We start from the raw sequence: 111,493 nt of genomic DNA on the forward strand, positions 1-111,493 counted from the left end.
GTAGCCGCCTGAGACAACGACATCCGGTTCCGTTTCTGGCAGGTACGGAAGCGGCTGGACACCCGGACAGGGCCTCCGTCCGGGTGTTTCCTTCCCCGACACCTAACAGGTGCTCCCAAACGGTCATCGCCCTCATACCGACCGTGTAGCCGGGTAGGAATTTTGCGGTTGCAGTATCGCAAACCCGGTGTTAGTTTCCGCCACAATTTCACGGGGGAGCTCCGAACTGCCGGGGCTGAGATGTGAGGCGCATGCCTCCGGACCCTTCAAAGCTGATCTGGGTAATGCCAGCGGAGCGAGGTCCAAATGTTTTCCGGCGCGCAAGTGTCCCTGTATCCGATGTCCGGCAATTTCGTCGGCATCATCCTTGACGCTATCAAGGCTCTCGAGCCCTATCGCGATCGTCTTCGCATCGAAACCGACGATATTTCTACCCTGATGGTCGGCCCGCCCGACGTGCTGTTTGCCGCCATGCGCGACCTCTTCGTCTCGGCTGCCGCAAGCGGCGAGCATTGCGTATTGTCCGCCGCCATCTCGCGTGGCTGCCCCGGCGAACCGGATGATGCGATCTGCGGCGCCGGCTTGTCTTCCAGCCGGTCCGAGCCGCTTGCCGAGCGCGTCGAGGCCGCGATCACGGCAGTCAGGGATACGAAACAGACCGGCCGGGCAACGGCAGCCCAGTTTTCTCTCTATGTTATGGGAACGGGCACGCATATGGACGAGATCTATGGCTGCATCGATTTCCTGAAGCGTTCGGGCACATTCGACCGCTCCAAGAATTTCTGCACCAAGCTGCGCGGCGATGCCGGCGCGATCTTCGCGACCATTCACGAAGCCTTCTATCGCTTCGGCGATCCAGAAGGCCATGTGACGCTGGATATCACGGTCTCCGCGAACAGCCCGAGCAAAGCCTGAGACGCTTGACGGCGATGACCTTATCGAAATCGGATTCCACATTTGCGACACTGAGGCGGGCCTTGCCTGCCATTCTTGCCGTGTTTGCTTTCCTGGCTGTCTGGGAGCTCTATGTCGATCTCTCCGGCATCAAACCCTCCATCCTGCCCTCGCCTTCGCGCATCCTCACACAAAGCTGGGTGAACAGGCAGGCGCTGCTTGACAATACCTGGCCGACGCTCAGTGCAACGCTCGGCGGTTTTGCCCTGTCGCTGGTCTTTGCCTTCGTCTCGTCGGTGCTGATGGATTTCGTGCCCTTCATGCGTCGCGCGCTGCTGCCGCTCTTCATCGTCAGCCAGACGCTGCCGCTGGTCGCGATTGCGCCCCTGGTCGTGCTCTGGTTCGGTTTCGGGCTGCTGCCGAAACTTCTGCTCGTCGCGCTCGTCACCTTCTTCCCATTGCTGGTCGCCCTGCTGCAGGGCTATGAATCGACGGACGGAGATATTGCCGAGCTTCTGAGTTCCATGAAGGCGAGCCGCTGGCGCATCTTCTGCCTGGCGCGACTTCCCTCCGCCATGCCCTTCTTCTTTGCGGGTCTGCGCATATCGATCACCTATGCCGTGGTCGGCGCGATCTTTGCCGAATATGCAGGCGCCTCCCGTGGCCTGGGGATTTACATCCTCAACGCCAAGAACAATTTCCGGCCGGATCTTGTGCTCGCCGCCGTCGTTCTCAGTGCCCTTCTGACGCTGTGCCTTTTCGGCCTTACGCTGGCGATCCAGCGTCTCGCCATGCCCTGGCAATCCGCCGCAGAGAAACGCCGATGAGCGGGATGCTGGAGCTTAAGAACATCTCGAAGTCCTTTGATGGCATGGAGGTGCTGAAGGACATCTCTCTCCATATCGCCAGAGGTGAATTCGTTTCGATCGTCGGCCCCTCTGGCTCCGGCAAGTCGACGATCCTCAGGCTGCTGACACAGGCACTGCTGGCCGATAAAGGCGACATTCTCTTCGACGGCACTCCGCTCTCACAGGCTGCGCATGCCTTCGCTTTCATGCCCCAGCGCGATGCGTTGATGCCGTGGCGAAGCGTGATCGACAATGCGATCCTCGGCCTCGAAGTGCATGGCATGCGTCGCAGGCAAGCGCGCGCCGTCGCTGCCCCTCTCTTCGAACGCTTCGGCCTTGCCGGCTTCGAAAACCACTATCCCGCGGCCCTTTCGGGCGGCATGCGCCAGCGTGCGGCGCTGCTGCGCACTGTGATCCAGCGGCAGGATGTGCTGCTGCTCGACGAGCCTTTCGGAGCGCTCGACGCACTGACCCGCACACAGATGCAGGAATGGCTGCAAGGCATGTGGACCGATCATCGCTGGACGGCGCTGCTGATTACACATGATGTGCGCGAGGCGGTCTTTTTGTCCGACCGCATCTATGTGCTTTCCGCCCGCCCGGCAGCTGTGGTCAGGGAATTCGAGGTGCCGCTGGCAAGACCGCGCACGCTTGCCGATCTCGGCTCCCCGGCCGCACAGACGATCGAAACAGAAATCCTTCAAACACTGCTGCATCCGCAAAGAACCTGAGGAGGTCCTGATGCTTCTCACCCGCCGACAAACCCTTTTTGCCGCCATGGCTGCAGGCCTCGTCGGCCGCACGGCCTTCGCCCAGTCCGCTGCCGCAAAGGTCCGCATCGCGCTCGACTGGACGCCGAACACCAATCATATCGGCATCTATGTCGCCAGGGCGAAGGGCTTCTATGAAGCAGCCGGCCTCGATGTCGAAATCCTGCCCTATGCCGATACCAGCGCCGGCACGCTGGTCGCGAACGGCGTTGCCGATTTCGGCATCTGCGGGGAAATCGAAACCTTCACCCAGCGCGCCGCCGGCGCGGATGTGAAGCTCGTCTACGCCGTGGTGCAGACGGAAACCGGCAGGCTGATCTTCAAGGGCGGCCGTGACGACATCAAGAGCCCGAAAGACCTTGATGGTAAGACCTATGGTGGCTTCGGCGGCGCATGGGAGGAGGCGCTCGTCTCCGCGATGATCCGCAACGACGGCGGCAAGGGCACCTTCCAGAATGTCACGCTCGGCACTTCAGCCTATGAGGCGCTCGACAACGGCGCCATCGACTTCACCCTGGAAATCTACACCTGGGAGGGCATTGCCGCCCAGCTCGAGAACCGGCAGGTCGGCCGCTGGCGCTACAGCGATTACGGCATTCCCGACGAACAGACGACCGCGATCGCTTCCAGCGACGCCTATCTTGCGGCCAATCCGCAAAATGCCCGCGCCTTCATCCAGGCAACACTGAAGGGTTACGCCCATTCTGTCGACAATCCGGACGAGGCCTGCGACCTCCTGATCGCCGGCAGCAATGGCGCACTGCTCAACACCGATCTTGTCAAGGCATCGCAGAAGGCCCTCGTCGAGGGTCATTTCCTCAGGAGCGAAAACGGCGCGATCGGCACCATCGATCCGGCCAAGGCCGAAGCGATCGGCACTTTCCTGTTCGATCATGGCATCCTCCTCGATGCCAACGGTACGGCACTGACGGAAAAGCCCGACTTTTCCGCCTACTACACCAACAGTCTCCTTGGCTGAGACGAGCCCGCCCTTGCGGGCAGCAGCTTTTCACTGCAAAGTCCCGCAAGGAGCGAGGGAGCGACATGCAGCAGCAGGACCGGGTGGCCGGAGCGGATTTCTTGCGTGCAACCGCCTGCCTGCTGGTCCTCACTCACCATCTCATTCTGCGCATCGACCTCACCAAGCTCGGCGAAGAATTGCGACCGACGCTGACTGCCTTGCGCTTCGGCAATTTCGGCGTCGCCATCTTCTTCGTCCTCAGCGGCTTCCTGCTGGCCTTGCCGTTCTGGCGTTCCCTTGATGCGGGCAATACGATGCCTGATCTGCGCATCTATGCGCTACGCCGCGCGGCCCGCATCGTACCCGGCTATTGGGTGGCTTTGACGGCGGGCTTCATCCTCAGCATCACGTTACTTGGACATGTGCTGACACCGGAACTTACTCTGCGCTATGCCAGCGGCCTTTTCTTCATGAGCCAATGGCACTGGCGCACTTTCTTTCCTGTCGAAGGCAACGGCCCGCTCTGGTCCATCTCTTTCGAAGCGACGAGCTACGTGCTGCTGCCGCTTTGTTTCCTCTGGCTTTTCGCGATCCCGGAAAACCGCCGTTCTCCGCCCGTCACGCGCCTTGCCTGGCTCGGCATCATTGCCGTGACGCTGATCGCCCATGAAACCTTCCGTGTGCTTTTCCCGCCCAATGAGATCGACCGTGGCTGGCAATATGGCATGCAGGGCGGCGCGAAGGAGTGGATGCCCAGCTACAATCCCATCGGTTTTTTCGCCGTTTTTGCGCTCGGCACACTCGCAGCCGGCATTCAGATCCTGCTGCCGCGAAAACGTCGGATCTCGTTCGATATCATCGCACTCGCCTGCCTCGCCGCCGCCGGCCTCCAGCTGCCGCTTTCGACAGGCGGACCCTGGGAAGCCTACGGATGGCTCGGAATTCCCTATGCCTTTCCGCTGTTTCCAGTTCTGATCGCTGCCGCCTTTGTGACCCTCTCGCGCTCCGTGCTGCTTGCGGCACTGCTCGACAATATCGTCATGCGCTCTACGGCAACCATCTCATTCGGGATCTATATCTGGCAGGATATCGTGCTGACCTCGATGCAGACGATCTCTCCGGCGATATTCGGGATCGGCAGAGACGATCCGGTACAGGACTGGTTTATCGGCTGCGCCTTCGCGACGTCGATCATTTTTCTTTTCGCAAGCCTCAGCTATTTCGCTCTCGAACGACCGGCAATACGAAGCGCCGCACGCATAACGCGCAAGAATTCAGCCATTAAACAATATAGTTAATTCTCAACCCATTAAAAATATCCGAGACATATTTCGAAATACTCCCAAATTTGGCTCCGTTATGGTTACGAAAACGTTAGGGAGGTGGGTGACAAACCGATCCCGCCCATGTATTTGTGCCAGCGCGATGCAATATACGAGTATTTCCACGGACGTTGCTTAATGAACGTGTTTACTTCAAATAAGCTTCAAGATACGGCTTTCGCTGTAAAAACAGTGAGGATGAAGGCTCGCGACGCAGCGAATTCCAATATTCGCCAGCCCGAAAACTTTGCCGCATTGGATGGCCGGAACGGATTTCAGCTCGGATTGAAGAGAGCTTTCGACATTTTCGGTGCAACAAGCGCGCTGATTATTCTGTTTCCAGTTCTTTTGGTGATCGCGTTTCTCATCGTGATCGATGACGGCGGGCCGGTGTTTTTCCGGCAGGTTCGCTGGGGCCTGAAGGGCAGCAAGATCACCGTCTACAAGTTTCGCTCCATGCGGGCCGATCTCTGCGATCCGACTGGCGTCGAGCAGACTGTCAAGGGTGATCGGCGCGTGACGCGGATTGGCGCCTTCCTGCGCAAGACCAACATCGACGAGCTTCCGCAGCTTCTCAACGTCATCAAGGGCGATATGTCGCTCGTCGGCCCCCGCTGCCACGCGATCAATATGCGCGCAGCCGGCATGCTCTACGAGGAACTGGTGCCCGAATATCATTACCGCCATCTGATGCGGCCGGGCATCACCGGCCTTGCCCAGACGCGCGGCTGGCGCGGTCCGACAGATCGACCGACAGAAGCGCGCGCCCGCATTGCCAGCGATATCTACTACATTAGAAATTTCAGCATCTGGCTGGATATGAAGATCATGTTCCGCACGCTGCTGTCCGAATTGCGCGGCGGCACCGGGTTCTGAGATACTGAATTTTCACGGGCGAAATCGATCGGGCCGGCGGTGAGATACCGGCTGTTTTGTTTTACAGCATTCGCCGGGATAAGGGGCAGCATGTTCTCCCATGAGAAAAGCGGCCTGAAGGCCGCTTTTCTGTTCAATCTATGATGTCTGACTGAACCGATCAGTCTTGACCGACCATGCCCTGCAGGCGGGTCATCTCCATGATGAAGTGCTCGAGCTTGGACTTGTGCTCGTGGTGCACGACATCCTCAAGTTCCTTCTTCGCAGCTTCGATGCGACGGGTCAGTTCGTCCTTGTTGAGTTCTTCCACCGGAACGGCAGATTCGGCAAGCAGCGTGCAGCCGGTCGGCAGGACGTCAGCGAAACCACCGAACACAACGTAATCCTGCTTCGAGCCCGAAGAGGAACGAACGCTTACGATGCCCGGCTTGATGGTCGTCATCGTCGGGGCATGGTTGGCCATAACAGTCATCTCGCCTTCGGTGGCAGGAATGACGACCTCGGTCACCATTTCCGACAGCAGCAGGCGCTCCGGCGAAACGAGCTCAAAATTGAAATTGTCAGCCATCAGTGACTTACCTTCTCGGCTATGGCTTTTGCATCTTGCAATTTGGTCCCGCAGAACGGGCAGTACACTATGGCCTGGTCGAGATAGCCAAGGCCTTCCTCGGTCTGAGCCAGCCCGACAACCATCATCATCACGCCGTTGTCGGCACGGTAGATAGTCGGCGCCGCCGGTTCAGGAAGTTCGGCCACGACACTCTTGAGGGTGTCGCAGCAGAACATCATCTCGTCCAGAGCGTCGCTCATCAAGCAGCAGCGAGCTTCTTGGCCTTCTCGATAGCTTCTTCGATCGAGCCGACCATGTAGAAAGCAGCTTCCGGCAGATGGTCGTAATCGCCGTTGACGAGGCCCTTGAAGCCCTTGATCGTGTCTTCGAGAGCAACCAGCTTGCCCGGCGAACCGGTGAAGACTTCGGCAACGAAGAACGGCTGCGACAGGAAGCGCTCGATCTTGCGGGCGCGAGCAACCGACAGCTTGTCTTCTTCAGATAGTTCGTCCATGCCCAGGATGGCGATGATGTCCTGCAGGGCCTTGTAGCGCTGCAGCGTCGACTGAACCTTACGAGCGATCTCGTAGTGCTCCTCGCCGACAACCAGCGGATCGAGCATGCGCGACGTGGAGTCAAGCGGGTCGACGGCCGGGTAGATACCCTTTTCAGCGATCGAGCGCGACAGAACCGTCGTTGCGTCCAGGTGGGCGAACGAAGTTGCCGGTGCCGGGTCGGTCAAGTCGTCGGCCGGAACGTAAATGGCCTGAACCGAGGTGATCGAGCCGGTCGTCGTCGTGGTGATGCGTTCCTGCATCTGACCCATGTCGGTCGCGAGCGTCGGCTGATAGCCCACGGCCGAAGGAATACGGCCGAGCAGAGCCGACACTTCCGAGCCAGCCTGCGTGAAGCGGAAGATGTTGTCGACGAAGAACAGAACGTCCTGGCCCTGGTCGCGGAAATGTTCTGCAACCGTCAGACCCGTCAGAGCGACGCGAGCGCGGGCGCCCGGCGGTTCATTCATCTGGCCGTAAACCAGCGCAGCCTTGGAGCCTTCGCCGCCGCCATGCTTGTTGACGCCCGATTCGATCATTTCGTGGTAAAGGTCGTTGCCTTCGCGGGTACGTTCACCCACGCCTGCGAAGACCGAGTAACCACCGTGCGCCTTAGCGACGTTGTTGATCAGTTCCATGATGAGAACGGTCTTGCCGACGCCCGCACCGCCGAACAGACCGATCTTGCCGCCCTTTGCATAGGGAGCGAGAAGGTCGACGACCTTGATGCCGGTGACAAGGATCTGCGCTTCCGTAGACTGCTCGACATAGGCCGGAGCGTCCTGGTGGATGGCGCGCTTGTGGGCGGTGTTCAGCGGACCAGCTTCGTCGACCGGCTCACCGATGACGTTCATGATACGGCCGAGCGTTTCGTCACCAACCGGAACCGAGATCGGAGCGCCGGTATCCATAACCTGCTGACCACGAACGAGTCCTTCGGACGAATCCATCGCGATGGTGCGGACTTCGTTTTCGCCCAGATGCTGAGCGACTTCGAGAACCAGCCGGTTGCCGTTATTGTCGGTCTCGAGCGCGTTCAAAATCGCCGGCAGTTCGCCTTCGAAAGCAACGTCGACGACAGCGCCGATAACCTGGGTGACTTTGCCGACAGAGCGGGTAGCTGCCTCAGCCATTTTCTTACCCTCTTTTCCTAACTCAGAGCGCTTCCGCGCCCGAAATGATTTCAATCAGTTCCTTGGTGATCTGCGCCTGACGCTGACGGTTGTAGCTCAGCGTCAGCTTGTTGATCATCTCACCAGCATTGCGCGTCGCATTGTCCATCGCACTCATCTTGGCGCCCATTTCGCCCGCGACGTTCTCAAGGAGAGCGCGGAAGATCTGGACGGAGATATTGCGCGGGATCAGATCGCCAAGGATCGACGCCGGATCCGGCTCGTATTCGTAGACAGCGCCGGCATGGTCCGCATCTTCGGCGACAACTTCGGGAGCCTTGGCCGGGATGAGCTGCTGCGCGGTCGGAACCTGGCTGATCACCGACTTGAACTCGGAGTAGAACAGCGTGCAGACGTCAAATTCACCGGCATCGAACATCTCGATGAGACGCTTGCCGATCTGGTCGGCATTCTCGAAACCGATCTTCTTGACGTCGCGCAATTCCTTGCGCTCGACGATCATCGACGCGAATTCGCGACGCAGGATGTCATAACCCTTCTTGCCGACGGTAAAAATCTTAACCGTCTTGCCTTCAGCGACGAGCCTGCGGACATGATCGCGTGCGAAGCGGGCGATCTGCGAGTTGAAGCCGCCGCACAGGCCGCGTTCGGCCGTGCAGACGACGAGCAGATGAACCTGGTCCTTGCCCGTGCCGGTCATCAGGGCCGGCGCACCGTCCGCGTCGGTAACAGCCTTGGCGATGTTCGCCAGGACCGCATTCATACGCTGCGAGTAAGGCCGGGCGGCCTCGGCCGCCTCCTGGGCACGCCGAAGCTTCGCCGCGGCGACCATCTTCATCGCCTTGGTGATCTTCTGCGTCGCCTTGACGGAGGCGATCCGGTTTTTCAGATCCTTAAGTGAAGGCATCCGTTATCCGTCCTAACCTAGTGCCCGATTACTGGAAAGACTTAGCGAAGCTGTCGAGAGCAGCAGTGAGCTTGCCCTTCGTAGCATCGCTGATAGCCTTTTCCGTTCGGATCGCATCGAGGATGTCGGAGCCTTCCGAACGCAGGTAGGACAGCAGGCCCTGTTCGAACTTGCCGACCTGGGCGACCGGCAGCTTGTCGAGATAGCCATTGACGCCGGCAAAGATCACGGCGACCTGCTCTTCCGTCTTCAGCGGCGAGAACTGCGGCTGCTTCAGGAGTTCGGTCAGGCGTGCACCGCGGTTCAGCAGGCGCTGCGTTGCAGCGTCGAGGTCCGAACCGAACTGGGCGAAGGCGGCCATTTCGCGATACTGGGCGAGTTCGCCCTTGATCGAGCCGGCAACCTGCTTCATCGCCTTGATCTGAGCCGAAGAACCGACGCGGGAAACCGACAGGCCGACGTTAACGGCCGGACGGATACCTTGGTAGAACAGGTCGGTTTCGAGGAAGATCTGACCGTCCGTGATCGAGATCACATTGGTCGGAATGAAGGCCGAAACGTCGTTGCCCTGCGTTTCGATGACCGGCAGAGCGGTGAGCGAACCAGCGCCCTTGTCGTCGTTCATCTTTGCAGCGCGCTCAAGGAGACGCGAATGCAGGTAGAAAACGTCGCCCGGATAAGCTTCGCGACCCGGCGGGCGGCGCAGCAGCAGCGACATCTGACGATAGGCAACGGCCTGCTTGGACAGGTCGTCGTAACCGATCAGCGCGTGCTGAGCGTTGTCGCGGAAGTATTCGCCCATTGCGCAGCCTGCGAACGGAGCAAGGTACTGCATCGGAGCCGGATCGGAAGCCGTGGCGGCAACAACGATCGAGTACTTCAGCGCGCCGCGCTCTTCCAGAACCTTGACGAACTGGGCAACGGTGGAGCGCTTCTGGCCGATGGCAACGTAGACGCAGAAAAGCTTGTCCGCTTCCGGGCCGTTGTCGTGGATCGGCTTCTGGTTCAGGAACGTATCGAGAATAATGGCGGTCTTGCCGGTCTGGCGGTCGCCGATGACGAGTTCGCGCTGGCCGCGGCCGACCGGGATCAGAGCGTCGATAGCCTTGAGGCCGGTCGACATCGGCTCATGAACCGACTTGCGCGGAATGATACCGGGAGCCTTGATGTCCACGCGCGAACGGCGGGTCGCGTTGATCGGGCCTTTGCCGTCGATCGGGTTACCGAGAGCATCGACAACGCGGCCGAGCAGTTCCGGACCAACCGGAACGTCGACGATCGCGCCGGTGCGCTTTACGGTGTCGCCTTCCTTGATGTCGCGGTCGGAGCCGAAAATAACGACACCGACATTGTCGGATTCAAGGTTGAGCGCCATGCCGCGGATGCCACCGGGGAACTCGACCATTTCACCAGCCTGAACGTTGTCCAGGCCATAAACGCGAGCGATACCGTCACCAACGGAGAGAACCTGGCCGACTTCAGAGACTTCCGCCTCTTTGCCGAAGTTCTTGATCTGGTCTTTAAGAATTGCGGAAATTTCCGCAGCGCGGATATCCATCAGCCGACCTCTTTCAATGCAAGCTTAAGGGTAGAGAGTTTGGTACGAAGAGACGTGTCAATCTGACGGGATCCGACCTTGACGATCAGGCCACCAAGAATTGACGGATCAACCGTGACAGCAATCGCCACGTCTTTGCCGGTGACGCCCTTCAGCGCCGCCTTCAATTCATTTTCCTGCTCCGCGTTCAGAGCATGGGCCGAAGTGACTTCAGCAGAAATTTCGCCGCGATGGTTGGCAGCAATGATGCGGAAGGCCTTGATCATGCCCGGCAGGGCAAACAGGCGGCGGTTACGCGCCACGACCTTCAGGAAATTGGCGAAGAAGCCCGAGATGCCGGCCTTTTCGGCGATAGCAACGATGCCCTTGAGCTGATCTTCTGCGGAAAAAACCGGGCTGAGAACGAAGCGCTTCAGGTCGTCGCTTTCGTCCAGCATGGTCTGGAACCGGTCGAGATCAGCGGTAACGCTGTCAACCGCGCCTTCTTCGAGAGCCAGCTCGAAAAGCGACGAGGCATAGCGCTCTGCAACACCAGAAGTAAGCTGGGACGTGTCTGCCACGGGCACAAATTTCCCTGATTTCAATTCAAAATCGGACTTTCGGCGGGCGCCGAACTTATGATCTTGAATTCGTTTTGATTTCCCCCAGAAATCGCAAGAGAAGCCTCTTGCTTCTTCCGAAATTCGGGGTCCGTCTAACATAGGATATCCGGACTCGCAACACGCGTAATGCCCGAATACGTGTTTCGCTTGATTTTCTGTCTGCAAAATTACGGAAACACCTGAAAGCGGCCCGTGAAACACCTTCTTTTCCGCTTCAGATCAGCCCTGCAGGAAGCCGAAAACGTGGAGCAGCGGCAGCGCGGCGACGGCCGCCTGCACAACCAGAAGTAAATAATTGAGGAGCGTGCTCCCCTTATCAGACAGAATGGAAATGATGCGTGCGAAAGCCGCCATCGCGAAGGCTGCTCCAAGCGCCAGATAGGTCCAGTCCTGCGCCAGCATGATCGTGGCAAGGCCGAGGCCAAGATAGAGGCCGCCCATTGATCGGACTTCGCTAAAACCTTCGCGCCGCTCGCCGCGGGGCGCCAAACCGAAAGCTCGCATAGCAAGGCCAGGCGCGAACATGATGACGAAGCCGGCAAGCGCCGTGAAGGCTGCCGCACCGAAGGCAAGCTGCTCGCCAAATTCCGTCGGAAAGTAGAGTTCCATGCCTCGACCCCAAATCATCAGCTGATTCTGCGTTTATGCCATGATCGGCCGCATCCGGAAATGTCGGGCAGCAATGATCTACAGGAAGCTCTGCGGATCGATGTCGAGCTGCACCTGAACAGAGCCGCGCTCTTTCGGCGATTGCGACAGCATCGCCCGCAGATAGGCCTGCATGTCGGAATTCCGGCGTCCATGCACCAAAAGACGAAAACGATGGCGGCCGCGCACCAGCGCCAGCGGCGCCTCCGCCGGACCGAGGACGGAAATGCCTGAAACCTGGGGTGCAGCGTTGCGCATGCCGCGCGCATGGTTCTCCGCATCATGCCGCGTATCGGCCGAAACGATGATGGAGGCGAGCCTGCCGAAGGGTGGGAGCACCGCACGCTCCCGCTCGCTGATTTCGCGCTCGTAAAAGGCCCGCGCATCGCCCGACACGATCGCCTGCATGACCGGATGCTGCGGCTGATAGGTCTGCAGCAGCCCATGGCTCTTGAGCCCGGTTCGGCCGGCACGACCCGTGACCTGCGAAAGAAGCTGGAAGGTCCGCTCCGCCGCGCGCGGATCACCATTCGCGAGCCCAAGATCCGAGTCGACGATGCCGACAAGCGTCATCAGCGGAAAATTGTGCCCCTTGGCCACGAGCTGTGTACCGATGACGATATCCGCCTCTCCCTTGGCGATGGCATCGAGCTCCAGCCGCAGCCGCTTCACCCCGCCCATGATATCGGAAGAGAGCACGATGGTACGCGCATCGGGAAAATGCCGCTCCACCTCTTCGGCGATGCGCTCCACGCCCGGCCCGCAGGCGACGAGGTGGTCGAGCGTTCCGCATTCCGGGCAGGCCTCTGGCGTCGGCTCGGTATGGCCGCATTGATGGCATTGCAGTTGCCGGCGAAAGCGATGCTCGACCAGCCAGCTCGAACATTGCGGGCATTGGAAACGATGGCCGCAGACACGGCAGAGCGTCAGCGGCGCATAACCTCGGCGATTGAGGAAAAGCAGCGCCTGCTCGCCCTTTTCTACCGTCTTACCGATCGCCCGGATCAACACGGGTGACAGGAAACCGCCGCGCTCAGGGGGGTGTCGTCGTAAGTCAACGAGATGCAGGTCGGGAAGTGCCGCGTCGCCGAAACGTGTCGGCAGATGGATCGTGCTGTAGCGTCCGCTCTGGCCATTGACTTGACTCTCCACAGAAGGCGTCGCCGAAACGAGCACAACAGGAAAATCGCCGATCCGACCCCGTACAACAGCCATGTCGCGCGCGTTGTAATAAACGCGATCTTCCTGCTTGTAGGCAGGATCATGCTCTTCATCGACGATGATGAGACCGAGATCTTCAAACGGCAGGAACAGCGCCGAGCGCGCGCCGGCGACGACCCGCACCTCACCCGTTACCGCCTGCCGCCAGACCTTTTCACGCATACGCGGCGCAAGATCGGAATGCCACTCGGCAGGTTTCGCGCCGAACCGGTCCTGGAAGCGTTCGAGGAAGCTTGCGGTAAGAGCGATCTCCGGCAGCAGGATCAGCACCTGTTTGCCCCGCCTCAGCGTCTCTGCGATTGCCTCGAAATAGACTTCCGTCTTGCCGGAGCCGGTCACGCCGTCGATCAGCGAAACGGCAAATTCGCCCTTGCGCACTTCGTCCAGAATTTCCTCGGCGGCCTCCTTCTGCGGACCCTCGAGGCGGGAACCGATGAAGTCCGGATCGGGCCTAGCAACAACAGGCGGCGGCGGCAGGAAGATGGTCTCGAAAATGCCCTGTGCAATCAGCCCGTCAACGACGCTGGTGGAGACACCTGCGGCATGGGCAAGACCGATCCGGGTCCAGGAGAGCCCGTCTGAGGTCGCATCGAGCACGCGAGCGCGCGCCGGCGTCATCCGCTCCGGCTGGCCACCGACGAACCGTAATCCCTCCACCATCGGCTCCGGCTCGAAGGCATTCGGCGCCCTCAGCGCCATCCGCGCCACCAGTCCCGGCGGAGAAAGCGTATAGGTCGCCACCCAGTCGATGAAATCCCGCATCTCCTTGTTGAGCGGTGGGCAATCGAAGACGTGGGTGATGGGCCTGAGCTTCTTAGGGTCGACACCATCCTCACCGCCATCCCAGACGACACCGATCACCTGGCGCGGCCCAAGCGGCACCTGCACGACCGAGCCGGGCTCGACCGCAATGCCATCGGGCACAGAATAGGAATAGGGTTTTGGCGCCGGCATCGGCACCAGCACCGGAACTGTACGGTTTACGGGCAGGGCCTCGAAAAGCGCGCCAAAAAGATCGGACGAATCTGTACTCATCGCGGCAGACCATGCCCGCAACGGCCGTGAAATGAAACCCGCCGACAATGAGGGCTATTCGTCATCGTCGTCGTCACCAGCGATCGTTCCCGTCAGCCGCATGCCTTCGATCCAGGTGGCGCCATTCTCGCGGATAACCTTTCGTGAACGAACGCCACAACGTTCGCGCACGGCCTCGGCCAGTTGCGCCGAATGGGTGACGATCCAGACCTGGCTGCTCTTTGAAGCTTCCGCGATCATGTCTGCGAGCGGCAGCAGCATATCCGGATGCAGGCTCGCCTCCGGCTCGTTCAGGGCGATGAGCGCCGGCAACCGATAAGAAAGCAGTGCCGCAGCAAGACCGAGGAAGCGGATCTGTCCGTCAGACAGCTCACGCGGATGAAAGACGCGGTACGGGAAATCGGGAAGCATCAAACCGAACTCCGCCGTCTCGCCCGGTTCCGGCACGATGAGCCTTGCGCCCCCGAGGGCCGATGCGAGAATGCGATCAAGCTCCACCGTATCCTGCCGTGTGTGCGCAAGCGTCGCAAAGACGGCGGCGAGATTAGCACCATCCTCGTCCAGCATGGGACTGGTGACGGCAAGGCAGGGATGACGAAGTGGCGAGGCCCTGTCCGTGCGAAAACCGTGGAAGAAGCGCCAATTGTTGACGATACGGCGGAAGGCGGCAACTTCGGGAAAATGGCCGGCATCGCCGAGCAAAGCGATTGCTGTTTCCGATGTCAGCGCTTCGTCCGGATAGTCTTGCATCCGCCCCGCAGCATCACGAACAGAGATGCCAGGGCCGGCCCGTTTCATCATGATCACCGGACGGCGGCCGATTTCGACGGAAAGCTCCTCAGCCTTGATCTGCGGTTCCAACGCAAAGCCCGCAGCCGCCTTTGGTGGGCGCAGGCCGGCCTCGACATGATATCGGAATGTGACGGCCCGCTCCTCGTCGACGATCTCGACTTCTAGGCGAATGCGTGCAGGTCCGTCGGACTTGGGCCGCTTGCCGGACCAAAGAGCCGACAGCATGCCGCCTTCAGCGGCAAGCTCATAGGCCAGCCGCCCGCGAACCGCCGCCTGTACAAGTTGCAGGGCACGATAGAGATTGGACTTGCCGGCACCGTTCTCTCCAAGAAACAGCGTCGTATCCGCAAGATCCATGCGGATCGAGCGCAGTGACCGGTAATTCTTGGCAAACATGGAGCGAAGACGCATGCCTCCGCTTTAGCGCAAAGCAATGCTAAAAAGAATGGGCAGCAACCAACTCCGGCAACAGTTGTCGGGACACGGGCACGAAGCGTGAATCCCCATCAGCCGCCATGTCGCAGACCGTGTGCTTTTCCAGCGCCTTCGTTACCTCGTTCAGATCGCCGTCGAGCTGTTCGGCGGGAATTAGATTGCCGATGACGAAATCGAAGCGGTCGCCCTTCTTGTTCAGAAGTTCATAGAATACCGTCATGTCGCGCAATTCCGTCGACCATTTGGCAAACCAGTAGAAAAGCCCGGAATTGCGCGCCGTCATATGAACGGGCAGGATCGGCAGGCCGTATTTACGGGCAAGGCCGACGGCAGAAGTTTTCCATGGCCGCTCGTTCAGCTGCCCGTTCGCCCAGTAGGCGATACGGCCTGAGGGGAAAAGCACGGTGGCCTTGCCCTCTTTGACCGCATGGTTGGTGAGCTGCAGTGTCTCGCGCGCTTTGAGCTTGCTCTTGAATTCCTCGCGCCATTCGACCGGTATGATCATTTCCGCAAAGCGCGGATTGACGCGTACGGCATCCCGGTTGGCGAAGAACATCATATCCGGGCGGCACGTCTTCAAGAGATCGAACACGGCCACACCGTCGGCAATGCCGGTCGGATGATTGCTGACGAGGATGAAACCGCCTGATGCCGGGATGCGCTCGGCGTTGGTGACGTTGATGTCGAGCTTCAGCAGGTTGCTCATATATTCGAAAGACTGGAAGCCCGGCATGTTGGCAACGTCGTTGGCGAATTCGATCGCCTTGTTGTAGCGCAGCAGCGTGTAGAGAAACGGCCGCATGACAGGCCAAAGCGGATGGCGGACGATCTTCTGCCCGCGCTCGGCGATCAACGTATCGACGATATGGCCGGGCTTTCCGTGTGAAACCAGGGCGATCGCTTCCGCGAGCTGTCCAAAGGCCGTCATGGAATCGCGCCGTGCCATGAAAATTCCTGTTTTACGGGAGCTATAAGCTATCTCAATGAATTATGATCGATACATGACAAGGGCTTGGCAAGCATTAGCAATTCCATAACGTCACTGTTTCAGAATTGGCGTCATCGAAAGCAAATTCAAGAGTTAAAACCGTGAATGAACTCCTGATCGTTGCCGATCCGCACCTGATGACGGAACGAGGAGCCTGGCTTGAAAACCTCGCTCTGGAGCGCCGCCTCTCCGAGCATACGCTCGATGCCTATGAGCGCGACACACGCCAGTTCCTGACCTTCATGACCGGTCACCTCGGCGGTCCGACGACATTGCGCGATATCGAGGCGCTGCGCCCGGCAGACTTCCGCGCCTTTCTGGCCGCCCGGCGCAAGGAGGGCTCCGGCGCCCGCTCGGTGGCTCGCAATCTTGCCGGCATTCGCTCCTTCCTGCGTCACCTTGAAAAGAAGGGCCTCGTGAATGCGGCGGGCGCCGGCGCCGTGCGCTCCCCGAAACAACCGAAATCGCTTCCGAAGCCGCTCTCCGACCGCCACGCCATCACCGTTGTCGGCAGCGATGCCCAGCTCCATGACGAGCCCTGGATCGCTGCACGTGATGCTGCCGTCATGACCCTGCTCTATGGTTGCGGCCTGCGCATTTCCGAAGCGCTCGACCTGACACCCACCGATCTCAGGCCCGAAGCCACCACACTGCGCATCACTGGCAAGGGCAACAAGACCCGCCTGGTGCCGCTGCTGCCCATCGTCTTCGAAGCCGTCGAGAAATACCGGCAGCTCTGCCCCTTTCATTTGGAGGACGGCGAACCGCTCTTTCGCGGCGCCCGCGGCGGCAAACTGCAGCCTGCCATCATCCAGCGCACCATGCAGAAGCTGCGCAGTGCCTTCGGCCTGCCGGAAACGGCAACCCCGCATGCGCTTCGCCATTCCTTCGCCACCCATCTGCTGGCCGGCGGCGGCGACCTGCGCACCATCCAGGAACTGCTCGGTCATGCGAGCCTCTCGACCACGCAGGTCTATACCGGCGTTGATGCATCAAGGCTCCTGGAAGTGTATGATAAGGCGCATCCGCGTGCGTAATCCTTCGTTAACGCTGTCTCTTAAAGGAATATGCGCAAGCCCGGCGTAGAGCATGAGGCTCGAAGCACAAGTGACCGGATTACCAGCATGACGATCTTCATCGGCCACCGGACTTTCCATATCGCGCAGCCGGGCAATATCCTGCTCTGGCTGATCGCAGCCTTCCACATGCTGCTGGCCGCCGCATTGCTCGCCGTTGTCTTTTCCGTCACGCCGGCCGACGCCGCGGAAGACAGCTGCACCGGAAAGAACCTTCTCACCGAACTGCAGCAGAACGACCCTGCCCGTTACGCTGAAGCCGTGAAGGAAGCGGATGCAACGCCAAACGGCAAAGGCATTTTCTGGAAGATCGAAAAACCGGGTCTCAAGGCCTCCTGGCTGCTTGGCACCATGCACGTCACCGACCCGCGCGTCCTGAACCTGCCGCCCCGCACCCAGACTGCTCATGACGGCGCCGATACGATCGTCATCGAGTCCGACGAAATTCTCGATGAGAAGAAGGCGACCGCAGCGTTGCTGATGAAGCCGGATCTGATGATGTTCACGGACGGCACCACAATCGACAAGCTTCTTTCGCCTGGCGACTACAGCCGCCTCGAAACCGGGCTGAAGCAGCGCGGTATCCCCCTCTCGGCCGTTTCCCGCATGCGCCCCTGGATGATCGCGAGCGCCGTTGCACTTCCTGCCTGCGAGATCGCCCGCAAGGCAAAGGGCGTACAGTTCCTCGACCAGAAGATCGCAGCGGATGCGGCCGCCGAAGGCAAACAGGTCAAGGGTCTTGAGACCCTGGCGGAACAGCTGCAGGCCATGGCCGAGTTGCCGGTCGAGTTTCATCTGAAGTCGCTGATCGAGACCCTCGAACTTGGCGGCAAGATGAACGACGTGGTCGAGACCATGACCGACATCTATCTCTCCGGCGATATCGGCATGACCATGCCGATGCTGAAGACCGTCACGCCTGAAGGCAGCGACGAGAACAGCGACTACGCCGCTTTCGAGCAGCGCGTCATCGTCGACCGCAACAAGGTGATGGCCGAACGCGCCGCGCCCATCCTCGCCAACGGCAACGTCTTCATGGCCGTCGGCGCCCTGCACCTTCCGGGCAAGGAAGGTGTCATCGAACTGCTGCGCCAGCAGGGTTTCACGGTCACGGCGGTCAACTGACCGCCTTAGCCTTTAACCGACCGTCATCCGCCGCAAGACATCGGTCTTCCAATAAAACTGGTGAACCAGAGCGCCGAAAACGTGCGCGGCAATGACGATCCAGAGGATGAGTTTCAGGACGCCGGCATGCAGCGAGCCCAATGCTTCCACGCCAAGATAATAGGCCGCGATGCCTGAAGCCGGCAGGGCGAGCAGCAGCAGATAAAGGCTTGCATGTGCGAGCCGTGCGGCGAGCCGAAAGATTGCCGGCTCGTCTGCGGATTCAGGCGGCACGCCCTGCACGAAGCGCAGACAGAGCCTGACGACCGTCACAAGCAGGATGGCAATGCCGACATAGGCGTGGATATTGGCCGAAGCGATTTGTTCCGGCGAGGGTGTCCCGCCACGGCGGACAAGCCGATACCAGGCATTCATGCCATCGGGCAAAAGAAGATTGTAGAGGACCAGGAGCACGGTCGCCCAGTGAAGGAAACGTTGGGAGAGGCTGTAGCTGACAACGACGCGATCATTCATTTTATTGTCTTTCGTCAAATAGTTAGCAGATCTTGCCTAACAAATAAGAATGCCGCCGGCCCGAAAGCAAGCGGCATCATGAATGATTGCTGATATTTAATCTTACATATGGATCGGCTTGAAGAATGCGGCGAGCGCTGCTTCCTTCACGGCCTCCGACATGGTCGGATGCGCGTGGCAGGTGCGGCCGAGGTCTTCAGCGGAACCACCGAACTCCATCAGCACGGCGATCTCGTGGATCATCTCGCCGGCGCCGAAGCCGACAATGTGGCCGCCGAGCACGCGATCGGTTTCCTTGTCGGACAGGATCTTGACGAAACCGTCCGTCGCCAGCATGGCGCGAGCACGACCGTTGGCCGAGAACGGGAACTTGCCAACCTTGTAGGCGACGCCTGCAGCCTTCAGCTCTTCTTCGGTCTTGCCGACGGAAGCGACTTCGGGCTGTGTGTAGACGACGCTCGGAATCACGTCGTAATTCACATGGCCGTGCTGGCCAGCGAGGATTTCGGCAAGCGCGACGCCTTCGTCTTCTGCCTTATGCGCCAGCATCGGACCCTTCACGACGTCGCCGATTGCATAGATGCCTTCGACATTGGTCTTGAAGTGGCCGTCGATTTCGACGCGGCCGCGATTGTCGAGCTTGACGCCTGCTTCTTCGAGACCGAGGCCGGCCGTGTACGGAATACGGCCGGTGGAGATGAGAACGACATCAGCTTCAAGCGTCTGGGCAGCGCCGCCGGCGACCGGCTCAAAGGTCACCTTGGCGCCCTTGCCACCCTTTTCAACCCCCGTCACCTTGGAGCTCAGGTTGATATCGATGCCCTGCTTGCCAAGCATACGCTGGAACTGCTTGGAAACATCGGCATCCATCGGACCGAGGATCTTGTCGAGAAATTCGATGACAGTGACCTTTGCGCCGAGACGCGACCAGACCGAGCCGAGCTCGAGGCCAATGACGCCACCGCCGACGACGATCATCGTTTCCGGTACCTTTTCCAGCGCGATGGCGCCGGTGGAGGATACGACGATCTTCTCATCGATATCGACGTTCACACCCGGGATGCCGGCGACGTCGGAACCCGTGGCGATGACGATGTTCTTGCCTTCGATTTCCTGAACCGTGCCGTCTTCGGCGGTCACTGAGACCTTGCCGGTGGAGACGATCTTGCCGGTGCCGTGGAAGGCGTCAATCTTGTTCTTCTTAAACAGGAAGGCAACGCCGTCGACGTTGGACTTTACCGTCGCATCCTTGTGCGCCAGCATCTTTTCGAGATTGAGCTTCGGAGCGGCGACTTCGATGCCCAACTCTTCCATATGATGCGTCGCATGGAACATCTCGGAAGCATGCAGCAGCGCCTTGGAAGGGATGCAGCCGACATTCAGGCAGGTACCGCCATAGGTGGCGCGCTTCTCGACGACCGCGACCTTGAGGCCAAGCTGCGCAGCCTTGATTGCCGCGACATAGCCGCCAGGGCCGGTTCCGATAACAATCACATCATAGGACATTGCTTTTTCCCTTTACGTTATTGACTAGCGCCCGCCGCTCACATTGAGGATCGCGCCTGTTATGTAGGATGCCGAGGGCGAAAGCAGATAGACGATCGCATCGGCCACCTCTTCCGCTTGTCCGGCTCGCTTCATCGGGATCGATGAAGCCATTTCTTTCGGCCTGTCCGGCTGCCCGCCGGAGGCATGAATATCCGTTTCGATGATGCCGGGACGTATGGCATTGACCCTGACGCCCTCAGCCGCGACTTCCTTGGAAAGCCCGATCGTGAACGTATCGATGGCGGCCTTGGACGCGGCATAATCAACATACTGCGCCGGCCCGCCGATCACTGCGGCCATGGACGAGATATTGACGATCGCGCCACCTCGGCCGCCATGCCTGGTGGACATGCGACGCACCGCCTGACCGGCACAGAGCATCGAACCCGTTACATTGATCCGCATCATGCGTTCGAGACGCTCGGCAGACATTTCATCGACGCGCGCGATGTAGTCGACGATACCGGCATTGTTCACCAGCCCGTCCAGCCGCCCGAAATACTTGTCGACCGCCTCGAACATCGAGACAATATCGGCGGCACTGCCGACATCGCCCTTGACGGCGATCGCCTGACCACCGGCCTTCTCGATCTCAGAAACGACAGCATTCGCCGCCGTCTCGTTCGAGGCATAGTTCACCGCAACACGCCAGCCATGGCGAGCAGCAACCAGACAGGCAGCCGCGCCAATGCCACGGCTGCCGCCGGTAACCAGTAGAACGGGACTGTCGGTCATTGCGCGCACCCCTTGAAATCGAGAACATCCCATGGCGCGATCTTTGCCTTGCCGTCACCCCAGGCCGAAGACTGGCGGATGGCGGGACCGAGACCGGGAAAGACGATCCTGTCTGCTGCCGGGCTATCACCAGACTGCAGATTGTCGAGCCCGCCTTCCTTCGCGCGATATACAAAACCCTGCCAGACCATGCAGGCATCGAGATCGGCGCCGGTAACATCACCGTCAGGGCAGTTGAACATCACCATGCCCATAGTCCGCTGCGGATCGTCGGAGGACATGATATAGCCGTCCATCACGACAGGGGTCTTCAGCGCACTGAGCTTGAACTGATGGGTCGAGGTCATGGCCTCGGAGGTAATCGGCGAAAAGCGCAGCTCATAGGCACCGTCGCGATCTCCATAGATCGCCTTGGCCTGCTTGCATTCGGCAGCGAGGGCGGAAATCGGAGCACAGGACAGTGCGGCGATGACGATCGCTGCCAGACCCTTCCGCTTCGTCGTCATATGCCCCGCTCCATTCATTACAAGCTCGGCTTTCTGCGCCCGTCGGCGTTTTCGATGACTTGGAAATCCGTCAGCAGCACCAGCGGATGCTCGTCCTTGTCCAGACCCCAGAACACCGGATAGAAGCCGTCGCCCCATCCGCTCCAGAAGATCGCCACATTGCCCTTCTTGCCGGCCACCGGCCGGTGCAACGCATAGACACCCTTGTTGGCATCGAGTTCGGAAGCGACCACGTCGTCGTAATAATTCACATCGGAACCCGGCTTTTGCGCCTGAACCAACTGTTCACGTTGCCCGATCAAATCAAGTGTATCTGCGTCCATATAGCTGCCGAGGCCGGCATCGACGGGATAACCGAAGATCTCGTCGTCCTTCAGGGTGCCGACATCCTGGCCCGGAATGGTCGCAAGCTCCCAGTGATCGGGCTTGCCCTCGGCAAAGCGCATGCTTGCCGCCGCAACCCGTCCGAAAGCCTCATAGAGCCGCACCGGATATTCGCCGACAGGAACCGTTTTTGCCAATGCCGGCCGATCCGGCTGCGCCAGCGGATCGGCGGCTACGATGCGGCCCGAGGTGAGCTCGACATTGCCCATATCAACGGTCTTGATGGAGCGTGCGGAAAGCTCCGCATCGCCTGATGACACGAGGTCGAAATTACTGCTCGCCTTGTTCGCATCGAAGGCGAGAGCCAAGACCGGCATGAGGGCAACCGTGGCGCAGAACACTGCGCCCGCCACTCGCATGATCCGGTCTCGCATGGCAGATCGCTCCGCTCAGAGGTCCAGAACCAGACGTTCCGGATCTTCCAGGCTTTCCTTGACGCGCACGAGGAAGGTCACGGCTTCCTTGCCGTCGACGATACGGTGGTCGTAGGAGAGTGCCAGATACATCATCGGGCGGATGACAACCTGACCGCCGATGGCGACAGGACGCTCCTGGATCTTGTGCATGCCGAGAATGCCCGACTGCGGTGCGTTGAGGATCGGCGAGGACATCAACGAGCCGTAGACACCACCATTGGTGATGGTGAAGGTGCCGCCCTGCATCTCTGCCATGGAGAGCGAGCCGTCACGGGCTGCCTTGGCGAGGCGGCCGAGTTCCTTCTCGATTTCCGCGATCGACATCTGGTCAGCATCACGGATGACCGGAACGACAAGCCCCTTGTCGGTGCCGACAGCCATGCCGACGTGGCAATAGTTTTTATAGATGATGTCGGTGCCGTCGATTTCAGCGTTGACGGCCGGCAGTTCCTTGAGCGCGTGCGTGACCGCCTTGGTGAAGAAGCCCATGAAGCCGAGCTTCACGCCATGCTTCTTCTCGAAGACATCCTTGTACTTGTTGCGCAGGTCCATGACGGCCTTCATGTCCACCTCGTTATAGGTGGTCAGCATGGCAGCCGTGTTCTGCGCATCCTTGAGACGCTTGGCGATCGTCTGGCGCAGGCGCGTCATCTTCACGCGCTCTTCGCGGCCGGCATCCTCGACCGTCGACGGACCACGCGGAGCTGCAGGGGCTGCCGATGCTGAGGCCGGAGCCGCTGCAGCCTTGGCGACGGCTGCGATGACATCGCCCTTCAGGACCTGGCCGCGTTTGCCAGAACCATCGACCTGATCGGCCGAGAGGTTGCTTTCTGCGAGCATCTTTGCCGCAGCCGGAGCCGGCGGCATGGAGGATACGGAGGCGGCCGAAGCGGGAGCGGCAGCGGCAGCAACCGGAGCAACTGGTGTCGGAGCGGGTGCAGCAGGCGCTGCGGCCGGGGCAGCGGCAGCCGGGGCAGCGGCGGCGCCTGCGCCTGCCGCGATCTGGCCGAGAAGCGCGCCGAGGCCAACCGTCTCGCCGGCCTGCGCAACGATTTCCGAAAGCGTGCCGGAAGCCGGAGCCGGAACTTCGATGGTCACCTTGTCGGTTTCAAGCTCGAGAATGGGCTCGTCGGCCTTCACGGCATCGCCGACCTTCTTGAACCAGGTGCCGACGGTTGCCTCGCTGACGGATTCACCGAGTGTTGGAACGCGGATTTCTGTGGCCATTGTTCAAATCCTGATTGTGCTTGTTATCGTGTTAGATAGCGGTCCCGGCCTGCGGCCGGAGAATGATTGAGGGCATTGGCGAGACATCGAAACGGAAACCGAAGCCGGACGTGATGATCGGGTCGGCATCAGCAAGCGCCTTGGCTGCCACCTGATCTTCAACCTCGACGATCGCAACGCCGAAAGCCCCTCCAGCCTCGAAAACGGGACCGACGGCAATCGCCGATCCCTCCAGGGCCTTCTGGTGCCAATATTCGGCATGGCGCTTCATCGCCGCCATTTCCTCCCCGGTCCCGTCATGCGGGAACGTGGAGCGCGGCGGCACAAGTCTCATGAAGAAATATGCCATCGCGCTTCCCTCTTCTTGCTAGCCGCCCAGCGCATCCTCGAGGAACGCGGCGAGCTGCGACAGATGCTTCGACATCAGGCCCGTTGCCGGCGAAGCGGCGGCCGGGCGACCCGTGTAGCGAACGCGCTGGTACTTCGCATCGATATGGGCAAGCACCCATTCGAGATACGGGTCGATGAACGACCAGGCACCCATGTTCTTCGGCTCTTCCTGGCACCAAACCATCTCGGCGTTCCGGAAGCGGGACAGCTCGTTGATGAGCGCCTTGGCCGGGAACGGATAGAGCTGCTCGATACGCAGCAGGTAGATGTCGTCGATGCCGCGCTTTTCGCGCTCTTCCAGCAGGTCGTAATAGACCTTGCCGGTGCAGATGACGACGCGACGGATCTTGGCGTCCTTCTGCAGCTTGATCGGGCCGTCCTTGATGACTTCGGCATCGTCCCAAAGGAGACGGTGGAAGGAAGATTCACCGGCCAGTTCGGCAAGCGTCGATACGGCGCGCTTGTGGCGCAGCAGCGACTTCGGCGTCATCAGGATCAGCGGCTTGCGGAAGTCGCGCTTCAGCTGGCGGCGCAAGATGTGGAAGTAGTTCGCCGGCGTCGTGACGTTGGCGACCTGCATATTGTCTTCCGCGCAAAGCTGGAGGAAGCGCTCCAGACGGGCGGACGAGTGTTCCGGACCTTGGCCTTCATAACCGTGCGGCAGCAGGCAGACGAGACCCGACATGCGCAGCCACTTGCGTTCGCCCGACGAGATGAACTGATCGAAGACGACCTGCGCGCCGTTTGCGAAGTCGCCGAACTGGGCTTCCCAGAGCGTCAGAGCATTCGGACGAGCCAGCGAGTAGCCATATTCGAAGCCGAGAACGGCTTCTTCCGAAAGCATCGAGTTGATGACTTCGTAACGGGCCTGCGTCTGCGACAGGTTCGCGAGCGGGATGTAGCGCTCTTCAGTTTCCTGATCGTAGAGAACCGAGTGGCGCTGCGAGAAGGTACCACGTTCGCAATCCTGACCGGACAAACGAATCTTGTGACCTTCGACGACAAGCGCACCGAAAGCAAGCGCCTCCGCCATGGCCCAGTCGAGGCCTTCGCCACTCTGGATCATGTTGGCGCGGTTTTCCATGAAGCGCTGGATCGTGCGGTGCGCATTGAAGCCTTCAGGAATTTCCGACAGCTTGCGGCCGATATCCTTGAGCGTCTTCATAGGCACGGCGGTCTTGCCGCGGCGCTGTTCGTCGGCATTGTCAGCCGTGCGCAGACCGGACCATTCGCCGTCCAGCCAGTCGGCCTTGTTCGGCTTGTAGTGCTGACCGGCTTCGAACTCCTGCTCGAGATGAGCGCGCCAGTCGGCCTTCATCTTTTCGACTTCGCCGTCGGTGAGCAGGCCTTCGCGAACGAGACGGTCCGCATAGAGCTGCAGGACCGTCTTGTGACCACGGATGACCTTGTACATCTTCGGCTGTGTGAAGGACGGCTCATCGCCTTCATTGTGGCCGTAGCGACGATAGCAGAACATGTCGAGCACGACAGGCTTGTGGAACTTCATGCGGAATTCGGTCGCAACCTTGGCCGCATAGACCACAGCTTCCGGATCATCACCGTTAACGTGCAGGATCGGCGCTTCGATCATCTTGGCGACGTCGGACGGATAAGGCGACGAGCGCGAGAAGGCCGGGTTGGTGGTGAAGCCGATCTGGTTGTTGATGATGACGTGCATCGTGCCGGCGACGCGATGGCCGCGCAGACCCGACAAGCCAAGGATTTCGGCAATGACGCCCTGGCCGGCGAAAGCTGCGTCGCCGTGGATCAGAAGCGGTAGAACCTTGGAACGTTCGGACAGCGGGATGATGTCACCGTCCCAGACGGTAGCGCTCATGTCCTGCTTGGCGCGAGCCTTGCCCATGACCACGGGATCGACGATTTCGAGGTGCGACGGGTTCGCCGTCAGCGAGACATGCACCTTGTTGCCGTCGAATTCGCGGTCGGAGGAAGCACCCAGATGGTACTTCACGTCGCCGGAGCCTTCGACTTCATCAGGCGCGTAAGAACCGCCCTTGAACTCGTGGAAGATGGCGCGGTGCGGCTTGCCCATGACCTGGGAAAGTACGTTCAGGCGACCGCGATGGGCCATGCCGAAAACGGCTTCCTTGAGGCCGAGATGACCGCCGCGCTTCAGGATCTGCTCGAGCGCCGGGATCAGCGATTCACCGCCGTCGAGGCCGAAGCGCTTGGTGCCCTTGAACTTGACGTCGAGGAACTGTTCGTAACCTTCGGCTTCGACCAGCTTGGCGAGGATCGCCTTTTTGCCTTCAGCGGAGAAGGCAACACCCTTGTCCGGACCTTCAATGCGTTCCTGGATCCATGCCTTTTCTTCCGGATTGGAGATGTGCATGAATTCGACGCCGAGGGTCGAGCAATAGGTACGCTCGAGGATTTCGATCATCTCGCGGAGGGTCGCATATTCGAGACCGAGCACATTATCGATGAAGATCTTGCGATCGTAGTCGGCAGCCGTGAAGCCGTAATTTTCGGGCGAAAGCTCGTGATAGTCATCCACCGGAGCGGCGATGCCGAGCGGATCGAGCTTGGCGTGCAGGTGGCCGCGCATGCGATAGGCACGGATCATCATGATGGCGCGAACGGAATCACGCGTCGCTTGCAGCACGTCGGCGGCGCCCGCCGGCTGACCGGCGGCTTCGGCCTTCGCCTTCACCTTGGTCTCGATGACCTTTTCGACGATGCCCCAGTCGCCATCGAGCGCTGAGACGAGATCGCCGCTTGCCTGCAGCGGCCAGTTCTTTTTGCGCCAGGATGCGCCCTTGGCCGCCTTCTTCACATCGGCAGGATCGTCTTCCAGCGCCTTGAAGAAGGACCGCCACTGATCGTCGACCGAGTTGGGATCATCTTCATAACGGGCGTAGAGCTGCTCGATATAGGCAGCATTGGCGCCATCCAGAAACGAGGTGATCTGAAATTGCTCGTTGGCTTCTTGCCGTGCCATGGTGATATGCGGACGCTTCCGTCCGCCTCCTGACTTAGATGAATTTGCCGGCTTCATCGCCGGCTGCCGCATTCCGATTGCCGCCTGTCCGCGGCGCATCCATATTTCACAAATGGAGAGCCGGACGGAAGTTGGGATGCCTTCTTCCGTCCGGGTATATAAGTTGGTTTAGCCCTTGAGGACTTCAACCAGCGTCTTGCCGAGGCGAGCCGGAGACGGCGACACCTTGATGCCTGCCGATTCCATCGCCGCGATCTTCGATTCCGCATCACCCTTGCCGCCGGAAACCACAGCACCGGCATGGCCCATGGTGCGGCCCTTCGGCGCGGTACGGCCGGCGATGAAGCCGGCCATCGGCTTCCTGCGGCCCTTCTTGGCCTCGTCCTTGAGGAACTGGGCCGCGTCCTCTTCAGCCGAGCCGCCGATTTCGCCGATCATGATGATCGAGGTCGTGGCATCGTCAGCGAGGAACATTTCCAGCACGTCGATGAACTCGGTACCCTTGACCGGGTCGCCGCCGATGCCGACAGCCGTCGTCTGGCCGAGGCCTTCGTTGGAGGTCTGGAAGACTGCTTCGTAGGTCAGCGTCCCCGAACGGGAAACGATACCGACCGAACCCTTGCGGAAGATCGAACCCGGCATGATGCCGATCTTGCATTCTTCCGGCGTCAGGATGCCTGGGCAGTTCGGGCCGAGCAGGCGCGACTTGGAGCGGTCGAGGCGAGCCTTGACGCGAACCATGTCCATGACCGGGATGCCTTCGGTGATGCAGGTGATGAACGGGATCTCGGCGTCGATCGCCTCGATGATCGCATCGGCTGCACCTGCCGGCGGAACGTAGATGACGGTCGCGTCAGCGCCGGTCTTTTCCTTGCCTTCGGCAACGGTTGCGAAGATCGGCAGGCTTTCGCCCTTGGAGCCGGTCCAGGTTTCGCCGCCCTTCTTCGGGTGAATACCACCGACCATCTGCGTGCCGTAATAAGCAAGCGCCTGTTCGGTGTGGAATGTACCGGTCTTGCCGGTCAGACCCTGAACAAGGATCTTGGTGTCTTTGTTGACGAGAATAGACATTCTTTCAGATCCTTCAAATTAGCCGTTGATCGCCGCGACGATCTTCTTGGCCGCATCGTCCAGGTCGTCAGCCGCCGTGATGGCCAGACCCGACTCGTTCAGGATCTTCTTGCCGAGATCGACATTGGTGCCTTCGAGGCGAACCACGAGCGGAACCTTGAGACCGACTTCCTTGACCGCGGCAATGACGCCTTCGGCAATGACATCGCACTTCATGATGCCGCCGAAGATGTTGACGAGAATGCCTTCGACCTTGGGGTCTGCGGTGATGATCTTGAAGGCCGCAGCAACCTTCTCCTTGCCGGCGCCGCCGCCGACGTCGCAGAAGTTCGCCGGCTCCTTGCCGTAGAGCTTGATGATGTCCATCGTCGCCATGGCAAGGCCTGCGCCGTTGACCATGCAGCCGATGTTGCCGTCGAGCGCCACATAGGCGAGGTCCCACTTGGAGGCCTCGATTTCCTTGGCATCCTCTTCCGTCTCGTCGCGCAGCGCCCTGACGTCGTCATGACGGAACAGCGCATTGCCATCGAAAGACATCTTGGCGTCGAGGACGCGCAGATGGCCATCCTTCATGACGATCAGCGGATTGACCTCGAGCAGGGCCATGTCCTTCTCGCCGAATGCCTTATAGAGCACCGGGAAGAGCGTCTTTGCATCTTCTGCGGCCGCACCGTCGAGCTGAAGCGCCTTGGTGATGGCAGCAACGTCGGCCGCCGTAACGCCGGCTTCCGGATCGATGGCGATCGTGTGGATCTTCTCAGGCGTGTCGTGGGCGACGGCTTCGATGTCCATGCCGCCCTCGGTCGAAACGACGAAAGCCACCTTGCCGACCGAGCGGTCGACCAGGAGCGAGCAATAGAGTTCCCGGGCAATATCGGCACCGTCTTCGATGTAGAGACGGTTGACCTGCTTGCCGGCTTCACCGGTCTGCGCCGTCACCAGCGTATTGCCGAGCATCTCCTTGGCATGCGCAACGACTTCATCGATCGACTTGGCGAGACGAACGCCGCCCTTGGCATCCGGGCCGAGCTCCTTGAACTTGCCCTTACCGCGGCCGCCCGCATGGATCTGGCTCTTGACCACGTAGAGCGGGCCGGGAAGCGACTTGGCGGCGGCAACGGCTTCCTCGACCTTGAGGATAGCCACGCCTTCCGCGACCGGCGCGCCATAGCCCTTCAGCAGAGCCTTGGCCTGATATTCGTGAATATTCATGGGTTTGTCCCTATTTCGATTGCTTCAGCGCACCAATTACTTGAGCGCGGGCGCGATGTTGATGCAGGCTTCGCAGAGACCGGCAACGGCGCCGACGGACTTGTCGAAGGCTTCCTTCTCGGTCTTGTTGAGATCGATCTCGATGATGCGCTCGACGCCGCCGGCACCGATGACGGTGGGAACGCCGACATACATGTCCTTGACGCCGTACTGGCCGGTCAGGTGGGCAGCGCAGGGCAGAACGCGCTTCTTGTCCTTGAGGTAGGCTTCAGCCATTTCGATCGCTGAAGCCGCCGGAGCGTAGTAAGCCGAACCGGTCTTCAGCAGGCCGACGATTTCGGCACCGCCGTCACGGGTGCGCTGGATGATCTCTTCGAGGCGCTCCTTGGTGACCCAGCCCATGGTGACGAGGTCGGTCAGCGGAATGCCGCCAACCGTCGAGTAACGAGCGAGCGGCCCCATCGTGTCGCCGTGGCCACCGAGAACGAAAGCCGTGACGTCCTGAACGGAAACGTTGAATTCCTTGGCGAGGAAAAGACGGAAGCGCGAGGAGTCGAGAACGCCGGCCATGCCGACGACCTTGTTGGCCGGAAGGCCGGAGAACTTCTGCAGCGCCCAGACCATGGCGTCGAGCGGGTTGGTGATGCAGATGACGAAAGCGTTCGGGGCATATTTCTTGATGCCGGCGCCGACCTGCTCCATGACCTTGAGGTTGATGCCGAGAAGGTCATCACGGCTCATGCCCGGCTTGCGCGGAACGCCGGCGGTGACGATGCAGACGTCAGCACCTTCGATCGCGGAGTAGTCGCTGGCGCCTGTCAGGTTGGCGTCGAAGCCTTCGACCGGGGAGGACTGTGCGATGTCGAGGCCCTTGCCCTGGGGGATGCCGTCAGCAATGTCGAAGAGGACGATGTCGCCCAGCTCCTTCAGGCCGGCCAGATGCGCCAGCGTGCCACCAATCATGCCAGAACCGATGAGTGCGATCTTGTTACGCGCCATTTCGCTTTTCCTTTGCGATCAAAATCCGTCGGGCGACGCGCGGGCATCGCCCAATGCCGCAATCGCATAGACCTAAAGCCAAAAAATGGCAATGCATTATTTTTGGTGCAGCAATTTCAATCGTTTAGATATTAAAATTCTTACGTAAACGTAAGATAAGTTGTCACCAAAGTGTTACTCGGCAGCCCGCCGTTCGTGATGCGCCGCGAGATATTCAGCACTTCTCATCTCAAAAAGACGGGATGCCGTGCGATCGAATTCAAAGCCTTCGGTGCCGCGTCTTTCGACGAGCAGATCTTCGGGCATGGCAGCGGCGGAAACGTAAAGACGGATGCCGTGATCGTAGAGCGTGTCGATCAGAATGATGAAGCGCTTGATCTGGTTTCGCTTTTCCGGACCGAGTAGCGGAACGTGATCCAGAAAGATCGTATCGAAGCGTTCGGAGATGGCCAGAAAATCGGCTGCACCCAACGGCTTATCGCAGAGATCGGCGAAGGAGAAACGCGCCATCCGGTCGGCAGCGAGTGGTACATGGATTGCCCGGCCCTTCATGGGGATCTCCACCGGCTGCGCCTTGCGGCCATGCAGCGCCTGCGTCCATGAGGCATCCATCGCCATGTCGGTGAGCTCGTCGATCGGAACGAGATAGATCGGCTGACTGTTCAGCTTCTCCATCCGATAGTCAGTCGGAGAATCGAGCGTGACGATCTCGACATGCTTTTTGAGCAGCGTGACGAAGGGCAGGAAGAGCCCGCGATTGAGGCCATCCTTGTAGAGATTGTCGGGCTCGACATTCGAGGTTGCCACCAGCACACAACCGCGAGCGAAAAGCTCGGAAAACAGCCGCGACAGGATCATCGCATCGGCGATGTCGGTGACCGTGAATTCGTCGAAGCAGAGCAGTTCCGCCTCCTCGAAAAGCGCGGAGGCAACCGGCGGTATCGGATCGGCCTGTTTCGTCTCGCCGTTCTTCAGCTTCTGCCGGTGGGCGGCGATGCGATTGTGCACATCGGCCATGAATTCGTGGAAATGCGCGCGTCGCTTTTTCCGGCAGGGCGCCATCGCGAAGAACATGTCCATTAGCATCGTCTTGCCGCGTCCGACGCTGCCATGGATATAGAGACCCCTGATACCGGCCTCGGACTTCTTCTTGGATGCGAACAACCAGCCGAGCGCGCTGCTTTTGGCCGCCGGCCGTTTCTGCTTGAGGGAAGCGAGCACCCGATCGAGGCACTTGGCCACGTCCATCTGCGCGGAATCGACCTGCAACGTCCCCGAAGCGGTCAGCGATTTGAGCTGCTCGGTGACGCTGAGCGAATAGTCTGGCATTGGCTGCATGAGGGCTTGTCCGCCTATGCGTAACCGGCGGAACCCCGCCGGATTATCTTACCGGCTGAGGGTGATCGGCTGCCCGGTCGAGGTCTGGCCATTGAAGCTGTTGTCGGCAACCTTGTAGACGGAACCGATCTGGTTGCCGCTGCGGTCCTTGAGCAGAACCTGCTTGCCGGAAACTTCCCAGGAGCCCATGGCCGTCAGCTCGCCAACGCAACCGCGTGTACCGCCGCGCGAACCGCTGCCGAGATTGGTAAGCGTCAGGAACATGTCACAGCTGCCGTTGACACGCCAGCTGCCGACCATCGATTCCTTGGTGACATCCATGGCGGCAGTGGGTGCAGCGCCGCCAGGCTGGACACCCACCGTCGGCGCCGTCGAGGTCGGGGCGGCAGGAAACTGCCCGGTCGGCGGCGGAAGCTGGCCGCCCTGCACCGAGGGTACCGGCTGTGCGGTCAGCGGCGGAGGCGCACTGTTACTGCTGTAATCATATGAGGTGCGCTGGCATCCTGCCAAGGCCAGAGCGGCCGTTAAACCCGTCACCACATATCGCAACTGCATCATCAAGCTCCCGAATGTCCGCCTCAACCGCAGAGATATTTCGATTAGAGGTTCGAATTACCGTATTTCACTTTGGTTAATCAAGTCAGCACAAACCTAAAACGCCTTCGTGACACCTATGGCGAGACCGGCGCAATTCAACCAATCGCTCGCTGGACTTCTTGCTGATAAAATATGTCAGCACGGTGATGTGCCCGACTCTCTGCTTCCTGATCAGGTTCGATACGCTCGGCAAGATCTACATAGCGCTCAATTGATGCCGCAAGAAAGGACCGAATACGCTCCGGCGGCATGCCCTCGCCCATCTCGCGAGTTTGGCTTTTGACCATCACCAGATCATGGATTGCCTTGCGCAGTTCGTGATCGATGCTGACCGCAGCCAGACCTTTCATCATGTTCATTGGCGGCAACTTCCGAAAATCAGTCGTGCGCATCCGTTCGAGCGCGATTGCCGGGCGGATCGCATATAGCAGCTTCTTGAGCTTGATCGGCCCATCTCCATGGGCCTGCCAGTGGCGGCGCAGGAGACCGATATAATGAAGCGCAACCTTTTGCGGCACCATGATCTCGTCCAGCACCTCGGAGAGACGATCGCGAAATCCAGGCTCTTCTTCGTAGGCGATGGGCGATTTTGTCCATTCGACGAGAACAGCGTTACCCTTGAGGGCAAGGAGCAGGGCTTTGCGTAGGTCCCAACCGCCCGTGTCTATATCACCGACGATCGGAAACTCGATCACATCGCGATGCAAGGCCAGCCCGATGTGGTCCGAGACCGGGCGGACATAGACGAAACGGCAATCATAATCGCTGTCGGGCGACGGAAAGCCCCAGGCGCGGCTGCCGCTTTCGATTGCAAAACCGATACGGATGCCCTGCTGTTTGACCGAGGCGAGCCGCGAACGAATTTCAGCGACCGCCTCGGGATCGAAATCATCGATTCCAATGGAAATATCGACGCTCACACGCGACGCTCGACCATCATCTTCTTGATTTCGGCGATCGCCTTGGCCGGGTTCAGACCCTTCGGGCAGGTCTGCGCGCAGTTCATGATCGTGTGGCAACGATAGAGGCGGAACGGATCCTCGAGATTGTCGAGTCGTTCGCCGGTCGCTTCGTCTCTGGAGTCGATCAGCCAGCGATAGGCCTGCAGCAGAACGGCCGGGCCGAGATAGCGGTCGCCGTTCCACCAGTAGCTCGGACAGGAGGTCGAGCAGCAGGCGCAGAGAATGCACTCATAGAGACCGTCGAGCTTCTGACGATCCTCATGGCTCTGCTTCCATTCCTTGGCCGGCGTCGGCGAAACCGTCTTCAGCCAGGGCTCGATCGAGCGGTGCTGGGCGTAGAAGTTGCTGAGATCGGGAACCAGATCCTTGACCACGGGCATATGCGGCAGCGGGTAGATCTTCACCGTGCCCTTGATGTCGTCCATGCCCTTTGTGCAGGCGAGCGTATTCGTGCCGTCGATGTTCATCGCGCAGGAACCGCAGATGCCTTCACGACAGGAACGGCGCAGCGTCAGCGTCGGATCGATCTTGTTCTTGATGTAGAGAAGCGCATCGAGAACCATCGGCCCGCAATCGTCGACATCCACGTAGAAGGTGTCGATCGACGGGTTCTGGCCGTCATCCGGGCTCCAGCGATAGACGCGGAACTCACGGGGGTTCTTGGCACCCGCCGGCTTCGGCCACACCTTGCCTTCGCGCATCTGGGAATTCTTGGGGAGAGCGAGTTCAACCATGTCAGGTTCCTCTGATCAGTATACGCGGGCCTTCGGCTCGATCTTGTGCGGATCGATGCCGTCTGCGATGAGGTCGGTGTGGACAGGCCGGTAGTCCAGCTTCACGTCACCCGCCTCGTTCACCCAGGCCAGCGTGTGCTTGCGCCAGTTGACGTCGTCACGGCCTGCGAAGGCCCCTGACGTGTAGTCTTCGCGGGCATGCGAACCGCGGCTTTCCTTGCGGGCTTCGGCGCCGTAGATCGTGGTGATGGCGTTTGCCATCAGGTTCTGCAGTTCCAGCGTCTCGACAAGGTCGGAGTTCCAGATCATCGAGCGGTCGGTGACCTTGATGTCCTTGAGCTCGCCCCAGATTTCTGAGAGACGGCGGCAACCGGATTCCAGCGATTCCTGAGTGCGGAACACGGCTGCGTCTTCCTGCATGGCGCGCTGCATCTTCTCGCGCAGCACCGCCGTCGGCGTGCCGCCGTCGGCGTAACGCAGACCATCGAAACGGTCCATGATCTTGTCGCAGGCAGCCTTGTTCAGCGCCGGCACCGGCTCGTTGCGGTCGATGATCTCACCGGCACGGATGGCAGCGGCGCGACCGAAGACCACGAGGTCGATCAGCGAGTTGGAGCCAAGGCGGTTTGCACCGTGAACCGAGGCGCAGCCGGCCTCACCGACGGCCATCAGACCGGGGATGATGCGTTCCGGATTGGAGCTGTCGGCATTGAGCACCTCGCCCCAATAGTTCGTCGGAATGCCGCCCATATTGTAATGGACGGTCGGCAGGACCGGGATCGGTTCGCGAGTCACATCGACACCGGCAAAGATTTTGGCGCTCTCGGAAATGCCCGGCAGACGCTCGTGCAGAACGGCCGGATCGAGATGGTCGAGATGCAGGAAGATGTGATCCTTGTTCTTGCCCACGCCGCGGCCTTCGCGAATTTCCAGCGTCATGCAGCGCGAAACGACGTCGCGCGAGGCGAGGTCCTTGGCCGATGGGGCGTAGCGCTCCATGAAACGCTCGCCTTCGGAATTGACGAGATAGCCGCCTTCTCCGCGCGCACCTTCGGTAATCAGACAGCCGGAACCGTAGATGCCGGTCGGGTGGAACTGCACGAATTCCATGTCCTGCAGCGGCAGGCCCGCACGCGCGATCATACCGCCGCCGTCACCGGTGCAGGTATGGGCAGAGGTTGCCGAGAAATAGGCGCGGCCGTAACCGCCGGTCGCAAGCACCACCATCTTGGCGGCGAAGCGATGGATCGTACCGTCGTCGAGACACCAGGCGACGACGCCGGTGCAGCGGCTGCCATCATCGGACATGATGAGGTCGAGTGCGAAATACTCGACAAAGAATTCGGCATTGTTGCGCAGCGACTGGCCGTAGAGCGTGTGCAGGATGGCGTGGCCGGTACGGTCGGCAACGGCGCAGGTGCGCTGCACCGGGGGACCTTCGCCGAAGTTCTGCATGTGGCCGCCAAACGGGCGCTGATAAATCTTGCCTTCCTCGTTGCGCGAGAACGGCACGCCGTAATGTTCCAGCTCATAGACCGCTTTCGGCGCTTCCATGGTCAGATACTGCATGGCGTCGACGTCGCCGAGCCAGTCGGAACCCTTGACGGTGTCGTAAAGGTGCCACTGCCAGCTATCCGGCGTCATGTTCTGCAGCGAGGCGGCGATGCCGCCCTGGGCCGCAACCGTATGCGAGCGGGTCGGAAATACCTTGGTGATGCAGGCCGTGCGGAAGCCCTGTTCGGCCATGCCGAGCGTGGCGCGCAGGCCGGCGCCGCCGGCGCCGACGACGATTACGTCATAGGAATGGTCGACATAGGTGTAGGCCTTCCCATTCTGAGCGGGTGAAGACGTTGCCATGATACGGTTATCCTACGAATGCGATTTTCAGAATGGCGAAGAGACTGAGGCCGGCAATCAGAACCGCGAAGAAGGTGTTCAGCATCAGGAGCAGCAGCTTGCCGATCTCGCCGTGAACATAGTCTTCGATGATGACCTGCATGCCGAGCTTCATGTGGATCGCGCCGGAAACGACCATCAGGCCCATAACGACTGCAACGAACGGGTTCGAGAGGGCGCGAACCACGTCGGCATAAGGCGCACCGGCATAGACGATCATGAAGATGACGAAAAAGATGATGAGGGGCACGTTGGCGACGGCCGTCAGGCGCTGACGCCAGAAGTGATCGGTGCCGTCCTTGGCGGAACCGAGGCCGCGAACCTTGCCCAGAGGAGTGCGCATATCCATGAGTGCGACCTTCAGAAGCGAATGATGAAGCCGATCACCCAGACCAGCACGGTCAGACAGAGCGATCCGATGATATTGGCGATGGCGAGCCTGGTCGAGAATTCCTTCTCGAAGCCGTAGCCGAGGTCCCACATGAAGTGGCGGAAGCCGCCGAGCATGTGGTGAAGGAGTGCCCAGGTGTAACCGAGCAGGACGAGTTTGCCGATGATGCTGCCAAGCACCCAGTTGGCCCAGTCATAATAGGCCAGGCCGGTGGCGGCCGCGATCAGCCACCAGGCAATCAGCAGCGTGCCGAAATAGAGAGCGCCACCGGTAATGCGGTGAACGATCGACATGACCATGGTGGGGATCGGCTTGTAAATTTGCAGATGCGGCGACAGGGGCCGGTTTGTTACATTCGCCATCAGAACCTCGCGGCGTCTTCTCTTTGCCCTTGATGTCAGGGGCTTTTCTGAGTCAACCACACGAATGACAAAATTCTGTGTGCGTTGCATCAATCTCGACGTTTAATCACCGAAACCCCTGACGACAAGCATAATTGCTGCCTGCTTTTAATTTAATCGATTCGCGTTACCGGGAAGTTTTCAACACTGCAAAACTCGTCTCTTTCGCTCAATTTTTGAGCTGACCGCATGCCGGCGTGGACAAGATCAGCCTTTTGGCGCAATCTGGCGTTAACGATTTGTTAGCGTTTCGGAGTTTGGTCCATGTTTCGCAGTCTGTCCAAGGCCACCCTGGTCCTTGTCGCGGTGCTTGCAGCGCTTCCCGCCACGGCCGGAGAACGCAACTTCGATCATCGCTTTCCGCGCCATAACGGTTTTAATGACGGCGTCTTCCTCGGCAGGCGCACCCACTGGGACAGTGGCCTGCACTTCAGACGCGACAACGTCATCCGCTATCGCCCCCTTACCCCGTTTTTGAAGCCGTTCAGCTACCCGGGGACAAGCCGCTACGGCCGCAGTAACATCGTTGTCATTGCAGCCCAGCCCCAGAGCTATGATCCGAATTACGGGAGCAGCGGCCTCTACGCCGGATCATCCTATGCCTATCAGACCGATGGCGGAACCTATGTCGGCGGCGACGGGTACTATCGTCTGGCTGCGCCGGAACGTAACCTTGCCCCGAAGGCCAAGGTCATCGATGTCGGCATCGCCGATGATCCCTGCTCTTATGAGGCCAATGTCTGCGTCATCCGACCCTAGAGCAGGTCGCGCAAAAGTGTGCAGCGGTTTTGCGACAACGACATGCTAAAACAAGAGCTTAAAGCGTATCAGGCGAATCTGACAGATCGCGATACGCTTTAAGGCCTGAACCGCCAGACAGTCGTCTTCTTGACCTCGCTGTCTTCAAGCGCCCGGGTGACGGGCACTTCGTAGACGGCGCAGAATTCCAGCCTGTCCTTTGGAAGATAGGCCCGTCCGGGATCGCCGACCAGCACATCCTTGCCCTCGGCAGCGAGCGTCACGAACCAAGGCACCAGCGCACCGGCGAAGGATTTGTCATAGAAAACGTCGCCGGCAAGAACCACATCCGCATCGACATTCTGTCCGATGAGATCGGCTCCGGTGAAATCCAGCGAGACGGAATTGACGGCCGCATTCAGCCGCACCACCGTCTGCGACCACGGATCGATATCGGCGGCCATCACTTTGGCAGCGCCAGCCTTGCGTGCGGCAATTCCTACCAGTCCCGAACCGCTCGCGAAATCGAGGACGCACTTTCCTTTGACGGTTTCGGGACGATCGAGAACATAACGCGCCAACCCCTGCCCGCCCGCCCAGGCGAATGCCCAGAACGGCGGCGGCAGGCCGATCGCCTCAAGCTCCTCTTCCGTCTTCAGCCAGAGGTCATGGGCTTCGCTCGCCAGATGCAGCCGTATCTCCGGCACATGCGGCGGCGCAAGCAGGCTGGTATTGGCGCGGACGAAGGTTTCCGGTTCGGTTTTCAAAGCTGCTCAGCTTCTCAAAGCTGCTCAGCGCGGCGGGTTGGCAAAACCGCCCATGCGGCAGACCTCGACCCACTCGTCATCCGTCACCGGCTGCACGGAAAGCCGCATCGAGGTGACCAGCGACATCTTGGACAGCTTTTCGTTAGCCTTGATATCCTTCAGCGTCACCGGCTTCGGCACATCTATGACGGCGCGGATATCGACGCAATCCCAGCGGTCATCGCCCTTCGCCGTCGAATCCGGATGCGACAGCGCGCAGACCTCGACGATACCGACAATCTCCAACCCGTCATTGGAATGGTAGAAGAAACCCTTGTCGCCGATCTGCATGGCCCGCATGTTGTTGCGCGCAAGGTAGTTGCGCACGCCGGTCCATTCGGTGCCCTTCTCGCCGGCGGCCTTCTGCTGCTCCCAGGACCATGCTGCAGGCTCGGATTTATAAAGCCAGTGCGCCATCCCCTTAAGCCTCCGGCTTGTTGAAGACCCAGTTGAAGGGCTTCACTTCGACGTTTTCGAAGAGACCAGCCAGTGCATAAGGGTCGGCAGCGCCGAACGCGTTGGCCTCTTCCAGCGTTTCTGCATGAACGATGACGAGACTGCCATTCGGCTTGCCTTCGGCATCGAGGAATGGACCAGCCATGGCAAGCTTGCCTTCGGCATTCAGCTTGTTGAGGTAATCGAGATGGGTTGGGCGCGTTTCCATGCGCACGTCGAGATGGCCGGGCTTGTCCTTGCAGAGGAGGGCGAAAAGCATGTCTGTCTCCTATTCGGTCGTAATTGGACGTGTCATCAATTGTTCGATGGCTTCGGATATGGCAAGTTTGCCTTCGATGATCGCTGAAACCGCATCGGTGATCGGCATCTCGACGCCAAGCTCCCTGGCAAGCCGCGAGGCGACAGCCGCGGCGAAAGCCCCTTCCACCAACTCGCCACGGGACGGATCGACCTTTTCGCCGCGCCCTAGCGCAATGCCGAAACGCAGGTTGCGCGACTGATGGCTGGTTGCCGTCAGCACCAGATCGCCGAGGCCGGAAAGCCCCCGCGCCGTGTCGGCATGGCCGCCCTTCGCGACGATGAAGCGCGACATCTCGGCAAGCCCGCGGGCAATCAGCGCCGCACGCGCCGAATCGCCGATGCCAGCGCCTTCGACGATGCCGCAGGCAATCGCCAGCACATTCTTCAATGCGCCGCCAAGCTGCACGCCGATGCGGTCTACCGAGGCATAAAGCCGGAAGGTGCGGCTCGAAATCGCCTGCGCCAGTCGTTCGGCAACCTGCATGTCGGCAGCGGCAATCGCCATGGCCGTCGGTAAACCCTTGGCGATATCGGCGGCAAAGCCCGGACCGGAGAGTACGGCTACCGGATGATCCGGCAGTTCCCGCTCCAGCATATCGGTCAGCAGCGCGCCGGTTGTCCGCTCGATACCCTTCGCACAGGTGACGACGATAGCATCCTTAGCCAGATAAGGACCATAGCTCCGCGCCGCATCTGCCTGCGCCTGCGAGGGCATGGCAAAGAGTACGATATCCGCATTGCCGATCACGTCGGCTTCGGCAGAAAATTCTAGTGTTTCCGGCAGCGCAATGCCAGGCAGAACGGCATCATGCAGCCGCTCCGTCTTGAGATCTTCGATCAGCGACGGATTGCGGCCAACGAGGATAACCGAGTTGCGCCCTGTGAGCGCGATGACGGCCGCGAGCGCCGTGCCGAAAGCTCCCGATCCGACGACCGCGATGCGCTCGCTCATGCCTTGGCTCCCCGCTTTCCGGAGCCAAGCTTGGTCGCTGCGTTGGAATCGAGCGGCCAGCGCGAACGCGGCTGCACGTCGAGATCGTCAGGCGCAACACCCTTCGCCATACGTTCCAGCCCGGCCCAGGCGATCATCACGGCATTGTCGGTGCAAAGCCGAAGCGGCGGCGCGATAAAGCGGAAGCCGTTCTTATCGCAGAGCATCTGCAGCGTGCTACGGATTTCCAGATTGGCGGCGACGCCACCAGCCACCACCAACGCCGGCTTTTCGGCGAGGTCGGCAAACTCCGCCTTGAACCGATGCAGACCGCGGCCGACACGATCCTTCATCGTACGGGAAATCGCTTTTTGGAAGGAGGCACAGATATCGGCGACATCCTGATCCGTCAGTGGCGCAATCCCAATTGCCGCCTGTCGCACGGCCGTTTTAAGGCCGGAGAACGAAAAATCGAGCCGCGCCTCGCCCACCAGCGGTCGCGGGAATTTGAACCGATCGGCATTGCCGCACTTCGCCATTCGCTCCACCGCCGGTCCCCCTGGATAGGGAAGGCCGAGCAGCTTTGCCGTCTTGTCGAAGGCTTCGCCCAACGCATCGTCGATTGTCGTGCCCCAGCGCTCGTACTCGCCGATGCCACGCACCAGGATGAGCTGCGTGTGACCGCCGGAGACGAGCAGCATCAGATAAGGGAAGGAAAGTCCGTCCGTCAGCCGCGCCGTCAGCGCGTGGCCTTCCAGATGGTTGACGGCATAAAGCGGCTTGCCGGCCGCCTTGGCGATCGCCTTGCCGGTCATCAGACCGACCAGCAGCCCGCCGATCAGGCCGGGGCCAGACGTTGCGGCAATCGCGTCGACATCCGAGAGCGACAGATTGGCGCGCTTCAAAGCCTCGTCGATCAGCTCATCCAGAGCTTCGACATGGGCGCGCGCTGCAATCTCCGGCACCACGCCACCATAGGCGCTATGCTCGTCCAGCTGGGAAAGAACGACATCCGACAGTACGTTGGAGCGACCTTCCGCATCGCGCTCGACGACGGCAGCAGCGGTCTCGTCACAGCTTGTCTCGATACCGAGGATGCGCAGAAAGGGAGCCATGAAACCTGTTCGTTGATTGCGATAGGGTTTAAACCTGTTTACGAGAACTCCGGTAACAACGGATCAAAGCGGATGCAAACAAAACCTTTCCGGATTGGCACGCGCGGCAGCCCGCTGGCGCTCGCACAGGCGCGCGAAGCCCGCGACCGGCTGATGGCAGCCCATAACCTGCCGGAGGAGATGTTCGAAATCGTCGTGTTGACGACCAAGGGCGATCGTATCACCGACCGTTCGCTGGCCGAGATCGGCGGCAAGGGACTTTTCACCGAAGAGCTGGAGCAGCAGCTCATCGCCGGCGATCTCGATTTCGCCGTGCATTCCAGCAAGGACATGCCGACGATTCTACCGGAAGGTCTCTATCTCTCCGCCTACCTGCCGCGCGAAGACATCCGCGACGCGGTCGTCGGCCGTACCGCGCCGAAGCTGATCGACCTGCCACATGGCGCAACCGTCGGCTCGTCCTCGCTTCGCCGTCAGGCGCTCATCCGCCGCATGCGGCCGGATATCAACGTCATCACCTTCCGCGGTCTCGTGGAAACGCGCCTGCGCAAGCTGCAGGAAGGCCAGGTCGACGCGACGCTTCTGGCGCTCGCCGGCCTCAAGCGTCTCGGCAAGGTCGACGTCATTACCGATATCCTCGACCCCGACAATTTTCCGCCCGCACCGGCGCAAGGGGCGATCTGTCTTGAAAGCCGCATTGGCGACAACAGGATCGACGATCTGCTGGCGCCGATCAACGATTCGCCGACCTTCGACACGGTCTCCTGCGAGCGTGCCTTCCTTGGCGCCCTCGACGGCTCCTGCCGGACACCGATCGGCGGCTATGCCGTCTGCGAAGGTGATCAGATACGGTTCTCAGGCCTCATCATCACGCCTGACGGCCGCCACCACCATGCGATCACCATCGACGGCCATCGCCGCGATGCAGCGGCACTCGGCACCCGCGCCGGACAGGACGTCCGCGCAAGGGCTGGCAGCAACTTCTTCGAGGACTGGAGCTAGTCCGCATGCGTGTACTCGTCACCCGTCCCGCACATTCGGGTGAGCGAACCGCTCAACGTTTGCGTGAGCTGGGTCATGAGCCGTTGCTGCTGCCGCTCGCCCATCCCCTCCACGACATGGTAGCTGCTCGGCTGGCTCTGGAAACATCAACCGGGTCAATTGCCATAACGAGCGCCGAAGCGGTGCGCACCTTGCAGGCTTTGGGCGAGGCACTTTCACCTCACCTTTCGCGCAGCCTTTTTGCCGTTGGCGAAACGACAGCCGACGAGGCACGGAAGCTGGGTTTCCGTTCTGTCACCGCATCATCAGGCAGCGGCCGTGAGCTTGCCGAACAGATCGCTGCAAGTAACGCCGGAGAGCTTCTCTATCTCGCCGGCAATCCGCGCGCAGGGACCTTCGAGACGCGACTGGCGGAGCTCGGGCACAACGTCTCGATTGCCGAATGTTACCGGATGGAGCCCGCCGCACCCAACCCGGAAGCCGTCACGACGCTCCTGACAGAGAATGCTCCGGATGCGGTTCTTTTTTACTCCCGCCAGACCGCTGGCAATTTCTTTCATATCCCGCAGGTAGAGTCCCTTTTTCTGCAGCTGCCGAAAATCCGTCTCATTTGTCTCAGCAACACTGTTGCGGAAGCTGTTCCATCGGTCTTGAAGAGAGCCCTGGAGATTTCGCCAATGCCGGATGAAAAAAGCCTTTTGTCGCTGCTTTGAAGGCTTTAGCCGCCCAATTTTGATCTAACCTCTTCCCTTAATTGTCATCCCTGTCTAGTTTCGTTGCAATGCAGGATAATGAGGACCTCATGGTATCGGGAAATCCGCCACGCCACTCGAAGAGCTCCGACGAACCGGTCACGATCGACTTGGACGCGCAAGACTTCGCCTCGGCGAACGACCCCGAAAAACCTGCCGAAACGTCAGCGGAAGCAGCCGGTGATGCGCCAGTGATCGAAGCCGTTGCGGCTGCGGAAGCCGGAGGTGAGCCGCTTTCGGAACATGAGAGCGAGCGAGCAGCAGGAGCACAGGAAGAACCGCCGGCCAAAGAGCCTCCCCCGAGCGAAGCTGTGCGGCCAGCACCTCAGAAGGGTGCGGGCACTTCGGGTCTTATCGCCGCTGGCATCTTCGGCGGCCTCGTCGCCCTGCTTGGCGCTGGCGCGATCCAGTATGCCGGCTATTTGCCGAGCTCCTCGACCCATCAGACGAACTCTGGCGAATTGGCGGATCTCTCCGGCGAGATCGAAGGCCTCAAACAATCGGTCGCGAGCCTTGCCGCCAACCCACCACCGGCTGCCGATAGCAGTGCGCTCGAAAAGCGCGTCGCTGCTCTCGAAGCGGCCCCTCCGGCGCCGGCACCCGGCACCTCGACCGGCTCGGCCGATGCCGAAGCGCTCAACCAGAAGATTGCAGATTTGACAGCTGAGATCGATCAGCTGAAGACGAGCCTGGCGCAGACTACCGAGCAGCAGGCCTCAAACGGCGCCGATATTTCCAGCCGCCTCGCCGAAGCCGAAAAGAAGCTGAACGAACCGCGCGAGGATGTCGCCGTTGCTCGCGCCATCGCCGCCGCGGCTCTCAAGGCCGCGATCGACCGAGGCGGCCCCTTCATCGCCGAACTCGATACGTTTGCCGGCGTGGCGCCAGATGATCCGGCCGCGACCGATCTGCGCAACTTTGCCGAAACCGGCGTACCCTCGCGCGCCGAACTGATCCGTCAGGTTCCCGATGTCGCCACCGCCATCGTCGAATCCGTTAACCAGCCTGATCCCAACCAGAGCTGGTCGGACCGGCTGATGTCGAGCGCCAAATCGCTGGTGTCGGTCCGTCCCGTCGGTAATGTCGAAGGCGAAAGTGTCGAAGCGATCGCCGCACGCATGGAGGACAAGGTGAAAAACGGTGATCTGCCCGGTGCAGCCACCGAATGGAACAGCCTGCCCGCAACGGCAAAACAGGCTTCCGCCGCCTTCAAACAGTCGCTCGAAGCCCGCATCCGCGTTGAAGATCTCGTTGGCGGAGCTCTCTCCAAAGCCGTTTCCGGCACCGGCAAGGAAGGATGAGTATGGTCCGCCTGGTTATCTTCGCGCTCCTCGTCCTCGTTCTTGCTTATGGTTTCTCCTGGCTTGCCGACCGCCCCGGCGATCTGTCGCTGATCTGGGAGGGTCAGATCTACCAGACCAAGCTGATCGTTGCGGCAAGCGCCATCATCGCATTGATTGCCGCCGTCATGGCGGCGTGGTGGTTCGTCCGCCTGATCTGGACCTCGCCGCATTCGGTGACGCGTTATTTCCGTGCCCGCAAGCGCGATCGCGGCTATCAGGCGCTGTCGACCGGCCTCATCGCTGCCGGCGCGGGAAACTCACTGCTCGCCCGCAAGATGGCGGCCCGCTCACGCGGTCTCATCCGCGCCGATCAGGAACCGCTGATCAATCTTCTGGAAGCACAGGCCGCTCTCATCGAAGGCCGCTATGACGAGGCCCGCTCCAAATTCGAGGCGATGGCCAATGACCCCGAAACACGCGAACTCGGCCTGCGCGGTCTTTACCTGGAGGCCAAGCGCCTCGGCGCCAACGAAGCGGCTCGTCAATACGCGGAAAAAGCCGCCGACAATGCGCCCTACCTGCCTTGGGCCGCACAGGCGACGCTCGAATATCGCAGCCAGTCCGGTCGCTGGGATGACGCCATCCGGCTGCTGGAACAGCAAAAGGCCGCCAAGGTCGTCGAAAAGGCCGAAGCCAACCGCCTGCATGCCGTACTTCTGACCGCCCGCGCCGATGACAAGCTGGAAAGCGACCCCGTCGGCGCGCGCGACGATGCCCAGCAGGCGCTGAAACTGTCGGCCGAATTCGTCCCCGCCGCGCTTATTGCCGCCAAGGCGCTTTTCCGTGAAGGCGGTATACGCAAGGCAGCCTCCATTCTCGAACAGACATGGAAGGCCGGGCCGCATCCGGAGATCGGCCGCATCTACGTTCGCGCCCGAAGCGGTGACTCCACGCTCGATCGGCTGAAGCGCGCCGAGCGGCTGGAGAGTATGCGGCCGAATAATGTGGAATCCCTCCTCATCGTCGCTCAGGCGGCGCTCGACGCGCAGGAATTTGCCAAGGCCCGTGCCAAGGCGGAAGCCGCCGCCCGTATCGAACCGCGCGAAGCAGCCTTCCTTCTGCTTGCGGATATCGAGGAAGCCGAAACCGGCGATCAGGGCCGTATGCGCCATTGGCTGGCACAGGCGCTGAAGGCACCGCGCGATCCGGCCTGGGTTGCCGATGGCTTCGTCTCTGACAAATGGCTTCCCGTCTCGCCGGTGACCGGCCGTCTCGACGCCTTCGAATGGAAGGCGCCTTTCGGTCAGCTGGAAGGACCGGTCGAGGAGGGTTCGACCGCCCCCCTTGAAACGGCGCTGAAGACCTTGCCGCCGCTGCGCGAAACCCGGCCGGAAAGCGTGGTCAATGACCACCGCATCATCGAGCTGGAGCGGGCCGCAACGATTGCCGAAGCCGTGCGTCCGGTAACTCCTGCGCCCGCGCAGGCAAAAGCCGCCGAACCGTCTGCCTCCCGACCGTTGCCTCCTGCCCCCGAACCAAAACCCTTCTTTGGCGGCCTGCCGGATGATCCCGGTGTCCGTGACCCCAAAATGGAACCGGAACCGAAGACACGGCTCCGTCTTTTCTGAAATGGAACGAAAAACCGCATGCTCGAACGCTTTCAGGCCTTTTTCCAGCATCTGACCGCCGACCGTCCGAAATCAGGCTTTGCCCCCGATGATCCGCGCATCGCGGTCGCCGCGCTCTGTATGCAGGTCATGGAGGCCGACGGCCAGATCAAGGACAGCGAGAAGAAGCGACTGCGCAAGCTCCTGAAGGAGCAGTACGCGCTTGATGGTAAGCAGCTCGACGCGCTGATGGCCGCGGGGCGTGAAGCCGAAAGCTCGGCGGTTGATTATTTCCGCTTCACGTCCGATCTTAAGAGACATCTCAATACCGAACAGCGGCTGGAGCTGATCGGCATTCTCTGGGATATCGTCTATGCCGATGGCGAGCGCAGCGAGATGGAAGACCATGTGATCTGGCGGATCGCCGATCTCCTGGGTGTTTCTTCCCGTGAGCGTATTCAGAAGCGGCAGGAGGCGGCCGCGCGGGTTACAGACGCACAGGTGGTGCAGGACGATGCCGACTGACAGAATTATGAGACGCGATAAGCGCCCCATTCTCATCATTCTTCATCAGGAGCGTTCCAGCCCTGGTCGTGTCGGCCAGCTTCTCATCGAGAAAGGCTATGATCTCGATATCCGACGCCCGGTACTCGGCGATAAGTTGCCCTCCACGCTTGATGATCATGCCGGTGCAGTGGTTTTCGGCGGCCCGATGAGCGCCAACGATCCCGATGAGTTCGTGAAAGCGGAGATCGACTGGCTGGAGATACCGCTCAAGGAAAACCGCCCCTATCTCGGCATCTGCCTTGGTGCACAGATGCTGGCGCGCCAGCTCGGCAGCAAGGTCACTGCCAATTGTGACGGGTCCACCGAGATCGGCTGGTATCCGCTGCATACGACCGAAAGGGGTCGGCTGCTGATGCACTGGCCGAAAATGGTCTATCACTTCCACCGGGAAGGATTTGAACTGCCGCATGGTGCCGAGCTGTTGGCATCCGGCGATGCTTATCCCAATCAGGCCTTCCGCTACAATGGCAACGCCTGGGGCCTGCAGTTCCACGCGGAGCTGACACGGGTGATGATGCATCGCTGGGTGGTGCACGGCGCCCACCGCTTCATCCTGCCGAATGCACAGCAGGGGCGCGAACATCTTGAAGGTCGCATGCTGTTCGATGCGCCGCTCAGAGCCTGGCTCGACGATTTCCTGGATATCGTCTTCGAAGGCAAGACGGCGGCCGTTACGCCACTTCTCGCATAGGCGCGGCAAGCGTATCGATCTTCCGCAGCTTCGGGAATCCGGTTGCCCATATTGCAGCAACGGCGAGCGTGCCAATCCCACCGATAATGACGGCAGGGACGGCGCCAAAAACCGAAGCCATCGTACCCGCGCGGAATTCCCCGAGCTCGTTGGAAGCGCCGACGAAGACCGTATTGACCGCGTTGACACGGCCACGCAGATGGTCCGGTGTCCAGAGCGCGATCAGACTTTCGCGAACATAGACGGAGATCATGTCCGCAGCGCCCATGATGGCGAGCGCGGCAATGGAGACTTCGGTATTCGTCGACAAGCCGAAGACAATCGTACCGAGACCAAAGATGGCCACGCCGATGAACATGTACATCCCGGCCTTATGCTTAAGAGGATAAGCGGCAAGGAAAATTGCCATGATGATGGCGCCGACGCCAGGCGCCGAGCGAAGCAAGCCGAGGCCCCACGGCCCGAGCGTCAGGATATCGCGGGCAAAGATCGGCATCAGTGCCGTGGCACCGCCGAGGAGAACGGCGAAGAGATCGAGCGAGATGGCGCCGAGCACCACCCTCTCTTCTCGGATATAACGGAAGCCGCCGAGGATCATGTCCCAGCTCTTGGCCTCTCCCGCCGTCTTCTGCGGCGGCTTTGGAATCATGCAGAGCAGGATCGCACCGAGCGCGGAGAAGATAACGGCAACCCAATAGGCCGTCGAAGCGCTGACCCCATAAAGCAGACCGCCGAGCACGGGACCGGTTATGGCCGCGAGCTGCCAGGACGACGAATTCCAGGCGATCGCATTGGAGAGATCCTTCTCCGGTACGAGGTTCGGCGCAAGCGACTGCACCGCCGGCGCCATGAAGGCACGCTCGATGCCGAAGACCAGTAGAACGATGAAGACCGGGATCGGCGAAAATGTGCCCGTAACCGTCATACCGAGCAAAACCAGCGTGCAGAGCGCACCGACGAGTGAACAGATCGAGGCAATGGCGCGGCGATTGTGGCGATCGGCCACCGAACCGGTGACGAGGATGAGCACGAGGGACGGCAGGAACTGCACGAGCCCGATCAGGCCGAGATAAATGGCGCTCCCCGTCTGATCATACATCTGCCAGCCCACCGCGACGCTGACGATCTGCTGCGAAAACGAGAGCAGGAATCGCGCGAAAAAGAAGCGCGTGTAGGACGGATGCCGGAACGCGGCAAAACGGTCTCCGGTGGGCGAAAGCGACATAGAGCTTTTCCGAGGAAACGGCGCCAAAGCCGTGCAAAAGCGGCCGTTAAACATGATTCATCGTGCGGTTTCACACGGCACTTGCTCGTTTAGTCGCCAATGTCTACATGTCTGTCAACAACGAATTGGAGACGACGATGATTGCGCTGTTTCAAACCATTGATTTGGCTTTGCAACTTTACACTTGGATCCTGATTGCCAGCGCTATCTTCTCCTGGCTCTATGCATTCAACGTCATCAATTCCAGCAATCAGTTCGTCAATCAGGTCGGAACGTTCCTCTATAACGTCACTGAACCCCTGCTGCGCCCGATCCGTCGCCTGCTGCCCAATCTCGGCGGCATCGACATCTCGCCGATCATCCTTTTGCTGATCATCTTCTTCCTGCGTTCCTTCCTCTGGACGACGATCTATCCGCTCGTCGCTTGACCTCGCCCTGGAAGAAATTTGACGATCATATCCGCCTAGCCGTCCGGCTGACGCCGAATGGCGGGCGGGATGCCATCGACGGTATCGAACCCGATGGCGAGGGCGGAATGCTGCTAGAGCGGGATGATTTTAAGTCCGTTCATATCCGGCTTCCTTGAAGTAGTTTTGGCATTCCTGTGGTGAAACTGTCTTGAGGATGGCTGCGATGGCCTCGTCGATCGCGTGGCGAGTTCTGGCCTGTGCCTCGCGTAGCCAGTGCTTGATCTTGGCAAAGAGCTTTTCGATGGGATTGAGGTCAGGGGAGTATTTGGGCAGGAAGAACAGTTTGGCCCCAGCCTTGCGGATCGCGGTGCGGATTGCTTTTGCCTTGTGTGAGCCCAGATTGTCCATCACGACGATATCGTCTGGCTTGAGTTCGGGGACCAGCACCTTTTCCACATAGATCAGGAACCGCTCGCCATTGATCGGGCCGTCGATGATCCATGGCGCGCTGACGCGGTCGGCGCGCAGGGCGGCAATGAACGTCATGGTGTTCCAATGGCCGAAGGGCGCCTGACCGGGCAACCGTTCGCCGCGCGGCGCCCAGCCCCGGAGCGGCGCCATATTCGTCTTCGTCCAGGTTTCATCGATGAAGACGAGGCGGGCCGGATCGACATGATAGCGATGCTTCAGCCAGCGGTTCCGTCGGGCGGCGACATCGGGCCGCTCGCGCTCGTCGGCGACCATTGTCTTTTTTTATAACTCAACCCTTCATCATGCACGAAGGTCCACACGGAGCGGTAATCGACCTTCAGGCCACGCTCGCCCAGTTCCGCGACCAGCCCGCGCAGGGTAAAAGCCCGTGTGCGGCAGCGCTCGAGCAGCCACTCCTGATGCTCACCGGCGATCGCCCGTGGCTTGTGCCCGCCCATCTGACCGGGGGCTGCGCTGCCCGTCTGGCGAAAGCGCCGCACCCAATCGATCGCGGTGCTGATGCCAATCCCGAAGCGCTTCGCCGCTGCCCGGCAGGACAATCCTTCGCGCGTCACCGCGCCGACAACGCGTTCCCGCAAATCATCGGAAAAAGGTTTTGCCATAAAGACCGGCCTCCTTTACCGGTCTCAATGGTGAAGCTGATTTGCGGGAAAAAGGGAATCCCCTTTTCGATTCCATCTAAAATCATCCCGCTCTAAAAGCGCGCGTGACCGCCGTTCCGGAAAAGGGAAAAGCCAACAAGGCGCTCATCGCCCTCATCGCCAAATCGCTCGGCATCGCCAAATCCTCCGTCGATCTCGTCTCCGGCGACACATCGCGTAAAAAAATCCTCCGGATCGATGGCGACCCGGAGGATTTGATCAGAAAGCTTGAAACGCTTTTCGGCTAAAGCAATTCCAGCAAAAGTGTGCAGCGATTCTGCGTCCGGAATTGCATAAAAGCTAGGATCAGGCCTTTTCCTTCTTGGCGCGCTCGATCGCTTCGAGGATGAGCGCGCCGGCTTCCTTGGAATCGCCCCAGCCGTAGATCTTCACCCATTTGCCGGGTTCCAGATCCTTGTAGTGCTCGAAGAAGTGCTCGATCTGCTTCAGCGTAATTTCCGGAAGGTCGGTGTAGTCCGTGACCTTCTCATAACGCAGCGTCAGCTTGGGCGACGGAACGGCAATGATCTTCTCGTCCTTGCCGGAATTGTCTTCCATCTTCAGAACGCCGATCGGGCGGACGTTGATGACACAGCCCGGGACCAGCGGGCGGGTGCTGGCGATCAGGACGTCGATCGGGTCGCCATCTTCCGAGAGCGTATGCGGTACGAAGCCATAGTTACCCGGATAGGTCATCGGCGTGTAGAGGAAACGGTCGACAACCAGCGTGCCGGCTTCCTTGTCCATTTCGTACTTGATCGGATGACCGCCGACCGGAACCTCGACGATAACGTTGACGTCTTCTGGTGGATTATTACCGATTGAAACGGCATCGATGCGCATAAGAAACTCCCGCGAGGTTGAATTGGTCGCAGCCAGTTAATCGGTTTCATCTCGCAACGCAACATGCCTCGCAAGCAATGCTTAATATGCAAGGACATCCAAAAGTGGAATATTTGCAGTGTGAAATGGGTCGGTTGCGAAGCCGTAATCAGTTCCAGATGAAGCCGATCTTTTTGATCTGCTTATGGTCGAAATTTTCCATGCCTTCGCAGAAATCGATACCGCCATGATCGCGATAAAAGCCGGCAGCCGTCTCGTTCTCTTCCAGGCACCAGACGACCATGCCGTTACAACCAAGGGATTTCAGAAGTCGCCGGGCTTCGCCGAAAAGCAGTTTACCGAGGCCGATGCCCTGGTATTCCGGACGCAGGTAGAGCTCGTAGATTTCGCCTTCCTGCGGCAGCGCGCGGGCGCGATTGAGACCGAGGGTCGCATAGCCCGCGACAGTGCCCGCAACATCGAGAACAAGCAACGTGGCAGGGCCACGTGTCGCCTTGCGCCACCAATTTTCGCCGCGGCGTTCGATCATCTGGGTGAGTGCGCGATGCGGAATGATGCCTGCATAAGTATGCTGCCATGAAAGCCGATGGGCTTCCGAAATGGCTCGGGCATCATGCGGTTCGGCCCGCCGGACATCAATCGACAACGTCTTCATAACGCTTACTCTGGTCCTGCCGGAGGCAATTAACCATATGCGACAGCCGCATCGTGATCGATTGCCCACAGACTTGATATGTGGACGACAGAGAAAATTTAACGCTTTTTTAACGATTGTCACAAGCCGGAATCGACGCGGCGCACAATAAAAAACCCCGGCGCAACGGCCGGGGTTTTAAGGGATGGCTCGAGGCTCTTAGAGCGCCGCCTTCGACTTTTCGAACCGCTTGCGGTCGTTTGCGTCGAGATACATCTTGCGAAGACGAATATTCTTCGGCGTCACTTCCATCAACTCGTCGTCCTGGATCCAGGAGAGCGCACGATCAAGCGTCATGCGGATCGGCGGCGTCAGCTTCACTGCTTCGTCCTTGCCGGCGGCGCGGATGTTGGTGAGCTGCTTGCCCTTCAGGACGTTCACTTCAAGATCGTTGTCGCGTGAATGGATGCCGATAATCATGCCGGCATAAACCTTTTCGCCCGGCTCGATGATCATCGGGCCACGATCTTCCAGGTTGAACATCGCATAAGCGACAGCTTCGCCGGATCCGTTGGCGAGCAGCACGCCATTGACGCGGCCACCGATCACACCCTTGTAGGGCTGGTAGTCGTGGAACAGGCGGTTCATGATCGCCGTGCCGCGCGTATCCGTCAGCAGTTCCGACTGGTAGCCGATCAGGCCACGGGTCGGTGCGTAGAAACGCAGGCGAAGACGGTTGCCGCCCGACGGACGCAGCTCAGCCATTTCGGCCTTGCGCTCGGACATCTTCTGGACGACGACACCGGAATGTTCCTCGTCGACGTCGATGACGACTTCTTCGATCGGCTCCAGGAGCTGGCCGCTTTCGTCCTTGTGCATCACGACGCGCGGACGTGACACCGCAAGCTCGAAGCCTTCACGACGCATGGTTTCGATGAGAACGGCGAGCTGAAGTTCGCCGCGGCCGGAAACGTAGAACGAATCCTTGCCTTCGGCTTCTTCAATCTTCAGGGCGACGTTGCCTTCGGCTTCCTTGAAGAGACGGTCGCGGATGACGCGGCTCGTCACCTTGTCGCCTTCGGTGCCCGCCAGCGGGCTGTCGTTGACGATGAAGGACATGGTAACCGTTGGCGGGTCGATCGGCTGCGCCTTCATCGCTTCCGAGACGGACGGATCGCAGAACGTATCGGCGACAGTACCCTTGGAAAGGCCAGCGATCGCGACAATGTCGCCCGCATGGGCTTCTTCGATCGCCGTGCGCTCGATGCCGCGGAACGCGAGGATCTTGGAAATTCGGCCGGTTTCGATCAGCTTGCCGTCCTGACCGAGAACCTTGACGGCCTGGTTCGGCTTGATCGAGCCCGATGCAATGCGGCCGGTGATGATACGGCCGAGGAAGGGGTTGGCTTCGAGGATGGTGCCGATCATGCGGAACGGGCCTTCTTCGACAGTCGGCTCCGGAACATGCTTCAGCACCAGGTCGAGAAGCGGCGCAAGCCCCTCATCCTTCGGGCCTTCCGGGTTGACGTTCATCCAGCCGTCGCGGCCCGAACCGTACATGATCGGGAAGTCGAGCTGTTCGTCGGTCGCATCGAGATTTGCGAAGAGGTCGAAGACTTCGTTGATAACTTCTTCATGGCGACCATCGGGACGGTCGATCTTGTTGATCGCGACGATCGGACGAAGGCCGACCTTCAGCGCCTTGGAGACGACGAACTTCGTCTGCGGCATCGGGCCTTCGGAGGAATCGACCAGAACGATCGCGCCATCCACCATCGAGAGAATGCGCTCGACCTCACCGCCGAAGTCTGCGTGGCCGGGGGTGTCGACGATGTTGATACGGACACCTTTCCATTCCACCGAGGTCGCCTTGGCGAGAATGGTGATACCGCGTTCCTTTTCAAGATCGTTCGAGTCCATCACGCGTTCTGCAACACGCTGGTTCTCACGGAACGAGCCGGACTGTTTCAGGAGCTCGTCGACAAGGGTCGTTTTGCCATGGTCAACGTGCGCGATGATCGCGATGTTGCGAAGTGCCATTTGTCATAATCTCTGAGGCTGGGGCGCTACGCTTAGTGGACGCGCCATTTATGTTTGGCGCGCTCATACCGCTTTTTTCGCGATTGCGAAAGGGGGTGGCACGCGAAAGCTGCGGCATGGTTGTCACCATACCGCTTTGCTCCATGTCATCAAACTGTCTTATGCGTCGCTACCTGTCAATTCCTCGAAGGTCGCAAGCCCCTTCTTGACGAGCATCGCGTCCGGGCTCGGCAGCTTGCCGCGGAAAGCCTTGTAAGCCTCTTCCGGATCGACGGAACCACCGGTGGAGTAGATGTTCTCGCGAAGCTTCCTGGCCATTTCGCCATTAAAGGCATCGCCCGTCTCTTCGAAGGCGGCGAAGGCATCGGCATCGAGCACTTCAGACCACATGTAGGAATAGTAGCCAGCCGAATAACCCCCGGAGAAAATATGCTGAAAGTGCGGCGTGGCATGACGCATGACAATCGATTTCGGCATGCCGATCTCCGAGAGCACCTCAGCCTGCACGGCCATTGGATCATCCACGCCGTCGCGTGTGTGGAAGGCCATGTCGACCAGCGCGGAAGAGGTGAACTCCACGGTGTTGAAGCCGGAATTGAAGGTGCGGGCTGCCAGAACCTTATCGAACAATGCCTGCGGCATCGGCTCCCCGGTTTCGAAATGCACGGCATATTCCCTAAGGATGGCAGGAACCGTCAGCCAGTGCTCGTAGAGCTGCGAGGGCAATTCCACAAAATCACGCGACACGGCTGTGCCGGCGACCGAGGGATAGGTGACATTGGACAACATACCGTGCAGCGCGTGGCCAAACTCGTGGAAAAGGGTGCGCGCATCATCGAGCGAAAGCAGAGCCGGCTTGCCTTCGGCAGGCTTTGCGAAGTTACAGACATTGTAGATGATCGGCAGCTCGCCGTGATGACCGTTCTTCAGCATCAGCTTATGCTGCGACTGGAAGGAACTCATCCAGGCGCCCGAACGCTTCGAGCCGCGGGCGAAATAGTCGCCGAGAAAGAGGGCGACCAGCTTGTCCTCGCGGTCGCGGATCTCGAAGACGCGCACATCGGGATGGTAGGCAGCAATACCCTTCTTCTCCACGGCGCGAATGCCGAACAGCCGGCCGGCAACATCGAAGCAGGCGTCGATGATTTTTTCGAGCTGCAGATAGGGCTTCAATTCTGCTTCCGAGAAACTGAATCGCTGCGCCCGAATCTTTTCCGCATAGTGCCGCCAGTCCCAGGGCATAACCTCATGGTTCTTACCCTCGGCAGCGATCAAACCGGCAATATCGGCTTCCTCCTCATGGGCACGCTTCACGGCCCTTGCCCAGACGGCACGCAGCAGATCGTTCACGGCCTCTGGCGTCTTTGCCATCGTGTTGTCGAGCTTCAATTCCGCAAAATTGCCGTATCCAAGGAGCTTCGCCACCTCATCGCGGAGCGCAAGCGTCTCGCGAATGATGCTCCTGTTGTCAGTCGCGCCGGCATTTTCACCGCGCGCCACCCAAGCTTTGAAGGCCTGCTCGCGAAGATCGCGCCGCTCCGAAAAAGTCAGAAATGGCTCGATGATCGAGCGCGACAGCGTTACGGCATACTTGCCGTCCTCGCCGCGCTCGCGAGCAGCAACTGCCATCGCATCGCGCAGGAAATCGGGAATGCCGGCGAGTTCGTCTTCACTGGAGAGGATCAGTGACCAGCTCTTCTCGTCGGCTAGGACGTTCTGCCCGAACCCTGTGCTGAGGCCGGCGAGTTTTTCATTGATCGCGGCAAGCTTCTCCTGCTCCGCCTTAGGCAGCTTGGCACCGGATTTGACGAAGCCTTTCCAATGCCGTTCCAGCACCCGCGTCTGTTCCAGCGTCAGGCCAAGGCTCTCACGTTTTTCCCAGAGCGCATCGATGCGCTTGAACAGGTCGGCATTCATGCCAATCTTCGAATAATGCCGTGACATCTTCGGCGAAATATCGCGTTCCAGTGCCTGAATGACGTCGTTGGTATGGGCACCGGCGCGGTTCCAGAAAAGAGCGGAAACGCGCGACAGCTCATCGCCGGCGATTTCGAGCGCCACGACCGTATTGTCGAAGGTCGGTTCCTGTCTGTTACCGGCGATCTCGTCGATCTCTCTTTCGTGCGAGGCGAGAGCAGCCTCGAAGGCGGCCTCGAAATCGCCATCGGCGACCGCATCGAAACGCGGCAGGCCATGAAGGCCATTCCAGTTGACAAGTGCCTGATTGAATTGAGTGGAAGAAGACATATGAAAGTCCTTTATGCCGGCAAGTGGATCGGTAATATAGGAAGGCCATCACAGGATTGATATGTGGGTAACTTGGACTTTTGCCCGCCTGGCTAAATCTTGAAGGCAAGAATTGATACATGAAAATTAACCAATCGTTAACGATTGACGCGAATCGGGCCAAGACGCTAGTTTCTCTTTAATCTTCATGTAAGAGGACATGCGCATGGAAATTTTCTCCCTGCGGTCTTCTCAGAGTTTGCTATTCAAAAACAATCCCAATAATAACGCAAAAAGTTCGAAGACCGCTGATATTACAATCGAGCCCAAGCCGGCTGTCGCTCAAGGTTCGTTCCAGATCGAAGATTCTGACAAAGGGCAGGCGCTCGATTTTACGGCCGTCAGCCCGGGTGAATTGCGCAGCTATGCGCGCCAGAGCTTCGATAACGGCCTGATCGATCAGAATACGTTTGCCGCGATATCCGAACCACTGCCGATGCACGCGATCGATCCGCTCGGCAATGTCATCGATCTATCCAACGTCACCGACGGCACGAGCTTCAACTTCCTCGACTACTATCGCAGCCAGCTTCAGATCGCCATGTCGATCGGCGATCCGAACGAGGTTCAGACGCTGAATTCGGTCGTTGGTTTCCTGGGCAGTGAGGCCTGATCAGGCCTTCCGCCAGCCGAGCAGACCAGGCGTTGCGTGCCACAGCGCCTGCACGGCAAAACCCATGAAGAGCACGCCCGAGCAACGGACGATCAAACGTTCATGCGCGCGGTAGAAGCGGCGCACAACGCCGGCGCCGATGATGCCGATCAGGATGATATCCGCGGTGATGAAGCCCACGAAGGAAACACTAAGCAACATCGGCAGCGCCTGGAAATCGAGCGCGTTCGCAGAGCCCGCAACTAGTGCCGTGAACGTGGCGAGCGCCACTGGATAGCCCTTCGGATTGGTGACGCCGAAGATCAGCCCACGTCGGAAAGGCCGCTCCACCACCATCAATGCCTGCCCCTCCGCTTTCGGCTTGGCATTGATGGCGCTCCAGCCGATCCAGGCCAGATAGAAACCGCAGGCGAACCCAAGCAGGTCGAACACGAAAGTGCCTATGGTCTTCGCCCCGACGATTGCGACCAGCGCCAGTCCCGACCAGATAAGATCGCCGACGAGATGACCCATCATGAAGAAGGCGCCCGCCCTACGCCCCTGCCCGGCGCCAATGCCGAGAAGCTGCAGGAAGGCCGGGCCGGGAATGAGCACATAGAAAAGCGCCGCCAGAAAGGCGCCGAGAAGCAGGGATTGCGGCATGGGAATGCTCCAGTGATGACGGCTCAGCTTATGCGACAACCTCGCCGCGTCAAGACGTTGCAACCTGCAATCGGCACAACAAAGAAAAGGCCCGCGCGACACAGCCGGCGAGCCTATTAATATCGCTCTGAGACGACTTACTTCTTCAGGTTACGCTTTCCGAGCGTGCGCAGACGCAGGGCGTTGAGCTTGATGAAGCCTGCGGCATCCTTCTGATCGTAAGCGCCCTGGTCGTCTTCGAAAGTAACAAGCTTGTCGGAGTACAACGACTTTTCGCTCTCGCGGCCGATGACCATGACATTGCCCTTGTAGAGCTTCAGCGTCACTTCACCTTCGACGTGCTCCTGGCTCTTGTCGATCAGAGCCTGCAGCATCTCGCGCTCCGGCGAGAACCAGAAGCCATAATAGATGAGCTCTGCATAACGCGGCATCAGCTCATCCTTGAGATGTGCGGCACCGCGGTCGAGCGTGATCGACTCGATGGCGCGATGCGCTGCGAGCAGGATCGTGCCGCCAGGGGTCTCATAGACACCGCGCGACTTCATGCCAACGTAGCGGTTCTCGACGAGGTCGAGGCGACCGATGCCATTGTCGCGGCCGTAATTGTTGAGGGTCGCGAGCAGCGTGGCCGGAGACATCTCGACACCATTGATCGACACGGCGTCGCCCTTGCGGAAACAAACCTTGATGGTGGTCGCCTTGTCGGGCGCCGCTTCCGGTGAGATGGTGCGCATATGCACATATTCAGGAGCCTCCTGCGCCGGATCTTCCAGAACTTTGCCCTCGGAAGAGGAGTGCAGCAGGTTGGCGTCGACCGAGAAGGGAGCCTCGCCCTTCTTGTCCTTGGCTACCGGGATCTGGTGCTTCTCGGCAAATTCCAGCAGATCGGTGCGGCTCTTGAAGGCCCAGTCGCGCCACGGCGCGATGATCTTGATATCGGGGTTCAGCGCATAGGCCGAAAGCTCGAAACGGACCTGGTCGTTGCCCTTGCCGGTCGCGCCGTGCGCGATCGCATCTGCACCGGTCTTCCGGGCGATATCGATGAGGTGCTTGGAGATCAGCGGACGGGCAATCGACGTGCCGAGCAGGTAGACACCTTCATAGACGGCGTTCGCACGGAACATCGGGAAGACGAAATCGCGCACGAATTCCTCGCGCACGTCCTCGATGTAGATCTCCTTGATGCCGAGCATCTCGGCCTTCTTGCGCGCCGGCTCCAGCTCTTCGCCCTGGCCGAGATCGGCCGTGAAGGTGACGACTTCGGCGCCGAGTTCGGTCTGCAGCCACTTCAGGATGATCGAGGTATCGAGACCGCCGGAATAGGCGAGCACGACTTTCTTCACGTCTTTGTATGATGCCATAATGATGAGGTCCGTTGCATAAAGGCCGCGGCACACCCGCAAAGCCCGGTATCGCGGCACTTTTAGCGAGATTGGCGCGCGACGCAAGGGCAACGAGGACAGCAACCGGCCCGATAGGGTTTGACAGCGTAGAACCGGAGCCCATATTCGGCAACGTCCGAACATTGCTCTGAGGAGAGGCCAGTCCCGTGACGAATATTCAAGACATTTTCAAGCAATCCAATGTTGCCGTTGTCACCGGCGGTGCTTCCGGCATCGGCCTTGCCGCTGCAAAACACTTCGCCAGAGCTGGCATGAGCGTCGTCATCGCCGATCTCGGCGGCGAGAAGCTCGCCGACGCCCGTGCCGAACTCGAGGCGATTGCTGGTCAGGAACATGTGATGGCCACTGAGACCGACGTCTCGCAAAAGGAACAGATCGAAGCCCTCGAGCGCGCCGTCATCCAGCGCTTCGGCCGCGTGCATGTGCTGATGAACAATGCTGGCATCGGCCCCCAAACCTCGATCTTCAGCCCACAGGCCGGCTGGGACAATATCCTCGCGGTCAATCTCCTCGGCGTCATCAATGGCACAAGGACCTTCGGCCCAGGCATGGTCGCCCATGGTGAGCCTGGCCTCATCATCAACACAGGCTCCAAACAGGGCATCACCACTCCGCCCGGCAACCCGGCCTACAACGTCTCGAAAGCCGGCGTGAAAGTCTTCACCGAAGCGCTCGAACACGAGCTGCGCAACACCGAACGCTCGCAGATATCAGCACATCTGCTGATTCCAGGCTTCGTCTTTACCGGCCTCACAAAGGGTGACCGCAGCGAGAAACCGGCCGGAGCCTGGACGCCGGAACAGACGGTTAATTTCATGGTCGAAAGCCTGGAGCGCGGAGATTTCTATATTCTATGCCCCGACAACGACGTCGCACGCCCGGTCGACGAACGTCGTATGGCCTGGGCGATCGGCGACATCATCGAGAACCGTCCGCCGCTGTCGCGCTGGCACAAGGACTACGCCGACAGGTTCAAGGCCTTCCTCGAACAGAAGTAATCGGCGCCATAACAAGGTTTGATTGGTAATTTTCTGAAAGCCGGGTAAGAGATCCCCAGATCTTTTTCCGTCTTTCAGAGAAGACCATGGATTTCCTGCCGAGCTTTCCGACGCTTATTGCATTTGCCGCCGCCACGCTGTTGCTGGCGGCAACTCCCGGCCCTGACATGACGCTGTCGATCAGCCGTGCACTTGCGCAGGGCAAGAAGGCAGCCCTCTTCGTCGTTCTCGGCACCAGCCTCGGGATCGTCGTGCACACGATGCTGGTCGCCTTCGGCATCTCTGCGCTGATTACCGCCTCGCCGACCGCCTTCCTGATCCTCAAGACCGGGGGTGCGGCCTATCTCTTCTGGCTGGCCGTTCAGGCGATCCGCTTCGGCTCGAAGCTGACGGTCGCCAAGATTGAAGGTCCGAAGGGGACGATCCTTTCGAACGTTTCCTCAGGCTTCTGGGTCAATCTGTTGAACCCGAAGGTCATTATCTTCTTCATGACTTTCCTGCCGCAGTTCGTCAGCGCCAACGATCCTGCTGTCACACACAAGCTGCTTTTTCTCGGCTTCTGCTTCATCGTGATCGGCATGCCGGTCAATGCGACCGTCGTCATGGCAGCCGACTGGCTGGCGAGCTGGCTGCAGAAGAACAGGAAGGTGCTGCGCGGCATGGACTATACCTTCGCCGGCATCTTCTCGGTCTTCGCCGCCAAGATCCTGCTCACCCAGGCCCGCTGATCAACCGATCAGCACGCTGCCGGCTTAGCCGATCAGCAGGGCATCGTCATCGAGCGTCTGGCCGCGCATCTTGCGGAACATGGCGATCAGGTCTTCGACCTGCAGGTTCTTCCTGTTGTCGCCGGCGACATCTAGAACAATCTCGCCGCCATGTAGCATGATCGTACGGTGACCGTAGTCCAGTGCCTGACGCATGGAGTGCGTCACCATCATCGTTGTCAGCTTGCGCTCGGAGACGATCTTCTGTGTGAGGTTCATGACGAACTCGGCCATGCCAGGGTCAAGTGCTGCCGTATGCTCGTCGAGCAACAGTACTTCCGAACCGGCAAGCGTTGCCATGACCAGCGAAACGGCCTGTCGTTGCCCACCGGACAGCAGGTCCATTCGATCCTTCAGCCGGTTTTCCAGTCCGAGATTGAGCTCGGCGATCCGCTCCTTGAAATAGTCGCGCCTGTTACCGCCGAGCGCCGAGCCAAGTCCGCGCTTTTCACCGCGCCGGGCGGCGAGCGCGAGGTTTTCCTCGATCGACAGCGCGCCGCAGCTTCCGGTCAGCGGATCCTGAAACACACGTGCAACCATGCCGGCACGCTTGGCCGTCGACTTGCGCGTCACATCGGTCTTGCCGATTAGTACCGAGCCTTCGCTCGGCATGACATCCCCGGCGAGCACGCCGAGCAGTGTCGATTTGCCAGCGCCGTTGGAGCCGATGACGGTGACGAAAGAGCCTTCCTCGATAGTCAGGCTGACGCCGTTCAACGCCTGCTTCTGCAGCGGCGTACCGCGCCCGAAAACGACCTTAATGTCCTTGACGCTGATCATGATACGGCACCTCGGCGAAGGCGGGGAAGAATGAGGGCGACGGTCACGAGCACGGCCGTCACGAAATTGAGGTCGGAGGCCTGCAGACCGACGACATCGCTCGAAAGCGCAAGCTGTATGGCGATGCGGTAGATGATGGAGCCGAGTACGCATCCAACAAGCGCAATCAGCAGCCCGCGGCGACCGAGCAGCGTCTCACCGATGATGACGGCAGCAAGGCCGACGACGATGGTGCCGACGCCAGATGTCACGTCGGCGAAACCGTTGGTCTGTGCAAAGAGTGCGCCGCCAAGTGCCACCAGTGCATTAGAAATCGCCATGCCCAGATAGATCTGCCTGCTGGTATCGACACCCTGGGCGCGGGCCATGCGGGCATTGGCGCCGGTTGCACGCATCGCAAGCCCGGCATCGCTTTCCAAAAAGCGCCAGACGACGATGACGGCGACAACAACCAGAACGCCGACGAAAAACGGGCGCACGTAAAAATCCCTCAGACCATGACCGAAGAAGGGGCTGATCATCGTATCGGCATTGATAAGCGCGACATTCGGTTTGCCCATCACTCGCAGGTTAACGGAGAAGAGCGCGATCATCGTCAGGATCGAGGCGAGAAGATTCAGGATCTTGAAGCGCACATTGAGGAGCGCCGTCACCATACCTGCCGCAGCACCTGCACTCATCGCAATCAGAGCCGCAAGCCAGGCATTGAGGCCAGCAATGATCAACACTGCAGTCACCGCCGCGCCAAGCGGAAACGAACCGTCCACCGTCAGATCCGGAAAATCGAGGACACGGAACGCAAGATAGACGCCGAGAGCGACGAAGGAATAGACCAGGCCGAGCTCGACGGCCCCCCAGAATGCGATTTGGCTCAAGGCTTTCAGCCCCTTCTTGTTTCCGTTCCGCCCGTCGCGAAACCGGAGCCTTTTAGCGCATAACCCCTTAAATCGGAACCGATTTAAGGAAAGGATTACGCGCAGTTTTTACATTGTTACAGCGTCCTTTGCGCGCCGTCTGGCGCGCGGCGCTGTAATGCAACAGCCGCCCCCGTGCAAACGGGAGCGGCTGATTGTCACTAAGACCCTGGAACGACGGTCGTTTATTCAATGACCTTGTTCGCGCGTGAAATAACGCTTTCCGGCAGAGTCACGCCCATCTTGCTTGCGGCGGCCTTGTTAATGACGAGGTCGCTGCCAGCTGCGGTCTTCACCGCGATATCGCCCGGGTTTTCACCCTTCAGCACCCGCACGACGATCTCTCCCGTCTGTTTGCCGACATCATAATAGTTGAAGCCGAGCGCTGCGATCGAGCCGCGAGAAACGGAGTCCGTATCAGCAGTGAAGAGTGGCAGCTTGCTCTCTTCGGCAACGGCAACCGCACCTTCGAGCGCCGAGATAATCGTGTTATCGGTCGGGATGTAGATCGCATCGGCACGGCCGACCAGCGCGCGGGCGGCGCCCTGCACTTCGGCAGACTTCGTGGCAGCCGATTCTACGATGGTGATGCCGGCCTTGTCGGCTTCGGCCTTCAGCGCTGCCAGCAGCGAGACGGAGTTCGCCTCGCCGGAATTGTAGAGGTAACCGATCGTCTTCACGTTCGGCAGGATTTCCTTGATCAGCGCGATATGCTCGCCGACCGGCGACATGTCGGAAAGACCAGTCACGTTACCGCCGGGCTTGTCCATGTTCTTGACGAGTTGCGCGCCGAGCGGATCGGACACGGCGGTGAAGACGACAGGGATATCGCGCGTCGCGGAAACGACGGCCTGGGCGGATGGCGTGGAGATCGGCACGATGACATTGGGCTCATCACCGGCGAACTGGCGGGCGATCTGGGCTGCGGTTGCCGGATTGCCCTGCGCGGATTCGAAGACGAACTTGAGGTTCTCGCCTTCCTTGTAGCCGGCAGCGGCCAGCACATCGCGCACGCCGTTGCGCGCTGCATCGAGTGCCGGATGTTCGACGATCGCGGTCACGGCAACCGTGACGTCATCCGCCTTCGCCGGCAGCGTCAGGGCCAAGGTTGCGGCAAAAGCCAGAAGAATTGAACGCATGAGTGTCCTCCAGGATGATTTTGAGGGCATTTTTAGGAAAAGTGCCCTCGATAATCAATCGCGGAGAATTGTAATGAAGATCAAACTTGCTGATCAGTCGTCGGCGCCGTGATTGGCGATCATCATCGCCTCGAAGGCAAGACGTTCCGTCTTTCGCAAGCGCTCGGATTCCGACTTGAGCTGACCGCAGGCCGCCAGAATGTCACGGCCGCGCGGTGTGCGGATCGGCGAAGCATAACCGGCCGAATTGATGAAATCGGCAAACTTCTCGATCTGCGCCCAGTCGGAGCACTGGTAGTTGGTGCCCGGCCACGGATTGAAGGGGATGAGGTTGATCTTCGCCGGCACGCCTTTCAGGAGCTGGATCAGTCCCTTGGCGTCTTCCAGGCTGTCATTGACGTCCTTCAGCATCACATATTCGAAGGTGATACGCCTCGCGTTTGAAAGCCCCGGATAGTTCCGGCAGGCCTCGATCAGTTCCTTCAACGGATACTTCTTGTTGATCGGCACGAGAATATCGCGCAGGTCGTCGCGAACGGCATGCAGCGAGATCGCCAGCATGACGCCGATTTCGTCACCGGTGCGAAGAATTTCGGGTACGACGCCTGACGTGGATAGCGTCACGCGGCGTTTGGACAACGACAGGCCGTCACCATCGGTGGCGATCAACAACGCTTGCTTGACGGCATCGAAGTTATAGAGCGGCTCGCCCATACCCATCATCACGATATTGCTGACTTTGCGGCCTTCGGAAGGCACGACGGCGCCGACAGGCACGTCGCGATCCGGGAAGTCGCCCAGCCGGTCGCGGGCCAGCAGAAGCTGGGACAGGATTTCCTCGGCAGTCAGGTTACGCACCAGGCGCTGCGTGCCGGTGTGACAGAAGGAACAGGTGAGCGTGCAGCCGACCTGGCTAGAAATGCAAAGCGTACCACGGCCTTCTTCGGGAATATAGACGGCCTCGATCTCGACCGGCCGGCCGGCGCCACGTGGCGGAAAACGCAGCAGCCACTTGCGTGTACCGTCATTGGAAATCTGTTCCTCGACGATCTCAGGCCGGGCGATAGTGAAATGCTGCTTCAGCATCTCGCGCATGTCCTTGGCGACATTCGTCATGTGGTCGAAATCGGAGACGCCGCGCACATAGATCCAGTTCCAGAGCTGCGAGACACGCATCTTGATCTGCTTGTCCGGCACGCCCTTTTCGCGCAGTGCCGCACCCATTTCCTCGCGCGTCAGACCGATCAGCGACGGCTTTGGCGAAAGCTCAACGCCGAGAGGCGCCCGCGTGGCGGGGTTGGCAACGGTCATCGCATCCATGACGGACATAATCTTCTAATCCCGAACTCAACATGGCAACCATCCCGGAAAGCCGGAAGACTTACGGGGCCGCTGACGCGTGATTGCAGAAAATGAATGGCGGAGCGGCGATAAATCGCGACCCTTCCGCAGCTGCGCGCCGCTTTAGCATCATTTTCGCCCCACGTCACTAGACATGGAAGCGTCACTATAGATGGAAACGACAGAGGCCGGCGCAAGGCCGGCCTTCGAAACATTGGCTCGAAACGCGAGCTTACTTACAGCTTTCGATCTGCTTCAGCGCAGCCGAGATGCCGGACAGAGAATAGCTGTAGGAGGTGCCGGTACCCTTGCGCGAGGTAGCGCTGACGGTCATGGAATGACCGGTCTTCATGGCTGCGACGAGCGCCGGCTCCTGAGCCGCATTCTCGACCCATCCGGCCTTGTCCTTGGTGAACATCACGAAAGTTTTATTGTCGATCGTAACGTTGATCTTCGAATTTTCCTTCACCGTGTAGCCCATCATAGCCTGCGGCTCATAGGAAATATTCTGGCCAGGGCGCTGCGACACGATGAAGAAGTTATCACCATGATCGACGCTTGCCGGCTGCTTGGCGGTCGGCACCGAAAGCACGTAGCAAACGGTGGCGTTGCCGGACTTGTAGGAATAAGCGCCCCATGCCTGGAACTGCTGGATGCGGGTCGGAGCCGCCTGCTGCGCTGCCGCCACTCCGGTCATAGCAACTGTGAGGGCGAAAGCGGATACGATACTTTTTACAAACATGGAATTCCTGCCGGTTCTTGCGGTTCAAGGCCCGAAGCGATCATTGCGGGCGGCGCATAATCACGATCTGCTTTATTTTGACTTAATTCAGGTTACCAAATGGTCAACAATGGCTGCAAATTGTATCTAACTGTTTCATTTTCGCCCGACTGTTAGTTTGCGAACCGACAGCTGCGCGTAAGGGTTACCCGCTGCCTTGATGGTTGAGCCCATCGGATCGGCTGAATTTAAGACACAAAGATTCAGGCAAGAGTTTGACCTTTCTAAAATCCGTTGTAGGTCGTTAAGGTGAGGAAATTCAGATCGAAATCTTGGCTGCGGGGAGTTCGTGAGAGGGATGGATGCCGAGGAAAGACAGCGTTTCGCTGCCCTCGCAAAGGCCGTTGCCGATGAGCGCGACGAGTCGGCATTCTCCGTACTCTTCGACCATTTCGCGCCGCGCCTGAAATCGTGGCTGATGCGCCAGAAAATGACGTCAGGCGAGGCTGAGGAACTGGTGCAGGAGATTATGATCGTTGTCTGGCACAAGGCCGATCTCTACGATCCTACTCGCTCCTCGTTCTCTACCTGGCTTTTCCGCATCGCCCGCAATCGGCGCATCGATCTCCACCGCCGCGCGCTGGCGCGCGTTTTCGACGTGGAGGATCCGACGCTTCAGCCCCCGGAAGAAATGCGCGCCGACGAAATCGTCGCCAATGATGATCGTGATGCCCAAGTACGCGATGCCGTCGGCCAACTCCCGCAGGAACAGCGAGCGCTGTTGCAGGCCGCCTTCTTCCTTGGCCAGTCGCATACCGAAATAGCCGAAGCGACCGGCCTACCGCTTGGCACGGTCAAATCGCGCATCAGGCTTGCCTTCGGCAAGCTCCGGAACCTGCTGGAACGGGAAGAGACCTAGATCGTCTTCATGCCGTCTTCGGAATGGTCGGCAAGAACACGATCGGCCGCCTCATAGTGGCTTGGCCGGATATTGCCCCTGACCATGGCAAATGCCGCCGACAGCACGGCAATATCATCCGAAAAGCCGATAACGGCAAAGATATCCGGGATGACGTCGACAGGCATGACGAAATAGGCAAGGGCCGCCAGAAGCACGCCGCGCACTCTGGTGGGCGTCTGCGGATCGAGCGCGCAATAAAAGCCGGCGACTACATCGCGTGAAAACGGAATCTGCCGCACCGCACGACGAAAGGTCGGCCAGAATTTCCGCCGCACCGTCTCCTCGCGCCGGTTCTGCGTGTCCTCGTCGCCCGGCAACAGGATCTCTCCGTATTTGACCTCGTCCATCCCGATATCCCTTTTCCTCGCTCCGATCATATGGTGATGGCCCAAGCTGAATCAATCGGCCGATTCAATTGGGGCGTCTTGCCGCCGCCTTCTCCATGGCCTTTGCCAGCTTGAAGTCCAGCTCCGTCAACCCACCGGCATCATGGGTGTTGAGCTTCACCTCCACACGGGAATAGACGTTGAACCATTCCGGATGATGGTTGAGCTTCTCGGCGGCAAGCGCCGATTCCGCCATGAAACCGAAAGCCTCCACAAAGCTCGCGAATTTGAATGTCTTCGAAATCGAACTTGCAGAATCGTCGAGCACCCAGCCCTTGAGTTCGCCGAGCGATTGGTTGATGGCCGATCTTTCCAGCTTTTCCATTTTCATGCCATGCTCCTTTCATCCTTCCGTCGGATCCTCAGATGAAACGTATCAGTCTCCTCTTTGTTTGCATTGGCAATATCTGCCGCTCTCCACTCGCCGAGGGAATATTTGATCACGTTGTGGGCGAGGCAGGCCTTGGCGATGCACTCCGCATCGATTCCGCCGGCCTCGGCGGCTGGCATCAGGGGGACTGCCCGACCCTCGCTCGATCGCCACGGCCAGCGCGCATGGCATCGACATTACCGGGCAGCGCGCCCGACAGATCTTGCCCGAGGATTTTGACGATTTCGATTTGATCCTCGCCATGGACCGCTCGAATGTCGTGGAACTGCGCCGCCATTCGCCACACGCAGACAACATTCGTCTCTATGGTGATTTCGCGCTTGGCACCGGCGAAGATATTCCGGACCCCTATTATGGCGGCCCGGAAGATTTTGAACTCGTCTATGCGAGGCTCTTGGCCGGCTGCAACACGCTGGTCGAAAGGCTCGGCGCCATCAGCGGCTCGTGGAGCGGGAAGACTTCCTCGGTCAGGTAAGGCCCCCCGCCGACAGATTCGCGCGACGACAGAAGCACGAAACGCGGCACGGTGAAGGTCGAGGTCTGGAAGTTGCCGCGACCCGCGAGGTAGTGGACCACGTCATCGACACGGGAATATTTCAGCCGGGCAAGCGTGACATGCGGCGTGAATTTTCGCGGATCCGGCGGCAGGCCGATGCGTTGGCAGATCCGCTCGATCTCGCCTTGAAGGGCGTACATTTCCGGCGAAGGAGAAACGCCAGCCCAGATCGAATGCGGTTTCTTGGAGCCGAAAGAGCCGATGCCATCCAGCCGAAGCTGGAATTCCGGCCGATCGATCCGGTCAAGGCGCTCGACGATTTCATCTGCGGTGCGGCCATCGACATCGCCGATGAAGCGAAGTGTGATGTGGTAATTCTCCACATCGATCCATCGTGCTCCGGGAAGACCACCACGCAACAATGACAGGCTCATCGCCGCATTGCGCGGAATTTCGAGGGCGGTAAATAGTCTCGGCATAACGAGCACTCCCCGAATCTTTTGCAGGTGCTCACACGGAATCACGCATTACAAACCTGTGCAAGCCCCTATTTCTTCACAGAAGAAATCGTGTTGACGAATTTTGTGACAGCCGGCTCCATCTTCTCCACCATCACGTTCACGCCCTTGGCATTGGGATGCATGCCATCATCGAGCTTCAGGCCCGCATCCAGCACCACACCGTCGAGGAAGAATGGATAGAGCTCAACCCCATGTTTTTCCGCAAGTTTCTGGTAGATCGGGTTGAAGCGTTCGGCATAGTCCGGACCCATGTTCGGCGGCGCCATCATGCCGGCAAGGAGCACGGCAATGCCACGCTCTTTTAACCGGCTTATCATCTGGTCGAGATTTTTTTCACTCTGTTCCGGAGGGATACCGCGAAGCGCATCATTGGCGCCAAGTTCGAGGATCACCCCGTCGGTTCCGTCAGGAATGGACCAGTCGATTCGCGCAAGCCCACCTGTGGTGGTGTCACCCGAGACGCCGGCATTGGTGATCGAAACGTCAATCCCTCTGGCCCTTAGAGCCGTCTGCAGCTTCTCTGGAAAGCCGTCGCCTGGCGGCAACTGGTAACCTGCCATCAGGCTATCGCCGAAACCGACCAGATTGATCGTACGCGCTTCGGCAACTGTCGAGAAAATCAGCGAGAAGATGATGACAGCGAAGTGAAGGGCGGCAACTTTAAATCTCATAGTGCTTTCCCTAGATTGGCTAGGTGCCGTTATGCGGCCATTCGGTTAGGGAATTATATAGGGCGATTTCTGTTGGCCAAAACCATCATCGATCTGAAACACGCCGATTTGACGCTCGGCAATGCCGCTGCCTCCGTCCATGTGCTGAAGGGCATCGATCTGGAGATCAGCGCCGGCGAATCCGTCGGCATCGTCGGCCCCTCGGGCTCCGGCAAGTCGACGCTGCTGATGGTGCTTGCGGGACTGGAAAAGCTCGACAGCGGCGAGATCAACATCAATGACACACCGCTTCATGCGCTGAGCGAGGATCAGGTCGCAGATTTCCGCGGCCGCAACATCGGCATCGTCTTCCAGTCCTTTCATCTGATTGCCAACATGACGGCGCTGGAAAACGTCGCGGTGCCGCTCGAGCTCGCCAATATTCCCAACCCCTTCGAGATCGCCCAACGCGAGCTGAATTCCGTCGGCCTCGGCGAACGCCTGAGCCACTATCCCGGCCAGCTCTCCGGCGGCGAACAGCAGCGTGTGGCGATCGCCCGCGCGCTGGCACCATCTCCCGCCCTGCTGATAGCCGACGAGCCGACCGGCAATCTCGACACCGATACCGGCCGGCAGATTGCCGACCTCCTGTTTTCCAAGCAGGCCGAACGCGGCACGACCCTGCTGCTGGTGACCCATGATATCGGCCTTGCCAACCGCTGCTCACGTCAGATCCGCGTCCGCTCCGGCCGCATCGAAGGTGATAGTGCCGTCCGCCAATCCGAGGCGGCGATTGCATGACGATCGTTACGCCGCGTATCTCGCTCGCCTTCCGTCTGGCCCTGCGCGAGCTGCGCGGCGGCCTGAAGGGCTTCTACATTTTCCTCGCCTGCATCGCACTCGGCACTGCGGCAATCGCCGCCGTCAATTCGGTGTCGCAGTCGATCACAGATACGATCGCTTCGCAGGGGCAGGAGCTTCTTGCTGGCGACGTTCGTTTCGAGCTCAACAACCGTGAAGCCACACCAGAGGAGATGAATTTCCTGCGCGGCCTCGGAGAAGTCTCCGTCTCCACCGGCCTTCGCTCCATGGCCCGCAAGCCCGACGGATCCGATCAAGCGTTGGTCGAGGTCAAGGCCGTCGACGAGGCCTATCCTCTCTACGGCACCTTCGAAGCGGAACCGAACTATCCGCTCGCCTCCATGCTATCAGGAGAAGGCGGTACCTACGGCGCCATTGTAGCCCCACTACTGCTGGAGCGGCTGGGGTTGCAGATCGGCGATGAATTGCTGCTCGGAAACGTCAAGCTCAGCATCACGGGTACCGTCAAGACGGAACCGGATGCGCTCTCGGAAGGCTTCGGTTTCGCCCCCCGCATGCTGGTCAGCCGGAATGCGCTTCAAGCCTCCGGGCTGATCCAGACAGGCAGCCTTGTGGAGCATGCCTACAAGATCAAGCTCGAAGACCGTGGCGCGATGGCCGGCATCCAGGCCCGCGCTACCAGAGAATTTCCTTCGGCCGGCTGGTCGATCCGCACCAGTGATCGTGCAGCACCGTCGCTGACGGAAAACATCACCCGCTTCTCACAGTTCCTGACGCTGGTCGGCCTGACCGCTCTGATCGTCGGCGGCGTCGGCGTCGCCAACGCGGTACGCGCCTTCCTCGACGCCAAACGAACCACGATCGCGACCTTCAAATGCCTCGGCGCGCCGGCGGCCGTCGTGGTGTGGATCTATCTGTTCCAGATCGCCATCATCGCGGCGGGCGGCGTCGTGATCGGCCTGGTGCTTGGCGCGCTGTCACCAATGCTGGCCGCACAGTTCCTTGCCCAATTCCTGCCAGTTTCTACCGATCCGACGCTCTATCCCGGCGCGCTGTTGCTTGCGGCCCTCTTCGGCATACTGACGACACTTGCCTTCGCCATCCTGCCGCTCGGCCATGCACGCGAGGTTCCGGCAACCGCGCTCTTCCGCGAGCAAGGCTTTGAAGCCCGCCGCCTGCCCTCCTGGCCCTATGTGCTGCTGGCCGTGCTCTTCCTGGCCGCATTGGCCAGCCTTGCCATCTTTACCGCCTATGACCGCTTCATTGCTGTGGTCTTCGTCGGAGCCATTATCTTCGCCTTCGTCATTCTGCGTCTTGTCGCGGCTCTGATCGCCTGGCTGGCGCGCAGGAGCCCGCGCGTAAATTCGCCGGCGCTCCGGCTGGCGATCGGCAATATTCATCGCCCCGGCGCTTTGACACCCTCCGTCGTCCTTTCGCTCGGCCTCGGCCTTGCGCTGCTGGTGACCCTGACGCTGATCGACGGCAACCTGCGCCAGCAATTGACCGGCCGCATGAATGAAGGCGCGCCGACTTTCTTCTTCGTTGATATCCAGGGCGCCGAACTCGATACCTTCCGCAACCTGATCCACACCCGGTCACCAAATGGCAAACTGGTGGAAGTGCCGATGCTGCGCGGCCGCATCATCGCCTTTAACGGCCAGGACGTGACCAAGATGAATGTTCCCGCTGCTGGCCGCTGGGTGCTCAACGGCGACCGCGGCATCACTTACGAGGAAAGCCCGCCGGAAAATTCGACACTTGTCGAAGGTCAATGGTGGGCAAAGGACTACAGTGGCGAGCCGCTTGTTTCCTTTTCCGCGGAAGAGGCACATGAACTCGGCCTCAAGATCGGCGATACTGTGACTGTCAACGTCCTCGGCCGCAACATCACGGCCAAGATCGCCAATCTGCGGCGGGTCGAGTGGGAATCGCTGTCGATCAACTTCGTGATGGTCTTCTCTCCGAACACGTTCCGTGGTGCCCCACATGCGTGGCTTGCGACACTGACCGACCCTGCCTCGACCGAGGCGGATGACGCTGCAATCCTGAAATCCGTGACCAACACCTATCCGACGATCACCAGCGTGCGTGTCAAGGACGCGATCGATATCGTCAACCAGCTGGTCGGCGAGCTTGCAACCGCGATCCGCGCTGCAGCTTCCGTCGCCCTCATCGCTTCCGTCCTCGTGCTGGCTGGTGCACTTGCCGCCGGCAACCGTGCGCGAACGCATGATGCGGTGGTGTTGAAAACTCTTGGCGCGACGAGAGCCATGCTGATCCGCGCCTTCAGCTACGAATATCTGATCCTCGGCGTTGCCACCGCCATCTTCGCACTCTTTGCCGGCGGCGTGGCCGCCTGGTTCATCGTCAGCCGCATCATGCGCCTGCCCTCCAGCTTCATGCCCGATGTCGCCGGACTCACGCTCATCACGGCTCTCGTATTGACTGTCGGCATCGGCCTCATCGGCACCTGGCGCATTCTCGGGCAGAAGGCAGCACCCGTTTTGCGCGAGCTGTAGCGGTTGGGATGCTCAAATCCCTTCACCTTACGGCGATTTAACCGAGCGGCTGGTTGCAAAGGCCTTGTTTGAAATGAGCGAAAGCCTCATATTGTCTGCAGGCATGCTGGAGCTCCGCAGCGGCGCCCGGGTCGTGAACCCGACACCGTATCTTCATCGGAGCTTGTAAGAGGAAACTATGGCTGATCTTCGAAACTACCAAAGCCGTGCACAAACCGGCGAAGTGATTGATCAAGGCCTCCGCGCTTATATGCTCAAGGTCTACAACCTGATGGCGCTGGGTCTGGCGATCACTGGTTTGGCCGCCTATTTCGCATTCACCTTCGCCGTCCAGGACGGCCAGCTCACCCAGTTCGGCCAGGTCCTGTACCAGTCGCCCCTGCGCTGGGTCGTGATCCTTGCGCCTCTTGCGGCGGTCTTCTTCCTGAGCTTCCGCATTAACCGCATGAGCGTGGCTGCGGCTCAGACAACCTTCTGGATCTATGCTGCGCTGGTCGGTCTCTCGCTGTCGTCGATCTTCCTGATCTACACGCAATCGAGCATCACACAGACCTTCTTCGTGACCGCCGCCTCCTTCGGTGCGTTGTCGCTCTACGGCTACACGACCAAGCGTGACCTGTCGGCGATGGGCTCGTTCCTGATCATGGGTCTCTTCGGCCTGATCATCGCTTCGCTGGTCAACATCTTCCTGGCTTCGTCGGCCCTGCAGTTCGCAATCTCCGTGATCGGCGTGCTGATCTTCGCAGGCCTCACCGCCTACGATACCCAGCGGATCAAGGAAATGTATTATGAAGCAGACGGTTATGACGTCGCTGGCCGCAAGGCCATCATGGGCGCCCTGACGCTCTACCTCGACTTCATCAACCTCTTCATGTTCCTGCTGCAGTTCATGGGCAACCGGAAATAACCAAGCTGGACTGAAACACGAAAGGCGGCTTCGGCCGCCTTTTTTGTTGCGAGCAGTTGACCGGAGTGCTTCAACAAGAGCCTTCTCTCAACCATGCCGATCGACTCGAAATGCCCCCTATTCTACGCGACGCCCTTCCTTCCGATCTTCCCGCCATTACCGAAATCTACCGCGAGTCCGTGCTGACCGGTACGTCCAGCTACGAGATCGTACCGCCGACGCAGGCAGAAATCGCAGCCCGCTTCTCCGCCATCCGCGAGCAGAGCTATCCGTACATTGCCGCCACCGGCGAAGACGGAACCCTGCTTGGCTACGCCTATGCCTCCGCCTTCCGCACGCGGCCAGCCTACCGCTGGCTGGTCGAGGATTCGATTTATCTCAGCACGGAGGCGCGCGGAAAGGGCATCGGCAAGCTGCTGCTCGGAGAGCTGATCTCCCGCTGCACTGTGTCTGGCTTTCGACAGATGACCGCAGTCATCGGCGGCGCGAGCCCGGCTTCGATCGCGCTTCACCGCTCGCTCGGTTTCGAAGTGATCGGCCTGATGAAGGGTACTGGCTATAAGCACGGCCGCTGGCTGGACACGATGCTGATGCAGCGCGAACTCGGCGAAGGGACGGAAACCCACCCCGATCCTGATGCCTATCCCGGTACGCTGTTCAAGGGATGAGCTTGTCTACTTGTCGACGAGCTTCAACGACTTGTCGAAGACCTTCAGCACCGGTCCGAGCTCGTGCCCGCGCTTCAGGATCATGCCGTTAAAATTCACGACGGAAAAAGCGCCCTGCTTTGCGGCAAGCTTCGGGTTCTTCTCGATTCGGAAGAGAGGCATTTCGCCTGAGCGCTTGAAGACAGAGAAGACTGCCTTCTCCTTGGTGTGGTCGATGGCATAGTCTTTCCACTCGCCCTCGCCCACCATACGACCGTAGATCCACAGGATCTGGTCGAGCTCCCGCCGGTGAAATGTCACCGGCATCGGCTCCTTGTTTTGTCTGTATTCCCTGAGATCAACGACGGTTGAAGAACTATTGTCGACGGAGCGGCTTTCGCCGTGTCGCAAATCCGGCGTATCTGTCATCAGACTCCCAAGACCTCCACGTGTGACAGGAGAGTGACAGTTTGCCCGAGCCACGGCAAATTGCAAGGGTACGGACTGTCACACTGTGGACGAAACCGGCTTTCTCCGGAGCGCCGCATTTCAGTCAAAACAGCGCCTCATTTCCAAGAGAACTATAGGTTCCAGTTTGGCGCCAGCGCGCCAAAGGGCCCGGCGGAGCGTATCGACCTTAACCCCAGCCCCGAATACGCTTGGCCGGGCCGCCTGATATTCATCCGCAAGCGGATGAAATTCTTAGATATTTTTTCCAGCCATGACGACGGCCGCGCCGAGGATTGCTCCCGGATCGCCGTTAGGCGTCGCAGACTGCAAGAGAATCGCCGACCCCTCCAGATCAGGTTTTTCCATCACACTCGCCGGCAGGGTGAGCGTCGTGGCCTTGCCGTCCCACATGCCGACGGTCTCCACATCGGTCACACTGTGGAGGTAAGAAATCTTCTTGCCGCTGTTTTCGCCCTTCTCGACATCGATCGTTTTTTCCTTCTCGAAATAGACGATCACGACATTGGCCTTGCCCTGTCCGGCGCCGAGCTTGATCTCCAACTCATCGCCGCTCATACGCGCACTCACAGGTATTGTCAGGCCTTTACCCTCGTTGGCATAGCCGTTTATCTTGCCGTTGATGCCGGCGAGATCCGCACCTGCAAGATGGTCACGGCCATTGACGATTGCCTGCGGCGTGTAGACGTTGCTGCGGCCCATCATGCGGGCATAGCCGTACTGCCGCTCAGTATTTTCCTTTGAGCTCAGCGTGTCGGCCCAGCCGAGATAATTCCAGTAGTCGACATGATAGGCGAGTGCGATGACATTGCCCTGGCTGACAAGCTTGCGGAATGCGGCATCGGCCGGCGGACAGGAGGCGCAGCCCTGCGCCGTGAACAGTTCAACGACGCCTTTCGGCGTGCCGTCTTCGGCCAAGAGCGGACCTGCAAAGGCAAGCCCGGCGACCAGCGGGATCAAAAAACGCGGGGACATTCACCAGCACCTCTTTTTCAGCGCCGGCAACAGTCCTGAACCGCCGGCTCTGAGATATGAACGTACGAATAATCCTTCCAGGTCCAAACGCAAAGTCACGAACGGGTGAGACGGAGCCCCAGGCGGAGTGCAGCCAAAACACATCACCGTGAGCAGTGAAACACCCTCGTTTTCCGCAAAGAAAAACCGCCGGAAATTGCTCTCCGGCGGTCATTATCAGGAAAGTATCTTAACAATCAGGCTGCAAGATCCCGCAGAACCGTCTGCAGGATGCCGCCATTGTTGAGGTAGACGACCTCGTCCAGCGTATCGACACGCGACAGCAACGGAACGTCCTTTACCGTTCCATCGGCGTAGGTGATCTTGGCGATCTTCTTTTCGCGCGGCTTGATGTTTTCGAGGCCCTCGATGGTGACGAGTTCGTCGCCCTTCAGGTTGAGGCTCTGCCAGGTCGTGCCCTCTTCGAAGACGAAGGGGATGACACCCATGCCGACCAGATTCGAACGATGGATACGCTCGAAGCTCTGAGCGATCACGGCCTTGACGCCGAGCAGGTTGGTACCCTTTGCAGCCCAGTCACGCGAGGAGCCGTTGCCATATTCCACGCCCGCGAAGATGACGAGCGGAACGCCTTCGGCCTTGTACTGCATGGCCGCGTCGTAGATCGAGGTCTCTTCCTTGGACGGATAGTGGATAGTGTAACCACCTTCCTTGCCGTTGGCGCCGAGCATGAAGTTACGGATGCGGATATTGGCGAAGGTGCCGCGCATCATGACTTCATGGTTGCCGCGACGCGTACCGTACTGGTTGAAGTCGGCGACTGCGACGTCATGGCCAAGCAGGTAGGCCCCAGCCGGCGAAGCGGCCTTGATCGAACCGGCCGGAGAAATGTGGTCGGTCGTGATCTTGTCGCCGAAGAGGCCAAGAACGCGTGCGTCCTTGATGTCCGACGTCCCGGTACCCTTCTTGCCCATGCCGACAAAGTACGGCGGGTTCTGGACGTAGGTCGAGTCGTCGTCCCAGGCATAGGTCTGGCCTGGAGGAACCTGAACGGCCTGCCAGTTTTCGTCGCCCTTGAAGACGTCGGCATACTTGGTTTCGTAGAGCTCGCGGGTCACGTATTTCTGGATGAAGTCCTGAACCTCGTGCGAGGTCGGCCAGATGTCCTTGAGATAGACCGGGTTGCCGTTTTGGTCTTCGCCGATCGGCTCCTTGGTCAGGTCTTTCTGCACCGTGCCGGCAAGTGCGTAGGCGACGACGAGCGGCGGCGAAGCGAGATAGTTCGCCTGGACGTCCGGAGAAATACGGCCTTCGAAGTTACGGTTGCCCGAGAGCACGCCGGAAACGATCAGGCCCTTGTCGTTGATCGTCTTGGAGATCGGCGCCGGCAGCGGGCCGGAATTGCCGATGCAAGTCGTGCAGCCGAAACCGACGAGATTGAAGCCGAGCTTGTCGAGATCGGCCTGCAAGCCGGACTTGGCAAGATATTCGCCGACCACCTGCGATCCCGGAGCAAGCGAGGTCTTAACCCACGGCTTGGTCTTTAGACCCTTGGCAACGGCGTTGCGGGCAAGAAGACCTGCAGCGATCAGAACCGACGGGTTGGAGGTGTTGGTGCAGGAGGTGATGGCGGCAATCGCGACGTCACCATGGCCGAGATCGAAATCCGTGCCTTCGACCGCATAGCGGTTGGAAAGTTGGCCGGGCTTCTTGTAGTCGGCATCCATCGAGCCGGCGAAACCGGAAGCGATGTTTTCGAGCGCGATGCGGCCTTCCGGACGCTTCGGACCGGCCATCGACGGAACGACGTCGCCGAGATCGAGTTCCAGTGTGTCGGTGAAGACGAGATCGGAGCCGTCGCCTTCACGCCACATGCCCTGAGCCTTGGAATAGGCTTCGACGAGCGCGATCCGGTCATGCGTACGGCCGGACATGGTGAGGTAGTTGATGGTTTCGCCGTCGACCGGGAAGAAGCCGCAGGTGGCACCATATTCCGGACCCATGTTGCCGATCGTCGCGCGGTCGGCGAGCGGCATGTTGTCCATGCCCGGGCCGAAGAACTCGACGAACTTGGAAACGACACCCTTCTTGCGCAGCATCTGCACGACGGTCAGAACGAGATCGGTCGCAGTGACGCCTTCCTTCAGCTTGCCAGTCAGCTTGAAGCCGATGACTTCGGGCAGGAGCATCGAAACCGGCTGACCGAGCATGGCGGCTTCAGCTTCGATACCACCCACACCCCAGCCGAGAACGCCGAGACCGTTGATCATCGTCGTGTGCGAATCGGTGCCGACGCAGGTATCAGGATAGGCGATCGTTTCGCCATCCTCTTCCTTCGTCCAGACGGTCTGGCCGAGATATTCGAGGTTGACCTGGTGACAGATGCCGGTGCCCGGAGGAACGACGCGGAAATTCTTGAACGCCTGCTGACCCCACTTCAGAAAGCGGTAGCGCTCGCCGTTGCGCTGATATTCCAGCTCGACGTTTCTGGCGAAAGCCTGCGGCGTGCCGAATTCGTCGACGATGACGGAGTGGTCGATGACGAGGTCAACGGGAACGAGCGGATTGATCTTTTCCGGATCGCCACCGAGAGAAACCATCGCGTCGCGCATTGCGGCCAGGTCGACGACGGCGGGAACGCCGGTGAAGTCCTGCATCAGCACGCGGGCCGGACGGTAGGCGATCTCGTTCTCGACGGCACCCTTGTTATCAAGCCATTCGGCGACGGCAAGGATGTGCTCCTTGGTGACCGATTGACCATCCTCGAAGCGCAGCAGATTTTCCAGCAGCACCTTCATCGAATAGGGGAGCTTCGATACGCCCGGCAGGCCGTTTGCCTCAGCCTTCGGCAGGCTGTAGTAGACATAGTCCTTTCCACCAACGGAAAGCGTGGACCGACAATTGAAACTGTCAAGAGATTTAGACACGAGAGACCCCGTTTCTGATAGCCAACACAGTCGTGCGAACGCCTATGCACTTAATGCACATCAGGATGCGGGTACGGCCATTTCCGCTGTCCGCACGTGAGGAGAAGACCTCAAGTTCGGCGCAAGGATGAAATTCACGCCGACCGCTGGCGTGGTTGCAGGTCTTATAGATAATTTCGTAAAGACTTGCCATACCGACAAAGGTCAAAATTGGACATTTTTTGAGCCTGCCCGAGGGCGCAATGAAGAAAGAGCCGATGCATGCATCTTATCGCTGAAAATCTGGCTGCCCGGCGCGGGGAAGATCTGATTTTCGTTAACGTTTCCTTTCACTTGCAGGCCGGCGAGGCGCTTATCCTGACGGGTAAAAACGGATCGGGAAAGTCCACTTTACTGCGGGTGGTGGCAGGCCTTTTAAGACCTGAAAAAGGCTCAGTCACAACAGCCGATTTGCACGGTGGCGAAAGGCGCCCGGCAGCAGAAGCAAGCCACTACCTCGGTCATCGTAACGCAATGAAGAATGAACTTACGGTTGCAGAAAATCTGGATTTCTGGCGATCTTTTCTCGGGCCGGCTGAAGTCGTAGGCCTCAGCACTGAAGATGCAGCAGAAGCTGTCGGCCTGCCCGGCATAACCCACCTGCCCTTTGGTTACCTTTCCGCCGGCCAGCAGCGCCGCTTTGCCTTCGCCAAACTTCTGGTAGCGTATCGCCCAGTCTGGATCTTGGACGAGCCGACGGCAGCACTGGATGCGAGCGCAGACAAATTGTTCGCGGGGCTGATCGAAACGCACCGCCGGGAAGGTGGCATCGTAATCGCCGCGACCCATCAGCCGCTCGGGCTTGAGAATGCCGGAGAATTACGCATGACCGGTTTTGCCGGCGTCGACCAGGGAGTCTGGGAATGATCGCCCTCTTCCTTCGCGACCTCAGGCTTTCCATCCGCGCTGGCGGCGGCGCATTGATCGGCATCCTCTTTTTTCTGACGATCGTCGCCGTCATTCCTTTTGGTATCGGACCTGATCTTGCGCTGCTCTCGCGCATCGGCCCGGCCATCGTCTGGATCGGCGCTCTACTTGCGGCCCTTCTCGGGCTCGATCGCCTGTTCCAGGCGGAGCGCGACGACGGCTCGCTCGATCTGATGCTCATGCAGGAAACACCGCTGGTGCTGACCGTGCTCGTCAAATGCGCTGCACACTGGACGGCAACCAGCCTGCCGCTCGTCATCGCCTCCCCATTGCTCGGCCTCTTCATGAACATGAACGAGACAGCGATCGGCGCGACCATGCTTACCCTTCTTGTCGGCTCGCCGGCGATCACCTTCATCGGCGCCGTCGGTGCAGCCGTTGCCGTTGCGCTGCCGCGCGGTGGCCTGTTGGTCTCGGTACTGATCCTGCCGCTGACGATCCCGGTGCTGATCTTCGGCGTCAGCGCCACCTATGCGGCGGTCGTGGGACCGGCGCCCTTCCTGCCGCCGTTTCTGATCCTCATTGCCCTGACGCTTTTCTTCGCCGTCATCGGTCCGGCTGCGGCCGCGCTGGCACTCAGAAACACGGCGGATTGATCGCCACTTCGATTGCGGCTCCGGGCGGATCAAGGTAAGGAAGCGGATATGAGCGAAACGAGCCTTGCCATCAGCAAATTCAGCGACCTCGCCAACCCGACGCGGTTTCTGGCGCTGGTATCGCGCGTCATTCCATGGCTGGCCGGCATCACCGCCCTCTGTTTTATCATCGGCCTCTATCTGAGCTTCTCGACGGAAGGGGATTACCAGCAGGGCGAGACCGTGCGCATCATGTATGTGCATGTGCCCACGGCCTGGCTGTCCATGATGTGCTATACGATCATGAGCATTTCGGCGATCGGCACACTCGTCTGGCGCCATCCGCTGGCTGATGTGTCGGCCAAGGCCGCCGCCCCGCTCGGAGCCGCCTTCACCCTGCTTGCACTCGTCACAGGCTCGCTCTGGGGCAAGCCCATGTGGGGCACATGGTGGGTCTGGGATGCGCGACTGACCTCGGTCTTCATTCTCTTCCTGATGTATCTCGGCCTGATCGCGCTGAACCGCGCCATGGATGAACCCTCCAGGGCTGCGCGCGTTACCGCCGTCCTCATCCTCGTCGGCTTCGTCAATATACCGATCATCAAGTTCTCGGTCGACTGGTGGAACACGCTGCATCAGTCGGCAAGCGTCATGCGCCTTGAAGGCCCGGCGATCGATCCGGAATTCCTGCGCCCGCTGCTGATCATGGCGATCGCCTTCACCCTGCTGTTCTTCACCCTGCATCTGATGGCGATGAGAAACGAGATCTGGCGCCGCCGTATCGCCTCCCAGCGCCGCATGGCCGCCCGTATGGCAGGCCGGGAGGAATAGCGATGGGCGGCTCCTACGCTTTTTACGTCTATGGCTCCTATGGCTTTGCTGCCCTCGTGACGATTGCGGTGACGCTCTGGACCTGGTCTGACGGGCGGGCGCGCCAGAAGGAATTGGCAGCGCTCGAAGCCGCCGGCATCCGCCGCCGTTCCGCCAGACCGAAGGACGGCGAATGACCGAGGCTCCACAAGAGGATAGACCGAAGAGCCGCGGCCCCAGCCGCTATGCACTTGCACTGATACCGCTGGTCGTTTTCGGCGGTATTGCCGCGACTGCAGCAAAAATGCTCTACGATCAGGATTTCCATGGCAAGAACATCGCCGAGATTCCGTCCGCCTTGATCGGAACGGAAGCGCCGCCGCTGAATCTGCCGCCGCTCGAAGGCTCTGGACTGCCGGCGCTGACGGATGAGGCGGTCAAGGGCAAGCTCACTCTCGTCAACGTCTTCGCCTCCTGGTGCATTCCCTGCCGCGACGAACATCCTCTCCTGAAGCAGCTCGCCGAGGATGGGCGGCTGAACATCGTTGCGATCAATTATAAGGACAAGAACGAGAACGCCCTGCGCTTCCTCGGCGAACTCGGCAACCCCTACCAAGCCATTGGCATAGACCCGAACGGCAAGGCAGCGATCGACTGGGGTGTCTACGGCATTCCGGAAAGCTATCTCGTAGCACCCGACGGCACGATCATTTACAAGCGTGTCGGCCCTTTCGACGATATCAGCCTGAAGGAAGGCCTTTTTCCGGCAATGGAAAAGGCGCTGGGCAAGCCGGTTTCTTAAGCCCCGCTCTGCCAGACCTTGATCGCTTCGACAGGCCAGATCAACATCAGCACATTCAGCGTCAGATTGTCCCGGATCACGTAACCGGTGAATATCTCGAAGAAGATCGCAATGGCAACCGTCAGCGCCACGGGCGCTCTCGAGGCGAAGAAGAAGCCGACGGCCATGAAGATCGTATCCATGACCGAATTGATGATGCTGTCACCGTAATAATCGAGCGAGATCGTCGCCGTGCGGTAGCGATCGATGATCAGAGGCGAATTTTCCAGAAGCTCCCAGCCGGATTCGACGAGCATTGCCAGAAGCAGCTTCGCCGCAAGCGGCTTGCCGCGAAGCAGGAGGTGCGCAAGCCCGTAGAACAGGAAGCCGTGGATGATGTGCGACGGCGTGTACCAGTCGGACAGGTGCTGGGAATTGCCGCTGGAATTGACCGTGCCTTCCCAGAGTTTGACGTAACCACAGGTACAGATCGGCACCCGGCCCATCAGATATTCGGCGATGATCTGGACGATCAACACCGCAAGGCAGGCAGAAAACCAGAAGACCTGATGCCGCGCTCGGTCGGCGCCGTCGATGACAGTCACTTTTCGCTTTCCGCCTCGGTGGAAATGCTGTGCTTCAGCACCAGCGGCATCTGCGCCATCGTGAAGATGATGGTGATCGGCATCGTGCCCCAGACCTTGAAGGCGACCCAGAAATTATCCGAGAAATTGCGCCAGACGACCTCGTTCAGCACCGCGAGGAAGAGGAAGAAGATGCCCCAGCGGATCGTCAGCTTGCGCCAGCCTTCGGCATCGAGCTGGAAGGCAGCGTTGAAGACATAGCCGAGCAGCGACTTGCCGAAGGCAAGGCCGCCGAGCAGGGCAAAGCCGAAGAGCGCGTTGACGATGGTCGGCTTCATCTTGATGAAGGTTTCGTTCTGCAGCCAGATCGACAGCGAGCCAAAGATCAGCACGACGATGCCTGAAACGAAGGGCATGATCGGCAGATGGCCGAGCATGATCTTGGAAACCACCAGCGAGAGAATGGTTGCGCCCATGAATAGCCCTGTCGCCACGAAGAGCGGACCACCGAGTTCGGTCAATGCCGGAAAACGCGCGACCAGCCATTCGCCACGCAGATTGGCAAAAAAGAAGACCAGAAGCGGCCCTAATTCCAGCGCCAGCTTCAGAAGCGGATGATGCCGGTCTGCGGCGCTCGGAGTAATATCGCTTTCAGTCATCATGCTTCTCTAAACCTGCTTTTTTGCAATGCATGCAAGCCATCGACGGCTAATCTGTGGCATCATTGGCCGATACCGGCAATGGCCTGCGCAAAATCCTCTGCCTCGAACGGTTCGAGATCGTCGACCCCTTCCCCTACGCCGATGAAATAGACCGGCAGCTTATGCTTGGCGGAGATGGCCACCAGGATGCCGCCGCGCGCCGTGCCGTCAAGCTTGGTCATGATCAGCCCGCTGACACCGGCGACATTCCGGAAGATCTCAACCTGATTGAGCGCATTCTGTCCGGTTGTCGCATCGAGTGTCTGGAGCACGGTATGCGGCGCATCGGGATCGAGCTTGCCGAGCACGCGCACGATCTTTTCCAGCTCGGCCATCAGCTCTGCCTTGTTCTGCAGACGGCCCGCCGTATCGATGATCAGCACATCGCATTTCCTGGCTTTTGCCTGTTCGAAGGCGTCATAGGCAAGGCCCGCAGCATCCGCGCCAAGCTTGGTGCCGATGAATTCGGATTTGGTGCGATCGGCCCAGATCTTCAACTGCTCGATGGCGGCAGCGCGGAACGTATCGCCGGCCGCCACCATCACCTTGAGGCCGGCGCCGGAAAGCTTGGCTGCCAGCTTGCCGATCGTTGTCGTCTTGCCGGTGCCATTGACACCGACGACGAGGATGACATGCGGCTTGTGGGAGAGATCGAGTTGCAGCGGCTTGGCAACCGGCTTCAATACCTTGGCGATTTCACTCGCCATGATGCGGCTGACATCCTCGCCGGTCACATCCTTGCCGTAACGCTCCGAAGCCAGCGTATCGGTCACCCGCATCGCCGTCTCGACGCCGAGGTCGGCCTGGATCAGCAGGTCCTCGAGATCCTGCAGCGTATCATCGTCGAGCTTGCGCTTGGTGAAAAGCGCGGCGATCTGGCCGGTAAGCTGAGAAGAGGTGCGCGCGAGACCATTGCGCAGGCGCTGGAACCAGGAAAGCCTCGGCTGCGGCGCGGCCACAGGTTCGGGTTCGGCTTCCGGTCCGATGGCAAAGCCTCTGGGAAGGATGTGATTCGGCGCCGATTCGGCGGGGGTGACGCCCCCCTCTGTCCTGCCGGACGTCTCCCCCGCAAAGGGCGAGATTGGCAAGGATTGAGAATCCTGCAGTACCTCAGCTGGAATTTCCTGGGCGTCGTGAGTCGGAATCTCTTCTGGAAATGTCTCGGTTGGCTCGACCCTGCCTTCCTCTCTCACAGCAGCGTCATCCTCCAAACGATCTCCCTCCTCGTGGGGGAGATGTTCCAAAGGGACAGAGGGGGGTGCTGCCGCAGCGTCGTCTGCATTCGCTTCTGCCTCGGCTTCCAGCAGCGACAGAGGGACAACGCCCATGTCGCCCAGACCATCAGCAGTAGGGAGGAATTCGGACCGTTGTTGCTCCGCGAGAGCTTCCACGATATCCGCCGCCGGCCCGCCGGCCGTATCCATTTCTTCGGCAAGAACCGGATCAGCAGCAACCGGCAGATCTTCGTCGCGCGAGCGCGGCTCCAGTTCCTTCTCCACGGCTTCCGGCACTAGCTCTTCAGCCGGCTTGCCGAAGGTGAAGACCTTTTTGATGAAACTAAGTGCCATGAAGCTGTCCGTGAAGTCAGGCCGCCGCGGCAGCCGTCAATTGCATGTCGAGATGCTTGCCATTGTGGCCAGTGATCGTCGCTTCGACGAGATCGCGTGGACGAAGACCGGGCACTCCGACAAGCGTGAAGTTTTCCGTGTGGGCAAGACCGCTATTTTCCACCAGCAGCCATTGCCGCGTTCCGACCATCTTGTCCAGATGGCGCCGGTGCAGCGTCTGTCCAGTGGCGCGCAGGCGGGCGGCGCGATCCTTGATGAGAGAACGGTCGAGTTGTGGCATACGCGCAGCGGGCGTGCCGGGACGCGGGCTGTAGGGGAAGACGTGCAGATGCGCGATGTCGGCCTCTTCCGCCAGCCGCACCGCATTTTCGAACATCTCTTCGGTCTCTGTCGGGAAACCGGCGATCATGTCCGCACCAAAACTCATCTCCGGCCGCAGCCGACGCACGTCTTCGATGAAGCGCAGGGCGTCAGCCCGCAGATGCCGGCGTTTCATGCGCTTCAGGATCATGTCGTCGCCATGTTGCAGCGATAGGTGCAGATGCGGCATGAAGCGCTGCTCGTCGGCGATCAGATCCATGAGATGGCGATCGGCCTCGATGCTGTCGATGGAAGACAGCCGCAGGCGACAGATCTCCGGCACCTGCTTCAGCAGCGTTTTTGCCAGCAGCCCGAGCGTCGGCTGACCGGGAAGATCGTCGCCATAACTCGTGGCGTCGACACCGGTCAGCACGATTTCGCGATAGCCGCTTTCGACGAGGTTGCGCGCCTGATCGACCACCGCCCCCATCGGCACGGAACGCGAATTGCCGCGGCCATAGGGAATGATGCAGAAAGTGCAGCGATGGTCACAGCCGTTCTGCACCTGGATGAAGGCGCGCACATGGCCGTCGATATGCCTGACCATCTGCGGCGCGGTGTGGCGCACACTCATGATGTCGTTGACACGCAGCTTCTCTTCCGCCGAAACGCCGAAATCCGGAAGCCCGCGATAAGACGCAGCCCTCAGCTTCTCTTCATTGCCGAGCACCGCATCGACCTCGGCCATTTCGGCAAAGGCCTGCTTTTCCGTCTGCGCCGCACAGCCGGTGACGATGATGCGGGCATGCGGATTGTCGCGACGCGCACGGCGGATCGCCTGGCGGGCCTGACGCACGGCCTCGCCGGTCACGGCACAGGTATTGACCAGGATGGCATTGTTGAGCCCGGCTGCTTCTGCCTGCGATCTCATCACTTCGGATTCATAAGTATTGAGACGACAGCCGAAGGTGATGACCTCGACGCCGCTCACCGCGCTTCCGCTCCGCGTTCGGCATCACGCGACCATGTGCCGGTCGATGGATCGAGCGTGCCGGACCATTCCCATTCGGCAGGACCGGTCATGACCACGTGATCGTCCCCTCGCCAGTCGATCCTCAGCGGCTGGCGGATCGGGCTGGAGGCGACATCGATCGTCACCTTGCGGCCGGTACGGCCAGTGCGAGCAGCACTGACGGCGGAGGCGCAGGCGGCCGAACCGCAGGCGAGCGTCAGGCCTGCTCCGCGCTCCCAGGTGCGCGTCCGCAGCGCCGAGTCCGAAATGACCTGCGCCAGCGTGATATTGGCCTTCTCCGGGAAGATCGGATGGTTTTCGAGCAGCGGCCCGAAGCGTTCGAGATCGAAGCTCATCGGATCGCGGTCGACCCAGAAGATCGCATGCGGATTGCCCATGGACATGGCCGAGGGCGAATGCAGGACGGGATTGTCGATCGGCCCTATCTGCAGTTCGATACGGCTCGTATCGTGGAATTCTTCCGCGAGTGGGATCCGGTTCCAGTCGAAGACCGGCAGCCCCATGTCAACGGATATCGTGCCGTCATCGTGTTCGAAGGCATTCAAGATGCCGGCAACGGTCTGGAAGGTGAAAGCCTTCTTGCCGGTTTCGGCGGCTAACGCCTGCACGACACAGCGAGTTCCGTTGCCGCAGGCCTGCGCCTTGGATCCGTCGGAATTCAGGATGTCGATATAGGCATCAGTGCCTTGCGCCTTTGGATCATGAATCGCCATGATCTGGTCGAACTGCGTCTCGGCATCGGCATTGAGCGCGATGGCAGCCTGTGGCGTCACCTTGTCGCTCCGCCCGCGCATGTCAACGACCAGGATCTTGTTGCCAAGCCCGTTCATCTTCGCGAATTCGACCGTGTTGCTCATCTGATTATGTCCGCTGCGTTTCGGCTGTATATGGCGGAAATGCTCAGGGATTACCAGTGGGTGAGCGCCAAGCGAGGTTCGTCCTTTTTCTTACGCGCAAAGGCAAAGCCCGTTCGGAATCAGAATGGATACGGCACAGTCAACCTATGAAAACCAGACAAAATCTGGATCTAACGCGCCACGCCATCGGAATTGAGGGACGCCGTGTGGGCTTCAACGATAGCAGCGGTGATAACCTTTCTGAGCTCATAGACCAACAAGCGAGACCGTTTGCGATCCAGGTCCTGTGCCGCCTTCGCCAGATTCAGGCCTTCTTTCAGAACTATATTATGGGCGCGAGCCAACGCCCAGCTTTCTATATCCGGGTTTATCATTTGATATCTCCGCCGATTCATTCGGCATCAAGGATATTCACGAATCATTTTACAGAATTTACTTAAGTAGAAAGTAGAATCAGAAGCGGAATATTTTGCAACTGGCTTTTAGGGCGAATTCGGCTCACCGATCGAAATATTCTACCAGACATCAGCGAATTCTAAGGCGAATATGTTAGTATATATAGATATATACTTCCGTCGTCGCGACCGGCTGCATGATGGATTATCCCTCGCCACTCCTGCCGTTCGGCTTCAGAAAAGTCCGCAACGACGTCGCTAGACGCATTCGCCTTGACTTTCCCGCAACTTTCCTGTTTATCGCGCCAAATCCGCGACGAGTAACAGACTCCGAGCCGCCGACCGGGACTGGATTCCGGAGGTCAACACCCGACAGCGCGTCGCGCCCTCGGGTGCTTTTTGGCTTTGCGTCTTGTTTTCGTCAAGGAAAAGCACGACGTTCGGGAACATCCAAAAACTCCCCGAAACGTAGCAAGGAAGAGCCGATGTTTGAGAACCTCCAGGACCGTCTTGGTTCCATCCTGAATGGACTGACAGGCCGTGGCGCGCTTTCGGAAAGTGATGTTTCCGCAGCGCTGCGGGAGGTTCGCCGTGCGCTTCTAGAAGCCGACGTCTCGCTGGAAGTCGTCCGCTCGTTCACCGACCGCGTCCGCGACAAGGCTGTCGGCGCCGAGATCCTGAAGTCGATCAAGCCCGGCCAGATGGTCGTCAAGATCGTCCATGACGAGCTGATCGAAATGCTCGGCGGCGAAGGTGTCGGCGTCGACCTTCATGCCGCCGCCCCTGTCGTCATCATGATGGTCGGCCTGCAGGGCTCGGGCAAGACGACGACCACGGCGAAGATCGCAAACCGGCTGACGACGCGCGAGAAGAAGAAGGTGCTGATGGCATCGCTCGACACGCGCCGTCCGGCCGCCCAGGAGCAGCTTCGCCAGCTTGGCGGTCAGGCCAATATCGATACGCTGCCTGTTATCGCCGGCCAATCGCCGACCGATATCGCTGCCCGCGCTGTCCAGGCAGCCAAGCTCGGCGGTCATGACGTCGTCATCCTCGACACCGCCGGCCGCACCCATATCGACGAACCCTTGATGGTCGAAATGGCCGACATCAAGAAGAAGTCGAATCCGCACGAAATCCTGCTGGTCGCCGACAGCCTGACCGGTCAGGACGCCGTGAATCTTGCCCGCAGCTTCGATGAGCGCGTCGGCATCACCGGCCTCGTCCTGACCCGTATGGACGGCGACGGCCGCGGCGGCGCGGCCCTTTCCATGCGCGCCGTCACCGGCAAGCCGATCAAGCTGATCGGCGTCGGCGAACGAATGGGCGAGCTGGAAGAATTCCATCCCCGCCGTATCGCCGACCGCATTCTCGGCATGGGCGATATCATCTCGCTCGTCGAAAAGGCGGCCGAAAACATCGACGCCGAAAAGGCGGCCGCCATGGCCGCCAAGATGGCCAAGGGTAAGTTCGACCTGAATGACCTCGCCGACCAGCTGAAGCAGATGCAGAAGATGGGCGGCATGGGCGGCATCATGGGCCTGATGCCCGGCATGAGCGGCATGAAGGACAAGATGGCCGCCGCCGGCCTCGATGACCGCCTCTTCAAGCGCCAGCTCGCCATCATCTCCTCGATGACCAAGGCCGAGCGCGCCAATCCCGACATGCTCAAGCATTCGCGCAAGAAGCGCATTGCCGCCGGCTCCGGCACCGATGCTGCTGACATCAACAAGCTTCTGAAGATGCACCGCCAGATGGCGGACATGATGAAGATGATGGGCGGCAAGGGCAAAGGCGGCATGATGAAGCAGATGATGGGCGGCCTCGCCGGCAAGATGGGGCTGGGGGGCCTCGGCGGCATGGGCGGCATGCCCGATCTCTCGAATATCGACCCGAAACAGCTGGAAGCACTGCAAAAACAGGCTGAAGCTGCGGGTCTCGGAAAGCCGGGTGGGGGTATGCCCGGTCTAGGCGGAGGTTTGCCGGGCGGATTGCCGGGTCTTGGCAGCGCAAAGCTGCCAGGCCTCGGTGGTGGCTTCCCGGGTCTGCCCGGATTGCCCAAGAAGAAGTGAAAGGATCGCCTGCCCCATGATTGATCCAGACGTCAAAGCCCAGCTTTCGAGCTACCGCCAGTCGATCGACAATATCGATGCGGCGCTCGTCCACATTCTGGCCGAACGCTTCCGCTGCACCAAAGAAGTCGGCGTGCTGAAGGCCAGGTACAAGTTGCCGCCGGCCGATCCGGCGCGCGAGGAATACCAGATCGCCCGTCTTCGTCAGCTTGCCGAAGATGCGCATCTGGACCCGGATTTCGCCGAGAAGTTCCTGAACTTCGTCATCAAGGAAGTCATCCGGCATCATGAGCAGATCGCTGCGGACCACGCTGAACAGAGCGCCGCAGCCCGATAACCATGCCGCTCAACGAAGCGGTTCAAGAAAAGCCTAAGGAGTTAAGAACATGGCACTGAAAATTCGTCTCGCACGCGGTGGTTCCAAGAAGCGCCCGTATTACCACGTCGTTCTCGCCGATGCCCGCAGCCCGCGTGACGGCCGCTTCCTTGAGAATCTCGGTTCCTGGAACCCGATGCTCTCCAAGGACGATGAGAAGCGCGTTCAGCTGAACGGCGAGCGCATCAAGCACTGGCTCGACCAGGGCGCCCTGCCGACCGACCGCGTCCTGCGCTTCCTCGACGAAGCCGGCATCTCCAAGCGCGAAACCCGCAACAACCCGGTAAAGGCAAAGCCGGGCAAGAAGGCTCAGGAGCGCGCTGCCGAGAAGGCTCAGAAGGCTGCTGACGCCGCTGAAGCTGCTGCTTCCGCCGAATAATCGGTTTCGAACTCATCTGAACGGGCGGCATGACAACATGCCGCCCGTTTTCGTTTCCATTCCCGCCCACTTCGTTTATGAGAGGCGTGATCTCAGCTTCTTGCCTGCGTTCGAATGAAGGAACCCATGACCAAGCTTGAAAACCCGGTGCTGATGGCAACCATCGGCGGCGCGCAGGGCATTCGCGGGGAGGTGCGTGTAAAGGCATATACGGCCGATCCGACCGCGCTCGGCGACTATGGCCACCTGCACAGCATGGATGGACGCGTTTTCGAAATTCTCGAATTGCGCGAGATGAAGAACATGGTCGTGGTCCGCTTCCGCGGCATCAACGACCGCAATGCTGCCGAGGCGCTGAACGGCCTAGAACTCTATATGGAACGCGACAGCCTGCCGGATGAGGAACTGGAGGACGACGAGTTCTTCTACGCCGATCTGGAAGGGCTGGAAGCCTATGACGACAAGGGCATCAACTACGGCACCGTGACCGGCGTCTTCGATTTCGGCGCCGGCGATCTGCTGGAGCTCAAAGGCCCCGGCAAACGTCCTGTCCTTATCCCTTTCTCGGAAGCCTCCGTACTGGAAATCGATCTCGAAGCCGGCAAGCTGCTCATCGACCCGCTTGCAGCGGGCCTCATCGACGATCCTGACGATCTCAAGGGACTTGCTCCCGACAAGCCGAAGAAAAAGAAGTAAGCGCCATGGCGTTCCGGGCGACCGTGCTGACACTCTATCCGGAAATGTTTCCGGGCCACCTTGGCTTCTCTCTCGCCGGCAAGGCGGCCGAACGCGGGCAATGGTCGCTCGATGCCGTTCAGATCCGTGATTTTGCCACCGACAAGCACCACACCGTCGATGACACACCTGCCGGCGGCGGTGCCGGCATGGTGCTGAAGCCCGACGTGCTCGCCCGGGCAATCGACAGCGCCTCCGAAAATGACACCCGCCCACGTCTGCTGATGAGCCCGCGCGGCAAACCGCTGACACAGGAGCGCGTGCGCCGGCTGGCGACCGGTGATGGCGTCATCATCGTCTGCGGCCGTTTCGAAGGCGTCGACCAGCGGGTGATCGAGGCGCGCGAACTCGAAGAAGTTTCGATCGGCGATTACGTACTGTCAGGCGGGGAGCCGGCCGCGCTGATCGTGCTCGACGCGATCGTGCGCATTCTGCCGGGCGTGATGGGCAATGATCTCTCGGGCCTGCACGAGAGTTTCGAAGGCGGGCTTCTGGAACATCCGCACTACACCCGCCCGCAGGGATGGGAAGGCCGCGAGATTCCGGCAATCCTGACATCGGGCAATCACGGTGCCATCGAGAAATGGCGACACGAACAAGCGGTTGCGCTGACAAAGGAACGGCGGCCGGACCTGATTGCGGCGCAAAAGGCCGGAAAAACCGGCTGATTTCACAAATTTGTCGTCCAAGGGATGACAAGCGGATGTCTTTCGTGTAATGGCCCACGCGGAAATGGGGCTAGCCCCGTCTGCCAGCAAACAAAGAATGGCGAATCCGTTCCCGCCTGGAAAGGCAAACTCCGGAGGCATCGACCGAAGGACAATGTGAGCGCTCTGGCTGTTTCAGAAGAACCAAAGGTTAAGACGATGAACATCATTCAGCAGCTTGAGGCCGAACAGGCCGCCAAGATCGAAGCCAAGCGCACCCTTCCTGAATTCTCTCCGGGCGACACCGTCCGCGTCAACGTGAAGGTCACGGAAGGCAACCGTACCCGCGTTCAGGCCTATGAAGGCGTTTGCATCGCTCGCTCCGGCGGTGGTCTGCAGGAAAACTTCACAGTCCGCAAGATCTCCTACGGCGAAGGCGTCGAGCGCGTATTCCCGGTTTACTCCCCGATGATCGAAAGCGTCGAAGTCGTTCGCCGCGGTAAGGTCCGTCGCGCCAAGCTCTACTATCTGCGCGATCGTCGCGGTAAGTCGGCTCGTATCGTCGAGAACACCGGCACCCGCGCCCGCAAGCTCAACGATGCCGAGCGTCAGGCCCTTGCCGAGGAAAAGGCACGTATCGAAGCTGAAAAGGTTGCAGCCGCACAGGCTCTCGCCGCCGAAAAGGCAGCAGCAGAAGCCGCTGAAGCAAAGGCCGCCGCAGAAGCTGCAGCCGCTGCTGAAGGTTCGGCTGAATAAGCATCTCGCGAAAGCGAAATCATTGCATGGGAAAGGCGGTCTTTGGGCCGCCTTTTCTTTTTTTGCGCCGGTGCGTAGCGCTTGCAGCCTTGCCATATCAGTATCTTCCATGACAATTCTGCCGTTCAAATATTGGGGAGCCACACCATGTTCTTTCGCCGTACTGTTCTCGCCGGTCTAACGGCCGCTATGCTTTCGCCGCTCGCAGCCTTTGCCGCCGGCCTGCCGGATCTCGGTGGCAAGACCGTCATCGTGGTGACCGAAAATGCCTATCCGCCGCTGCAGTTCGTCGACCCAAAGTCTGGCAAGGCGATCGGCTGGGAATATGACGCGATGAACGAGATCGCCAAGCGGCTGAACTTCAAGGTCGAGTACCAGAACACGAGCTGGGACGCGATGATCCAGGCCGTGTCCGACGGACAATACAATATCGGCATGACCGGCATCACCATCAAGGACGATCGCAAGCAGAAGATCGACTTCTCCGATCCCTACATGCGTTCGCAGCAGTTCATGCTGGTGCGAGGTGATGAGAAGCGCTTCACCGACGCCAAAAGCTTCGGAGCCTTCAACGACGGCCTGATCGGCGCCCAGCCCGGCACTTCGCCCTTCTATACAGCCGTCTATGAAATTCTCGACGGTAACGAGCAGAACCCGCGCATCAAGCTCTTCGAAACATTCGGTGCAACCGTGCAAGCTCTGAAGACCGGCGACGTCGACCTCGTTCTGACAGACAGCGTCGCCGCAAAGGGTTATGTCGATTCCTCGAATGGCGGGTTGAAGGTCGTCGGCGAACCGCTCGGCACCGAGGACTTCGGCTTCATCTTCCCGAAAGGTTCCGACCTTGTCGCTCCCGTTAACGCGGCCATTGCCGACCTAAAGGCGGACGGCACCTTTGATGCGCTGAACAAGAAGTGGTTCCTCGACCACAAGATGGGCCAATAATCCTCTGAGCGATCCCAGATGGCACTACCACCATCCCCGCGACACGAGAAGGACGACCGTCCCTGGTGGCTGGTCGTCCTTGTTCTGATCGGCATCATTCTCGCCGTCGTCATCATCGCCAACGACATTTACACTCAGGTCTTCCGCACTGTCGCGAACGGCATCGGTGTTACTGTGTTCGTGACACTCGTCGCCTTCCTCCTGGCAACGGTGTTCGGTCTCGGCATCGCTCTGCTCGGCCTCTCAGACAGTCTGGTGCTGCGCCAGATCGCCCGCTTCTACATCGAGATTATCAGAGGCATTCCGATCCTCGTCCTGCTGTTCTACATAGCCTTTGTCGGCGCACCTGGCGTTGTCGCCGCTTACAATTTTTTGATCACGCCCTTCGTGAAGGCCGGTCTTGCAGAGCCGATCCTGGTGCGCGACCTGTCGCTGATGTGGCGCGCCATCTTCGCGCTCATGATCGGCTATTCGTCCTTCATCGCCGAAATTTTCCGCGCCGGTTTTCAGTCGGTCGATATCGGTCAGATCGAGGCGGCCAAGTCGCTTGGCCTCTCACGCTACCGTCGCTTCCGCCTCGTCGTTTTTCCGCAGGCAATCCGAGTGATCTTTCCGCCGCTCTCCAACGACTTTGTCTCGATGGTGAAGGATTCCTCGCTCGTCTCCGTTCTCGGCGTCGCCGACATCACGCAAATGGGTAAGGTCTATGCCTCCGGCTCCTTCCGCTTCTTCGAGACCTATTCAATCGTCACCTATATCTACCTGATCCTGACGATCGGCCTGTCGCTCTTCCTGCGGCGGATCGAGAAGAAGATGAAGCAGATGCCGCGGCGCTAGGCCCTCAACGATTCGAATTGCCGTTTCGATCAAAAATCGCTATATCCGGCCCCATGGAATCCAAGTTCAGATGCATCGGTGCGCATATTTTCGTGCTGCAGGACCATTATCGCCTGCCGGCACGCTTCTTTGCGTCCGTTTCCGGTGCGCTTAACAGCCGACTTCGTTGATCGAATGACGGCCGGCGGAGCCTGTCCGCCACACCCCCAATTCCATGCTCCAGCCAAAACGGACATTAGCCATGAGCGCACCGCGTACCCTTTACGACAAGATCTGGGCCGATCATCTGGTCGACGAACAGGAAGACGGCACCTGTCTTCTCTACATCGACCGTCACCTGGTCCATGAAGTCACCTCGCCGCAGGCTTTCGAAGGCCTGCGCATGTCCGGCCGCAAGGTCCGCGCGCCCGAAAAGACGCTTGCCGTCGTCGACCATAACGTTCCAACGTCGGCTGACCGTCATCTCGGCATCAAGAACGAGGAAAGCCGCATCCAGGTCGAGCAGCTCGCCAAGAACGCCGCCGAGTTCAACGTCGAATATTATTCCGAGAACGACAAGCGCCAGGGCATCGTCCACATCATCGGACCGGAACAGGGCTTCACCCTGCCAGGCATGACAATCGTTTGCGGCGATAGCCACACCTCCACGCACGGCGCCTTCGGTTCGCTCGCCCACGGTATCGGCACGTCGGAAGTCGAGCACGTTCTCGCGACCCAGACGCTGATCCAGAAGAAGGCGAAGAACATGCTGGTGCAGGTCGACGGCCAGTTGCCGCCGGGTGTCACTGCGAAGGACATCGTTCTTGCCATCATCGGCGAGATCGGCACGGCGGGCGGCACCGGCTACGTCATCGAATATGCCGGCGAAGCAATTCGCTCGCTGTCGATGGAAGGCCGCATGACGATTTGCAACATGTCGATCGAAGGTGGCGCCCGCGCCGGCCTGATCGCCCCTGATGACATCACCTTCGAATATATCAAGGGCAAGCCGCGCGCGCCGAAGGGCGAAGCCCTGGAACAGGCGATTGCCTACTGGAAGACGCTGAAGTCCGACGAAGGTGCCCATTTCGACCGTATCGTCAACCTGAACGCGGCCGAACTGCCGCCGATCGTCTCCTGGGGTTCCTCGCCGGAAGACGTCGTCTCCGTTCAGGGCATCGTACCAAACCCGGATGAGATCCAGGACGAGACGAAGCGTGCCTCCAAGTGGCGCGCGCTCGACTATATGGGCCTGAAGCCGGGCACGAAGATGACCGACATTGCTGTCGATCGCGTCTTCATCGGCTCCTGCACCAATGGCCGCATCGAGGATCTGCGGGCCGCCGCAAAGGTCGTTGAGGGCAAGACCGTTGCCTCCTCCGTCAACGCCATGATCGTTCCGGGCTCCGGCCTCGTGAAGGAACAGGCGGAAGCCGAGGGCCTCGACAAGATCTTCAAGGCCGCGGGCTTCGACTGGCGCGAGCCGGGTTGCTCCATGTGCCTCGCCATGAACGACGACCGCCTGAAGCCGGGCGAGCGTTGCGCCTCGACCTCGAACCGCAACTTCGAAGGCCGCCAGGGCTTCAAGGGCCGCACGCATCTCGTCTCGCCCGCCATGGCCGCCGCAGCCGCGATTGCCGGCCACTTCGTCGATATCCGCGAGTGGAACTGATCTCTCTCGGACATCCGAGATGATAAAAGCCCGGCTTCGTGCCGGGCTTTTTAGTTGAGCAGCTGCAGAGGTGACAGCGCTTAGAACGTCGCCGTGTACGGATCCGGACCCATGCGGGCGCCGGCGCTGTCGAGCTTGGCGATCGCAGCCATGTCTTCACCGTCAAGCTTGAAATCGAAGACGTTGAAGTTCTCCTCGATACGCGAGGGCGTCACCGACTTCGGAATGACGACGAGGCCGGTATCGATGTGCCAGCGGATAATGATCTGCGCCGGCGTCTTCCTATGTTTGGCGGCAATCTGGCCGATGACCGGATTGGAGATGAAGCGGCCCTGACCGAGCGGGCTCCAGGATTCCGTGACGATATTCAGCTTCTTATGCGCTTCCTGCGCCGCCTTCTGCTGAAAGTCCGGATGCAACTCGATCTGGTTGATGACCGGAACCACGCCTGTATCGCCGATGATATGATCGAGATGATCGGGATAGAAGTTCGACACGCCGATGGAGCGTACGCGGCCTTCTTCCCTTAAGCGCACGAAAGCCTTCCAGGTTTCGCGATAAAGCCCGCGATGCGGCGACGGCCAGTGAATGAGATAGAGATCGATATAATCGCTGCCGAGCTTCTTCAGGCTGACCTCGAAGGCACGCAGCGCATTGTCGTAACCCTGGTCGGTATTGCGCAGCTTCGTGGTGACGAAGATGTCCTTGCGGTCGACGCCGGAGGAACGGATGCCTTCGCCGACACCCTCTTCATTGTCATAGCCGGAGGCCGTATCGATATGGCGATAGCCGGCGGCAATGGCGGTGCGCACGGTCGGAGCCGCGATATCTTGCGGCGTCTGCCAAACGCCGAGACCCAGCTGGGGAATGGAATGTCCGTCGTGGAAAGTCATAATGGGCTGAGTAGTCACAATATATCTCCGGAAGTTTGAAGGAATGGCCAAAGACACGAATTGAATGGGGCATGAATTGAAGCCGCGAAGCGGTTTTCCCTGGACGCATCGCAGCCCGCGCGTCCGGTCGAAAGTCCATATAGGTCAGAGAGCCTGCAATACAATCAGAGAACGCGGACGATTGTTCCCTTTCTGAGGTGAGGAAGAATACGGCACATGTCGCGGGCGCTGATCGCAACGCAGCCGGCGGTCGGCTCGTATCCCGGCCGGATGAGATGGAAAAAGATCGCCGAGCCGTGGTTGCGTGCCCGAGAGGTCACGTTCCAGTCGAGCACCAGGCAGATATCGTAAAGCCCGTCCTTCCGCTTCATCTCTTCATGGCTCGCTTTAAACGGCGCCCTGACCAGCCTATTGTAATTCGCATCGGCGGGCTGATCGCACCACAGCATGTCGGAGCGGATGTGCTTGATGGGCAGCGTAGTGGGGAGACGGCCGTTTCGTTCGCCGCGCCGGAAACCGTAGAGCAGCCGCATGGCGGCAATCGGCGTCGCCCCGTCGCCTTCCCGCTTGATCACCGTACGACCGCTGCGACCGATCGCGGCGGGCAAGATGAGCGGGCCGAAACGGACGATGGCCCTGCTCGGTTTGCCCGGCGCGGCACGCACAACGAGCGTTGAGGGCCTCCTGTTTCGCTCTCGCCTTGCTTTTTCCATTTTTCTCGCATGTTCTTGAATTGCCTTGGGCTTCGATTGAAACCATATCAAACCCCAGGCGGCAACGTCAGACCGCCGATCCTTGCCAAATGTGGAATTTGGCGTAGGAGTATCTGACCAACGCAAGGACGCACCCGCATGACCGCACGCACCATTCTTCTGGTGGATGACGACGACGACCTTCGCCAGACACTGACGGAGCAATTGTCGTTGTATGAGGAATTCACGGTTCTCCAGGAAGCGACCGCGGGCAAGGGCGTCCAGGCTGCCCGCTCCAATCCAGTCGATCTGCTCATCATGGACGTCGGCCTGCCCGATATGGACGGCCGCGAGGCGGTGAAGCTGCTGCGCAAGGGCGGCTTCAAGGCTCCGATCATCATGCTGACCGGCCACGACACGGATTCCGACACGATCCTCGGCCTTGAGGCCGGCGCCAACGACTATGTCACCAAGCCCTTCCGTTTCGCCGTGCTCCTGGCTCGCATCCGCGTGCAGCTTCGCCAGCACGAACAGAGCGAAGACGCTACCTTCACGGTCGGCCCCTATCTCTTCAAACCGAGCCAGAAGCTGCTGACGACCGACAACGGCCAGAAGATCCGCCTGACGGAAAAGGAAGCGGCGATCATCCGCTATCTCTACCGCGCCGAACAGAAGGTCGTCACCCGCGACGTGCTGCTGGAAGAAGTCTGGGGCTACAATTCCGGCGTGACCACCCACACGCTGGAAACCCACGTTTACCGCCTGCGCCAGAAGATCGAGCGGGACCCATCCAATGCCGAGATCCTCGTGACGGAAAACGGCGGCTACAAGATCATCCCTTAGCATGTCTCTTTCTGACGATATCCATCTGCTGTCGCAGCTTCCGCTCTTCAAGGACATGAACGAAGACCAGCTGCGTCTAATTGCCTTCGGTGCCGACCGTCGCGTGATTGCCGCCGGGCAGATGCTGTTCCGTCAGGGCTCGCCCGCCGAAAGCGCCTATGTGATCACCAGCGGCAGCCTCGAGCTTAGCGTGACGGGATCCGATGGCATGGGACGGACCGAAGCGATCGCAGGCCCCGGTGCACTGATTTCGGAATTGGCACTCATAACGCTGGTGGAACGCAAGTTCACGGCGATCGCACGCGAGGATACCGGCATTATCCGCATCACTCGGGCGCTGTTCCATCGCCTGATCGAGGAATATCCCTCGGCCGCGCGCATCATGGAAAACCGTATCCGCGACAGTATTGCCGATCTTGCGGCGCAAGCCGCAAGCCAGTTTCACCGTTTCAGCTGACTCATGTCAGAGATTGAGATGCACGGTCACCGGCACATGGTCGGACGGCCGGTCCCAGCCGCGCGCTTCCTTGAGCACCTCGATGCGTTGCAGGTGCGGACCAAGGTCGGGCGAGGACCAGATATGGTCGAGGCGCCGGCCCTTGTCGGCAGCTTCCCAATCCTTCGCGCGGTAGCTCCACCACGTGTAGAGCTTCTCATTAGCAGGCACATGCTGGCGCATCAGATCGTGCCAGCCGCCGCGCTTCATCACCTCGATAAGCCCATCGGTTTCGACAGGCGTATGGCTGACGATCTTCAGAAGCTGCTTATGCGACCAGACATCGTGCTCCAGCGGAGCGATATTGAGATCGCCGACAAGAATCGCTGACGTATTCGGCTCGGCACTGGCCTTCAAGTTCTTCATCTCCTCGATGAAATCGAGCTTGTGGCCGAATTTTGGATTGATCGTGCGGTCCGGCTCGTCGCCGCCGGCGGGCACATAGAAATTGTGCAGGCGGATGCGCCGGTTGCCGCGCTCGAAGACCGCCGAGATGTGGCGCGCGTCGCCGACATTGCAGTAGTCCTGCCGGTGATCCTCGGTCAGCGGCACGCGGGAGGCGATGGCAACTCCGTGATAGCCCTTCTGGCCGTGGATGATGATGTGCTCGTAGCCCATGGCGCGTAGCGGTGCCAACGGGAAGAGGTCGTTCGGAACCTTGGTTTCCTGCAGGCAGATGATATCGGGCCGTTGCTTCAGCACAAGCTGCTCGACGATCGGCATGCGCAGCCGCACCGAATTGATGTTCCAGGTGGTGATGGAAAAACTCATGCCATGCCCTTTCAGATCCCTCTGAAAAGGCTTTAGAGCAAAGGCGTCGGCGAGAAAACCGGCCGCAGGCAAAAGCGGCCGGCGATCAACCGAAAAGCATCAGTCGCGGTTTGCCGAGGTGCCCTTGATATCCTCGTAAGGCACGCGGAAGACGCGCTGGTCGAAGGCAACGCCGGTCTTGACGTTGAAAATCATCACCGACGTGTCCTTGCCCTGGTTGTCAGTGATCGTCCACTGGCGGAGATCATAAGTCTTCGGGTCGAACATCATCGTGATGGTCGAGCTGCCGAACACCGTATTGTTGCCGAGCGAGATCGTCGTCAGATCGGACTCTTGTTTCACGCCCTTCACCATGCCGGCGGAAAGGTCGATACGTGGCGCAAGCAGCAGGCTGAGCGGCGTCTTGGAGAGCGGATAGAGATCCCAGGTCTTCAGTTTCACGTTGCCGATCGCGACATTCCTGCCGTCGGCAATGACGCGCATCGGCGACGGATCGTCATAGTTGAAGCGCAGCTTGCCGGGACGCTCGATGAAGAACTTGCCGCCGGTCTGTTCGCCACGAGGGCCGAACTGCACGAACTCGCCCTGCATGGTGGCGACGCCGGAGAAATGATCGGCAATCGCCTGTGCCGTGGCGCTGTTGGCAGCGGGTGCTGCCGCCTGGGCGACCTGGGCTAGAGCGGGAAACGGAACGGCGGTTGCAACGGCAGCAACGGCGAGGACGCCAAAAACGTCACGGCGGGTTACCGGCAGGCCGGAAAAGATGGGCACGGAGTTGGTCATGTGAACCTCCTGTATGCGATCTGCATGCCGCCGAAAGGCGGCGTCTTCAAGGCGCCGCGATCGCCCGGTGAAAGGTAACGGATTACATGCCCCGAGGTTTCCACCGGATGGGCGGCGCAGCAAAATTATTCTGTATCAGCGGTCGAGAATATCCCCGTCCGTCGGCACGAGAATCTCGCGTTTGCCGGCATGGTTGGCAGGGCCGATGATGCCCTCCTGCTCCATGCGCTCGATCAGCGAGGCAGCACGATTATAACCGATACCGAGTCTACGCTGAACATAGGACGTGGATGCCTTACCGTCACGCAGCACGATGGCGACGGCCTGATCGTAGGGGTCTTCGGAATCGGCGAGATTTGCCGTGCCGGCCGGACCGCCGCCATAATCACCATCCTCGTCGTCATCGGCAGTGATGGCATCGAGATATTGCGGCGAGCCCTGCGTCTTCAGATAGGAGACGATCTCCTCGACCTCGACGTCGGACACGAAAGGACCATGGACACGCTGGATGCGGCCGCCGCCGGCCATATAGAGCATGTCGCCCATGCCGAGCAGTTGTTCTGCCCCCTGCTCGCCAAGGATCGTGCGGCTGTCGATCTTCGAGGTCACCTGGAAGGAGATGCGGGTCGGGAAGTTCGCCTTGATTGTACCGGTGATGACGTCGACCGACGGACGCTGCGTTGCCATGATGACATGGATACCGGCCGCACGCGCCATCTGCGCAAGGCGCTGCACGGCCCCTTCGATATCCTTGCCGGCGACCATCATCAGGTCGGCCATTTCGTCGATGATGACGACGATATAGGGCATCGGCTGCAGATCGAATTCCTCGGTCTCGTAGACCGCTTCGCCGGTCTGCCGGTCAAAACCGGTCTGCACCGTGCGCGAAATCGTGTCCCCCTTGGCCAGCGCCTGCTCGACGCGCGTGTTGAAGCCATCGATATTGCGCACACCGATCTTCGACATCTTCTTGTAGCGCTCTTCCATCTCACGGACGGTCCACTTGAGCGCAATGACGGCCTTCTTGGGATCGGTGACGACGGGCGAGAGCAGATGCGGGATGCCGTCATAGACGGAGAGTTCGAGCATCTTCGGGTCAATCATAATGAGACGGCACTGTTCCGGCGTCATGCGGTAGAGCAGTGACAGAATCATCGTGTTGATGGCGACGGACTTACCCGAGCCGGTCGTACCGGCAACGAGCAGATGCGGCATCTTCGCAAGATCGGCGATGACGGCTTCACCGCCGATCGTCTTACCGAGCGCCATTGCGAGCTTCGCTTTGGAGCCTTCGAAGTCGCGCGACCCGATCAGCTCGCGCAGATAAACGGTTTCGCGCGTCTGGTTCGGCAGTTCGATACCAATTGCGTTGCGGCCCGGGACGACTGCGACACGAGCGGCGATCGCGCTCATCGAGCGGGCAATATCGTCGGCGAGGCCGATAACGCGGGACGACTTGATGCCGGGCGCCGGCTCCAGTTCGTAGAGCGTGACGACGGGGCCGGGGCGGACATGGATGATCTCGCCCTTGACGCCAAAATCCTCAAGCACGCCTTCCAGCATGCGGGCATTCTGCTCCAGCGCATCGGCCGAAAGCGTGGAATCGCGCACGACGTTCTTGGGCTCGGCGAGCAGATGCATGGAGGGAAGCTGGAAACCTTCCGGCCGGATGAACGAACCCTGCGCCTCGCGTTCGACGCGCGCGCCAGGCTTCGGGCGAGCCGAGGCGGGAATGACGCGCGGCTCGGGCTTGGCGGACGATTTCGCCGGTGCGCGGATCATCCAGTCATCGTCATCATCGTCGGGCAGGATATCGGCCGGACGCGGCGGCATGTCGGCATAAAACGGCGAATCGTCGTCTTCGTCCTCATCGTCGTCGAGTGAAATGGAGGGCGCCGAGACGACGCGGCGGCTCGATGCGGCACGCGCCTCCATGGAGGGATCCATCCGCTCGCCCCGCGCGGCGGGCTTGGCGCGCACCGGCTCGTTCAGCGTACCGAATTCATCGTCGTTGAAATCATAAGGCGATTCGAAATCGCTCTGGCGGCGCTTGCGCGGACCCATGCCGAAAAGCCGGCGGAAACGGGCCTGGTTCATGTACCAGGCATGTGTCATGGCACCGCTAAAGGCCATCCAGCGGGACCCATCGTCGTCTTCATCCTCTTCGCCGACAACGCGCGCCTTACTGCGCGTATCGACATAATCCTCTTCTTCGTCTTCCTCCTCGTCGAGCTCGCTGCGGCCGACGATACCGGCAGCAAAAAGCATCATCCAGGCAGTTGGGATAGCAAAGACGCAGCCGACAGCCGTGGCGAAAACGCCGGTCGGATAAGCGCCGACAAAGAGCGCCGGAAAGCGCAGGATCATGTCACCGATGACCCCGCCGATACCGTTCGGGATCGGCCAGGTGAGCGGCGGCGGGAAGCAGCCGATGACGGCGGACGACAGCATGGTTCCGGCAAGCCAGGCACCGGCACGTGCCGGAATGCGGCTGATTCGGCGGCCGGAAATCAGCGCCAGCGCCCAGGCAACGATCGGCAGCATCGAGACGACGCTTGCGAGCCCCAGGAACTGCATGGCGACGTCGGCAAAGGCAGCACCGCTATAACCGAGTACATTGGTCGGCAGGTTGCCGGTAGCGTAGGAATAGCTGGGATCGGTGACGTTCCATGTCGCAAGCGCCGCTACCGCGAGCGCCAAGAGCAGGAAGACCGCAAAGCCCATGAGGGCCTGGATCTGCCGCAGCATGAATGCCGAGAAGGAGAACCGGTCAGGACGGCCGTCCATTACCGGAGACGTGCTTCTTGCCATGTGTCTAACCCGTCCAATGCCTGTAGGCACGCGAATCGCAAATGTTTCGCCGCGCCAAATGCGTCCGCTCCACCTAATCAAAGTAGAGTTAAAGCGATGTTAACCATGCATATGCCGGATCGCTAAAAAGAAAAAGGCCCGAACCTTGGAAGGTCCGGGCCAAGAGCGGCTTATGTTTAGATAGGCCGCGACGGGCCGTTCAGCGGCGCCCTTGTGCCGGACGCCGCAAACCCTTTGATTAAGCGTGATAGGCAGCTTCGCCGTGCGTTGCGAGGTCGAGACCTTCGCGCTCGGCTTCGACCGAAACGCGCAGGCCGATGATGACATCGACGATCTTGTAGAGGATCGCCGAGCCGATGCCCGACCACAGAAGCGTCGTGAGCACGCCCTTGGCCTGGGCCAGAACCTGCGTTGCCGTGCCGGCATAGGAGGCAGCGAAATCGGCCGTCGAGTAGTCGACGATACCGGCGCCACCGAGGGCCGGGTTGACGAGGATGCCGGTGCCGAGAGCGCCGACGATGCCGCCGATGCAATGGACACCGAAGACGTCGAGGCTGTCGTCATAGTTGAACTTGTTCTTCACAACGTCGACGAAGAAGTAGCAGACCGGCGAGACGATGAGACCGAGAACGATCGAACCCATCGGGCCGGCAAAACCTGCCGCCGGGGTAACGGCGACGAGGCCGGCAACTGCGCCGGAAGCGCCGCCGAGCATGGAAGCCTTGCCGCGAGCGAAGCTTTCGACGATGCACCAGGACACGGCGGCAGCGGCCGTCGCGACGAAGGTGTTGATCATGGCAAGCGATGCATAGGCATTGGCTTCGAGGTTGGAGCCTGCGTTGAAGCCGAACCAGCCGACCCAGAGCAGCGATGCGCCGACCATGGTGAGCGTCATCGAGTGCGGAGCCATGATCTCCTTCTTATAGCCGGTGCGCTTGCCGAGCATGATGGCGCCGACGAGGCCGGCGATACCAGCATTGATGTGAACGACCGTGCCGCCGGCAAAATCGATTGCGCCATAGGAGAAGATCAGGCCGGCCGGCGAGGTGTAGGAGCTCGGACCGCCCCAGAACCAGACCATGTGCGCCATCGGGAAGTAGATGAAGGTAACCCAGAGCACGACGAACAGCATGACGGCCGAGAACTTGATGCGTTCGGCGAATGCGCCGACGATCAGGCCGGGCGTGATGCAGGCGAAGGTCATCTGGAATACGATGAAGGTGTATTCAGGGATGGCGACGCCCTTCGAGAAGGTTTCGGCCAGCGACGAGGTGTTGACCCCGGCGAGAAACGCCTTGGAGAAGCCGCCGACGAAGCTGTTCAGCGAGCCGCCATCGGTGAAGGCGAGCGAATAGCCGTAGGTCACCCAGATCAGCGCCACGACGGCGGTGATCATGAAGACCTGCATCAGAACGGAGAGCATGTTCTTGGCACGCACCAGGCCGCCGTAGAAAAGCGCAAGGCCGGGGATCGTCATCAGGAGGACGAGCGCCGAGGAGACGAGCATCCAGGTATTGTCACCCTTGTCCATGGTGAAGGCCGGAGCAGCAGCGGCTGCAGCATCGGCGGCTGCCGGGGCTGCTTCCTGCGCGAAAGCGACGACCGGCGCCAGGAGAGCGGCTGAAAGGGCGCCTACCCGTGCGATGTTGGAGGAAAACTTCGAAATTGACATTGGAAATAGCTCCTTGATCTGCCGTTCTTTTTACAGCGCTTCTGAATCGGTCTCGCCCGTACGGATGCGCACGGCATGGTCGATCGAGTAAACGAAGATTTTGCCGTCGCCGATCTGGCCGGTCTTGGCAGATGCTGCGATGGCCTCTACCGCCTTGTCGACGATTTCGGATGCAACCGCGATTTCGATCTTGAGCTTCGGCAGGAAGCTGACCGCATATTCAGTGCCGCGATAGATTTCGGTATGTCCCTTCTGGCGACCGTAGCCCTTCACTTCGGTCACGGTCAGGCCCTGGATGCCGATCGCCGTGAGGGCTTCGCGGACCTCATCGAGCTTGAAAGGCTTGATAATGGCCATCACAATTTTCATCTGGTTTCCCATCCTTCGTTATCCTCGGCGCGGAGCCGACTCTCCTTGCCGCTGACGGTTTCTTCAACAGCGACCGGCGATAGACATTCAAAGGGCGTGCCAGATTCGTGACAGTCTTTAAGTTATTGAAATATAAAGGATACAGGGGATGACGCTAATAAACAGGCAAATGATTGGCCAATAAGCGCACAAATAATGCGCAAATTTATAAATATGCACATTATTTATTCATTTGCCTTTTTCCGAATCAAGCCCTCCTGCGCGACCGACGCGATCAGGACACCTGACCGTGTAAACAGGCTACCACGGGTCAATCCCCGGGCACCTGAGGCCGACGGACTGTCCTGCGTATAGAGCAGCCAGTCGTCGAGTTTGTCCGGCCGGTGGAACCACATGGCATGGTCGAGACTTGCGACCTGCAAATTCTGATCGAAGATGGACGTTCCATGGGCATGCAGCGATGCATCAAGCAGCGTCATGTCCGAGAGATAGGCAAGTACCGCGGCCTGATAGAGCCGGTTGTCCGGGACGGGACCGGCGGCGCGCACCCAGACGTCCTGCCGTGGCTCGAGCTTCTCACGCGTGAAGTAATGTTTGAGCGAGACCGGTCGAATTTCGATCGGCCTCTCGCGCTCCCAGTATTTGCGCACAGCCGTCGACGCATGGGCGAGATACTGTTCCTTGATCTGCTGCTCGCCGAGCAGCGTTTCCGGCATCGGTACAGCCGGCATGGGGACCTGGTGGTCGAAGCCCGGTTCCTCGACCTGGAAGGAGGCCGACAGTGCAAAGATCGCCTTGCCGTGCTGGATCGCGACGGCGCGGCGCGTATTAAAGCTCGATCCGTCACGGATGCGCTCGACCTGATAGATGATCGGCACGGAGGGATCGCCGGGGCGCATGAAATAGGCGTGCAGAGAATGAATGAAGCGTTCGCCCTCGACCGTGCGGTGCGCCGCCATCAGTGCCTGTGCGATCACTTGCCCACCGAACACCCGCTGCCAGCCGACCTGAGGGCTGCGGCCGCGAAAGATATCGACCTCGATCGGCTCGATATCCAGCGTCGAAATCAACGTTTCCATGGCGGTGGGCTTGCCCGTCTGCTCCGTCATTTTGTTCGGCTCCCGGCGGTAGGAAGTGGTAACCTGATGATCTATATAGATCGCATCTGATCGTAGGAAGTGACAGGAGCCGATGATGCTGGACATGCTGGTTGTGGGCGGAGGTTACGTCGGCCTGTCCGTGGCCGTGGCGGTCAAGCAGGCAGCACCTCATCTCAATATCGCCGTCGTCGAGGCGGCACCCGAGCACGCCTGGAAGACGGATATGCGCGCTTCCGCCATCATTGCGGCGGCGACGAAGATGCTTGAGGTCTTCGGCATCTGGGACGAGATCGAACCGGAGGCCCAGCCGATCAGCAAAATGATCGTCACCGACTCCAAGATGTCCGATCCGGTCCGCCCGATCTTCCTGACCTTCGACGGCGAAGTGGCCGAAGGCCGGCCATTTGCCCACATGATCCCGAATGTCGTCATGGTCGGCGCGCTGCGCGGCGCATGCGAACGGCTCGGCATCGAGATCCGCCACGGCCTCAGCGCCACGGGGCTCAAGACGGGCGACGCCAATATCGAGGTCAGCCTATCCAACGGCAGTACGCTGCAATCGCGCTTGCTGGTCGCCTGCGACGGCGTGCGATCCAGACTGCGCGACCTTGCCGGCATCAAGACCGTGACCTGGGATTATGGCCAGTCCGGCATCGTCACGACGGTAGAGCATGAGCGCCCGCACCATGGCTGCGCGGAAGAGCACTTCCTGCCGTCCGGCCCCTTTGCCATCCTGCCGCTGCGCAACAACCGCTCATCGCTGGTCTGGACCGAGCGAACGAATGATGCCGCCAGACTCGTCGCCGCGGACGATCTGGTTTTCGAAGAGGAACTGGAACGCCGCTTCGGCCACAAGCTCGGCGCCCTCAAGGTCGTCGGCGATAAGCGGGCATTCCCGCTCGGCCTCACGCTCGCCCGTTCCTTCATCGCTCCACGCTTCGCGCTTGCCGGCGATGCCGCACATGGCATCCATCCGATTTCCGGCCAGGGCCTCAATCTCGGCTTCAAGGATGTGGCAGCGCTTGCCGAAACCATCGTGGATGCCGATCGACTCGGTCTCGATATCGGCGCCATCAACATTCTGGAGCGTTATCAGAGCTGGCGCCGTTTCGACACCTTCCGCATGGGCGTCACGACGGATGTGCTGAACCGGCTCTTTTCCAACGACATGGCACCAATCCGAATCGCCCGCGACTTCGGTCTCGGCATCGTCGATCGCCTGCCCGGTTTGAAGTCCTTCTTCATCAGCCAGGCGGCGGGAACGACAGCCAAGGACAATCCACGGCTGCTCTCAGGCGAAACGATCTGACATTACTCGTCAGTCTTCGAGTGTGCGCGCTTCCGAAACCAGCATGATCGGAATGCCGTCCCTGATCGGATAGGCAAGCCGCGCCTTTTCCGAGACCAGTTCATTGAGCTCGCGATCGTAGGAAAGCCGCCCCTTGGTCAGCGGGCAGACGAGAAGTTCGAGAAGTTTCGGATCAACCCGGCTCAGCTTTTCGTCCATGGCATCCTCTACTGCAGCACGGTGTCGGAATCGCCAAAAACGCGGGCGAGAACGATTTCAGTGATGGCGATCAGGGTTTCCGCCCTGGTTTTCAGGTCGGGTGCCTCAAGCAGCGCCTGCTTCTCAGCCGGGCCGAAGGGCGACATCATGGCGAGCGAATTGACGAGGGTAAGATTGCTGGCGCGCTCCACGCTCTCCCAGTCCGCCTCCAGCTTGTTGGCGTCGAGATAGGCCTTGAAGGCCGTCAGCAGGGCGCTGCGGTCGACGGCATCCTCCTCGTTTTCGGCAGAAAGATCGGAAATGAATGGCGCTATGCGGAAAGTACGGAACGGCTGACCATGTGATCGCTCCTCCAGCAGCCGGAAGCGGCACACGCCTGTCAGCGAGACGATATAACGCCCATCGCCGGTTTCGGCATAGGACGTAATCCGGCCAAGGCAGCCAACGGCCGCAAGCTCCGGCGCATGTGCCTTGTCCTCATGCTCGCCGTGCGCCGGCTGCACCATGCCGATCAGACGGTTTCCGGTGAGCGCCGCATCGAACATCGCAAGATAACGCGGCTCGAAGATATTGAGAGGTAACTGTCCGGCAGGCAGGAGAAGCGCACCTGTCAGGGGAAAAACAACAATTTCGTCCGGTAAATCACCGGGCTTCAGATATCTGGCATTGCCCACTTGCATGAAGACTGGTCCCGCACTCTTGCGGTGGGCGTGTCCAACACGCCCACCCTGACGAGAAATGTGGTGCCCTTGTCTGAAAACGCAAGGGTGAAGGCGGCAAACTCAGGAAAACAGGATCGAGGAAAGCTTGCGGCGGGCCGAAACAGTCGCCGGATCCTTGAATCCCCAGACCTCGAAGAACTGCAGGAGCTGGCGCCGCGCACCATCATCGTCAAAGGTGCGATCCTTGCGCATGATGAAGAGCAGGTGTTCAGCCGCTTCCTCGCGCTTGCCCTCGACATTCAGGATCTTGGCGAGTTTCAGGCGGGCTTCGTGATGATCCGGGTTCAATGCCAGCTCGCGCTCCAGGGCAATGGGATCGCCGAGCTTGCGGGCTTCTTCTATCTGGTCGAGCTTCTTCAGCACCGCCTGGATGCCGGCATCCTTGGAAGCCTCTTCCGGCAGTTCGCTCAGCATCTGGCGGGCCTCGCCATGCCGGTCGGCCGCGATCAGGCACTCGGCCATGCCGGCAAGCGCCTTCGCATTTTCCGGATCAGCCTGAAGGATGGCACCATAAAGCTGACCCGCTTCATTGATATCTCCAGCGGCCAGCGCGTCGGAGGCCTGCGCTAGATAAGCTTCGATTTCTGCGGTCTCATCGGCACCCGCAGGACCCGCGAGGCGATCGATAAACTGGCGAACCTGGCTTTCCGGCACCGCCCCCATGAAACCATCGGCCGGGCGCCCATTGACGAAGGCGATGACGGCTGGAATGGACTGGATGCCAAGCTGACCGGCGATCGAAGGATGATCGTCAATGTTCATCTTGACCAGTCTGACGCGGCCCTGACCTTCATTGACGACCTTTTCCAGAACCGGCGTAAGCTGCTTGCACGGACCACACCAGGGCGCCCAGAAGTCGACCAGCACCGGCTGATTGCGCGATTCCTCTAGAACATCCTTCGCGAAATTCGCCGTTGTGGTGTCCTTGATATAGCCACCGGCCGCTGTCGCAGGCTGGGGTGCTGTACCGTAGCTCGCCGTTGCCGACATCTGGTTGCCGAAAGAACCGTTGTAGGGATTGTCGCTGCCGCTCATGGATATCTCCCGCCGCGCCGATCTGCCGGCGTCTCTTGTAGCGCTAAAATCGTATGTCAGCACGTCACTTTCAAGACAAGCGGCTTATGCCCCGTCGCTTCCATAAATCGTATCAGGTCGGCGCTGCCGATCGAAGTGGTCGCGTCGTTGGAGAGCGGGTGGCAGTTTATGATGTCGTCATGCATCAGATCCGCATCGAGCACGAAGGTGACATTGTTACCGGTATCGTTGATCGCACCGAGCGCAGTAACCGCGCCCGGAATGACGCCCAGATATTCCATCAACTTTTCAGGCTTGCCGAAGGACACGCGGCCGGAGGCACCGATGATGGTGTGGACCTGCTTAAGGTCGACAGCGGCATTTTCCTCCACCGTCAGCAGGAAATAACGATCTTTCTTGTCCCTCACGAAGAGGTTCTTGGTGTGGCCACCGGGAATCTCGTCCCGCAGCGCCACCGATTCGGCAACAGTGAAGACGGGAGCATGATCTTTGGTGCTGTGGGCGATGCCGATTCCGTCGAGAAAGTCGAAAAGATCCTGGCGAGTCTTGGGCTTGTTTTCGGTCATCGTCATTCCATCAGACAGGAAAAGATAGATTGGATTGTCTGCTTACGTCCGCCTCATCAACTTGGCAATCTTCAGGACCGACGCATTGCCCTGCATTCGCGGCGTTTCCGAAGCCGGTTTTCCACCGCCAGAACTTTTCTTCGTTTTTCCGTCATTTCCCTGTTGCATTTGAAAATCGTTTGGGCGATATAGCGCCCGTCGCCGCAAGGTGGCGCCCACGGTCCGCTACTTACTACCCCGGACCGGCGTGGATTTGAGCGGGTGTAGCTCAGGGGTAGAGCACAACCTTGCCAAGGTTGGGGTCGAGGGTTCGAATCCCTTCGCCCGCTCCAGTTTTCCCAATATGATTTATGCATACCAAAGCTTAAAACGTCTTTATGACGTGCGCTTGGTGTTGCCATCGGCCGTGCAGCGAACGCCATGACTGGCTTCGTCAGGACAAAAGCAGGCCAAGTATCAATCGATACCCGATGCCGGAAGGCATGCGTTGTTCCTTCGGTCGCCTTTCCACAGACAAATTTGCGGCGTTCGATTGATCCAACTCAATGCAAAATGAGGTAGTATCCGATTAGGCTTCTTGCGCTTTGTTGGGAGGATTCTTCGCGCAAGCGGTTACCTATACCTACCTCTGGCATAGGCAGAGGAAGATTCCCATCGTTCAGAGCTGCGGTGGATCGACATGCTCGTCAAAGATGTAATGACGACAACGGTTGTCACAGTATCACCCGACAACAGCGTTCGGCGGAGGGTGTCTGTGGTGTCCGCGGCGTGGTGGAGCATTTCTCGGAATCTCCTCCTCAATAATACCCCAGCATCGACATGAGACTGCATCGGCCTTCGTGAAATAGGCCAACGAGATTCAGCAATGTTATTTTGATTGGGAGACTCAGATGGCCTCACCTGAAACGGCAGTGATGAACAAACCAGCCTCAATCGCGTCGTCTGGAAAGACCCCGCTTTCCACTGAGGAACTCCGCCTGATGGACGCCTATTGGCGGGCATCGAACTATCTGTCGGTCGGGCAGATCTATCTGCTCGACAATCCCTTGCTCAAAAAGCCGCTCGCACGCGAACACATCAAGCCGCGGTTGCTCGGCCATTGGGGAACCTCGCCAGGCCTGAACATGCTGTATGTGCACCTTAACAGGGTGATCAAGCGAGACGACCTCAACATGATCTATGTGATCGGCCCTGGCCATGGCGGACCGTCGCTTGTCGCACATGCCTATCTGGAGGGGACGTACACCGAATTCTACCCGAATATTGGTCAGGACGAGGAAGGCATGAAGCGGCTGTTCAAGCAGTTCAGCTTTCCCGGCGGCATCCCGAGCCACGTCGCTCCCGAAACACCAGGGAGCATACATGAAGGTGGCGAGCTCGGTTATGCGCTCAGCCACGCCTATGGAGCAGCCTTCGACAATCCCGATCTGATCGTCGCCTGTGTTGTCGGTGACGGAGAAGCCGAAACCGGGCCGCTTGCGACGGGATGGCATGGCAACAAGTTCCTCAATCCAGCCCGTGACGGCTGCGTTCTGCCGATCCTGCACCTCAACGGCTACAAGATCGCCAATCCCTGCTTCCTTGCCCGTATTCCCAAGGAGGAATTGCTGAAGTTCTTTGAGGGCATGGGATATGCGCCCCTCTTCGTGGAAGGCCATGAGCCCGACAAGGTGCAGCAACAGCTTGCCGCGGCCATGGACACCGCCGTCGCCAGGATCAAGGCGATCTGGTCGGAAGCGCGGGACAAGGGAAATGTCAGCCGGCCGGCGTGGCCGATGATCATCTTCCGCACGCCGAAGGGCTGGACATGCCCGGAGGAAATCGACGGCAAGAAATGCGAAGACTATTGGCGCTCGCACCAGGTTCCGATGGGCGACATGGACAAACCGGAACATATCAAGGTGCTTCGTCACTGGATGAAGACCTACAGGCCTGAAGAACTTTTCGACGACGATGGCAGACTGCATGCTGAACTGGCCGCGCTGGCACCGACCGGACATCGCCGGATGAGCGACAATCCGCACGCAAACGGTGGTCTGTTGTTGCGCGATTTGAAGATGCCGGATTTCCGCGATTATGCTGTCTCTGTCCCCAAGCCCGGTACAGTCACAGCAGAATCCGCTCGCGTCATGGGCAAGTTCCTGCGCGATGTGATGAAATTGAATCTTGGCAGCAAGAACTTTCGGCTGTTCAGCCCCGATGAGAACAATTCCAATCGCTGGCAGGACGTGCTGGAGGTGACGGATCGCTGCTATATGGCCGAAATCTACCCCGAGGACGATCATCTGTCGCCCGACGGCCGCGTCATGGAGGTCCTGAGCGAGCATCAATGCCAGGGCTGGCTTGAAGGCTATCTGCTCACTGGCCGTCACGGCTTTTTCTCCTGCTACGAGGCGTTCATTCACATCATCGACTCGATGTTCAATCAGCACGCCAAATGGCTGAAGGTGTGCAACCACATTCCATGGCGGCGGCCGATCGCCTCGCTCAACTACTTCCTGAGTTCGCATGTGTGGAGACAGGATCACAACGGCTTTTCTCATCAGGATCCTGGCTTCATCGACCATGTGATCAACAAGAAGGCAGAGGTCATCCGGGTCTATCTTCCGCCGGATGCCAATACGCTCCTGTCCGTCACCGATCATTGCCTGCGCAGCCGCAACTATGTGAACGTGGTGGTGGCGGGCAAGCAACCTGCTCCGCAATGGCTCACGATGGATGAGGCCATCAAGCACTGCGCCGAAGGTCTCGGTATTTGGCAATGGGCCAGCAATGACCGGGATTCGGAGCCGGATGTGGTCATGGCTTGCTGCGGCGATGTGCCGACCTTGGAGACGCTCGCCGCCGTCCAGCTGATCCGCGAGCACCTTCCCCAGGTGAAGGT

115 protein-coding genes, 1 tRNA gene, 3 pseudogenes and 1 riboswitch (2 of these 120 cut by a window edge) are annotated in these 111,493 nt (G+C 59.8%); of the genes and pseudogenes, 47 read left to right on the forward strand and 72 right to left on the reverse strand.

Translation table 11 applies throughout. The features are described 5' to 3' along the window. From KQ933_RS18155 to KQ933_RS18185, 7 genes are all read left to right on the forward strand, one after another. Window positions 1-12 carry the 3' portion of an NADPH-dependent FMN reductase gene (locus tag KQ933_RS18155; RefSeq protein ID WP_216756149.1) on the forward strand. 564 nt of this gene lie to the left of the window's left edge, so the window shows 12 of its 576 coding nt (coding positions 565-576); its start codon lies beyond the left edge, outside the window; it ends in the stop codon at window positions 10-12. 190 nt (window positions 13-202) lie between these two features. Beyond that, a riboswitch (TPP riboswitch) is annotated at window positions 203-316 on the forward strand. Then, window positions 307-915 carry a Ykof family thiamine-binding protein gene (locus KQ933_RS18160; RefSeq protein WP_216756150.1) on the forward strand — a complete coding sequence of 203 codons (609 nt, stop codon included), beginning with the start codon at window positions 307-309 and terminating at the stop codon, window positions 913-915. (Overlaps the previous riboswitch by 10 nt.) A 14-nt stretch (window positions 916-929) precedes the next feature. Next, window positions 930-1,721, forward strand: a complete 792-nt coding sequence (locus KQ933_RS18165) for an ABC transporter permease (RefSeq protein ID WP_216756151.1) — start codon at window positions 930-932, stop codon at window positions 1,719-1,721. Next, complete coding sequence (locus tag KQ933_RS18170; protein ID WP_216756152.1) at window positions 1,718-2,473, forward strand: ABC transporter ATP-binding protein; 756 nt, start codon at window positions 1,718-1,720, stop codon at window positions 2,471-2,473. Before KQ933_RS18165 ends, KQ933_RS18170 begins: the two co-directional genes overlap by 4 nt. A gap of 7 nt (window positions 2,474-2,480) precedes the next feature. After that, window positions 2,481-3,491, forward strand: a complete 1,011-nt coding sequence (locus KQ933_RS18175; protein ID WP_216758944.1) for an ABC transporter substrate-binding protein — start codon at window positions 2,481-2,483, stop codon at window positions 3,489-3,491. Window positions 3,492-3,556: 65 nt separating this feature from the next. After that, on the forward strand, window positions 3,557-4,771 hold the full coding sequence (locus KQ933_RS18180) for an acyltransferase (protein WP_216756153.1): 1,215 nt from the start codon (window positions 3,557-3,559) through the stop codon (window positions 4,769-4,771). A gap of 222 nt (window positions 4,772-4,993) precedes the next feature. After that, the gene (locus tag KQ933_RS18185) at window positions 4,994-5,671 is read left to right on the forward strand and encodes a sugar transferase (RefSeq protein ID WP_253958251.1); all 678 of its coding nucleotides are present in this window, start codon (window positions 4,994-4,996) and stop codon (window positions 5,669-5,671) included. A 160-nt stretch (window positions 5,672-5,831) separates the two neighbouring features. On the opposite strand, the gene KQ933_RS18190 is transcribed toward KQ933_RS18185, so the two are convergent. The 10 genes from KQ933_RS18190 to KQ933_RS18235 form a co-directional block, all read right to left on the reverse strand. Continuing rightward, window positions 5,832-6,239, reverse strand: a complete 408-nt coding sequence (locus KQ933_RS18190; protein ID WP_216756154.1) for a F0F1 ATP synthase subunit epsilon — start codon at window positions 6,237-6,239, stop codon at window positions 5,832-5,834. Beyond that, window positions 6,239-6,481 (reverse strand): hypothetical protein, encoded by a 243-nt coding sequence (locus KQ933_RS18195; RefSeq protein ID WP_216756155.1) that lies wholly within the window; start codon window positions 6,479-6,481, stop codon window positions 6,239-6,241. Before KQ933_RS18195 ends, KQ933_RS18190 begins: the two co-directional genes overlap by 1 nt. Then, window positions 6,481-7,908, reverse strand: a complete 1,428-nt coding sequence (atpD, locus tag KQ933_RS18200; protein WP_216756156.1) for a F0F1 ATP synthase subunit beta — start codon at window positions 7,906-7,908, stop codon at window positions 6,481-6,483. Before atpD ends, KQ933_RS18195 begins: the two co-directional genes overlap by 1 nt. Window positions 7,909-7,930: 22 nt before the next feature. Next, a complete protein-coding gene (locus KQ933_RS18205; RefSeq protein ID WP_216756157.1) occupies window positions 7,931-8,815 on the reverse strand; it encodes a F0F1 ATP synthase subunit gamma in 885 nt (294 codons plus the stop codon). A 28-nt stretch (window positions 8,816-8,843) separates the two neighbouring features. Beyond that, a complete protein-coding gene (gene atpA / locus KQ933_RS18210) occupies window positions 8,844-10,373 on the reverse strand; it encodes a F0F1 ATP synthase subunit alpha (protein WP_216756158.1) in 1,530 nt (509 codons plus the stop codon). Then, window positions 10,373-10,939: a F0F1 ATP synthase subunit delta gene (locus tag KQ933_RS18215; RefSeq protein WP_216758946.1), complete on the reverse strand. Its 567-nt coding sequence runs from the start codon at window positions 10,937-10,939 to the stop codon at window positions 10,373-10,375. Before KQ933_RS18215 ends, atpA begins: the two co-directional genes overlap by 1 nt. Window positions 10,940-11,194: 255 nt before the next feature. After that, window positions 11,195-11,584 (reverse strand): DUF4345 domain-containing protein, encoded by a 390-nt coding sequence (locus KQ933_RS18220; protein WP_216756159.1) that lies wholly within the window; start codon window positions 11,582-11,584, stop codon window positions 11,195-11,197. Between the two features lie 78 nt (window positions 11,585-11,662). Next, window positions 11,663-13,879 (reverse strand): primosomal protein N', encoded by a 2,217-nt coding sequence (locus KQ933_RS18225; RefSeq protein WP_216756160.1) that lies wholly within the window; start codon window positions 13,877-13,879, stop codon window positions 11,663-11,665. Window positions 13,880-13,933: 54 nt separating this feature from the next. Continuing rightward, a complete protein-coding gene (locus KQ933_RS18230; protein WP_216756161.1) occupies window positions 13,934-15,082 on the reverse strand; it encodes an AAA family ATPase in 1,149 nt (382 codons plus the stop codon). Window positions 15,083-15,107: 25 nt separating this feature from the next. Next, window positions 15,108-16,052 carry a GNAT family N-acetyltransferase gene (locus KQ933_RS18235; RefSeq protein ID WP_216756162.1) on the reverse strand — a complete coding sequence of 315 codons (945 nt, stop codon included), beginning with the start codon at window positions 16,050-16,052 and terminating at the stop codon, window positions 15,108-15,110. A 143-nt stretch (window positions 16,053-16,195) separates the two neighbouring features. On the opposite strand from KQ933_RS18235, the gene KQ933_RS18240 reads away from it, so the two are divergent. Next, on the forward strand, window positions 16,196-17,131 hold the full coding sequence (locus KQ933_RS18240; protein ID WP_216756163.1) for a tyrosine recombinase XerC: 936 nt from the start codon (window positions 16,196-16,198) through the stop codon (window positions 17,129-17,131). A gap of 87 nt (window positions 17,132-17,218) precedes the next feature. Further along, a complete protein-coding gene (locus KQ933_RS18245) occupies window positions 17,219-18,295 on the forward strand; it encodes a TraB/GumN family protein (RefSeq protein WP_216756164.1) in 1,077 nt (358 codons plus the stop codon). 12 nt (window positions 18,296-18,307) lie between these two features. On the opposite strand, the gene KQ933_RS18250 is transcribed toward KQ933_RS18245, so the two are convergent. The 18 genes from KQ933_RS18250 to sdhC form a co-directional block, all read right to left on the reverse strand. Then, a complete protein-coding gene (locus KQ933_RS18250; protein ID WP_216756165.1) occupies window positions 18,308-18,808 on the reverse strand; it encodes a cytochrome b in 501 nt (166 codons plus the stop codon). A 102-nt stretch (window positions 18,809-18,910) separates the two neighbouring features. After that, complete coding sequence (gene lpdA, locus KQ933_RS18255) at window positions 18,911-20,314, reverse strand: dihydrolipoyl dehydrogenase (protein WP_216756166.1); 1,404 nt, start codon at window positions 20,312-20,314, stop codon at window positions 18,911-18,913. A 24-nt stretch (window positions 20,315-20,338) separates the two neighbouring features. Next, window positions 20,339-21,091, reverse strand: coding sequence for an SDR family oxidoreductase (locus KQ933_RS18260; RefSeq protein ID WP_216756167.1), 753 nt, complete (start codon window positions 21,089-21,091; stop codon window positions 20,339-20,341). Then, window positions 21,088-21,615: a hypothetical protein gene (locus KQ933_RS18265; protein WP_216756168.1), complete on the reverse strand. Its 528-nt coding sequence runs from the start codon at window positions 21,613-21,615 to the stop codon at window positions 21,088-21,090. The genes KQ933_RS18260 and KQ933_RS18265 overlap by 4 nt, the downstream gene beginning before the upstream one ends. Further along, window positions 21,615-22,355 carry a DUF4241 domain-containing protein gene (locus KQ933_RS18270; RefSeq protein WP_216756169.1) on the reverse strand — a complete coding sequence of 247 codons (741 nt, stop codon included), beginning with the start codon at window positions 22,353-22,355 and terminating at the stop codon, window positions 21,615-21,617. Before KQ933_RS18270 ends, KQ933_RS18265 begins: the two co-directional genes overlap by 1 nt. A gap of 15 nt (window positions 22,356-22,370) precedes the next feature. Next, the gene (gene odhB / locus KQ933_RS18275) at window positions 22,371-23,624 is read right to left on the reverse strand and encodes a 2-oxoglutarate dehydrogenase complex dihydrolipoyllysine-residue succinyltransferase (protein ID WP_216756170.1); all 1,254 of its coding nucleotides are present in this window, start codon (window positions 23,622-23,624) and stop codon (window positions 22,371-22,373) included. A gap of 31 nt (window positions 23,625-23,655) precedes the next feature. Next, window positions 23,656-23,973, reverse strand: a complete 318-nt coding sequence (locus KQ933_RS18280; RefSeq protein ID WP_216756171.1) for a YciI family protein — start codon at window positions 23,971-23,973, stop codon at window positions 23,656-23,658. An 18-nt stretch (window positions 23,974-23,991) separates the two neighbouring features. Continuing rightward, the gene (locus KQ933_RS18285) at window positions 23,992-26,976 is read right to left on the reverse strand and encodes a 2-oxoglutarate dehydrogenase E1 component (RefSeq protein WP_216756172.1); all 2,985 of its coding nucleotides are present in this window, start codon (window positions 26,974-26,976) and stop codon (window positions 23,992-23,994) included. Between the two features lie 168 nt (window positions 26,977-27,144). Then, window positions 27,145-28,047, reverse strand: coding sequence for a succinate--CoA ligase subunit alpha (gene sucD, locus KQ933_RS18290; protein WP_216756173.1), 903 nt, complete (start codon window positions 28,045-28,047; stop codon window positions 27,145-27,147). A gap of 18 nt (window positions 28,048-28,065) precedes the next feature. Continuing rightward, the gene (gene sucC / locus KQ933_RS18295) at window positions 28,066-29,259 is read right to left on the reverse strand and encodes an ADP-forming succinate--CoA ligase subunit beta (RefSeq protein WP_216756174.1); all 1,194 of its coding nucleotides are present in this window, start codon (window positions 29,257-29,259) and stop codon (window positions 28,066-28,068) included. A gap of 36 nt (window positions 29,260-29,295) precedes the next feature. Beyond that, on the reverse strand, window positions 29,296-30,258 hold the full coding sequence (mdh, locus tag KQ933_RS18300; RefSeq protein ID WP_216756175.1) for a malate dehydrogenase: 963 nt from the start codon (window positions 30,256-30,258) through the stop codon (window positions 29,296-29,298). A gap of 174 nt (window positions 30,259-30,432) precedes the next feature. After that, window positions 30,433-31,596 (reverse strand): cell division protein ZapE, encoded by a 1,164-nt coding sequence (gene zapE, locus KQ933_RS18305; protein ID WP_216756176.1) that lies wholly within the window; start codon window positions 31,594-31,596, stop codon window positions 30,433-30,435. A gap of 48 nt (window positions 31,597-31,644) precedes the next feature. Further along, complete coding sequence (locus KQ933_RS18310; RefSeq protein ID WP_216758947.1) at window positions 31,645-32,151, reverse strand: protease inhibitor Inh/omp19 family protein; 507 nt, start codon at window positions 32,149-32,151, stop codon at window positions 31,645-31,647. Window positions 32,152-32,288: 137 nt separating this feature from the next. Beyond that, on the reverse strand, window positions 32,289-33,113 hold the full coding sequence (locus KQ933_RS18315; RefSeq protein ID WP_253958252.1) for a nucleotidyltransferase domain-containing protein: 825 nt from the start codon (window positions 33,111-33,113) through the stop codon (window positions 32,289-32,291). Next, the gene (locus KQ933_RS18320; protein WP_216756177.1) at window positions 33,110-33,889 is read right to left on the reverse strand and encodes a succinate dehydrogenase iron-sulfur subunit; all 780 of its coding nucleotides are present in this window, start codon (window positions 33,887-33,889) and stop codon (window positions 33,110-33,112) included. The genes KQ933_RS18315 and KQ933_RS18320 overlap by 4 nt, the downstream gene beginning before the upstream one ends. Before the next feature lie 15 nt (window positions 33,890-33,904). Then, entirely contained in the window at window positions 33,905-35,746 is a 1,842-nt protein-coding gene (gene sdhA, locus KQ933_RS18325; RefSeq protein ID WP_216756178.1) for a succinate dehydrogenase flavoprotein subunit, read from the reverse strand. A 7-nt stretch (window positions 35,747-35,753) separates the two neighbouring features. Continuing rightward, window positions 35,754-36,134, reverse strand: a complete 381-nt coding sequence (sdhD, locus tag KQ933_RS18330) for a succinate dehydrogenase, hydrophobic membrane anchor protein (RefSeq protein WP_216756179.1) — start codon at window positions 36,132-36,134, stop codon at window positions 35,754-35,756. An 11-nt stretch (window positions 36,135-36,145) separates the two neighbouring features. After that, a complete protein-coding gene (gene sdhC, locus KQ933_RS18335; RefSeq protein ID WP_216756180.1) occupies window positions 36,146-36,538 on the reverse strand; it encodes a succinate dehydrogenase, cytochrome b556 subunit in 393 nt (130 codons plus the stop codon). Window positions 36,539-36,841: 303 nt separating this feature from the next. On the opposite strand from sdhC, the gene KQ933_RS18340 reads away from it, so the two are divergent. Next, window positions 36,842-37,336: a hypothetical protein gene (locus tag KQ933_RS18340; RefSeq protein ID WP_216756181.1), complete on the forward strand. Its 495-nt coding sequence runs from the start codon at window positions 36,842-36,844 to the stop codon at window positions 37,334-37,336. Window positions 37,337-37,434: 98 nt separating this feature from the next. Here KQ933_RS18340 and KQ933_RS18345 read toward each other — a convergent pair whose 3' ends face one another. Genes KQ933_RS18345 through tsaD form a run of 5 tightly spaced genes read right to left on the reverse strand, consistent with a single transcriptional unit; the run spans window position 37,435 to window position 40,923 of the window. Continuing rightward, the gene (locus KQ933_RS18345; protein WP_216756182.1) at window positions 37,435-38,082 is read right to left on the reverse strand and encodes a methyltransferase; all 648 of its coding nucleotides are present in this window, start codon (window positions 38,080-38,082) and stop codon (window positions 37,435-37,437) included. A 24-nt stretch (window positions 38,083-38,106) separates the two neighbouring features. After that, complete coding sequence (locus KQ933_RS18350; RefSeq protein WP_216756183.1) at window positions 38,107-38,538, reverse strand: EVE domain-containing protein; 432 nt, start codon at window positions 38,536-38,538, stop codon at window positions 38,107-38,109. Window positions 38,539-38,542: 4 nt separating this feature from the next. Beyond that, the gene (locus KQ933_RS18355; RefSeq protein ID WP_216756184.1) at window positions 38,543-38,836 is read right to left on the reverse strand and encodes a YciI-like protein; all 294 of its coding nucleotides are present in this window, start codon (window positions 38,834-38,836) and stop codon (window positions 38,543-38,545) included. 9 nt (window positions 38,837-38,845) lie between these two features. Beyond that, on the reverse strand, window positions 38,846-39,829 hold the full coding sequence (locus KQ933_RS18360; RefSeq protein WP_216756185.1) for an NAD(P)H-dependent glycerol-3-phosphate dehydrogenase: 984 nt from the start codon (window positions 39,827-39,829) through the stop codon (window positions 38,846-38,848). Further along, complete coding sequence (gene tsaD / locus KQ933_RS18365) at window positions 39,826-40,923, reverse strand: tRNA (adenosine(37)-N6)-threonylcarbamoyltransferase complex transferase subunit TsaD (RefSeq protein ID WP_216756186.1); 1,098 nt, start codon at window positions 40,921-40,923, stop codon at window positions 39,826-39,828. Before tsaD ends, KQ933_RS18360 begins: the two co-directional genes overlap by 4 nt. Window positions 40,924-40,995: 72 nt before the next feature. Here tsaD and hemC point away from each other — a divergent pair, with 72 nt between their 5' ends. The 6 genes from hemC (at window position 40,996) to KQ933_RS18395 (ending at window position 46,825) form a co-directional block, all read left to right on the forward strand. Further along, the gene (hemC, locus tag KQ933_RS18370) at window positions 40,996-41,925 is read left to right on the forward strand and encodes a hydroxymethylbilane synthase (protein WP_216756187.1); all 930 of its coding nucleotides are present in this window, start codon (window positions 40,996-40,998) and stop codon (window positions 41,923-41,925) included. Between the two features lie 5 nt (window positions 41,926-41,930). Then, window positions 41,931-42,638 carry a uroporphyrinogen-III synthase gene (locus tag KQ933_RS18375; protein ID WP_216756188.1) on the forward strand — a complete coding sequence of 236 codons (708 nt, stop codon included), beginning with the start codon at window positions 41,931-41,933 and terminating at the stop codon, window positions 42,636-42,638. Window positions 42,639-42,706: 68 nt separating this feature from the next. Next, window positions 42,707-43,978 (forward strand): COG4223 family protein, encoded by a 1,272-nt coding sequence (locus KQ933_RS18380; protein ID WP_216756189.1) that lies wholly within the window; start codon window positions 42,707-42,709, stop codon window positions 43,976-43,978. A 2-nt stretch (window positions 43,979-43,980) separates the two neighbouring features. Next, window positions 43,981-45,588, forward strand: a complete 1,608-nt coding sequence (locus KQ933_RS18385) for a heme biosynthesis protein HemY (protein ID WP_216756190.1) — start codon at window positions 43,981-43,983, stop codon at window positions 45,586-45,588. 18 nt (window positions 45,589-45,606) lie between these two features. Continuing rightward, window positions 45,607-46,092, forward strand: a complete 486-nt coding sequence (locus tag KQ933_RS18390) for a TerB family tellurite resistance protein (protein WP_216756191.1) — start codon at window positions 45,607-45,609, stop codon at window positions 46,090-46,092. Beyond that, on the forward strand, window positions 46,082-46,825 hold the full coding sequence (locus tag KQ933_RS18395) for a glutamine amidotransferase (protein WP_216756192.1): 744 nt from the start codon (window positions 46,082-46,084) through the stop codon (window positions 46,823-46,825). The genes KQ933_RS18390 and KQ933_RS18395 overlap by 11 nt, the downstream gene beginning before the upstream one ends. Here the strand turns inward: KQ933_RS18395 and KQ933_RS18400 are convergent. Then, on the reverse strand, window positions 46,806-48,050 hold the full coding sequence (locus KQ933_RS18400) for an MFS transporter (RefSeq protein WP_216756193.1): 1,245 nt from the start codon (window positions 48,048-48,050) through the stop codon (window positions 46,806-46,808). The genes KQ933_RS18395 and KQ933_RS18400 overlap by 20 nt on opposite strands. A gap of 137 nt (window positions 48,051-48,187) precedes the next feature. Here KQ933_RS18400 and KQ933_RS18405 point away from each other — a divergent pair, with 137 nt between their 5' ends. After that, window positions 48,188-48,478 (forward strand): YggT family protein, encoded by a 291-nt coding sequence (locus KQ933_RS18405; RefSeq protein ID WP_183734650.1) that lies wholly within the window; start codon window positions 48,188-48,190, stop codon window positions 48,476-48,478. After that, a pseudogene (locus KQ933_RS33465) lies at window positions 48,475-48,582 on the forward strand (DUF167 domain-containing protein); the annotation flags it as partial. The gene KQ933_RS18405 and the pseudogene KQ933_RS33465, both read left to right, overlap by 4 nt. Window positions 48,583-48,607: 25 nt before the next feature. On the opposite strand, the gene KQ933_RS18410 reads toward KQ933_RS33465, so the two are convergent. After that, window positions 48,608-49,554, reverse strand: a protein-coding gene (locus KQ933_RS18410; RefSeq protein ID WP_216756194.1) for an IS630 family transposase whose coding sequence is annotated in 2 segments (ribosomal slippage) — window positions 48,608-49,213 and window positions 49,216-49,554 — 945 coding nt in all. Because the reading frame shifts where the segments join, the coding sequence is not laid out codon by codon here. 92 nt (window positions 49,555-49,646) lie between these two features. Between KQ933_RS18410 and KQ933_RS18415 the strand changes: the two are divergent. Continuing rightward, window positions 49,647-49,841, forward strand: a pseudogene (locus KQ933_RS18415) (DUF167 family protein); the annotation flags it as partial. A 58-nt stretch (window positions 49,842-49,899) separates the two neighbouring features. Here KQ933_RS18415 and ppa read toward each other — a convergent pair. The 4 genes from ppa to KQ933_RS18435 all read right to left on the reverse strand — a co-directional run bounded on the left by ppa (window position 49,900) and on the right by KQ933_RS18435 (window position 55,357). After that, complete coding sequence (gene ppa, locus KQ933_RS18420; RefSeq protein WP_183734387.1) at window positions 49,900-50,436, reverse strand: inorganic diphosphatase; 537 nt, start codon at window positions 50,434-50,436, stop codon at window positions 49,900-49,902. Window positions 50,437-50,584: 148 nt separating this feature from the next. Further along, window positions 50,585-51,091: a GNAT family N-acetyltransferase gene (locus KQ933_RS18425; RefSeq protein ID WP_216756196.1), complete on the reverse strand. Its 507-nt coding sequence runs from the start codon at window positions 51,089-51,091 to the stop codon at window positions 50,585-50,587. Between the two features lie 198 nt (window positions 51,092-51,289). Then, complete coding sequence (gene typA / locus KQ933_RS18430) at window positions 51,290-53,110, reverse strand: translational GTPase TypA (RefSeq protein WP_216756197.1); 1,821 nt, start codon at window positions 53,108-53,110, stop codon at window positions 51,290-51,292. A 159-nt stretch (window positions 53,111-53,269) separates the two neighbouring features. Further along, the gene (locus KQ933_RS18435) at window positions 53,270-55,357 is read right to left on the reverse strand and encodes a M3 family metallopeptidase (protein WP_216756198.1); all 2,088 of its coding nucleotides are present in this window, start codon (window positions 55,355-55,357) and stop codon (window positions 53,270-53,272) included. 205 nt (window positions 55,358-55,562) lie between these two features. Between KQ933_RS18435 and KQ933_RS18440 the strand changes: the two genes are divergently transcribed. Continuing rightward, entirely contained in the window at window positions 55,563-56,009 is a 447-nt protein-coding gene (locus KQ933_RS18440) for a hypothetical protein (protein WP_216756199.1), read from the forward strand. On the opposite strand, the gene KQ933_RS18445 is transcribed toward KQ933_RS18440, so the two are convergent. Both KQ933_RS18445 and KQ933_RS18450 read right to left on the reverse strand, forming a co-directional pair. Next, on the reverse strand, window positions 56,010-56,651 hold the full coding sequence (locus KQ933_RS18445; protein WP_216756200.1) for a LysE family translocator: 642 nt from the start codon (window positions 56,649-56,651) through the stop codon (window positions 56,010-56,012). A 137-nt stretch (window positions 56,652-56,788) separates the two neighbouring features. Continuing rightward, window positions 56,789-58,012 (reverse strand): argininosuccinate synthase, encoded by a 1,224-nt coding sequence (locus KQ933_RS18450; RefSeq protein ID WP_216756201.1) that lies wholly within the window; start codon window positions 58,010-58,012, stop codon window positions 56,789-56,791. A 188-nt stretch (window positions 58,013-58,200) separates the two neighbouring features. On the opposite strand from KQ933_RS18450, the gene KQ933_RS18455 reads away from it, so the two are divergent. Both KQ933_RS18455 and KQ933_RS18460 read left to right on the forward strand, forming a co-directional pair. Then, window positions 58,201-59,052, forward strand: a complete 852-nt coding sequence (locus KQ933_RS18455) for an SDR family NAD(P)-dependent oxidoreductase (protein WP_216756202.1) — start codon at window positions 58,201-58,203, stop codon at window positions 59,050-59,052. An 86-nt stretch (window positions 59,053-59,138) separates the two neighbouring features. Continuing rightward, window positions 59,139-59,780, forward strand: coding sequence for a LysE family translocator (locus tag KQ933_RS18460; protein WP_216756203.1), 642 nt, complete (start codon window positions 59,139-59,141; stop codon window positions 59,778-59,780). Window positions 59,781-59,804: 24 nt separating this feature from the next. On the opposite strand, the gene KQ933_RS18465 is transcribed toward KQ933_RS18460, so the two are convergent. The 5 genes from KQ933_RS18465 to KQ933_RS18485 form a co-directional block, all read right to left on the reverse strand. Beyond that, window positions 59,805-60,599 (reverse strand): ABC transporter ATP-binding protein, encoded by a 795-nt coding sequence (locus tag KQ933_RS18465; protein WP_216756204.1) that lies wholly within the window; start codon window positions 60,597-60,599, stop codon window positions 59,805-59,807. Continuing rightward, window positions 60,596-61,474, reverse strand: coding sequence for an ABC transporter permease (locus KQ933_RS18470; protein WP_216756205.1), 879 nt, complete (start codon window positions 61,472-61,474; stop codon window positions 60,596-60,598). Before KQ933_RS18470 ends, KQ933_RS18465 begins: the two co-directional genes overlap by 4 nt. 224 nt (window positions 61,475-61,698) lie before the next feature. After that, the gene (locus KQ933_RS18475; protein WP_216756206.1) at window positions 61,699-62,652 is read right to left on the reverse strand and encodes an ABC transporter substrate-binding protein; all 954 of its coding nucleotides are present in this window, start codon (window positions 62,650-62,652) and stop codon (window positions 61,699-61,701) included. 93 nt (window positions 62,653-62,745) lie between these two features. Then, on the reverse strand, window positions 62,746-63,981 hold the full coding sequence (gene rlmN / locus KQ933_RS18480; protein ID WP_216756207.1) for a 23S rRNA (adenine(2503)-C(2))-methyltransferase RlmN: 1,236 nt from the start codon (window positions 63,979-63,981) through the stop codon (window positions 62,746-62,748). A gap of 244 nt (window positions 63,982-64,225) precedes the next feature. After that, entirely contained in the window at window positions 64,226-64,735 is a 510-nt protein-coding gene (locus KQ933_RS18485) for an invasion associated locus B family protein (RefSeq protein WP_216756208.1), read from the reverse strand. Window positions 64,736-65,072: 337 nt separating this feature from the next. On the opposite strand from KQ933_RS18485, the gene KQ933_RS18490 reads away from it, so the two are divergent. Continuing rightward, window positions 65,073-65,633 carry a sigma-70 family RNA polymerase sigma factor gene (locus KQ933_RS18490; RefSeq protein ID WP_216756209.1) on the forward strand — a complete coding sequence of 187 codons (561 nt, stop codon included), beginning with the start codon at window positions 65,073-65,075 and terminating at the stop codon, window positions 65,631-65,633. On the opposite strand, the gene KQ933_RS18495 is transcribed toward KQ933_RS18490, so the two are convergent. The 3 genes from KQ933_RS18495 to KQ933_RS33470 all read right to left on the reverse strand — a co-directional run bounded on the left by KQ933_RS18495 (window position 65,630) and on the right by KQ933_RS33470 (window position 66,571). Continuing rightward, window positions 65,630-66,022, reverse strand: a complete 393-nt coding sequence (locus KQ933_RS18495; RefSeq protein ID WP_216756210.1) for a YkvA family protein — start codon at window positions 66,020-66,022, stop codon at window positions 65,630-65,632. The genes KQ933_RS18490 and KQ933_RS18495 overlap by 4 nt on opposite strands. A 64-nt stretch (window positions 66,023-66,086) precedes the next feature. Further along, window positions 66,087-66,392 carry a 4a-hydroxytetrahydrobiopterin dehydratase gene (locus tag KQ933_RS18500; RefSeq protein WP_216756211.1) on the reverse strand — a complete coding sequence of 102 codons (306 nt, stop codon included), beginning with the start codon at window positions 66,390-66,392 and terminating at the stop codon, window positions 66,087-66,089. Then, window positions 66,389-66,571, reverse strand: coding sequence for a hypothetical protein (locus tag KQ933_RS33470; protein WP_253958343.1), 183 nt, complete (start codon window positions 66,569-66,571; stop codon window positions 66,389-66,391). Before KQ933_RS33470 ends, KQ933_RS18500 begins: the two co-directional genes overlap by 4 nt. Here KQ933_RS33470 and KQ933_RS18505 point away from each other — a divergent pair. Then, window positions 66,494-66,927: pseudogene (locus KQ933_RS18505) on the forward strand (low molecular weight protein-tyrosine-phosphatase). The gene KQ933_RS33470 and the pseudogene KQ933_RS18505 overlap by 78 nt on opposite strands. Here KQ933_RS18505 and thpR read toward each other — a convergent pair. Further along, window positions 66,834-67,427: an RNA 2',3'-cyclic phosphodiesterase gene (thpR, locus tag KQ933_RS18510; protein WP_183734404.1), complete on the reverse strand. Its 594-nt coding sequence runs from the start codon at window positions 67,425-67,427 to the stop codon at window positions 66,834-66,836. The pseudogene KQ933_RS18505 and the gene thpR sit on opposite strands and share 94 nt — an antisense overlap. Before the next feature lie 68 nt (window positions 67,428-67,495). Next, window positions 67,496-68,140, reverse strand: coding sequence for an arylesterase (locus tag KQ933_RS18515; RefSeq protein ID WP_216756212.1), 645 nt, complete (start codon window positions 68,138-68,140; stop codon window positions 67,496-67,498). Window positions 68,141-68,212: 72 nt separating this feature from the next. Here KQ933_RS18515 and KQ933_RS18520 point away from each other — a divergent pair, with 72 nt between their 5' ends. The 4 genes from KQ933_RS18520 to KQ933_RS18535 all read left to right on the forward strand — a co-directional run bounded on the left by KQ933_RS18520 (window position 68,213) and on the right by KQ933_RS18535 (window position 73,035). After that, window positions 68,213-68,920, forward strand: a complete 708-nt coding sequence (locus KQ933_RS18520; protein WP_183734406.1) for an ABC transporter ATP-binding protein — start codon at window positions 68,213-68,215, stop codon at window positions 68,918-68,920. After that, a complete protein-coding gene (locus tag KQ933_RS18525; RefSeq protein ID WP_216756213.1) occupies window positions 68,917-71,460 on the forward strand; it encodes an ABC transporter permease in 2,544 nt (847 codons plus the stop codon). The genes KQ933_RS18520 and KQ933_RS18525 overlap by 4 nt, the downstream gene beginning before the upstream one ends. 178 nt (window positions 71,461-71,638) lie before the next feature. Further along, a complete protein-coding gene (locus KQ933_RS18530) occupies window positions 71,639-72,367 on the forward strand; it encodes a Bax inhibitor-1/YccA family protein (protein ID WP_112545650.1) in 729 nt (242 codons plus the stop codon). Window positions 72,368-72,477: 110 nt separating this feature from the next. Next, window positions 72,478-73,035 (forward strand): GNAT family N-acetyltransferase, encoded by a 558-nt coding sequence (locus KQ933_RS18535; RefSeq protein ID WP_216756214.1) that lies wholly within the window; start codon window positions 72,478-72,480, stop codon window positions 73,033-73,035. Window positions 73,036-73,041: 6 nt separating this feature from the next. Here KQ933_RS18535 and KQ933_RS18540 read toward each other — a convergent pair whose 3' ends face one another. The 3 genes from KQ933_RS18540 to acnA all read right to left on the reverse strand — a co-directional run bounded on the left by KQ933_RS18540 (window position 73,042) and on the right by acnA (window position 77,384). Beyond that, complete coding sequence (locus tag KQ933_RS18540; protein ID WP_216756215.1) at window positions 73,042-73,443, reverse strand: DUF2794 domain-containing protein; 402 nt, start codon at window positions 73,441-73,443, stop codon at window positions 73,042-73,044. 273 nt (window positions 73,444-73,716) lie between these two features. Further along, window positions 73,717-74,457 (reverse strand): thioredoxin family protein, encoded by a 741-nt coding sequence (locus tag KQ933_RS18545; protein ID WP_216756216.1) that lies wholly within the window; start codon window positions 74,455-74,457, stop codon window positions 73,717-73,719. Window positions 74,458-74,693: 236 nt separating this feature from the next. Then, window positions 74,694-77,384, reverse strand: a complete 2,691-nt coding sequence (gene acnA / locus KQ933_RS18550; protein WP_216756217.1) for an aconitate hydratase AcnA — start codon at window positions 77,382-77,384, stop codon at window positions 74,694-74,696. A gap of 261 nt (window positions 77,385-77,645) precedes the next feature. Here acnA and ccmA point away from each other — a divergent pair, with 261 nt between their 5' ends. From ccmA to KQ933_RS18575, 5 genes are read left to right on the forward strand one after another with little or no spacing between them, the layout of a single operon-like run. Then, complete coding sequence (ccmA, locus tag KQ933_RS18555) at window positions 77,646-78,290, forward strand: heme ABC exporter ATP-binding protein CcmA (protein ID WP_216756218.1); 645 nt, start codon at window positions 77,646-77,648, stop codon at window positions 78,288-78,290. Then, complete coding sequence (gene ccmB, locus KQ933_RS18560; RefSeq protein ID WP_216756219.1) at window positions 78,287-78,946, forward strand: heme exporter protein CcmB; 660 nt, start codon at window positions 78,287-78,289, stop codon at window positions 78,944-78,946. The genes ccmA and ccmB overlap by 4 nt, the downstream gene beginning before the upstream one ends. Window positions 78,947-78,994: 48 nt before the next feature. Further along, window positions 78,995-79,756: a heme ABC transporter permease gene (locus KQ933_RS18565; RefSeq protein ID WP_216756220.1), complete on the forward strand. Its 762-nt coding sequence runs from the start codon at window positions 78,995-78,997 to the stop codon at window positions 79,754-79,756. A gap of 2 nt (window positions 79,757-79,758) precedes the next feature. Then, on the forward strand, window positions 79,759-79,932 hold the full coding sequence (ccmD, locus tag KQ933_RS18570) for a heme exporter protein CcmD (RefSeq protein WP_216756221.1): 174 nt from the start codon (window positions 79,759-79,761) through the stop codon (window positions 79,930-79,932). Further along, window positions 79,929-80,537 (forward strand): DsbE family thiol:disulfide interchange protein, encoded by a 609-nt coding sequence (locus KQ933_RS18575; protein WP_216756222.1) that lies wholly within the window; start codon window positions 79,929-79,931, stop codon window positions 80,535-80,537. The genes ccmD and KQ933_RS18575 overlap by 4 nt, the downstream gene beginning before the upstream one ends. Here the strand turns inward: KQ933_RS18575 and KQ933_RS18580 are convergent. The 6 genes from KQ933_RS18580 to KQ933_RS18605 form a co-directional block, all read right to left on the reverse strand. Further along, window positions 80,534-81,121, reverse strand: coding sequence for a DUF2585 domain-containing protein (locus KQ933_RS18580; protein ID WP_216756223.1), 588 nt, complete (start codon window positions 81,119-81,121; stop codon window positions 80,534-80,536). The genes KQ933_RS18575 and KQ933_RS18580 overlap by 4 nt on opposite strands. Then, window positions 81,118-81,762, reverse strand: a complete 645-nt coding sequence (locus KQ933_RS18585) for a septation protein A (RefSeq protein WP_216756224.1) — start codon at window positions 81,760-81,762, stop codon at window positions 81,118-81,120. Before KQ933_RS18585 ends, KQ933_RS18580 begins: the two co-directional genes overlap by 4 nt. Before the next feature lie 59 nt (window positions 81,763-81,821). Continuing rightward, window positions 81,822-83,369 carry a signal recognition particle-docking protein FtsY gene (gene ftsY / locus KQ933_RS18590; protein WP_216756225.1) on the reverse strand — a complete coding sequence of 516 codons (1,548 nt, stop codon included), beginning with the start codon at window positions 83,367-83,369 and terminating at the stop codon, window positions 81,822-81,824. Window positions 83,370-83,385: 16 nt separating this feature from the next. Continuing rightward, on the reverse strand, window positions 83,386-84,660 hold the full coding sequence (gene mtaB / locus KQ933_RS18595) for a tRNA (N(6)-L-threonylcarbamoyladenosine(37)-C(2))-methylthiotransferase MtaB (RefSeq protein WP_216756226.1): 1,275 nt from the start codon (window positions 84,658-84,660) through the stop codon (window positions 83,386-83,388). Beyond that, a complete protein-coding gene (gene dapF, locus KQ933_RS18600) occupies window positions 84,657-85,559 on the reverse strand; it encodes a diaminopimelate epimerase (protein WP_216756227.1) in 903 nt (300 codons plus the stop codon). The genes mtaB and dapF overlap by 4 nt, the downstream gene beginning before the upstream one ends. A gap of 170 nt (window positions 85,560-85,729) precedes the next feature. After that, on the reverse strand, window positions 85,730-85,954 hold the full coding sequence (locus KQ933_RS18605) for a hypothetical protein (RefSeq protein ID WP_216756228.1): 225 nt from the start codon (window positions 85,952-85,954) through the stop codon (window positions 85,730-85,732). A gap of 485 nt (window positions 85,955-86,439) precedes the next feature. Here KQ933_RS18605 and ffh point away from each other — a divergent pair, with 485 nt between their 5' ends. From ffh to leuC, 9 genes are all read left to right on the forward strand, one after another. After that, window positions 86,440-88,023 (forward strand): signal recognition particle protein, encoded by a 1,584-nt coding sequence (gene ffh, locus KQ933_RS18610; RefSeq protein WP_216756229.1) that lies wholly within the window; start codon window positions 86,440-86,442, stop codon window positions 88,021-88,023. A gap of 16 nt (window positions 88,024-88,039) precedes the next feature. Then, complete coding sequence (locus tag KQ933_RS18615) at window positions 88,040-88,360, forward strand: chorismate mutase (protein ID WP_216756230.1); 321 nt, start codon at window positions 88,040-88,042, stop codon at window positions 88,358-88,360. 49 nt (window positions 88,361-88,409) lie between these two features. Next, window positions 88,410-88,778 (forward strand): 30S ribosomal protein S16, encoded by a 369-nt coding sequence (gene rpsP / locus KQ933_RS18620; protein WP_216756231.1) that lies wholly within the window; start codon window positions 88,410-88,412, stop codon window positions 88,776-88,778. A 126-nt stretch (window positions 88,779-88,904) separates the two neighbouring features. After that, window positions 88,905-89,474 carry a ribosome maturation factor RimM gene (gene rimM / locus KQ933_RS18625; RefSeq protein ID WP_216756232.1) on the forward strand — a complete coding sequence of 190 codons (570 nt, stop codon included), beginning with the start codon at window positions 88,905-88,907 and terminating at the stop codon, window positions 89,472-89,474. 5 nt (window positions 89,475-89,479) lie between these two features. Continuing rightward, entirely contained in the window at window positions 89,480-90,181 is a 702-nt protein-coding gene (gene trmD, locus KQ933_RS18630; protein ID WP_216756233.1) for a tRNA (guanosine(37)-N1)-methyltransferase TrmD, read from the forward strand. Window positions 90,182-90,379: 198 nt separating this feature from the next. Then, the gene (gene rplS, locus KQ933_RS18635; RefSeq protein ID WP_037070794.1) at window positions 90,380-90,916 is read left to right on the forward strand and encodes a 50S ribosomal protein L19; all 537 of its coding nucleotides are present in this window, start codon (window positions 90,380-90,382) and stop codon (window positions 90,914-90,916) included. A gap of 147 nt (window positions 90,917-91,063) precedes the next feature. Next, window positions 91,064-91,861 (forward strand): basic amino acid ABC transporter substrate-binding protein, encoded by a 798-nt coding sequence (locus tag KQ933_RS18640; RefSeq protein ID WP_216756234.1) that lies wholly within the window; start codon window positions 91,064-91,066, stop codon window positions 91,859-91,861. Between the two features lie 18 nt (window positions 91,862-91,879). After that, window positions 91,880-92,698, forward strand: a complete 819-nt coding sequence (locus KQ933_RS18645) for an amino acid ABC transporter permease (RefSeq protein WP_216756235.1) — start codon at window positions 91,880-91,882, stop codon at window positions 92,696-92,698. A 241-nt stretch (window positions 92,699-92,939) separates the two neighbouring features. Beyond that, the gene (gene leuC / locus KQ933_RS18650) at window positions 92,940-94,349 is read left to right on the forward strand and encodes a 3-isopropylmalate dehydratase large subunit (protein ID WP_216756236.1); all 1,410 of its coding nucleotides are present in this window, start codon (window positions 92,940-92,942) and stop codon (window positions 94,347-94,349) included. Between the two features lie 80 nt (window positions 94,350-94,429). Here the strand turns inward: leuC and KQ933_RS18655 are convergent, their stop codons facing one another. Both KQ933_RS18655 and KQ933_RS18660 read right to left on the reverse strand, forming a co-directional pair. After that, window positions 94,430-95,260 (reverse strand): aldo/keto reductase, encoded by an 831-nt coding sequence (locus tag KQ933_RS18655; protein ID WP_216756237.1) that lies wholly within the window; start codon window positions 95,258-95,260, stop codon window positions 94,430-94,432. 146 nt (window positions 95,261-95,406) lie between these two features. Further along, window positions 95,407-95,955 carry a L,D-transpeptidase gene (locus KQ933_RS18660; RefSeq protein ID WP_216756238.1) on the reverse strand — a complete coding sequence of 183 codons (549 nt, stop codon included), beginning with the start codon at window positions 95,953-95,955 and terminating at the stop codon, window positions 95,407-95,409. Between the two features lie 138 nt (window positions 95,956-96,093). On the opposite strand from KQ933_RS18660, the gene KQ933_RS18665 reads away from it, so the two are divergent. Continuing rightward, window positions 96,094-96,777: a response regulator transcription factor gene (locus tag KQ933_RS18665; protein ID WP_112564470.1), complete on the forward strand. Its 684-nt coding sequence runs from the start codon at window positions 96,094-96,096 to the stop codon at window positions 96,775-96,777. 1 nt (window position 96,778) lies between these two features. Next, a complete protein-coding gene (locus KQ933_RS18670) occupies window positions 96,779-97,234 on the forward strand; it encodes a cyclic nucleotide-binding domain-containing protein (RefSeq protein ID WP_216756239.1) in 456 nt (151 codons plus the stop codon). 6 nt (window positions 97,235-97,240) lie between these two features. Here KQ933_RS18670 and KQ933_RS18675 read toward each other — a convergent pair whose 3' ends face one another. From KQ933_RS18675 to tesB, 6 genes are all read right to left on the reverse strand, one after another. Beyond that, window positions 97,241-98,044: an exodeoxyribonuclease III gene (locus KQ933_RS18675; protein WP_216756240.1), complete on the reverse strand. Its 804-nt coding sequence runs from the start codon at window positions 98,042-98,044 to the stop codon at window positions 97,241-97,243. Between the two features lie 99 nt (window positions 98,045-98,143). Further along, window positions 98,144-98,827 (reverse strand): outer membrane lipoprotein carrier protein LolA, encoded by a 684-nt coding sequence (locus KQ933_RS18680; RefSeq protein ID WP_216756241.1) that lies wholly within the window; start codon window positions 98,825-98,827, stop codon window positions 98,144-98,146. Window positions 98,828-98,962: 135 nt separating this feature from the next. Beyond that, window positions 98,963-101,638 carry a DNA translocase FtsK gene (locus KQ933_RS18685; RefSeq protein ID WP_216756242.1) on the reverse strand — a complete coding sequence of 892 codons (2,676 nt, stop codon included), beginning with the start codon at window positions 101,636-101,638 and terminating at the stop codon, window positions 98,963-98,965. Between the two features lie 238 nt (window positions 101,639-101,876). Then, window positions 101,877-103,310 carry an ammonium transporter gene (locus KQ933_RS18690; RefSeq protein WP_216756243.1) on the reverse strand — a complete coding sequence of 478 codons (1,434 nt, stop codon included), beginning with the start codon at window positions 103,308-103,310 and terminating at the stop codon, window positions 101,877-101,879. A gap of 30 nt (window positions 103,311-103,340) precedes the next feature. Then, window positions 103,341-103,691 carry a P-II family nitrogen regulator gene (locus KQ933_RS18695; RefSeq protein WP_007814595.1) on the reverse strand — a complete coding sequence of 117 codons (351 nt, stop codon included), beginning with the start codon at window positions 103,689-103,691 and terminating at the stop codon, window positions 103,341-103,343. Window positions 103,692-103,903: 212 nt separating this feature from the next. Continuing rightward, the gene (gene tesB, locus KQ933_RS18700; protein ID WP_216756244.1) at window positions 103,904-104,788 is read right to left on the reverse strand and encodes an acyl-CoA thioesterase II; all 885 of its coding nucleotides are present in this window, start codon (window positions 104,786-104,788) and stop codon (window positions 103,904-103,906) included. Between the two features lie 85 nt (window positions 104,789-104,873). Here tesB and KQ933_RS18705 point away from each other — a divergent pair, with 85 nt between their 5' ends. Beyond that, entirely contained in the window at window positions 104,874-106,088 is a 1,215-nt protein-coding gene (locus tag KQ933_RS18705) for a ubiquinone biosynthesis hydroxylase (protein WP_216756245.1), read from the forward strand. Window positions 106,089-106,097: 9 nt separating this feature from the next. Here KQ933_RS18705 and KQ933_RS18710 read toward each other — a convergent pair whose 3' ends face one another. From KQ933_RS18710 to KQ933_RS18725, 4 genes are all read right to left on the reverse strand, one after another. Continuing rightward, a complete protein-coding gene (locus tag KQ933_RS18710; protein WP_216756246.1) occupies window positions 106,098-106,286 on the reverse strand; it encodes a Trm112 family protein in 189 nt (62 codons plus the stop codon). Between the two features lie 8 nt (window positions 106,287-106,294). Then, window positions 106,295-106,966, reverse strand: a complete 672-nt coding sequence (locus KQ933_RS18715) for an LON peptidase substrate-binding domain-containing protein (RefSeq protein ID WP_216756247.1) — start codon at window positions 106,964-106,966, stop codon at window positions 106,295-106,297. A gap of 102 nt (window positions 106,967-107,068) precedes the next feature. Beyond that, a complete protein-coding gene (gene trxA / locus KQ933_RS18720; protein WP_216756248.1) occupies window positions 107,069-108,043 on the reverse strand; it encodes a thioredoxin in 975 nt (324 codons plus the stop codon). Between the two features lie 56 nt (window positions 108,044-108,099). Continuing rightward, complete coding sequence (locus tag KQ933_RS18725; RefSeq protein WP_216756249.1) at window positions 108,100-108,609, reverse strand: prolyl-tRNA synthetase associated domain-containing protein; 510 nt, start codon at window positions 108,607-108,609, stop codon at window positions 108,100-108,102. Window positions 108,610-108,866: 257 nt separating this feature from the next. Here KQ933_RS18725 and KQ933_RS18730 point away from each other — a divergent pair. Next, a tRNA-Gly gene (locus tag KQ933_RS18730) sits at window positions 108,867-108,941 on the forward strand. A 558-nt stretch (window positions 108,942-109,499) separates the two neighbouring features. Further along, window positions 109,500-111,493, forward strand: partial view of a phosphoketolase gene (locus KQ933_RS18735; protein ID WP_216756250.1) — the 5' portion only. 469 nt of this gene lie beyond the right edge of the window; 1,994 of the gene's 2,463 nt are visible here — the first part of the coding sequence; its start codon is at window positions 109,500-109,502; its stop codon lies off the right edge, out of view.

The organism is Rhizobium sp. WYJ-E13, from assembly GCF_018987265.1.
Classification (GTDB): Bacteria; Pseudomonadota; Alphaproteobacteria; order Rhizobiales; family Rhizobiaceae; genus Rhizobium.

What these genes read in the sequence shown, in the direction of transcription:
- KQ933_RS18160 (WP_216756150.1), top strand. Translation starts at nt 307, where the DNA reads ATGTTTTCCGGCGCGCAAGTGTCCCTGTATCCGATGTCCGGCAATTTC.
- KQ933_RS18165 (WP_216756151.1), top strand. Translation starts at nt 930, where the DNA reads ATGACCTTATCGAAATCGGATTCCACATTTGCGACACTGAGGCGGGCC.
- KQ933_RS18170 (WP_216756152.1), top strand. Translation starts at nt 1,718, where the DNA reads ATGAGCGGGATGCTGGAGCTTAAGAACATCTCGAAGTCCTTTGATGGC.
- KQ933_RS18180 (WP_216756153.1), top strand. Translation starts at nt 3,557, where the DNA reads ATGCAGCAGCAGGACCGGGTGGCCGGAGCGGATTTCTTGCGTGCAACC.
- KQ933_RS18185 (WP_253958251.1), top strand. Translation starts at nt 4,994, where the DNA reads ATGAAGGCTCGCGACGCAGCGAATTCCAATATTCGCCAGCCCGAAAAC.
- KQ933_RS18190 (WP_216756154.1), bottom strand. Translation starts at nt 6,239, where the DNA reads ATGGCTGACAATTTCAATTTTGAGCTCGTTTCGCCGGAGCGCCTGCTG.
- KQ933_RS18195 (WP_216756155.1), bottom strand. Translation starts at nt 6,481, where the DNA reads ATGAGCGACGCTCTGGACGAGATGATGTTCTGCTGCGACACCCTCAAG.
- atpD (WP_216756156.1), bottom strand. Translation starts at nt 7,908, where the DNA reads ATGGCTGAGGCAGCTACCCGCTCTGTCGGCAAAGTCACCCAGGTTATC.
- KQ933_RS18205 (WP_216756157.1), bottom strand. Translation starts at nt 8,815, where the DNA reads ATGCCTTCACTTAAGGATCTGAAAAACCGGATCGCCTCCGTCAAGGCG.
- atpA (WP_216756158.1), bottom strand. Translation starts at nt 10,373, where the DNA reads ATGGATATCCGCGCTGCGGAAATTTCCGCAATTCTTAAAGACCAGATC.
- KQ933_RS18220 (WP_216756159.1), bottom strand. Translation starts at nt 11,584, where the DNA reads ATGGAACTCTACTTTCCGACGGAATTTGGCGAGCAGCTTGCCTTCGGT.
- KQ933_RS18225 (WP_216756160.1), bottom strand. Translation starts at nt 13,879, where the DNA reads ATGAGTACAGATTCGTCCGATCTTTTTGGCGCGCTTTTCGAGGCCCTG.
- KQ933_RS18230 (WP_216756161.1), bottom strand. Translation starts at nt 15,082, where the DNA reads ATGCGTCTTCGCTCCATGTTTGCCAAGAATTACCGGTCACTGCGCTCG.
- KQ933_RS18235 (WP_216756162.1), bottom strand. Translation starts at nt 16,052, where the DNA reads ATGGCACGGCGCGATTCCATGACGGCCTTTGGACAGCTCGCGGAAGCG.
- KQ933_RS18245 (WP_216756164.1), top strand. Translation starts at nt 17,219, where the DNA reads ATGACGATCTTCATCGGCCACCGGACTTTCCATATCGCGCAGCCGGGC.
- KQ933_RS18250 (WP_216756165.1), bottom strand. Translation starts at nt 18,808, where the DNA reads ATGAATGATCGCGTCGTTGTCAGCTACAGCCTCTCCCAACGTTTCCTT.
- lpdA (WP_216756166.1), bottom strand. Translation starts at nt 20,314, where the DNA reads ATGTCCTATGATGTGATTGTTATCGGAACCGGCCCTGGCGGCTATGTC.
- KQ933_RS18260 (WP_216756167.1), bottom strand. Translation starts at nt 21,091, where the DNA reads ATGACCGACAGTCCCGTTCTACTGGTTACCGGCGGCAGCCGTGGCATT.
- KQ933_RS18265 (WP_216756168.1), bottom strand. Translation starts at nt 21,615, where the DNA reads ATGAATGGAGCGGGGCATATGACGACGAAGCGGAAGGGTCTGGCAGCG.
- KQ933_RS18270 (WP_216756169.1), bottom strand. Translation starts at nt 22,355, where the DNA reads ATGCGAGACCGGATCATGCGAGTGGCGGGCGCAGTGTTCTGCGCCACG.
- odhB (WP_216756170.1), bottom strand. Translation starts at nt 23,624, where the DNA reads ATGGCCACAGAAATCCGCGTTCCAACACTCGGTGAATCCGTCAGCGAG.
- KQ933_RS18280 (WP_216756171.1), bottom strand. Translation starts at nt 23,973, where the DNA reads ATGGCATATTTCTTCATGAGACTTGTGCCGCCGCGCTCCACGTTCCCG.
- KQ933_RS18285 (WP_216756172.1), bottom strand. Translation starts at nt 26,976, where the DNA reads ATGGCACGGCAAGAAGCCAACGAGCAATTTCAGATCACCTCGTTTCTG.
- sucD (WP_216756173.1), bottom strand. Translation starts at nt 28,047, where the DNA reads ATGTCTATTCTCGTCAACAAAGACACCAAGATCCTTGTTCAGGGTCTG.
- sucC (WP_216756174.1), bottom strand. Translation starts at nt 29,259, where the DNA reads ATGAATATTCACGAATATCAGGCCAAGGCTCTGCTGAAGGGCTATGGC.
- mdh (WP_216756175.1), bottom strand. Translation starts at nt 30,258, where the DNA reads ATGGCGCGTAACAAGATCGCACTCATCGGTTCTGGCATGATTGGTGGC.
- zapE (WP_216756176.1), bottom strand. Translation starts at nt 31,596, where the DNA reads ATGCAGCCAATGCCAGACTATTCGCTCAGCGTCACCGAGCAGCTCAAA.
- KQ933_RS18310 (WP_216758947.1), bottom strand. Translation starts at nt 32,151, where the DNA reads ATGCAGTTGCGATATGTGGTGACGGGTTTAACGGCCGCTCTGGCCTTG.
- KQ933_RS18320 (WP_216756177.1), bottom strand. Translation starts at nt 33,889, where the DNA reads ATGGTTGAACTCGCTCTCCCCAAGAATTCCCAGATGCGCGAAGGCAAG.
- sdhA (WP_216756178.1), bottom strand. Translation starts at nt 35,746, where the DNA reads ATGGCAACGTCTTCACCCGCTCAGAATGGGAAGGCCTACACCTATGTC.
- sdhD (WP_216756179.1), bottom strand. Translation starts at nt 36,134, where the DNA reads ATGGATATGCGCACTCCTCTGGGCAAGGTTCGCGGCCTCGGTTCCGCC.
- sdhC (WP_216756180.1), bottom strand. Translation starts at nt 36,538, where the DNA reads ATGGCGAATGTAACAAACCGGCCCCTGTCGCCGCATCTGCAAATTTAC.
- KQ933_RS18340 (WP_216756181.1), top strand. Translation starts at nt 36,842, where the DNA reads ATGTTTCGCAGTCTGTCCAAGGCCACCCTGGTCCTTGTCGCGGTGCTT.
- KQ933_RS18350 (WP_216756183.1), bottom strand. Translation starts at nt 38,538, where the DNA reads ATGGCGCACTGGCTTTATAAATCCGAGCCTGCAGCATGGTCCTGGGAG.
- KQ933_RS18355 (WP_216756184.1), bottom strand. Translation starts at nt 38,836, where the DNA reads ATGCTTTTCGCCCTCCTCTGCAAGGACAAGCCCGGCCATCTCGACGTG.
- KQ933_RS18360 (WP_216756185.1), bottom strand. Translation starts at nt 39,829, where the DNA reads ATGAGCGAGCGCATCGCGGTCGTCGGATCGGGAGCTTTCGGCACGGCG.
- tsaD (WP_216756186.1), bottom strand. Translation starts at nt 40,923, where the DNA reads ATGGCTCCCTTTCTGCGCATCCTCGGTATCGAGACAAGCTGTGACGAG.
- hemC (WP_216756187.1), top strand. Translation starts at nt 40,996, where the DNA reads ATGCAAACAAAACCTTTCCGGATTGGCACGCGCGGCAGCCCGCTGGCG.
- KQ933_RS18375 (WP_216756188.1), top strand. Translation starts at nt 41,931, where the DNA reads ATGCGTGTACTCGTCACCCGTCCCGCACATTCGGGTGAGCGAACCGCT.
- KQ933_RS18380 (WP_216756189.1), top strand. Translation starts at nt 42,707, where the DNA reads ATGCAGGATAATGAGGACCTCATGGTATCGGGAAATCCGCCACGCCAC.
- KQ933_RS18385 (WP_216756190.1), top strand. Translation starts at nt 43,981, where the DNA reads ATGGTCCGCCTGGTTATCTTCGCGCTCCTCGTCCTCGTTCTTGCTTAT.
- KQ933_RS18390 (WP_216756191.1), top strand. Translation starts at nt 45,607, where the DNA reads ATGCTCGAACGCTTTCAGGCCTTTTTCCAGCATCTGACCGCCGACCGT.
- KQ933_RS18395 (WP_216756192.1), top strand. Translation starts at nt 46,082, where the DNA reads ATGCCGACTGACAGAATTATGAGACGCGATAAGCGCCCCATTCTCATC.
- KQ933_RS18400 (WP_216756193.1), bottom strand. Translation starts at nt 48,050, where the DNA reads ATGTCGCTTTCGCCCACCGGAGACCGTTTTGCCGCGTTCCGGCATCCG.
- KQ933_RS18405 (WP_183734650.1), top strand. Translation starts at nt 48,188, where the DNA reads ATGATTGCGCTGTTTCAAACCATTGATTTGGCTTTGCAACTTTACACT.
- ppa (WP_183734387.1), bottom strand. Translation starts at nt 50,436, where the DNA reads ATGCGCATCGATGCCGTTTCAATCGGTAATAATCCACCAGAAGACGTC.
- KQ933_RS18425 (WP_216756196.1), bottom strand. Translation starts at nt 51,091, where the DNA reads ATGAAGACGTTGTCGATTGATGTCCGGCGGGCCGAACCGCATGATGCC.
- typA (WP_216756197.1), bottom strand. Translation starts at nt 53,110, where the DNA reads ATGGCACTTCGCAACATCGCGATCATCGCGCACGTTGACCATGGCAAA.
- KQ933_RS18435 (WP_216756198.1), bottom strand. Translation starts at nt 55,357, where the DNA reads ATGTCTTCTTCCACTCAATTCAATCAGGCACTTGTCAACTGGAATGGC.
- KQ933_RS18440 (WP_216756199.1), top strand. Translation starts at nt 55,563, where the DNA reads ATGGAAATTTTCTCCCTGCGGTCTTCTCAGAGTTTGCTATTCAAAAAC.
- KQ933_RS18445 (WP_216756200.1), bottom strand. Translation starts at nt 56,651, where the DNA reads ATGCCGCAATCCCTGCTTCTCGGCGCCTTTCTGGCGGCGCTTTTCTAT.
- KQ933_RS18450 (WP_216756201.1), bottom strand. Translation starts at nt 58,012, where the DNA reads ATGGCATCATACAAAGACGTGAAGAAAGTCGTGCTCGCCTATTCCGGC.
- KQ933_RS18460 (WP_216756203.1), top strand. Translation starts at nt 59,139, where the DNA reads ATGGATTTCCTGCCGAGCTTTCCGACGCTTATTGCATTTGCCGCCGCC.
- KQ933_RS18465 (WP_216756204.1), bottom strand. Translation starts at nt 60,599, where the DNA reads ATGATCAGCGTCAAGGACATTAAGGTCGTTTTCGGGCGCGGTACGCCG.
- KQ933_RS18475 (WP_216756206.1), bottom strand. Translation starts at nt 62,652, where the DNA reads ATGCGTTCAATTCTTCTGGCTTTTGCCGCAACCTTGGCCCTGACGCTG.
- rlmN (WP_216756207.1), bottom strand. Translation starts at nt 63,981, where the DNA reads ATGTCCGTCATGGATGCGATGACCGTTGCCAACCCCGCCACGCGGGCG.
- KQ933_RS18485 (WP_216756208.1), bottom strand. Translation starts at nt 64,735, where the DNA reads ATGTTTGTAAAAAGTATCGTATCCGCTTTCGCCCTCACAGTTGCTATG.
- KQ933_RS18490 (WP_216756209.1), top strand. Translation starts at nt 65,073, where the DNA reads ATGGATGCCGAGGAAAGACAGCGTTTCGCTGCCCTCGCAAAGGCCGTT.
- KQ933_RS18495 (WP_216756210.1), bottom strand. Translation starts at nt 66,022, where the DNA reads ATGGACGAGGTCAAATACGGAGAGATCCTGTTGCCGGGCGACGAGGAC.
- KQ933_RS18500 (WP_216756211.1), bottom strand. Translation starts at nt 66,392, where the DNA reads ATGAAAATGGAAAAGCTGGAAAGATCGGCCATCAACCAATCGCTCGGC.
- KQ933_RS33470 (WP_253958343.1), bottom strand. Translation starts at nt 66,571, where the DNA reads ATGCCAGCCGCCGAGGCCGGCGGAATCGATGCGGAGTGCATCGCCAAG.
- thpR (WP_183734404.1), bottom strand. Translation starts at nt 67,427, where the DNA reads ATGCCGAGACTATTTACCGCCCTCGAAATTCCGCGCAATGCGGCGATG.
- KQ933_RS18515 (WP_216756212.1), bottom strand. Translation starts at nt 68,140, where the DNA reads ATGAGATTTAAAGTTGCCGCCCTTCACTTCGCTGTCATCATCTTCTCG.
- KQ933_RS18525 (WP_216756213.1), top strand. Translation starts at nt 68,917, where the DNA reads ATGACGATCGTTACGCCGCGTATCTCGCTCGCCTTCCGTCTGGCCCTG.
- KQ933_RS18530 (WP_112545650.1), top strand. Translation starts at nt 71,639, where the DNA reads ATGGCTGATCTTCGAAACTACCAAAGCCGTGCACAAACCGGCGAAGTG.
- KQ933_RS18535 (WP_216756214.1), top strand. Translation starts at nt 72,478, where the DNA reads ATGCCCCCTATTCTACGCGACGCCCTTCCTTCCGATCTTCCCGCCATT.
- KQ933_RS18540 (WP_216756215.1), bottom strand. Translation starts at nt 73,443, where the DNA reads ATGACAGATACGCCGGATTTGCGACACGGCGAAAGCCGCTCCGTCGAC.
- KQ933_RS18545 (WP_216756216.1), bottom strand. Translation starts at nt 74,457, where the DNA reads ATGTCCCCGCGTTTTTTGATCCCGCTGGTCGCCGGGCTTGCCTTTGCA.
- ccmA (WP_216756218.1), top strand. Translation starts at nt 77,646, where the DNA reads ATGCATCTTATCGCTGAAAATCTGGCTGCCCGGCGCGGGGAAGATCTG.
- ccmB (WP_216756219.1), top strand. Translation starts at nt 78,287, where the DNA reads ATGATCGCCCTCTTCCTTCGCGACCTCAGGCTTTCCATCCGCGCTGGC.
- KQ933_RS18565 (WP_216756220.1), top strand. Translation starts at nt 78,995, where the DNA reads ATGAGCGAAACGAGCCTTGCCATCAGCAAATTCAGCGACCTCGCCAAC.
- ccmD (WP_216756221.1), top strand. Translation starts at nt 79,759, where the DNA reads ATGGGCGGCTCCTACGCTTTTTACGTCTATGGCTCCTATGGCTTTGCT.
- KQ933_RS18575 (WP_216756222.1), top strand. Translation starts at nt 79,929, where the DNA reads ATGACCGAGGCTCCACAAGAGGATAGACCGAAGAGCCGCGGCCCCAGC.
- KQ933_RS18585 (WP_216756224.1), bottom strand. Translation starts at nt 81,762, where the DNA reads ATGATGACTGAAAGCGATATTACTCCGAGCGCCGCAGACCGGCATCAT.
- ftsY (WP_216756225.1), bottom strand. Translation starts at nt 83,369, where the DNA reads ATGGCACTTAGTTTCATCAAAAAGGTCTTCACCTTCGGCAAGCCGGCT.
- dapF (WP_216756227.1), bottom strand. Translation starts at nt 85,559, where the DNA reads ATGAGCAACACGGTCGAATTCGCGAAGATGAACGGGCTTGGCAACAAG.
- KQ933_RS18605 (WP_216756228.1), bottom strand. Translation starts at nt 85,954, where the DNA reads ATGAATCGGCGGAGATATCAAATGATAAACCCGGATATAGAAAGCTGG.
- ffh (WP_216756229.1), top strand. Translation starts at nt 86,440, where the DNA reads ATGTTTGAGAACCTCCAGGACCGTCTTGGTTCCATCCTGAATGGACTG.
- KQ933_RS18615 (WP_216756230.1), top strand. Translation starts at nt 88,040, where the DNA reads ATGATTGATCCAGACGTCAAAGCCCAGCTTTCGAGCTACCGCCAGTCG.
- rpsP (WP_216756231.1), top strand. Translation starts at nt 88,410, where the DNA reads ATGGCACTGAAAATTCGTCTCGCACGCGGTGGTTCCAAGAAGCGCCCG.
- rimM (WP_216756232.1), top strand. Translation starts at nt 88,905, where the DNA reads ATGACCAAGCTTGAAAACCCGGTGCTGATGGCAACCATCGGCGGCGCG.
- trmD (WP_216756233.1), top strand. Translation starts at nt 89,480, where the DNA reads ATGGCGTTCCGGGCGACCGTGCTGACACTCTATCCGGAAATGTTTCCG.
- rplS (WP_037070794.1), top strand. Translation starts at nt 90,380, where the DNA reads ATGAACATCATTCAGCAGCTTGAGGCCGAACAGGCCGCCAAGATCGAA.
- KQ933_RS18640 (WP_216756234.1), top strand. Translation starts at nt 91,064, where the DNA reads ATGTTCTTTCGCCGTACTGTTCTCGCCGGTCTAACGGCCGCTATGCTT.
- KQ933_RS18645 (WP_216756235.1), top strand. Translation starts at nt 91,880, where the DNA reads ATGGCACTACCACCATCCCCGCGACACGAGAAGGACGACCGTCCCTGG.
- leuC (WP_216756236.1), top strand. Translation starts at nt 92,940, where the DNA reads ATGAGCGCACCGCGTACCCTTTACGACAAGATCTGGGCCGATCATCTG.
- KQ933_RS18660 (WP_216756238.1), bottom strand. Translation starts at nt 95,955, where the DNA reads ATGGAAAAAGCAAGGCGAGAGCGAAACAGGAGGCCCTCAACGCTCGTT.
- KQ933_RS18665 (WP_112564470.1), top strand. Translation starts at nt 96,094, where the DNA reads ATGACCGCACGCACCATTCTTCTGGTGGATGACGACGACGACCTTCGC.
- KQ933_RS18670 (WP_216756239.1), top strand. Translation starts at nt 96,779, where the DNA reads ATGTCTCTTTCTGACGATATCCATCTGCTGTCGCAGCTTCCGCTCTTC.
- KQ933_RS18675 (WP_216756240.1), bottom strand. Translation starts at nt 98,044, where the DNA reads ATGAGTTTTTCCATCACCACCTGGAACATCAATTCGGTGCGGCTGCGC.
- KQ933_RS18680 (WP_216756241.1), bottom strand. Translation starts at nt 98,827, where the DNA reads ATGACCAACTCCGTGCCCATCTTTTCCGGCCTGCCGGTAACCCGCCGT.
- KQ933_RS18685 (WP_216756242.1), bottom strand. Translation starts at nt 101,638, where the DNA reads ATGGCAAGAAGCACGTCTCCGGTAATGGACGGCCGTCCTGACCGGTTC.
- KQ933_RS18690 (WP_216756243.1), bottom strand. Translation starts at nt 103,310, where the DNA reads ATGTCAATTTCGAAGTTTTCCTCCAACATCGCACGGGTAGGCGCCCTT.
- KQ933_RS18695 (WP_007814595.1), bottom strand. Translation starts at nt 103,691, where the DNA reads ATGGGAAACCAGATGAAAATTGTGATGGCCATTATCAAGCCTTTCAAG.
- tesB (WP_216756244.1), bottom strand. Translation starts at nt 104,788, where the DNA reads ATGACGGAGCAGACGGGCAAGCCCACCGCCATGGAAACGTTGATTTCG.
- KQ933_RS18705 (WP_216756245.1), top strand. Translation starts at nt 104,874, where the DNA reads ATGCTGGACATGCTGGTTGTGGGCGGAGGTTACGTCGGCCTGTCCGTG.
- KQ933_RS18710 (WP_216756246.1), bottom strand. Translation starts at nt 106,286, where the DNA reads ATGGACGAAAAGCTGAGCCGGGTTGATCCGAAACTTCTCGAACTTCTC.
- KQ933_RS18715 (WP_216756247.1), bottom strand. Translation starts at nt 106,966, where the DNA reads ATGCAAGTGGGCAATGCCAGATATCTGAAGCCCGGTGATTTACCGGAC.
- trxA (WP_216756248.1), bottom strand. Translation starts at nt 108,043, where the DNA reads ATGAGCGGCAGCGACAATCCCTACAACGGTTCTTTCGGCAACCAGATG.
- KQ933_RS18725 (WP_216756249.1), bottom strand. Translation starts at nt 108,609, where the DNA reads ATGACCGAAAACAAGCCCAAGACTCGCCAGGATCTTTTCGACTTTCTC.